The sequence below is a fragment of the Corynebacterium sp. USCH3 genome (assembly GCF_037619475.1).
Taxonomy (GTDB): Bacteria; Actinomycetota; Actinomycetes; order Mycobacteriales; family Mycobacteriaceae; genus Corynebacterium.
In genome coordinates, this window is sequence record NZ_JAQPZT010000003.1 from 1 (window position 1) to 115343 (window position 115343).

Below are 115343 nucleotides of genomic sequence, written 5' to 3' on the forward strand. Positions count from 1 at the left end.
ACGACGGCAACGACGGCAACGACGGCAACGACGGCAACGACGGCAACGACGGCAACGACGGCAACGACGGCAACGACGGCAACGACAACGGCGGGGCAGGCGACCGCATCTTCTTCCACACCACCGTCGGTGACGACTACGCAGGCCGTGGGCTCGCCGGCATCCTTGTCGACGAAGCCCTGGCAGACACCCGGTCGCAGGGGAGGACCGTCGTTCCGGTGTGCCCGTACGTGCGTTCGTGGACGGAGAAGCATCACTGGGACGGGCAACTACGCATGCCTGAGGGCCGTGACCTGGCCGCGGTCAGGGCGCACACCACAGGCGGTGACCGATGACCCGGCGACCGTACATCGACAAGATCCACCCCGACATCTACCGTGCCTTGAACGGGACCGTACGCGCTGCGCGTAAGAGCTACGCCGACGTGGGCCTCCCGGTGGCGCTGGTGGAACTGGTCAACGTCCGGGTGTCGCAGATCAACGGCTGTCCGACGTGCCTGAGCGTGCACATTCCCACCGCCCGTGAGGCCGGTGTCGACCAGTTGCTCATCGACCTGCTGCCGAGCTGGCGGCAGGACAACTCCGGAGTGTTCACCGCATCCCAGCGCGCAGCGCTGGAACTTGCCGAGGCGCTGACCGAGCCGCAACCGGGGACCGGGCGTACCACGGTGGAACAGGCCGTCGTCGACGCCGGTCGTGAGTTCGACGAAGCCCAGCTCAGCGCCCTTCAGTGGGCGATCATCCTGATCAACGCCTACAACCGGGTCTCCATCGGATCCGGACATCCGCCGGTGGGGAGCTGAGGCGACAGCGGACCGTCTTTCCGGCGGAGCCCCTGCGCAGGTACGATTCACGCCATCACCTCGGACGTACGGAAGCAGGAGAGACGATCTGGTCATGGGCGGAACCTCGGACATCATCACCGTCGGCGTCATGGTCGACCGGGGGCTTCCGGAGAAACGCGTCCGAAAGGTCCTCGAGAAACTCGGGGTGCATCCCGACGAAACGGATCTCAGTGACGACGACCTGGAGGCTCTCGGCCTGCCGCGGGTGGAGATCCGCACCAGCACGCTGCCCATGGGGCTCGACGGCAGCGTCCGCCTGTCCGACAATGCGGCGGGCATCCTCGACAGCCACGGTTGGCACCGCATGATCTACGTGACCGACCTGCCACTGACGACCCGGCGACCGGTCATCAGCCAGACCGTGTACCGTGGGCGGGTCACCATGCTGTGCCTGCCGGCATTCGGATTCCTGCGGGCGCAGGAGGGTTTGCGTCAGGAACTCAGCCGGCTGCTGCGCAGGAAGCCCGCCGGGGCAGGCGTCCTCGAGGAGATCTCCGACTCCACCGATATCGAGGGCGGTGACTCCGAGGCGGACACCACCCGGGTCATCGACGGTTGGGGCCGGTCGTTCCGTCTCCTGCTCGGAATGGTCGCCGGAAACCGGCCGATCGAGCTCTACAGGGTGCTCACCGGTTGCCTCGCCATCGGTATCGCCACCGGCGCGTACGGGATCTTCTATGGGTCGATGTGGCAGATGTCGCACACCATCTCGTTCCTGCGCATGTTCGTGATCAGCATCGTGGCGGTGGGTGCCCTGACGTTCTGGCTGATCTACCACAACGGTCTCTGGAACCGGTGGCCCGGACGCGAATCCGACAGTGTGGCGCAGTGGCGTGCCCGCATGGACAACAGTGCAACACTCGTGACGGTCCTGATCGCCGCCGCGTTGATATACACCACCGTCTTCCTGGTCCTGCTGGTGTTGTCGATGGTCATCGTGGACACGAACTACTTCCGCGCGCAGGTCAACGACGAACCTTTCCCCTGGGGCTACGCGAAGTTGGCCTGGCTGACTGCGTCGTTGGGCACGATGGCCGGGGCGATCGGCTCGAGCTTCGACAACGACGAGGCGATCCGCGAGGCCACGTACAACCGACGAGAGCACGTCCGCCGTCAGATCACGGGCCTGTACGAGGACAAACCCCCGACGCGTTTCCGCGACCGGAAGCGCCGGTAGGTCGGCCGGAATCTCAGAGTGAACCTGATGTGAGGGAGCCGAGGATCCCGGGCGAGCCGACCGGATCGGTGTCACCGTCACCGTTGCCGTCATCCCCGCCGGGGACTGCCAGCGAACCCTCTTCGTGACCTTTGGCTACCTCGTCACCTCTGAGGGGGTGTGTGACCTCGTAGGTGAACTTCAGTTGGTACTGGTCAGGGCGGGGATCGACCGAAGAATCATCGGTGCAGAACACCAGTCTGATCGAGAAGAGTTGTTCTGTGGAGAATCCGTCCGTCGCGAACACGAACTCGCCTGTAGACGGTTTTGCGCCGTCGCTGAAGAGACCCCCGTGGCTTACGCTCGTTCCGGAGCCGCCGGCCTCGTCCAAGAGCGTCGCCACGTGGGGTATCGACGCGCCGCCGGGCGGTAGGGGGCACATGCGGATATTGTCCGACCAGTCAAGTGTGTAGCTGAAGTTGTGCACGCCGAAGTTCATGTGTGACACGGGAAAGACGAGCGTCCATTCGACAACCTCCCCGGCGTCATACGTGAAACCAGTGACATTCATGGGTTCCGTGGAGAGTGTGCCGACGAGGCTGATCCTGTCATCGGCTGCGGCAGCGAGCGGGGTCGACAGTGTGGTCGCTGCTGCGATCATTGCAGCGCAGAGGGCTGTCGCGGGTCGTCCGATCTTCATGTGCCCGGGTCCTTCCGGATCGTGATGTCGCGCCGTGGTGACCTGGCAGGGGCCCGGGTGTGGTCGGTGTCGGGTGCTCGGGGCGAGGATAGCGGTGCTGTCGTCACCTCATGCTACTTTGCGGTGAGAAACAATGATGAGCCCCCATAAATGGGGGCTTCCGTGGTGGGGATTCCGGGGGTCGTGGCATCACCGTCAAGCGCTGGTGAAACGGCGGCGGTAGTCGCTCGGTGTCGTCCCCGCCTCCGCCCGGAGGCGGGCCCGTAAGGTCGCCCCCGTCCCGAAACCGACACTCTGCGCAATCGTGTCGACCGTCAGGTCGGTGGACTCCAGCAGCTCCTGACACCGGCGCACCCGCTCCCGGGCCAGCCACCGGGCAGGGGAGAGGCCCGTCTCCTCGGCGAAGCGACGGGCGAACGTCCGCGTACTCATCCGCGCATGCCCGGCGAGCTGGCCCACGGTCAGACGCCGGTCCAGTCTCTCCAACGCCCAGTGCTGCGTCGCCGTCGTGCCGGCACCACCCTGCGACGGAGACGGCCAGCTGATGAACTGGGACTGGTCGCCGTCCCGGTGCGGTGGAGTCACACAGTGACGCGCGACCTCATTGGCCACCCGCCACCCCGCGTCAGCGCCCACCACATGGAGACACAGGTCCAACCCGGCGGACAGGCCCGCCGAGGTCAGCACCCGGCCCTCGTCGAAGAACAACGCGGTCTCGTCCAACCGCACCAGCGGGTAGAGACGACGGAACTGTGCCGCGGTCTGCCAGTGCGTCGTCGCCCGTAGTCCGTCCAGCAGCCCTGCCGCGGCCAGGCCGAAGGCACCCGTGCACAAGGACACCACTCGGGCATCGTCCGGAATGCGCTCGAAGGCCGCGCGGGCAGCCGGGTCCAGGACCCCCTCCCGACGCAGACTGCGACGCAGAGTCCCCGGGACGACGACCGTGTCTGCGGTCTCCAGCGCCTCGAGCTCTGCACCGCAGGCCAGCGCAAACCCGTCGGCGCACTCGGCCGGACCCGGATCCGCCGAACACACGGACACCCGGTAGAGCTTCTCCCCGGCGGCGTTGCGGGCAGTGCCGAACACGAGCGGGGGGATCGTGGCGTCGAACCCGATGACCGGAGGCAGTAGCAGGACCACGACATGATGGGTGGACGTCATGGCAGAATACTTGCACATATTGTCACTCCTGCCAATAGTCAGCGGAGACCGTCAACGGCAGACTGAGTCCATGACGCTCATGACGCAACGCTCCGCCTGGTACCCCGTCACCGTCCTGGTGGCCTTCGCCGCACTGCTCGCTGCGGCGGGTTTCCGTTCCGCGCCCGGCGTCCTCATGGACCCGCTGCACAGCGAGTTCGGCTGGTCTCACGGCACGATCAGCGGTGCGGTGTCGCTCAACCTCCTGCTCTTCGGACTCTTCTCGCCCTTCGCCACCTCGCTGATGGAACGGTTCGGTGTCCACCGGGTCGCAGCAGTCGCGCTGGGTGTGGTCGGTACCGGGAGCGCGCTGTCCGTGTTCGTCAGTGAACCTTGGCAGCTGTGGATACTCTGGGGGTTCCTTATCGGGGCGGGGACCGGGGCGGTGTCCATGCCCTTCGCCGCCCTGGTCGCAGGCCGCTGGTTCACGCAACGACGAGGCCTGGTCTCCGGCATCCTCACCGCAGCCAGCTCCACCGGGCAGCTCGTCTTTCTCCCGCTGCTGGCGCATCTGGCGGGACGCCACAGCTGGCAGGCGGCGTCCCTGGTGATCGCCGCCGCAGCCGTGTTGGCGGCGCCGGTGGTGTTCCTGGTGCTCAAGGACCGGCCGCAGGACGTCGGCCTCGTGAGTTACGGGCAGACGCAGGACGTCGGCGGAGCTCCGGAACGTCCGGCGATGACGGCCCTGGGGAGCCTGCGGTTCGCGGCCCGGCGCCGGGAGTTCTGGCTGTTGGCCGGGACGTTCGCTGTCTGCGGTGCGACCACCGTCGGGCTGGTCGGCACCCACTTCGTGCCGTCCGCGCACGACCACGGCATGCCCGCCACCACCGCGGCCAGTCTGCTCGCGGTGGTCGGGATCTTCGACATCCTCGGCACGCTGGCCTCCGGGTGGCTGACCGACCGGATCGACCCCCGCATTCTCTTGGTCGCCTACTACGGACTGCGTGGACTGTCCCTGGTGCTGCTGCCGATGCTGATGGGCCCGGTGGTGGAGCCGCCGTTGTGGGCGTTCATCATTTTCTACGGGCTTGACTGGGTGGCGACGGTGCCGCCGACGATGGCCCTGTGCCGGGAGCACTTCGGACAGGCCGGCCCGGTGGTGTTCGGCTGGGTCTTCGCCAGCCACCAGCTCGGCGCCGGGATCGCGGCAGCCGGCGCCGGGGTGATCCGTGACAGCACGGGGAGCTACGACGGGGCGTGGTTCAGCGCCGCCGCCCTGTGCGGACTCGGGGTGGTGCTGTGCCTGTGCATCCGACGGGCCGGGCGCAGAGGGGCAAGTGGTGCGGACGCAGACGAAGACCGGCCGGTCAGCATCACTGCTGACCGGCCGGTCTGATCCTCAGTCAGGAACCGGTGGGGCGGGGAGCCCCGGCGGGTCCTAGAACTGGGTCTCCTCGGTGGAGCCCTTCAGGGCGGTGGTGGAGGAGTTGGGGTCCACGGTGGTGGCGACCCGGTCGAAGTAACCGGCGCCGACCTCACGCTGGTGCTTGACGGCGGTGAAGCCACGCTCCTCGGCGGCCTTGAACTCGCGGTTCTGCAGGTCGACGAAGGCGCTCATCTGGTTGCGGGCGTAGCCGTGGGCCAGATCGAACATGGAGTAGTTCAGGGCGTGGAAGCCGGCCAGGGTGATGAACTGGAACTTGAAGCCCATCGCGCCGAGCTCGTTCTGGAACTTGGCGATCTCGTCGTCGTCCAGGTGGGCGGACCACTTGAAGGACGGGGAGCAGTTGTAGCTCAGCAGCTGGTCCGGGAACTCGGAGCGGACGCCCTCGGCGAACTTCTTGGCGAGCTCGAGGTCCGGGGTGCCGGTCTCCATCCAGATCATGTCGGCGTACGGAGCGTAGGACTTCGCACGGGCGATGCAGGGCTCGAGGCCGTTCTGGACGTAGTAGTAACCCTCGGCGGAGCGCTCACCGGTGAGGAACTTCGCGTCGCGCTCGTCGACGTCGGAGGTCATCAGGGTGGCGGCCTCGGCATCGGTACGGGCGATGACGACGGTCGGGGTGTTGGCGACGTCCGCTGCCAGGCGAGCGGAGTTCAGGGTACGGACGTGCTGCTGGGTGGGGATCAGAACCTTGCCGCCGAGGTGGCCGCACTTCTTCTCCGACGCGAGCTGGTCCTCCCAGTGGGTACCGGCGGCACCGGCCTTGATCATGGCCTTCTGCAGCTCGTAGACGTTCAGGGCGCCACCGAAGCCGGCCTCACCGTCGGCGACGATCGGGACGAGCCAGTTGTCGATGGAGTCGTCACCCTCGACGCGGGAGATCTCGTCGGCACGCAGCAGGGCGTTGTTGATGCGGGAGACCACGGCCGGCACGGAGTTGGCCGGGTACAGGGACTGGTCGGGGTAGGTGTGACCGGAGAGGTTCGCGTCACCGGCGACCTGCCAGCCGGAGAGGTAGACAGCCTTCAGTCCGGCGCGGACCTGCTGGACAGCCTGGTTACCGGTGAGGGCACCGAGGGCGTTGATGTAGCCGTCGCCCTCCTGGGTCACGGCGTCCCACAGGATCTCGGAGCCGCGGCGTGCGAGGGTGTGCTCCTCGACGACGGTGCCCTGGAGCTCGGCGACCTGCTCGGCGGTGTAATCGCGGGTGATACCCGACCAGCGGGGGTTCTCGTCCCAGTCCTTCTGGATTTCGGCGGCGGTACGTGCCTGTCCGACGTTCGACATGTAAGTAGTCACTCCCTTTAAGTGGTGAGAGGTTGGCGGTAACGGCGCTCTACCCGGCTCACGTTCTCTCCGGGTCGGCTGGCTACGAGAATACCGATGGAAAAGGGCACGTCAAAGGGTTTGGGTGTTCCAGGTAACACCGGGGGTAGCGCCAAAAACGGTTCACCCCTGTTCTCTATATGCGGGACAAAACTTCTCACTATGTGGACACAACGGCCCACTTGCAGGGGTTACGTGCGATCCTCGTCACGTAAGGTATGCCTTTATAGCGATCATGGAGCCACGGAACAGTCTCCGAATATTCCCACCTGTGGGGGTGATGTATCTACTGGTACCCACAGTTGCTCGTCGTCGGTGACCTGGCTCACCTAGTCTGGTCGTACACCGACGGGCGTCCCGCCGACGTCCGTCATGCGAGTCCCATTTACGAAGGAGCAGTCAATGACGTCACAGTCCCAGCAGACGGAACGAGTCACCGCCGGAGGCCTCCAGGTCTCCGCGACCCTCTACAACTTCGTGACCGACACGGTTCTGCCCCGCATCGGCGTCGACGCGGAGACGTTCTGGGCTGGATTCGGCGAGATCGTCGCCACGCACACGCCGCGCAACCGCGAGCTCCTCGCCGTCCGCGACGACCTGCAGTCCAAGCTCGACCAGTGGTACACCGAGCACCCCGGCACGCAGGACGCCGAGGAGTACACCGCCTTCCTCAAGGAAATCGGCTACCTGGTCGACGAGCCCGGTGACTTCGAGATCACGACGCAGAACGTCGACACCGAGATCTCCGAGACCGCCGGCCCCCAGCTCGTCGTCCCGATCCTCAACGCCCGCTTCGCCCTGAACGCCGCGAACGCCCGCTGGGGGTCGCTCTACGACGCCCTCTACGGCACCGACGTCATCCCCGAAGACAACGGCGCCGAGAAGGGCAAGGGCTACAACAAGGTCCGCGGCGACAAGGTCATCGCCTGGGGACGCGACTTCCTCGACCAGGCCGTGCCGCTGGAGTCCGGTTCCCACGCCGACGTCGAGAAGTACGACGTCTCCTCCGACCGCTTCGTCGCCGTCATCGACGGCAAGGACGTCCACCTGCAGGAGCCCGAGGTCTACGCGGGCTACGCCGGTGAGAAGAACGACCCGTCGGGCGTGCTGCTGCGCCACAACGGCCTCTACCTCGAGATCCAGATCGACCCGTCCCACCCCGTCGGTGCCGACGACAAGGCCGGGGTCAAGGACATCCTCATGGAGTCCGCCGTCTCCACCATCATGGACTTCGAGGACTCCGTCGCCGCCGTCGACGCCACCGACAAGACCCTCGGCTACTCCAACTGGTTCGGCCTGAACACCGGTGAGCTCAACATCGAGGTCTCCAAGGGCGACAAGACCTTCACCCGCGAGCTCAACGACGACCGCACCTACACCGGACGCGACGGCGAGGAACTGCGCCTGCACGGCCGCTCCCTGCTGTTCGTCCGCAACGTCGGCCACCTGATGCAGAACCCCGCCATCCTCGACGCCGACGGCGAGGAGATCTTCGAGGGCATCATGGACGCGGTCATCACCACCGCCTGCGCCATCCCCGGCACCGACCTGGACAACCCGCGCCGCAACTCCCGCACCGGTTCGATCTACATCGTGAAGCCCAAGCAGCACGGCCCGGACGAGGTCGCCTTCACCGGCGAGCTGTTCTCCGACGTCGAGGACCTCTTCGGTCTGCCGCGCAACACCCTCAAGGTCGGTGTCATGGACGAGGAGCGCCGCACCACCGCCAACCTCGACGCCTGCATCGCCGCGTCCGCCGAGCGTCTGGCGTTCATCAACACCGGCTTCCTCGACCGCACCGGCGACGAGATCCACACTTCCATGCTCGCCGGTCCGGTGGTTCGGAAGCCGGAGCTGCAGACCGCCGCCTGGAAGCTCGCCTACGAGGACAACAACGTCGACGCCGGCCTGGCCCACGGGCTGCCCGGTAAGGCACAGATCGGCAAGGGCATGTGGGCCAAGACCGAGCTGATGGCCGACATGATCAAGGAGAAGATCGGCCAGCCGAAGGAAGGTGCGACGACTGCGTGGGTCCCGTCCCCGACCGGTGCGAGCCTGCACGCCACCCACTACCACCTCGTCGACGTCTTCGCCGTCCAGGAGAAGCTGCTCACCGACGGCCGCCGTGACACCCTCGGAGACATCCTGACCCTGCCGGTGCAGCCCGAGGCAGGCTGGAGCGAGGAGCAGATCAAGGAGGAGATCGACAATGACTGCCAGTCGCTGCTGGGCTACGTGGTCCGCTGGGTCGAGCAGGGTGTCGGCTGCTCCAAGGTGCCCGACATCCACGACATCGACCTGATGGAGGACCGCGCGACCCTGCGCATCAACTCCCAGATCCTGGCCAACTGGCTCAAGCACGGCGTGGTCACCGCCGAGCAGGTCGAGGACGCGTTGAAGCGCATGGCCAAGATCGTCGACGGCCAGAACGCCGGTGACCCGGAGTACCGCAACATGTCCGACGACTTCGACGCCTCCGTGGCCTTCCAGGCAGCCAAGGACCTGGTCTTCAAGGGCACCGAGTCCCCGGCCGGCTACACCGAGCCGATCCTGCACGCGCGTCGCCGCGAGTTCAAGGAGAAGAACGGCATCGCGTAAGCGGTACCCGCATCACCCGGCAACCCCGGAGGTCGGTTCCGCCGACCTCCGGGGTTGCTGCGTCCGGCGCCGGTCGTGCACAGCAGACGCCCGCCCGGCGCACTATCATTGGCCCCCTGACACGACCCCCACACCGAGGAGCCCGCCCGGGATGACAGACCTGAGAACCTTCGACGCCGTCCTGTTCGACCTCGACGGCGTCATCACCCCCACCGCGGACCTGCACCGCGCCGCCTGGGCGGCCATGTTCACCGACTTCCTCGCCCACCGGGATGCCGCGCCCTACACCGAACAGGACTACTACGACCATCTCGACGGACGGTCACGCGAGGAGGGGGTGCAGAGCCTCCTGACCGCCCGCGGGATCGACCTGCCCCACGGCGACCCGGCCACCGCCACCGCCGCCGACGACACCGTCCTCGGGCTCGGGCTGCGCAAGAACCGGGACTTCCTTCGGGTCCTCGAGCAGGGGATAGACGCCTACCCGGGATCCGTGGTGCTGCTGGACGAGCTCACGGTACCCGGCGCTCCCCGGACTGCCATCGTCAGTTCGTCGAAGAATGCCCGGCAGGTGCTCACCGCCGCCGGACTGATCGACCGGTTCGAGCTCATCGTCGACGGCGCCGTCGCCGCCGCGGAGGGCCTCCCCGGTAAGCCGGCCCCCGACACCTACCTCTACGCCGCGCAGACCCTCGGCGTCGACCCGTCCCGCGCCGTCGTCGTCGAGGACGCCATCTCCGGGGTCGCCTCCGGACGCGCCGGCGACTTCGGTCTCGTCGTGGGCGTCGACCGTGGTGCCGGGCGTGACGCACTGCTCGAGGCGGGGGCGGACGCTGTCGTCACCGACCTCGCCGACCTTGCTGACCTGACCACCGACGAATCCGGAGACAACGCACGATGAGCGGAAATGACGCGACCGACGGCAGCGGAACGAACGGAAGCCGCCACACCGCCCTGGAGAACTTCCTCGACCAACGTCGACGGGTGGCCTCCGTGGTCAACCGGCCGATCGACGCCGCGGACATGGCCTCCGCCGCCGCCGACGAAGACGGGCTGTTCCCCTTGGGGTACCGTGCCGACCAGCACCACCACGACACCGACCCGACCGAGGGCATCGACCGGCAGAACAACCCGGTCGACGAGTGGGGCTGGTACGAGAAACGGCCCGAACGCACGTCCCTGGGGCTCACGGAGAGTCACTTCGCGCTGAGCAACGGCTACCTCGGCGTCCGCGGCACCCCGCCGGAAGGACGGGACTCGCACGCCCACGGCACCTTCATCAACGGCGTCCACGAGACCTGGCCGATCTCCCACGCCGAGGACGCCTACGGACTCGCCCGTGAGGGTCAGGCCATCGTCCAGGTGCCCGACGCCAAGACCGTGCGCATCTACGTCGACGACGAGCCGCTGCGCCTGTCCCAGAACGAGGTCGAGGACTACTCCCGCGGCATCGACTTCCGCGACGGTGTCCTGCGCCGCAGCTTCATCTGGCGCACCCCGTCCGGCAAGCGCGTGCGCATCACCAACGAGCGCATGGTGAGCTTCAACGAACGCCACCTCATGGTCACCAGTACCGAGATCGAGCTGCTCGACGCGCCCGCCGCCGTGGTCGTCTCCTCGCAGATCCTCAACCGGCAGGACGGTGAGGACGAGTACTCCACCGTCATCGACCACACCGGTACCACCGCCGACGGCCCGGTCGGGGTGGGGGACGGGGCCGACCCGCGCAAGGCCGAGCAGTTCAAGGAACGCGTGTTCATCCCCACCTACCAGGCACAACCGGAGGACGAGCGGGTCACCCTCGGCTACCGTGTCAACCATTCGGGGATGACCGTCGCGGTGAGCATGGACCACCGGATGGAGCTCACCGGAGCCGACGAGCACGGCGACCATCCCGTCGACGGGGTGGAGGTGCACACCGAACTGCGTGAGGACGTCGCCCGGGTGGTCTACCACATGGCCGGACGCACCGGCATGAAGCTGCGTCTCGAGAAGTTCATCTCCTACCACTCGTCACGGCATGTCGCGGCGGACGAACTGGCGTTCCGCTGTGCACGCACCATCAACCGGGCCAAGGCCGTCGGGTTCCGTGCCCTGCAGCAGCACCAGAAGGACTGGCTGGCGGACTTCTGGGACCGCTCCGACGTGCGGATCCCGGGCCGTCCCGAACTCCAGCAGGCCGTGCGGTGGAACATCTTCCAGCTGATCCAGGCGTCCGCCCGTGCCGAGACCCAGGGCGTTCCGGCCAAGGGGCTCACCGGCTCCGGTTACGGCGGACACTACTTCTGGGACACGGAGATCTACGTGATGCCGTTCCTGACCTACACCAACCCCGGGTTCGCGCGGAACGCGATGCGCTTCCGCTACAAGATGCTGCCCGCCGCCCGTGAGCGTGCCCTCGAACTGTCGCACGACGGCGTCCTGTTCCCGTGGCGCACCATCAACGGTCACGAGTCCAGCGCCTACTACGCCGCCGGGACCGCGCAGTACCACATCGACGCCGACGTCAGCTACGCCCTGATGAAGTACATCTACGCCAGCGGCGACACCGACTTCCTGCTGGACGAGGGCATCCACATCCTCGTCGGCACCGCCCGGTTCTTCATGTCCCTCGGGTTCTTCAACTCCTCGGGCACCCGCTTCGAGATCCACTCGGTCACCGGGCCCGACGAGTACACCACCGTGGTGAACAACAACCTGTACACAAACGTCATGGCGCAGTACAACCTGCGGGTGGCCGCGGAAGTCGTCCGGCAGATGAAGTCCGACCGGCCCGGCGCCTACCGCGACATGATGCGGCGCACCGGCCTCAGCGAGGATGAACTCGACCTGTGGGACAAGGCCGCCGACGCAATGTACATCCCCTTCAATGAGTCGACCAGGGTCAACCCGCAGGACGACCAGTTCATGCAGCGCCAGCTGTGGACCCTCGACGACCCCGAGGTCGGGCCGAAGCGTCCGCTGCTGCTGCACTACCACCCGCTGACGATCTACCGGTACCAGATCCTCAAGCAGGCCGACGTGGTGTTGGCGCTGTTCCTCCAGGGCTCGCAGTTCGACGCCGAGACCAAGAAGCGCGACTACAACTACTACGACCGGCTGACCACCGGTGACTCCTCGCTGTCCGCGGTGGTGCAGTCGATCATGGCCGCGGAACTGGGGATGCACGACAAGGCGCTGGACTTCTTCCACCGCGGACTGTTCATCGACCTCAACAACCTGCACGGCAACACCGCCGACGGTGTGCACATCGCGTCCTGCGGCGGGGTGTGGAGCTGCCTGGTCTACGGTTTCGGCGGCTTCCGCGACCACTACGGGCAGTTCACCATCGATCCATGTGTGCCGGAGGAGTGGGGTGGCCTGGAGTACTCGGTCACCCTGCATGGCCGGACCGTGCGGGTGTCCGTCGCCGACGGTTCGGTGACCCTGCGGACCGCCGACGATTCCCCGGAGGTCGTCGGACCGATCACCGTGTGCGGGGAGGAGACGATGGTCAGCGCCGAGCCGGTCACCGTGTCCGGGGAGACGCTGCTGCGGGCGGAGTAACGGGCCGGAAGCGGTGCGCGACGGCTCCCGAACGGAACGTCCGGCGGTCCACCAGTTCGAGTTCCGTGCTGTCGTGCAGCCCCGACATCAGGGTCGGACCACGCCCGGCGAGAACCGGATGCACGACGAACACGTACTCGTCGATGAGCCCCAGGTCCGCCAGTGCGCGCGGTAACGTCACCCCGCCGGTGAGCAGCCCGTCGCCCGGCTGCCCCTTGAGCCGTAGCACCTCGTCACGCAGCGTTCCCCGTACCAGTTCGGCGTTCCAGTCGACACTGCGCAACGTGGTCGACACAACGTACTTCGTCGCCCGGTCGATGGTCTCGGCGAAGGGGATCTCCCAGTCCTCCATCCAGTCGGGCCATCCACCGTCCGCCGCCATGCGGACTCCATCATCTCGTAGACCACCCGACCGTAGAGCAGGGCGTCGGCGCGCTGGATCTCGGTGGTCCAGAAGTCCATCGACTCCGTGTCCGGCGGCAGGCCCTCCTCGTGGTGGCAGCAGCCGTCGAGGGTGACGTTGACGGCGTAGCGTAGTGGTCTCATCGCGGTTCCCTCTGTGCCGGTGGCTGACGGTCGTCGGTGTCGGCCATCGAGGCTACTCCGGTCACGACACCAGCTGCCCGTCGCGCATCTCCACCACGTGGTCGGCGTGATCGAGCAGGCTGCGGTCATGGGTTACCAGGACGGAGGCCAGGCCACGCTCGGTGGTGAGGTCCCGCAGCAGCTCCACGATCCGGTGTGACAGGGCGTGGTCCAGGGCCGAGGTCGGTTCGTCGGCCAGGAGCAGCGACGGATCACCGGTCAGTGCCCGGGCGATGTTCACCCGCTGTCGCTGGCCGCCGGACAGCTGGTGGATCCGGCGGTCACCGAACCCCTCCAGGCCGACGCGCGTCAGGAGGCTGTCGGCGTGCCGACGTCGATCCCTGGTGATCCGGGTGCCGCGGATACGGTCGGTGACCAGCAGTTGTTCGCGCACGGTCAGGGCAGGGAGCAGGTTCGCCGACTGGAAGACCATGCCGGTGGAGCCGTGGACGTCCACTGCACCGGTGTCGGGGACCGACAGCCCGGCGGCGACCGACAGCAGGGTGGACTTGCCGGACCCGGATTCCCCGACGACGGCGGTCAGTTCGCCGGCGTGGGCGGAGAAGTGGACGTGGTCCAGGGCGGCGACTGTGCGGTCGCCGTCCGGGTACGTCACGGACACGTCGTTCAGGGACAGGATCGTGTGGCCTGTCGTGAGAGTCATGCTGAAGCTCCTAGTGCGAGGTGGGGGTCAACGGTGGATACGCGGCGCATGGCGACCAGGGAACCGAGCAGGCCGAGCAGTACCACGCCGAGCGGTGGCAGCAGAAAGGTCGCGGCTGTGGAGGCGAAGGGTACGGTGCCGACGGCGAGCAGCCCCAGGACCGTCCCGGTCCCGGCACCGAGAAGCACGCCGGCCGCGAGGATCACCGCCGCCTGACCGAGAGCGTCGCCGACGACATAGCGCCGCGAGGCGCCAAGCGCGCGGAGTACGGCGATGTCGCGGGTGCGCTGGACCGTCCACACGCTGAGGAACGCCACGACGACAAGCGCGGAGATCCCGTACAGCAGTCCCTGGATCGCCAGCAGGGAGCCGCGTTCGGACTGGTAGGCGGGGAGGGCGGTGAAGGAGTCCCCGACGGTGGTGGCCACGGTACCGGTGGAGTCTCCGGCGGCGTCCCACTCGTCGTCGCTGAGGTCGGCGGTGGCCATGAGCACGGTGGGGGAGGACGCCCCGGTCCTGTCCTTCCAGGTGTCCAGGTCGGCCCAGACCACCGCCTGGTGGTTCATGTACTCGGTCTCCGCGGTCCCGCCGAGGCTCCCGGGGAACAGTAGTCCGTGGTCGGGGACCTGGCCGCCGGGGACCGGGGTTCCGGCAGGCAGGCCCATCAGGGTGACTGCCTCGGCGGTCCCGTCGACGTCGAGTCGGGTCGCCGCGATACCCAGCGGAATGATCTCCGCGTCCGGTCCGGCGGCGTCCTGCCAGGCCCGCCCGTCCTGCGCGGTGACCGACGACGACGTGAAGGACAGGTCCCCGTCGGAGGAGAAGATGTAGCGGTCCGGTCCCAGGGCTTTCAGGGCGGAGGTGTTCTGGTCGGCGAGGCCACCGGTCAACCCGGTGAGCATGACCAGTAGCAGCGTGATCAGGGCGACGACTGAGGTGATCAGTGTGAAGCGACCCTTGGCCGCGACGATGTCTCTGAGGCCCAGGTACATGGGCGTCCTCCTGCGATGGTCGGGTGGATGATGTGATGTCATCCTCGCCCCGTCCGGTGTCCCCGGACATCGACCGGAGACCTTATTTCCGGATCAACCGATCGGTCGATGCCGGAGCCCTGCAGCGCGCCTAGGCTCGGGGGTCGTGAATCCGCATTCGTCCCTGCCCCGGATCCTCGACACCCTGCGCATCGCCCTGCATGTGGTCTTCGCCGCGTTGGCGGGGTTCGCTCTGGTGCGTGTGATGGTGGACGTGACCGGGGACGCGGCCTCCTCCCGCGGCGTGGCAGCGGCCGGGGCGATCACCCTCCTCGCCGGGGTGTACCTGGCCGGCACCGTCGTCGAGAAGCGTGTCGCCGATGGTCGGGCGGCCCGTGACCTGTGGCCGGCGGCGCTGTGGTGGCTGTTGGCGTTACTGGTGCTGTGGACGGCCGCGACGGCGTTGAGCCATCACGCGGTGTGGCTCCTGTTCCCGCTGACTTTCCTCATTCTCGCGGTCCTTGACATCCACGGACACCGGGTGGGTATGACGTTCGGTGCTGTCCATGTCGGCGTCCTGCTCCTGGCCTGGGCGGTGGGGGCCTTCGTTCCCCCGGTGACCGGTCAGGGTGGGGGAGTGGCTGCGGTGGTCGGTCCCGGGGTCGGCGTCGTGTTCGCTGCAGGGGCGTACTGGACCTACCGGGCACTCACCGCGGAAGCGGAACGTCAGCGTGCGACAGCCGACGAACTGCGTCGGACCAGGGACCGTCTCCTGGCCACCGAGAAGAACGCCGGACGCCTGGAAGAGCGGGAGCGGATCTCACGTGACATCCACGACACGCTCGCCCAGGGGTTCAACGCGGTCGTTCTGTTGTCGCGGGCGGCGACGACGGCGGTGAGACAGCGGCGTGAGGACGACGCGGTGAATCAGCTCGCGTTGATCGAGAGGACCGCCGGGGACAACCTCACCGAAGCCCGTACACTGATCCGGGACCTGGCCACGGGGCTGCCGGATACGCCGGTGGAGCCGGTGGAGGACGCGTTGCGCCGTGTCGTGGATGACGTCGTCGCCACACAACGGGCGCTCGGTGACGGCCTGGACATCGAGTTGACCGTCGGCGACGAGGTGGAGGAGCACGTCCTGCCTGCTGCCGTGCAGGACGCCCTGGTCCACGTGGTGAAGGAGTCGTTGACCAACGTCGTCAAGCACGCCGATGCGCGGGTGGTCCATGTGCGGCTCGCGGTCGAGGACGGGGTCCTGGTGCTGGACGTCGACGACGACGGCCGGGGCATCGACCTCGCCGAGGTCACCCGCCCGTCCGGCGACGGCTACGGGCTGACGGGGATGCGGCTGCGTGTGTCGGAGGTCGGTGGTGACTTTGACGTCCTCACCGGCAGCGGCACGTGTGTGTCGGTGAGGCTCGGCCTGCCTCGGGGGGCACAGCGGTGACCGTGCGGGTGATGCTCATCGACGACCACCCTGTCGTCCGCGCCGGGCTGCGCGCCATCCTCGACAGCTTCGATGACGTGACCGTCGTCGCCGAGGGTGCCGACGGTGCCGATGCATACCGTGCGGTGGAGGTCGGCGCCGATGTCCTGGTCATGGACATCCAGATGCCGGGAGTGGACGGGATCGCAGCCACCCGCGACAACACCGCGGCGGGCGGGCCACCGGTGCTGGTGCTGACGACCTACGACACCGGCCACCACATCACCGACGCCCTGTCGGCCGGTGCGGTCGGCTACCTGCTCAAGGATGCCCCGGAGGACGTCCTGCACCGGGCGGTGCTCGACAGTGCGCGGGGACGTCGGACACTGCCCCCGGCCGTCGCGGCCACACTGGCCGAGTACGTCGGCCGGGCAGGACACGCCGGGGACGCGCTCTCGCGCCGGGAGACCGAGATCCTGGCGCGGCTCGCGACCGGGGCCGGCAACCGGGAACTCGCGGAGCACTTCGTGATCTCACCGGCCACCGTGAAAACTCATCTGATACATATTTATCAGAAGTTGGGGGTCGGGAACCGGACGGCAGCGGTGGCGGAAGCGCGGGCCCGGGGGCTGATCAGCGGCTGATACCCGGGACATGGTGGGCGGACCTGCCGGACGGGTGTGATCTTCTTCACGGCGGCGGGGGTCGGTTGGTACTTGCCACTCTCAGGGTCGTACAGTGTCTATGACACTGGAGGTGCCATGACTGTTAAATACGACGATCCCGCTGCAATCGAGCACGGGAAAATTTCCATCAAACCGTTGAGGGAGAAGCCGGGCTTCCCCTCCTGGGCGATGAAGCTGACGATGGCCGTGACTGGCATCATCTTCGCCCTCTACGTCCTCGTCCACATGGTCGGAAACCTGAAGGTCTACACAGGTGCCGACCACTTCAACGAGTACGCAGGCTTCCTGCGGAGCATCGGTGAGCCGCTCGTCCCGCACGAGGGCTTCCTGTGGATCGCCCGCGTGGTCCTGCTCGCTTCGCTGATCCTGCACGTGTGGTGCGCTTTCGCCCTGAAGAAGCGGTCCCGCGAGTCCCGTGGCCGGTTCCGGCGCACGGCCAAGGTGAAGGGGTGGAACACCTTCACCGCCGGCTCCATGCTGGAGACCGGCATCATCCTGCTGCTGTTCATCATCTTCCACATCCTGGACCTGACCATCGGTGCGGAACCGGCGGCAGCGACCGCGTTCGAGCACGGTGAGGTGTACGCCAACCTGGTGGCCTCCTTCGAGCGCCCGGTTGTCGCGATCTTCTACATCCTGTGCATGGTCGTTCTCTTCCTGCACCTGAGCCACGGTATCTGGACCGCATCCTCCGACCTCGGTATCACCGGTCACCGGACGCGTCAGGTCATGCTGTGGATCGCCTACCTGCTGCCCGCGGTCGTCATGATCGGCAACATCTCCATCCCGCTGATGGTGATGTTCGGCGTGGTGGATTAGTCCCGGACGTCAGCGAACAAAAGGGACCTAGGAAGAGAGAAGAGACTATGGCAATCAGCAAGCCCCACCCGCACAACCAGACCGAGGACTTCAACTACGACGAGGCTCTGCAGGCCTTCGCCGCCCCGAAGTCCAAGGTCGACGGCGTGTCCGTCGGTAAGGTCATCGGCGACAACGCCCCCCACGAGGTCGGTCAGCAGCACCAGTGGCAGTTCGACAAGGAGCACTTCAAGCTCGTCTCGCCGCTGAACCGTGCGAAGTTCCGCATCCTGATCGTCGGCACCGGCCTGGCCGGTGGCGCCGCCGCCGCCGCACTCGGTGAGCTCGGTTACGACGTCAAGGTCTTCACCTACCACGACAGCCCCCGCCGTGCGCACTCCATCGCCGCACAGGGTGGCGTGAACTCGTCGCGGTCGAAGAAGCTGGACAACGACTCGACCTACAACCACACCAAGGACACCGTCAAGGGCGGCGACTACCGGTGCCGTGAGAACGACTGCTGGCGTCTGGCCATGGAGTCCGGCAAGGTCATCGACCACATGAACGCCATCGGTGCCCCGTTCTCCCGCGAGTACGGCGGAACCCTGGCCACCCGTTCCTTCGGTGGTGTGCAGGTCTCCCGGACCTACTACACCCGAGGCCAGACCGGTCAGCAGCTGCAGCTGGCCACGACCTCAGCGCTGTATCGTCAGATCGGTGCCGGCAACGTGGAGATCTTCACCCACTCCGACGTCCAGGACATCATCGTCGAGGACGGCGTGTGCAAGGGCATCGTCACCCGCAACATCATCACCGGTGAGCTGTCGACCCACACCGGTCACGCCACCGTGCTGGCCACCGGCGGGTACGGCAACGTGTACCACATGTCCACGCTGGCCAAGAACTCCAACGCCAGCGCGATCATGCGGGCCTACGAGCAGGGTGCCTACATGGCGTCCCCGTCCTTCGTGCAGTTCCACCCGACCGGCCTGCCGGTCAACTCGGACTGGCAGTCCAAGACCATCCTGATGTCGGAGTCGTTGCGTAACGACGGTCGCATCTGGACGCCCACCACCAAGGGCGACGAGCGTCACCCCAACGACATCCCCGAGGACGAGCGCGACTACTTCCTCGAGCGCCGGTACCCCGCCTTCGGCAACCTGGTCCCGCGCGACATCGCCTCCCGTGCGAACGCGCAGCAGATCAACGCCGGGTACGGTGTCGGCCCGAAGAAGAACTCGGTGTACCTGGACCTCACCCACGCCATCGCGAAGCTGGGCGAGGACACGATCCGTGAGCGCTACTCCAACCTCATCCAGATGTACGAGGAGGCCATCGGCGACGACGCCTACAAGGAGCCGATGCGCATCGCCCCGACCTGCCACTACACCATGGGCGGGCTGTGGACGGACTTCCACGAGATGACCTCGATCCCGGGCCTCTTCTGCTCCGGCGAGTCATCCTGGATGTACCACGGCGCCAACCGTCTGGGCGCGAACTCACTGCTGTCGTCCTCCGTCGAGGGCTGGTTCACCCTGCCCTTCACCGTCCCGAACTACCTCGCCCCGCTGCTGGGTCAGGAGGCCCCGGAGGCGGACTCCGAGGCGGCCCAGGCTGCGCTCAAGCGCACCGAGGACCGCATCGAGAAGATCCTCAACATCCGTGGTCCCAACCCGCATGGCGCGGAGTACTACCACCGTCAGCTCGGTGAGATCCTCTACCGCTGCTGTGGTGTGGCCCGCACCGTCGAGGGCATGCAGTCCGGCATCGACGAGATCCGGAAGGTCCGCGCCGACTTCTGGGAGAACGTCTTCGTGCCCGGCGGCAAGGACGAGATGAACCAGCAGCTCGAGAACGCCATCCGCGTCGCCGACTACCTGGATCTCGGCGAGCTCATGTGCGTCGACGCCCTCGACCGTGACGAGTCCTGTGGCGCGCACTACCGCGAGGATCACCTCGACGACGACGGCGAAGCCGAGCGTAACGACGACGAATGGTGCTTCGTCTCCGCCTGGGAGCCGGGCGAGAAGCCGGAGACCTTCACGCGTCACTCGGAGCCGCTGTACTTCGACCGCATCCCGCTGATGACAAGGAACTACAAGTAATGAAACTGCATCTTGAGATCTGGCGTCAGGCGGACCACACCTCGGAGGGCCACTTCGAGACCGTGGAGGTCCCCGATGCCGAACAGGAAATGTCCATCCTCGAGCTCCTGGACCACGTCAACTCGACGTACGTCGAGGCCGGCAAGGAGCCCTTCGCTTTCGCGTCCGACTGCCGTGAGGGTATCTGCGGCACCTGTGGCCTGACGGTCAACGGCCGCCCGCACGGTCCGGACAAGAACAAGCCGGCCTGCCAGCAGCGCCTGTACAGCTTCAACGACGGTGACAGCATCAAGCTCGAGCCGCTGCGCTCCGCGGCGTACCCGGTGATCAAGGACATGGTTGTCGACCGGTCCGCACTGGACCGCGTCATGGAGAAGGGCGGCTTCGTGTCCATGGCCGCCGGCACCGCCCCGGACGCCGACAGCCTGCTGGTCAACCACGAGGACGCCGAGCTGGCCCTCGACCACGCAGCCTGCATCGGCTGCGGTGCCTGTGTGGCCGCCTGCCCGAACGGCGCGTCCCACCTGTTCACCGGCGCCAAGCTGGTGCACATGACCCTGTCGCCGCTGGGGCGTCAGGAGCGTGGCCGCCGGGCGAAGAACATGGTCGACGAGGCGGAGGGTACTTTCGGTCCCTGCTCCCTCTACGGTGAGTGCGCCGACGTCTGCCCGGCGGGTATCCCGCTGACCGCCGTCGCCGCGATCACCAAGGAGCGGGCCCGCGCCGCGATCCGCGGCAAGGCGGACTAGCGACGCCGGGCCCTCCCGTCCGGCGCACGGGTAGGCCCCCGGCTACACCCGTGCGCTAGACTCATGTTGTCACCCGGGCACAGGAAGGCGCCGGGCACACCGAAAGACGAAAGAGGATAACGATGTCCGCTGATCTCGACACCAAGGGCAAGTTCTCGGCCTCGCCCGACTACCTTGACGGCTACGTGCCGTCGAGCTGGGATGCACCGCACTCGTCGCTGCAGCGCGGCGTGACCTGGCTGTCCATGGGGCTGCTGGTGGCCGCGGTCGCCATCATGGGCGTCGGGATCTTCGGCTTCGCCGCCTACAGCGTCGACGCCCAGGAGCACGGTGTCACGATCGGCATCGTCGGCTGGGCCGTCGGTCTGGTGCTGCTTCTCGCGGCTTTCCTCGGAATCCGCATCGGTCGCAGCGGTACGCGTGCGTACCGTAAGGAGACCGGTCGCGTCTACTAGGTCCATGCACCTCCAGCGGGCCTGGTAGCACCCACCGTCTCCCCAGCGCCCTGCGCCACACAGCCCCCTGTCCCTCCCCGGTCGTCCCCGCGGAGGACAGGGGGCTGACGCATGTCCGGGGTATCCGGAGCCGTGGCGGGAGCCGTGTCCGGCACAGGTGGAATAATGGGCGGGGTGACATCCCCCGAGAACACCAGACCCACCGCCGACCGGGACCACCGGCTCGCCGTCCCCGGACCGTCCCCGGAGTCCGAGGCGGAACGTCGCCGCGACCTGCGACGCCACAAGGCCTTCGCCACCAGTCTCCTGGTCATCGCGACCCTGATCTACCTGGTGTGTCGCTGGCTGGAGGCCACCGGACGCGACGGTGGCTGGACCGGCTACGTCCGGGCGGCGAGTGAGGCCGGCATGGTCGGCGCACTGGCGGACTGGTTCGCCGTGACCGCACTCTTCCGGCACCCGTTGCACATCCCCATCCCGCACACCGCGATCATCAAGCGGAAGAAGGACCAGGTCGGCCACGCACTCAGCTCATTCGTCGGCGAGAACTTCCTCAACGCCGCCCTGATCACCGAGAAACTGCGGCAGGCCAGGATCCCGGAACGCGCCGCAGACTGGGTCCTGGACGCCGGCGGTGCCGAGCGCACCGGTGCCGAGGCCTCCCGGTTGATCGACCTGGTGGTCAACGGGGTGGATCCGGCAGAGGCGGAGCAGCTGCTGCGCACCCTGGTGATCGACAAGGCCTCCGAACCGACCTGGGGCCCGCCGTTGGGCCGCGGGCTCGAACAGCTCATCAGCGAGGGGCGCACCGAACCCGTCGTCGACGCCGTCGTGGTCTGGTTGGACGACAAGGCCCGCGACAGCGAGGACCTCATCGTACGGCTGCTGGACGAGCGCACCCCCAGCTGGGCGCCGAGATTCGTCCGCGACCTCGTCGGGGACAGGGTCTACCGCGAGGTCGTGCAGTTCACCGGCGACGTACGCAGTAACCCGGAGCACGAGGCACGCCACGCCATCCGCCGGTTCATCGGGCAACTCGCCCAGGACCTGCAGCACGATCCGACGATGATCACCCGGGTCGAGAACCTCAAGGGCGACATCATGAACTCGCCCACCGTCCAGGCGCTGCCCGGCACCCTGTGGGAATCGGTGCGTTCCACCCTGACGACGATGGCACGCGACGAGGACTCGTTGCTGCGCACGAAGATCGTCGCCTGGGTGTCGGCCTTCGCCACCCGCGTGCGCACCGAGGAGGAACTCCGTGACTCGCTGGAGAAACGCATCGTCGGAGCGGCGTCCTACCTCGCGGAGAACTATGCGGGGGAGGTCACCGGCATCATCGGCGAGACCGTGGAACGCTGGGACGCCGACGAGGCCAGCGACCGGATCGAATTGATGGTCGGCAAGGACCTGCAGTTCATCCGTGTCAACGGCACCGTCGTCGGGTCACTGGCGGGCCTGACGATCTACACGGTCTCCGAGGTACTGTTCACGCTGTTCTGAGCACGGGACAGGAGTCCGATAGAATCGGGAGCCATGACTCAGTTCCTCAACCTGGCTTTCTACTCCGTGAACCTGCTCCAGATGGTCTTTCTGGTCCTGGTGGTCATCGGTGCGATCTGGGGAGCGATCCAGGTGGCGATGACCAGGGACGACGCCTTCACGGTCATCGACCGGTCGAAGCAGAACTGGCTCCTGCTGCTCGGTGGGTCGGCGCTGGCGATGCTGCTGATCGGTCTCTACGTCTCCATGGTGTGGATCATCGGTGCCGTGATCGTGGGCATCTACTGGCAGGACATCCGTCCCGCCATCCGCGACGTGCTCGGCAACGCCCAGTGATCGACCGCAGCACGACCGAACTGACCCTGCTCGACCCGGCCTGTACCCGGGCTGACGCTGCCGCCGTGATCGCCCGCGCCGTGGAGGGGGGTTGTGCTGCGGTGTGTCTGCCGCCCACGCTGTTCCCGTTGCGTGATGTCCCGGAGGGGCTCCGTCTCGTGTCCGTCGCCGGGCACCCGTCCGGAAAACACCATCCGTTGGTCAAGGCCAGTGAGGCGCACATGGCCGTCGTCAACGGGGCACACGAGGTGCACGCCGTCCTGGACGCCGCGAACGTGGTCGCCGCCGACCTCAACGCCATGATCAGTGAAATCGTGACCCTGCGCGAGGCCGTCCCCTACCCGGCCATGCTGCGGGTGTCGCCGGGGGAGGGCGGACCCGACCTCGACGACGACCAGCTGCGGGCCTTCTGCCGGGCCGCGGTGACCGCCGGAGCGGACACGGTCGCCGCCCGGTCCGGGGACCAGGCCGCCGTGATGCTGGATGCGGTGGCTGGGACGACCGTGACCGTGTCATCCCCCGACCGTCTCCCCGGCGTCGCGCGGGTCACGGTCCCTTCCTGAGCCGGTGTCTCCCCCGGGGCTCCCCGGAGCCAGCTGGAAAAGTCTGTCCCCGTGCACCGGATTCCGACTATCCGGTGCACGGGGACAGACTTTTCCGGGGAACTGGGGTCGTGGGGTAACAGGGGAGTGCCCCGGTGATCTCGCTCAGGCGTAGTTGGCCTCCACCTGGTCCGCGAAGTTCGCCGCAACAGGCTTGCGACGTAGCTTGAGCGACGGAGTCAGCTCAGCCTGCTCCACGGTGAGGTCACGGGGAAGTATCTGGAACTTCTTGACCTGCTCCCACCTGTTCAGCGAGGCGTTCAGCTCGTCGATGTAGCCCTGCACCAGCTCCCTGGTACGGGGGTCTGCAGCGACTGCGGCGTAGTCGCCCTCCACTCCGGTGCGCTGGGCCCAGGCAGAGAGCGCGTCCTCATCCAGCGCCACCAGGGCGCTGACGTACGGGCGGGCCTCGCCGATGACGACCAGGTTCGACGCCACCGGGCACAGGCCCTTGAACTCCGCCTCGATCGGCGCCGGGGCGACGTACTTGCCGTTCGAGGTCTTGAACAGTTCCTTCTTGCGGTCGGTGATGCGCACGAAGCCGTCGGCGTCGATGTCACCGATGTCGCCGGTGTGCATCCACCCGTCACTGTCCAACGCCTCGGCGGTGGCCTCCGGGTTGTTGTGGTAGCCGTCCATCACCCCGGCGCAGCGGAAGAGTATCTCGCCGTCGTCTGCGATCCGCAGTTCCACACCGTCCAAGGGGCGCCCGATCCTGCCGGTGCGGTAAGCGTTCGGCATGCCCAGGCAGGATCCGCCGCCGGACTCGGTCATGCCGTAGGCCTCGAGGATCATCATTCCCGTGGCACCGAACCACCGGGAGATGTCGGAGTTCAGCGCGGCGGACCCGGAGATGAAGAAGCGGATCCGTCCTCCGAAGCGTTCCCGGACCGTGGAGAACACCAGTCGGTCGGCGAGGCGCGCCTGGAGACGGTCCCACCGAGAGGCGGTGGTGCTCCCGTCCCCGTGGTCGGCCTCGAACACCTTCACCCCGACGCCGCTGGCCCAGTGGAACAGCCTCTCCTTGATGCGCAGTGGGCCGGGATCGTCGGCCATCATGGTGACGATGCCGTTGTACGCCTTCTCGAAGATCCGGGGGGCGGATCCCATGAAGGTCGGGCGCACGACCGGAAGGTTGGAGACGATGCGGTCGACCCGTCCGTCGATGGCGGTCTCGAAGCCGAGATGTACCGGCATCATCAGCAGCAGTTTGCCCATCACGTGTGACAGCGGCAGCCAGAGAAACTGCTTGTCGTCTATGGTCAGGATGTTGTCGGGGTCGGTGCGACGCATGGTGCCGGCCATCGCGAGGATCTCGAAGACCAGCACCCGGTGGGGGAGCAGAACGCCCTTGGGCCGCCCGGTCGTGCCGGAGGTGTAGATCAGCGTGGCCAGGTCGTCGAGGTCGGTGTCGTCGATCCGCGCGTCGATCTCACCCGGGTGTGACCTCAGCCGCTCCCGGCCGCGACGCCGTAACTCGTCCATGCTGATCACCCAATCCGGGTCAACGTCGTCGGGGACGCCGTTGTCCATGACCACGACGGTGCGGATGTTCGGCAGCTCGTCCCGCATCTCGGCGATCTTGGTGTACTGGTCGGCGTCCTCGACGAAGAGGAGACGGCTGTCGGAGTCGCTGAGGATGTACCGCACGTCCTCGCCGAGGGTGGTGGGGTACACCGTCACCGTGGCGGCGGCGGCGTAGACGATGCCGTAGTCCGCCACGGCCCATTCGTAACGGGTGGTGCAGGCGATGGCGACCCGCTCCTCCGGTTGGATACCCGACGAGATGAGTCCGGCAGCCACCTCGGCGGCCTGCTGTCCGACTTCGCCCCAGGTCAACGTGGTCCAGGTGTCGGTGTCGTCGCTGCCGGTGACCGGGAAGCTGTAGGCGGACCGGTCCGGGGTGGCGGCGATGCGGTCACGCAGCATGTGTCCGGTGGAGCGTACCGGGGGGTCGAACGTGGTGTGGTTGCCGGTGTCAGCGGTGGTCATGGCGGTCTCCTGTGGTGGTTGTGGAATAGAGTGCGTCGATGTCGTCGGCGAAGTGGTCTGCGACGGGTCGTCTCCGGAGTTTCAGGGACGGTGTGAGTTCCTGGGCGTCCACGGAGAGTTCGCGGTCGAGGACGCGGAACGTCCTGATCCGTTCCCACGGGTTGAGCGTGGCGTTGAGTTCGTCGATGAAGCCCTGCACGGTGTCCCGGGTCCGTGGGTGACGGGTGACGGCCGTGTAGTCGCCGGCGACGCCCTCGCGTCCGGCCCAGGTCATGGCCGCCGTCTCGTCGAGGGTGATCAGCGCGCTGACGTGGGGCCGGTTCTCGCCGACGACCACGATCTGTGAGGCCACCGGGCACAGCCCCTTGAAGCGTGCCTCGATGACAGCGGGGGCGACGAACTTCCCGTTCGAGGTCTTGAACAGTTCCTTCTTGCGGTCGGTGACGCTCAGCCGCCCGTGCGGGTCCAGGGTGCCGATGTCACCGGTGTGCAGCCAACCGTCCGCGGTGAGCACTCTCGCGGTCTCCTCGGGGTTGTTGTGGTAGCCGGCCATCACACCGGGCCCGCGGACGAGGATCTCTCCGTCGTCGGCGATCCGGACCTCGAACCCCTCGACCGCCTCCCCGACGGTGCCTGCACGGAACGTGGACGGCAGCCCGAGCGTCGTGACGTTGCACTCGGTCATCCCGTATCCCTCGAGGATCGGCAGGCCGGCGGCCCAGAACCAGCGTGACACGTCGGTGTTCAACGCGGCGGACCCGGAGATGAAGTAGCGGACGTTGCCGCCGAACCGCTTCCTCACGGTCGAGAAGACCAGGCGGTCGGCGACGCGTGCCTGGATGCGGAGCAGCAGGGACGGTGATTCGGCGGAGACAGCGTCGACCCCGACACGGCTGGCCCAGTGGAACAACCGTTCACGGATCCCCAGTGGGCCGGGGTCGTCCGCCATCATCGTGGTGATGCCGGTGTAGGCCTTCTCGAAGATCCGGGGTACCGACCCCATGAACGTGGGACGGGACGTGCCGATGTTCTCGACGATCCTGTCGATCCGCCCGTCGATCGTCGTCTCGAAGCCGATGTGCAGCGGGAGCAGCACCATCAGCTTGCCCATGACGTGTGCCAGGGGAAGCCAGAGGAACTGCCTGTCGTCGATGGTGAGCATGCCGGTGCCGCCGTCCCTGCCGTCGGTGGCGTCCGCGCTGTTCACCGTCGCCTCGATGGCACGGACCTCGTGCACCCACACGCGGTGGGGCAGCAGCACGCCTTTGGGGCGTCCCGTGGTGCCGGAGGTGTAGATCAGGGTGGCGAGGTCGTCCGGTCCGGTGGCGTCGATGCGGTCGTCGACGGACGTGGGATGTCGTTCGAGGAGGTCGCGTCCGCAGGCCCGCAGTTCGTCGAGGGTCATCACCCAGCCGTCGGTGCGGTCGGGGAGGTCGTTGTCGAGGACGATGACGGTGCGGATGTCGGGAAGGTCGTCACGGAGGAGCGTGAGCTTCGCGAGCTGCTCTGCGTCTTCGACGAAGACGGCGGTGGTGCCGGAGTCGCCGACAATGTGCCGGACGTCCTCGCTGACGGTGGTGGGGTACACGGCGACGGTCGCCGCGCCCGCGGACATGGTGGCGTACGTGGCGACGGCCCACTCGTAGCGTGTGGCGCTGGCGATAGCGACCCGGTCGCCGGGGGTCACACCGGCGGCGATGAGGCCGGCGGCGGTCTCCCTGGCGTGGGTACCGACGTCGGACCAGGTCACCGTGGTCCATCCTGTCGTCTGGCCCGGGTTCGGGCCGATCACCGGGAACGTGAAGGCGCGGCGGTGCGGGGTGTCGGCGACGCGTCTGCGCAGCATCTGTCCGACGGAATCGGCGGGGGGTCTGGTGTCGGTGGTCATGGAGGCCTCCGGGAGGACCGCGGAGCATCACCTATTGTTGTTGAAGCTAAGTAAATGCTGAGCGACGGGTCCCGTGCGTGGTGGGTTGGTGGGTGGTGGAACGGTCAGTCGTTGCGCTTGATTCCGTCGAGGATCCGCGCCCAGGTCTCCAACGCGTCCTCCTGGTGCTTCTGGTTGTCGACGAGAACTGAGCCGAGGCCGAGTCCGCGGGCGACGTCGAGCGTGAGCCCCAGTACCCGGCGTGTGTTCCTGTCCGAGAGGTCGGCGTTCAGGGCCAGGGCGGCGAGCTGGTACACCTCGCGGCCGTAGCGTGCCTCGGCGGGGACGATCAGTTCGCGGATCTCGCTGTCGGTGCTCGCCGCAGCCCAGATGTGGAGGGCGGCGTGGAACGGGCGGTTGCTGAAGAACCCGAACACGAGGGCGACCACGTCCTCGACCGGCGCACCGTTGCTCCCGGTCGGGAGTTGGGCGACGCTGCTGCGCAACTGCTGGGTGCGTTCGGTGAAGAACTCCTCCAGGGCTGACGCGATGAGTGAGTCCCTGGTGGGGAAGTGGTGCTGTGCCGCTCCACGGGACACGCCGGCACGCGAGGCGACGGCGCTGACGGTGGTGCCGTTCAGCCCGGTGTCGGAGAGGGTGTCCAGGGCGGCCTCGAGTAGGTGACGGCGCGTGATCCTGCTGCGCTCCTGCTGGGCCTCTCGGGTCGCCATGGTTCCTCCGGGGTTCTCGGGTGGTGGTCAGTTACTCTACGTGCCGGTCACTGCACGGGAGTCACTGCGCCCAGCTGGGGGCGCGCTTCTGGAGGAACGAGGTGATCCCCTCGAGCGCTTCCGGGGTGGCGAAGAGTTCGGCGGACTTCGCGGCCAGGGCGTCGGCGTCGGCGTCGAAGGACGCGATGACCGCCTGGTTGATGATCGCCTTGGTCTCCCGCAGCCCTTGCGGGGAACACTTCAGCAGCCCCTCTGCCGTGGCCGCCGCCTGTTGCCGCGGGTCGTCCACGACCTCGGTGACCAGGCCGAATCGTGCGGCGGCCGCGGCGTCGAAGCGTTCCCCGGTCAGCAGGTACCGGGATGCCGCCCGCGAGCTCAGCCGCGGCAGTACCGTCAGCGCGATCATCGCGGGGGCCACGCCGATACGGGTCTCGGTGGTGGCGAAGGACGAGTCCGGCGCGGCGAACACCATGTCACAGGCGCCGACGAGACCGGTGCCGCCGGCACGGACGTTGCCGTCGACGACGGCGGTGACCGGTTTGGGCAGCTCGACGACGGTACGCAGCAGCCCGATGAAACTGCCGGTGACCTCCTCCGGTGACAGATCGCCGACGGCGGCGAGGTCGGCACCGGAGCAGAACGTCGAACCGGTGTGGTCGAGGACCACGCTCCGGACCGAGTCATCCTGTGCCGCACTGGTCAGGGCATCGCGGAGATCCTTGATCAGTGCCGGCGACAACGCGTTGCGGCGGTCCGGTGCATCGATGGTGATCCGGGCGGTTCTGTTGTCCGTGGTGGTGGTGATGGCCATGGCAGTCTCCTGTGACGTCGGGGTGGGTTGTCCGGTGGTCAGTAACTCTTGGGCAGGCCCATGACCGTCTGTGCCACGTAGTTCAGCAGCATCTCTCGGCTGACCGGGGCGATGCGCGGCAGGCGGGAGGCGGCGTACATGCGGGCGAGGCCGTATTCGGCGGTGAGGCCGTTGCCGCCGAGGGTCTGCACGGCCTGGTCGATGGATTTGGCGGAGACCTCGCCAGCGGCGTACTTGGCCATGTTCGCCGCGGTTGCGGCGCCGTCCAGGTCTCCCTGGTCGAACCGTGCGGCGGCGTTACGGCACATCAGCCGGGCCTGCTCGAGCTCGATCCGGCACTGCGCCAACGGGTGGGACAGGCCCTGGTGGGCGCCGATGGGCGTCTTCCACACGACACGCTCGTTGGCGTACTTCACGGCGGTGTCGAGCGCGTAGCGGGACATGCCCGTGGCCATCGCGGTGGCGATGATGCGCTCCGGGTTCAGACCGACGAAGAGCTGGAAGATGCCGGCGTCCATGTCTCCGACGAGGTCCTCGTCCTTCACCCTGACGTCATCGAAGTGCAGCGCGTACTGCCACTCGGGCAGCATGACCTCGGTGGGGATCTGGGTCTTGGAGAAACCTTCGGCGTCGGTGGGCACCATGAACAGCGCCGGCTTCAGCTTGCCGGTGCGTTCGTCGTGGGCGCGGGCGACGACGAGCACGGTGTCGGCCTGGTCCACGCCGGAGATGAAGGTCTTCGACCCGTTGAGGACCCACTCGTCACCGTCCTTCTTCGCGGTGGTGGTGATGTTGTGGCTGTTCGTGCCGGCATCGGCCTCGGTGATGCCGAAGGCGCTGATGAACTCACCCGAGGCGATGCCCGGCAGCCAACGCTGCTTCTGGTCCGGGGTGCCGAAGGCGGCGATGATGGAGCCGCAGATGGCAGGTGAGACGACCAGCATCAGCAGACCGCAGCCCTCGGAGGACAACTCCTCCTGGACGATGGAGAGTTCCAGCAGGCCTGCTCCGCCGCCGCCGTACTCCTCGGGGAGGTTCACACCGACGAAGCCGAGTTCACCGGCCTCCTTCCACAGTTCGGTGGGGTACTCCTTGGCGTCGGCCTTCTTGGCCATGTACTCGTAGCCGTACTTCTTGGCCAGGGCTCGGACGGTCTTGCGCAGCTCCTCCTGCTCGGGGGTGTCGTTGAGGGGCATGCTGACCTGGGGCTGTGACATGGTGAAAACTCCTTGAGATGTGGGATGTGGGGTACTGCGTGGGGAAAGGGTGGTTATTCGTCGTTCTCGGGGGAGTCGATGACCGCCAGCAGTGTGCCGGTCTCGATGTGGTCTCCGGCGGCCGCAGCCAGCTCGCTGACTGTGCCGTCGGACGTGGCCGAGATGGTGTGCTCCATCTTCATGGCCTCGATCGTCATCAGCTTCTGGCCGGTGGCGACGGTGTCGCCGATGGCGACGAGGACACTGGTCACCGTTCCCGGCATGGGGGCGACCAGTGCGCCTTCGGCGACGATGTCGGACGGGTCGTCGTAACGCGGACGCTCGGTCAGCGTGACCGGGCCGAGCGCCGAGTCCACGCCCACACCGCCACCGGGGTACCGGTGGACGGTGAGCGTGCGACGGATGCCGTCGACGTCGACGATCACCGTGGCTGCACCGTCGGAGCCGGGTCCGACGCCGGCCTCCGGGGTGATCTCCACGAGCCGGACGGCGTCGTGCCCCGCGAGGGACGTCGTCTCGGCACCGGTGGAGCGGGAGGTCCGGACGACGGTGACCTCGACCTCATCGTCTGTGCTGGTCGTGTCCTGCCCGCGGAAGTACCGGTGGGTGGTGCGGGCGTCACCGAAGAGGCGGAACCCGGACCGCACGTGGGGGTTGGGGCGCGTCGAGGTGGTGTGGGCCTCGTCGACGACGGCGGCGGCGAACGCGGAGACAGCCACGGCGTCGTCGTCGGCCAGGAGATTCATCGAGACCTCGGTGTGGGTCTTCTCCAGGAACGCGGTGTTGATGTCGCCGGCCCGGAAGTCGGCGTCATCGAGGATGCGGACGAGCTGGTCCCGATTCGTTCCCAGGCCGTGGATCCGGCCCCGGCGCAAGGTGCCGCTGAGGCGTCCCACGGCTTCTGCACGGTTCGGAGCCCACGAGATGACCTTCGCCAGCATCGCGTCGTAGTGCACGCCGACCACAGCCGGACGGCCCGGCGCTGCCTCGGGACCGGAGTCCAGGCGGATGCCCGGGACGTTCGGCCCGGAGAACGACGAGACGACGTCGTCGAAGTCGAAGCGCAGCACCTCACCGGACATCGGCCGGTAGTCGTGGCGGGGGTCCTCGGCGTAGACGCGGGCTTCGACGGCCCAGCCGTTGATGCCCGGGGGGTTCTCGGCGGGCAGCGTCCGGCCGGCGGCCACGTCGAACTGCAGCCCCACCAGGTCCAGGCCGGTGGTGGCCTCGGTGACGGGGTGCTCCACCTGGAGGCGGGTGTTGACCTCCAGGAAGAAGAACTCGCCCCTGTCGTTGGCCAGGAACTCCACGGTGCCCGCGCCGCTGTAGTCGATGGCGTGGGCGGCTGCGCGGGCGGCCTCGAAGAGGCGGTCCCGCATCCCGTCGATCCGCTCGACCAACGGGGAGGGCGCCTCCTCGATGACCTTCTGGTGGCGACGCTGGATCGAGCACTCACGTTCGCCCACCGCCCACACCCCGCCGTGGTTGTCGGCCATGAGCTGGACCTCGATGTGGCGTCCGGACTCGATGTAGCGTTCGATGAACACCGTGCCGTCGCCGAAGGCGCTCTCGGCCTCACGGACCGCTGCGGCGGCCTCGGACTCGAGCTCGTCGATGGTGCGGACCACGCGCATACCGCGTCCTCCGCCACCGGCGGAGGCCTTGACCAGGACCGGGAGCATGTCCTCGGTGATCTCCGAGGTCTCCAGGTTGGTCAGCACCGGCACGCCGGCGGCCTCCATCAGCTTCTTGGCCTCCGTCTTCGACCCCATCGCGTCGATGGCTTCGGGGGACGGACCGATCCACGTCAGTCCGGCGGCGATCACGGCGCGGGCGAAGGAGGCGTTCTCGGACAGGAAGCCGTACCCGGGGTGGACGGCGTCGGCACCGGTACGCTTCGCGGCGTCCAGTACGGCGTCGACGTTGAGGTAGGTCTCGGACGGGGCGTTGCCGGGAAGATGGACGGCGGCGTCCGCCTCCCGGGTGAACGGTTCGTTCCGGTCGGCGTCAGAGTAGACGGCGACGGTCGACAACCCACGGTTGCGGGCGGTGGTGAACACGCGCCGGGCGATCTCCCCGCGGTTGGCGACGAGAACGGTCGAAAAATCTGTGTTGGTCATGTCTTCTCTCATCTCTCGGTCTCGCGCGTCACATCCGGAAGACGCCGAAACCGTCGGCGCCCTCCACCGGTCCGGAATGGATGGCGGTCAGGGCGGCCCCCACCACCGCGCGGGTGTCACGGGGGTCGATGATGCCGTCGTCGTAGAGCATCCCGGACATCTTCAGCGGCGCGGACTCGACGTCCGCCTGCGTCTTGAGCATGTCGAAGAGCTGTTTTTCGGCGTCCTCGGAGTAGTCCAGTCCGCGGCCGCGGGCGGACTGGGCACTGATGCCGCTGACCACCGAGGCCAGCTGCTCGGACCCCATCACGGCGGAACGGGCGGACGGCCAGGCGAACACGAAGCGGGGCTCGAAGGCGCGTCCGCACATGCCGTAGTGGCCGGCACCGTAACTCGCGGCGGTGATGAGGGAGATGTGGGGGACCTTCGAGTTCGAGACCGCGTTGATCATCATCGCGCCGTGCTTGATGATTCCGCCCTCCTCGTACTCCCGTCCGACCATGTAGCCGGTGGTGTTGTGCATGAAGATCAGCGGGGTGTCCGTCTGGTTCGCCAGCTGGATGAACTGGGTGGCCTTCTGGGCCTCCTCGCTGAACAGCACACCGCGGGAGTTGGCGAGGATGCCCACCGGGTAGCCGTGGACCTTGGCCCATCCGGTCATGAGGCCGGAACCGTAGCGGGGCTTGAACTCGTCGAACTCACTGCCGTCGACGACACGTCCGATGATCTCGTAGGGGTCGTAGGGGACCTTGAGCCCGTCGGGGACGATGCCGAGCAGCTCCTCCTCGTCCAGGACGGGTGCCACGACGTCCGGCGACGGTGCCTGGCCCGTGCGGCGCCAGTTGAGCCGGCGGACGATGGACCGGCCGATACGGGCTGCGTCGAGTTCGTCGACGGCGAGGTAGTCGCCGAGGCCGGAGACGTCGGTGTGCATCTGTGCACCACCGAGGCTCTCGTCGTCGGTCACCTCACCGGTGGCGGCCTTGACCAGCGGGGGGCCGGCGAGGAAGACCTTCGACCGTTCCTTGATCATCACCACGTGGTCCGCCATGCCGGGGATGTAGGCGCCGCCGGCGGTGCAGTTGCCGTAGACGATGGCGACGGTCGGGATGCCGGCCTGGGACAGCCGGGTGATGTCACGGAACATCGCACCGCCCGGGACGAAGACCTCCTTCTGACTGCGCAGGTCCGCTCCACCGGACTCCACGAGCGTGATCGCCGGCAGCCGGTTCTCCAGGGCGATCTGCTGGAGCCGGAGTGACTTGCGAAGAGTCCATTCGTTGGAGGCGCCGCCCTTGACCGTCGGATCGTTGGCGACGATGAGGCACTCGACCCCCTCCACGGTGCCGATACCGCCGACGACGGAACCACCGACGGCGAAGTCGGTGCCGTAACCGGCCATGGTGCAGAGCTCGAGGAAAGGTGACCCCTGGTCGAGTACGGAGTCGATTCGCTCGCGCGGGGTCATCTTGTCCCGGCTGCGGAGCTTCTCCAGGGACTTCTCGCCGCCCCCGGCGAACGCGGTCTCGTAGGCCTCCCGGATCTCACCGAGCTTCTCCTCCATGGACTGCCGGTTGGCCTGGTACTCCTCAGAACTGGGGATGACGGCTGAGGTTGCGGTCATGACGCTTCCTTACTGTTGCTGTTGCTGGTGGCGAGCAGGGACTCGGGGATGTCGACGTGACGCGACCGCAGCCACTCGCCGAGGCCCTTGGCCTGTGGATCGAACCGGGCACCGTGGGCGACCCCCTGGCCGAGGATGTCCTGGACCACGATGTTCAGTGCGTTGAGGCGGGGGAGGGCGAAAACCTCGACGTCGAGGTCGGCGGTCTCGGGGAGAAGGGTCTTCACCGACTCCGCGGTCACTGTCTGGACCAGCCACGGGTAGGCCTCGGGGTCGCTGGTCCACACGCCGATGTTGGCGCTGCCGCCCTTGTCACCGCTGCGTGCGTCGGCGATCAGACCGAGTGGGGCGTGGCGGGTGCTGTCCTGTGTGGGGGCCTCCGGGGCCGGTTCATCGGTGTGGGAGGACCCGATCTCGGCGGTGGTCGTCGGCGGGGCGACGGTGACCGTCGTGCCGTCGGGCAGGTGTGCGGTGTGCACCGGCACGTCGTTGTCCAGGTAGGTGGGGAGGAACGTGCCGTACATGCTGGGCTTGGGCGGAACACCGTCGAAGAAGGTGCCGGGTGGTGAGGCCAGCGCGGTGGAGACGACCCCGCGACCCCAGTCGGCGAGGAGGTTCTGGTCCGGGTCCCATACGACACACACCAGGCGGGCGGCAGCGGCCGCCTGTGTGTCCGCGTCCGGGTGGTCGGTGCGCTGCAGGCGGTAGTCGACGGTGCGGGGCCGCGGCTCGATCGCATCGAGCTGCTTGATCAGGAGTTCCGCCTTGTCCTCGACGTCGAGTCCGGTGAACAGGACGTGCACCTCGTTGCGGAACCCGCCGATGCGGTTCACGCTGACTTTGGTGGTGGGCGGCGGAGCTTCACCGGTCGCGCCGGAGATCCGGACGCGGTCCTCACCGAGATCCTCGACCGTGACGTGGTCGAGTCGGAGCACCGCATCCGGGCCGGCGTAGCGTGCACCGGTGACTTCGTAGAGCAGCTGCGCGGTGACGGTGCCCGCGGTGACGGCTCCGCCGGTGCCGGCGTGTTTCGTGATGACCGAGGTGCCGTCCTCGTAGATCTCGGCCAGGGGGAACCCCGGCATGACCGGCTTGTCGTCGAGGATTCCACGGTTGAAGCCGGAGTAGTTGCCGCCGGTCGCCTGGGTGCCGCACTCGATGACGTGGCCGGCGGCCATCGCACCGGCGATCTTGTCGAACTCGCCGGGGCCCCAGCCGAAGTGGTGGGCTGCGGGGGCGACCACGACCGAGGCGTCGGTGACGCGTCCGGTGACCACGATGTCGGCGCCGGCGTTGAGACATTCGACGATCCCGAAGGCGCCGAGGTAGGCATTGGCGCAGAGGGCGTCAGAAACAGTCGGCCATACATGTTCCCGGACATCGTCGCCGTCGACATAGGCCACCGTGAGGTCAAGCCCACGCTCGGAGACCTTGTCCTTGAGTGCGTCGGCGAGGCCGGCCGGGTTGAGTCCGCCGGCATTGGTGACGACCTTCACGCCACGCTCGGCGATGTCGTCGAGGCAGGTGTCGAGGTGGTCGATGAATCGCCGTGCGTATCCGAGGCCGGGATTCTTCATCATGCCCTTGGCGAGGATCAGCATCGTCAGTTCTGCCAGGTAGTCGCCGGTGAGGTAGTCGATCTCGCCGCCGTCCAGCATCTCCTTCATGGCGCTGTCGCGGTCGCCGTAGAAACCGGAGAAGTTGGCGATTCTCACGGGTGGGGTGTCGCTCACGGAAACCTCCGAAAGTTGTCTGTGTGATGGGGTGGCTCAGGGCGCCGACGCTGTCGTCCGCGGCTTGAGAGCATGATTCTGTTCTATCACCAAAGAACAAGCAGTCGTGACTGATTGATTTTTCCGGATGGTGTGGCGTGGATCACACCCCCGTTCGGGGGTGTGGACGAGGCTGAGCCCGGGCCCCGTCGGAAACTCTGACGGGGCCCGGGCTCAGGCGTGTGGTGGCGGAGAGGGGGCGGGGTGTCTAGGCGGCGCTGCCGTCGCCTGTCGTCCGGTCCTCGGTGAAGCTGGAGGTGCTGCTGGAGACCTGGTCGAGGCTCACGTCGGTGCCGTGGAGTGTCACTGACAGGCCGTCCCCGGTGATCCGGGCGTCCTGGATCTGCAGTCCGTCAACATCGTTGACCGTCTGCTGCAGCGAGTCGGTGAGGGAGGCGACCATCGACTCCGGCAGGTCCATGCCGAGGATCCGGAGGTTGTCGACGGTGAAGTTCAGTGCACCGTCCTCGACGACCGGGGACATGCTCAGCGTCGCCAGGCCGCCGGTGATCTCCAGGTCCATGGTGTCGTTGTCGGTGTTCATGGTCACACCGGTGACTTCGATGAGGCCTTCGAGCAGGCCACCTGCGTCGCCGTCACCCCCGTCGGTGCCGGTACCCCCCTCTGCCTGGGACTTCTGGATCTCGGCGAGGAGGAACTCCGGCGGCAGTGTGGTGTCCACGTCGATCTCGCTGACCGTGGGGTTGTCGGTGTCTGTGGACATGTCCCTGGCGTTGATGGTCAGCGCCGGCTGCCCGGAGACCACGGGCCGGGACTTGTCGGAGTCCTCGTAGGTGACGTTCAGGCTGGAGGGGATCGACGCCTCGAAGGACGGGATCTTCCCCTGGACGAGTCCGAGGAGCAGCGGAGAGGCGCCGAAGCTGACGGAGGGGTCCTCGGGAAGTTCGGCGCCGCTCTCCTGGGAGGTCGAGCGGATCTCGTCGACCACGGTGTTCTTGGCGTAGGCCCGGAGGCCGAATTCAGCGACGGCGACCAACAGGACGAGAACGACGACCAGGCCGAGGAGGATCTTCCATCCGCGTCCTGGTCGTCTCGTGCCGGCGGGTTTTCCGGTGTTGTTTGAGTTGCTCACCGGACCAGTGTGAACCATCACCGGCCGTCGGCGCCAGGGATCTGCCGATAATCCGCAGGGCCCTGGTTCCGGGGATCAGAGGTTTTCTTTGATCCAGGTGTCGATGAGGGTGTTCTCGTTGTTGAGGATGTCCCGCACGGCGTCGGCGACCTTGGGCTCGATGACCGGGCCGACCATCGGGATGGTGACGTCGATGTCGGCTTCGGCGGACAGGGTGGTGGAGTCACCGTCGCCGGTGAGGGTGAGCTCGGCGCCGAACTTCACCGGCGCGCCCTTTACCTCGGCGCGCATGTCACCGTTGACGACGCCGTCCTGCTCGGCGCCGAAGGTGACGGTGCGCTTGAGCTTCAGGTTCTGGGAGACCATGGAGCGTACGGCCTCGGGGAGGGCGTCGGTCGGCAGGACCTCGAACAGGACGACCTCGATCGGGTCGGCGGAGAAGGAGTTGACCTCGCCGGGAACCTCGGAGATGTTCTGGGCCTCGTACTCCCAGTACTCCTTGGAGCTCAGCGCGGAGAGGACCTTGTCGAGCGGGTGATTGACGGTCGTTGAAGACTCGATGTGTGTTGTCATGCAGAAAGGCTAACATCATAAGTGTGCAGTGTCCTGATTTTAGATTCCGTTCGCGAACAATTGCTTCGACCTCCGCAATCGTCCCTGGTCTCCTGACCCGCAGCGACGTTGAGACCTCCCCGAGGAGCTTCGCCGAGATGACGACCCTGCGGGTGGGGGGCTCGCCCGCGGTGGCGCTGTCGTGCCATTCCGCGGAGGCGGTCGCGGAGGTCGTCGGCGCCCTGGATCAGGAGGACGTTCCCCTGCTGGTCGTGGGGGGCGGATCCAACCTCGTGGTCGGTGACGATGTCTCCGGGCTCGTCGCCGTCGTCCTCGACGGCAGTGACCGGGGAGGCGATGACGGCGGCCAGGTGGAGATCGACAGGGACACCGGCGTGGTCCGGGCCTTCGCCGGGGTGGTCTGGGACGATCTCGTCGCCGCCACGGTCGCCGCCGGGCTCGGCGGACTGGAATGCCTCTCGGGGATCCCCGGCTCCGTCGGTGCGACACCGGTGCAGAACGTCGGTGCGTACGGTGCGGAGGTGTCCCAGACACTGCACCGCGTCCAGTTGTTCGACCGGCCGACGGCCACGACGTCCTGGGTGTCCCCGGAGTCCCTGGACCTGGCGTACCGGTACTCCAACCTGAAGTTCACCTCGCGGGCGGTCGTCACCGCCGTGGAGTTCCAGCTGTCCACGGATGGTCTGAGTGCCCCACTGCGCTTCGGGGAACTCGCCCGACGCCTCGGCGTCGCGGCTGATGACGCCGGGCAGGGCGGCGACGTCCGACGCCCCGTCGCAGAGGTCCGCGACATGGTCCTGGAGCTGCGACGGGGCAAGGGCATGGTTCTCGACGCCGATGACCACGACACCTGGTCGGCCGGCTCGTTCTTCACCAACCCCGTCGTCGAGGGTACCGTGGCAGACGAGGTGCAGCGCACCGTCACCTCGACGCGGGGCGCGCAGGACGCCGCGGCGATGCCACGGTTCGCCGGCGGCGACGGGAGGGAGAAGCTGTCCGCGGCGTGGCTCATCGAGCGCGCCGGGTTCGCCCGGGGATGGCACGTCCCCGGAAACGACCGGGCGGGACTGTCGAGCAAGCACACCCTGGCGTTGACCAACCGGGGGTCGGCCACCTCAGCGGACATCGTCGAGCTGGCACGTGCCGTGCGCGACGGGGTCCGCGACGCCTTCGGAGTCGACCTGGTCCCCGAACCGGTGTGGATCGGGGTCACGCTCGACGGGGAGTGACACCCGGCGCGTAATCTGGGACGCTATGCGCGTCGCCATGATCTCCATGCACACCTCCCCGCTGGAGCAACCCGGAATCGGGGATGCCGGGGGGATGAACGTCTACGTCCGTAACGTCGCCGAGCACCTCGCCTCCCACGGGGTCGAGGTGGACGTGTTCACCCGTGCCACCCGCGCCTCCCAGGGGGAGGTCGTCGACGTCGCACCGGGGCTGCGGGTCATCAACTGCATCGCCGGACCGTTCGAGGGGTTGCCGAAGGAGTCCTTGCCGACACAGCTCGCCGCCTTCACCGGGTCGGTACTCTCCTTCGTGAGGAGGGAGGCGGGGCGCGAGCAGGCCGCCCCCGACCGCACCGGGGCCGGGCACTACGACCTGATCCACAGTCACTACTGGCTCTCCGGGCAGGTCGGATGGTTGTTGCGTGACCTGTGGGGAGTCCCGCTGGTACACACCGCCCACACCTGGGCGGCGGTGAAGAACCTCGGCCTCGCGGAAGGAGACACCCCGGAGCCGGAGTCGCGGCGTATCTGCGAGCAGCAGATCGTCGACAACGCCGACCGCATCATCGTCAACACCCAGGACGAGGCGGACGCGCTGGTCGCCGCCTACGACGCGGAGGTCGCCGACCTCGCCGTCGTGTCCCCCGGGGTGGACGTCGACCGGTTCACCCCGGGTTCAGACCGCGCCACGGAGCGTGCCCGACGTGAACTGGGGATCCCGCTGCGCGCGAAGGTCATCGCGTTCATCGGACGCCTGCAGATGCTCAAGGGACCGCACATCCTGCTGCGGGCCGCCGCCGACCTGATCCGTCGTCACCCCGAGCAGAACATCCGGGTGGTCATCTGCGGCGGACCGTCCGGTACAGGGATGGAACGCCCCGACGAACTCCACGACCTCGCCGCGGAGCTGGGTGTGGCGGGGTACGTCCGTTTCCTGTCGCCGCGTCCGCCCGAGGAACTGGTGAGCGTGTACCAGGCCGCCGACATCATCGCGGTGCCGAGCTACAACGAGTCCTTCGGCCTGGTGGCGCTGGAGGCCCAGGCGGCCGGTACCCCGGTCGTCGCGGCCCGTGTCGGTGGTCTGCCGTTGACGGTGACCGAGGGGGAGAGCGGACTGCTCGTCGACGGGCACGACCCGGTCGACTGGGCCCGCGCACTGGAATCCCTGGTCGTCGATGACGACCTGCGCAACTCCATGTCGGACGTCGCCCCCTCGCATGCCGCCGCGTACTCCTGGGACGTCACCGTGGACCGGATGACGGCCGAGTACCGTGACCTCGTCGACCGGTGGCGTGCGCACGGGTGTTCGGAGCCGGACGTCGCCCTGACCTCGCTGGCGTCCCGGGACCCCAGCGGTACCGCAGGTTCCGTTGCCGGTACAGGGAGCGTCACCGGCGGGTAGATTCGACGCCATGGAACTACAGCAGCTGACTGCCATCCTGGACTCCGCCGAGGTCGACTACGAGATCTCCAACGAGGTCGCCGTCGTCGTCCTGCCCGGCGAGCGGCGCCTGAAGACCAACACCCTGTTCATCCCGCAGGACGGCATGTTCCGCGTCGAGGCGTTCGTGTGCCGCGCGGTGGAGGAGGCCCACGCCGAGGTCTACCGCCTGCTGCTGCAGCACAACCGCAAGGCCTACGGCGTGCACTACACCCTCGACAACAACAACGACATCTACCTCGCCGGCCAGTTCCCGGACACCACCACCGCCGAGGACGTCCAGCGCATCCTGGGCCAGGTGCTGGAGCTGGCGGACGGGGACTTCAACCACATCCTCGAACTCGGCTTCGAGACCTCGATCCGGCGAGAGTGGGAGTGGCGGATCGACCGCGGTGAGTCGACCCGTAACCTTGAGGCGTTCCAGCGTCTGCGCCCCGGGTACGGGGACGAGCGCGCCGCCGAGCGGGCAGGACGCGCCGACGGGGAAGGTTCGGTGCCGCCGGTGCCGCCGAGTGCTCCGTCCTCGTCGTAGGCGCCGTCGTGAGGCGTGCCGGTGTCGTCTGAGTCACCGCCCAGGTCAGGAATCGGCCGTTTCCTGACCTGGGCGGTGACTCAGACGACCGGGGTGGGTCTCTGTCGGGGGACCCCGTGCACTCCGTCCCGGCGGCTGCCCTGTGCGACGCCCGGGATCATGGCAGAATAAGGCACCATGAGCGACAACAACCACGGCACACTGATCCTCCTCCGCCACGGGCAGAGCGAATGGAACGCATCCAACCAGTTCACCGGCTGGGTCGACGTCGACCTCACCGACCAGGGGCGGGACGAAGCCGTCCGCGGCGGGAAGATGATCGCCGACGCCGGCCTCGAACCCACCGTCCTATACACCTCGCTGCTGCGCCGTGCGATCACGACCGCCAACCTCGCCCTCGACGCCGCTGACCGGCACTGGATCCCGGTCGTGCGCGACTGGCGTCTCAACGAACGCCACTACGGTGCGCTGCAGGGACTGAACAAGGCGGAGACCAAGGAGAAGTACGGCGAGGACCAGTTCATGGCCTGGCGTCGCAGCTACGACACCCCGCCGCCGGAGCTCGAGGACGGCACCGAGTACTCGCAGTCGGGAGACCCCCGCTACGCCGACCTCGCCGAGGTCCCGAAGACCGAGTGCCTGCTCGACGTCGTCAAGCGCTTCGTCCCCTACTACGAGACCTCGATCCTGCCCCGTCTGGAGGCCGGTGAGACCGTGGTCGTCGCCGCCCACGGCAATTCGCTGCGCGCCCTGGTCAAGCATCTCGACAAGATCTCCGACGAGGACATCGCCGGACTCAACATCCCCACCGGCATTCCGCTGGTCTACCGCTTCGACGACAAGGGTACGGTGCTGAACCCCGGTGGCGAGTACCTCGACCCGGAGGCCGCCGAGGCCGGTGCCGCCGCTGTCGCCGCACAGGGCGGCAAGTAGGGCCACGGACGGTCGACAGGACGTCAGGACGTGACAACCTCGCCCTTCCTGGTGATGTCCGGGGGCATTCTGGTCGGCCTGCTGGTCGGGATCACCGTCACGGTGCTCGTGACGGCGGCCCGGCGTCGCGCGGAACGTCGTGAGGACGAACGGATCCGACGGGAGACCCAGCACAACCGGGTGTCGACGATCGCGCAGGTGATGCACTTCGCCCTGGAGTCCTCGCCGCTGGGGGTCGCGGTCGTCGACCTGCGCGAGGACCTGGTGTTCACCAACCGCAGTGTCCACGAGCTCGGGGTGGTGGAGGGCCGCCACCTGGTGCCGGAGGTGTACCGCCTGGCCCAGCGGGTCTTCGACGACGGCGAGCCCCGCGACGGTGTCCTGCATCCGGGTAGTGCGGCGGTGGGGCCGGTCTTCTCGGTGGCGGTCACCGTCCAGCGGCTCGCCGCCGTCGACGACCGGTTCGTGGTCGTCTACGCCACCGACAACTCGGAGAGCGTCCGGATGGAGGCGGCCCGACGGGACTTCGTGGCCAACGTCTCCCACGAGCTGAAGACCCCCGTCGGGGCGATCTCCCTGCTGGTCGAGACGATGCTGGAGGCCCGCGACGACCCCGACACCGTGGAGTACTTCGGCACGAAGCTCCACGCCGAGACCCGGCGGATGTCCACGATGATCTCCGAACTGATCGGGCTGTCGAAGCTGCAGGGGGCGGAGTCGCTGCCGGACCCGCAGCCGGTGAGCGTCGACCGGGTCATCGAGAAGGCGGTGGAGCGTTCGCGTGTCGCCGCCGAAGTCGAGAACATCGACCTGGTCACCGACGCCCCCGGCGGCGCCTGGCTCACCGGGGACGAGGAGCTCCTGGTCACCGCGGTGAGCAACCTCGTTGCCAATGCCATCAACTACTCGCCGGACGACACCCCGGTCAGCATCAGCCGTGCCGTGCGGGGACGTTCCGTGGTCATCCGCGTGACCGACCGCGGGATCGGCATCGCGCCGGAGGAGCAGCAGCGCGTCTTCGAGCGGTTCTTCCGCGTGGACAAGGCCCGCTCCCGTGCCACCGGCGGCACCGGGCTGGGCCTCGCCGTGGTCAAACACACGGTGATCAACCACGGCGGCAACGTCTCCCTCTGGTCGCAACCGGGGACGGGGTCGACCTTCTCCCTCGAGTTCCCGGTCCTCGACCTGGCGGAGGTGCCGGCGGAGAACGTGCCCGACCAGGCACGCTTCACTGCCGCCGATCTCCTGCCTGACCGGGAGTGACGGCGAGCCGTGGTTGTTCACCCGGCGGGACCGGCGCCCGGAGTTTACAATGACGTCGTCCGGAGGCAGTCTCCCGGCAACGTTCGTCCATTCGCCCCCGGCCGGCACACGGCCGACGTTCCTACGTGAGGACCAGATTCCCCCATGTCCAGTGACCGTCCCACCGTCCTGCTCGTCGAGGACGAGGAATCACTCGCTGAACCGTTGTCCTTCCTCCTGCAGAAGGAGGGTTTCGGGGTGTACACCGCCCCCGACGGGCCCACGGCCCTGGCCCTGTTCGACGCCCACGGCATCGACCTGGTGCTGCTGGACGTGATGCTGCCCGGCATGTCCGGGACGGAGGTCTGCACCCAACTGCGGGCCGTGTCCTCCGTCCCGGTGATCATGGTGACCGCCCGTGACAGCGAGATCGACAAGGTCGTCGGCCTGGAGATCGGGGCGGACGACTACGTGACCAAGCCCTACTCCGCCCGGGAACTCATCGCCCGGATCCGTGCGGTGCTCCGGCGCGGCGGCGACGCCGGCGTCGACGACGGCGAAGGCGACGACGGTCTGGTGCTCAGGACCCCGCGGGTGGTGTTGGACGTCGAGCGCCACACGGTGACGGTCGACGGGACCACGGTGTCCCTGCCGCTCAAGGAGTTCGACCTGCTGGAGTACCTGATGCGCAATGAGGGGAGGGTGCTGACCCGCGGCCAGTTGATCGACCGGGTGTGGGGGATCGACTACGTCGGGGACACCAAGACCCTTGACGTGCACGTGAAGAGGTTGCGCTCGAAGATCGAGGAGACTCCCTCGTCCCCGTCGCTGCTGGTGACCGTGCGGGGGCTCGGGTACAAGTTCGAGGGGTGACGGCAGACCCGGTCCACCGGGTGGTCGGGACTCACCCCCGGGACGTCACTTCTCCCGGGCCGCCGCGGCCGCGGTGGCGGGGTGGATCGACAACAACGGGAATCCGGACGGGGAGAAGCGTGCGGTCTCCTCGCGTTGACGGCAGTGCGAGGCGACCACCTCGTAGGCGTCCGCGCCGATGAGCTCACGCAGCTCCTCGGCGTGGGTGGACCAGAGGGACTCCCCGCCGGTGTGGCACCCCGGGTCGGACGTGCAGTACCAGTCGAAGTCTTCGCCGCCTCCGCCCCATCCGCGCCGGGTGTACTCGGTGACGGTGGTGCGCAGCACCTGCACCCCGTCGGGCCGGGTCTCCCAGTCCTCGAGACGACGCAGCGGCAGCTGCCAGCACACCTCGGGTTTCGCGACGGTGAGGGCGACGTCGTTCTTCAGCGCCCAGCCGTGCAGTGCGCACCCTGCACCGCCCGGGTGGTCGGAGCGGTTGGCGAAGACGCAGGCACCGTCGTGCACGCGGGTCTTCAGCGCAGGTTCGGGGTCGCCGGAGTCGGTGTCGTCCCCGTCCAACTCGTCCCACACCAGCCAGGGTTCTGTGTCCCCGTCCCCGTTCCCGCCGTCGTCGTCCATGACCAGTGGTCTGAGCTGCCAGTCGTCGTCGGTCAGGTGGGGGACGATCTCGGCGAGGGCACCGCGGTCGTCGTCGTCGGTGAGGAACGCGCCGTGCACGCAGCAGCCGACGTCAGGGTGTTCGGCGTCGATACCGTGGCAGGCGTCGGTGCCGAATCTGCACCGGTAGGTCGACAGCAGCCACGTAAGATCGACGGACACGACGTGCTCGGAATCCGCCGGATCGGTGAACTCCAGGTACTCGCGCGGATGGTCGGCGGGGGTTTCCTGCCCTGAACGCACCGCGAGGTCGGCCGGTGTGTCTGCCGGGTAGCCGCTGGTGATGTCGGAAAGAACAGAATGTGTCACGGTGGATACCGTAGACCGGATAGGGTGGAAACCGTGCGACTAGGTGTCTTGGATGTGGGAAGTAACACGGTCCACCTCGTGGTGGTGGACATGGCTCCGGGTGGTCCGCCGACCCCGATGAGCAACTGGAAGACGCCGATGCGTCTCGTCGAGTACCTCGACGACGAGGGCGCCATCAACCCGAAAGGTGTCCGCAAGCTGATCAAGGGGGTCGGTCTCGCCGCGGAGATGTCCGAGCAGTTCCACTGCGAGGAGATGCTGCCGTTCGCCACCTCGGCGCTGCGCTCGGCGACGAACTCCGAGGCGGTGCTGGACCAGGTCGAGGAGGAGACGGGGGTCCGGTTGCGGATCCTGTCGGGGACGGCGGAGGCGGAGCTGACGTTCCTCGCGGTCCGGCGGTGGTTCGGCTGGTCTGCCGGACGAATCTGCGACCTCGACATCGGCGGTGGGTCGTTGGAGATGTCGGTGGGGGTGAACGAGCTGCCGGACGTCGCGTTGTCGGTGAATCTCGGGGCGGGGCGTCTGACGCATGACTGGTTCCGGACCGATCCGCCGAGTCGCAAGGAGATCAAGGCGCTGGCCGCGCACATCGACGAGACGTTGGAAGCCCCGGTGGCGCAGCTGAAGGAGGCGGGCCCGGTGGATCTGGCTGTCGGGACGTCGAAGACCTTCCGCATGCTGGCCCGTCTCACCGGTGCAGCACCGTCCTCCGCGGGGCCGCGGGTCCGTCGGGTGCTCACGCGTCCGGGCGTCCGGCAGCTGACGTCGTTCATCTCCCGGATGACGGCGGCGGACCGGGCGGAGCTCGAGGGTGTCTCGGTGGACCGGTCGGCCCAGGTGGTCGCCGGTGCGCTCGTGGCGGAGTCGACGATGCGGCACCTCGGTATCGAGCAGCTGCAGTTGTGCCCCTGGGCCTTGCGTGAAGGGGTGATCCTGCGCCGCGCTGATGCGGCGGACGCGGCGGATTTCGATCCGAACGTCGATTTCGACCGGATGGACTGACGCGGGTTCCCCGGCGAATTACACTGGTGGATAAGCGTTTCTCGCCGGATACGCGGGAGCGTTGATCCACCGATGTGGGCTGTACACGTGATAACTGTAAACTGTCACCTGATAATTGAGGCATGTGTGTGTCGGGCGTCGGTAACGTGAGGCGGCCACCGCGGTGTCTCGTGCCCGCCGCCCGGTCCGGCGGGAGATGACCGATGATGGGAACGACGGATGAGTGAGAAGCTGACTGTTGCGGAGCTGATGGCCCGCAACGCCCAGGACGGGGCTCGACGAGCCGACCGTCCTCGGCGTCGACGCAACCTCGAGGACGGCGGGGTCTCGGTCTCCGAACTGACCGGTTCGATCCCCGTCGTCAGCGACGAGGACATCGACAACGACGGTGCTGATGCCGCGGAGGGCGCTGACGCCACTGGTGTCACTGGTGCCGCTGAGGCTGCATCATCCGCTGGGGGAGCTTCCGCTTCTGTCGGTGCGCCGGCGGCGGACCGCCACCCGTACCGTGGCGGGCATGTCCTCGACAGTGCCCCTGCGGCACCCGTCGCCCCCGGGACATCCGGCGTCCGGGACGACGACGGCGACGAGGCCGCCGCCGGCACCGGTGTCTCTGACACTGTCGTCGCCGCGGACGTGGTTGACGGGGAGGTCGTCGACAGCACCGGCACGGAAACTGACGCCAGCGACGAGGCACCGGCGACGACCGTGCTGCCGCGTGTGCAGCCGACCGGTGCCCGGTCGGACGTCGAACACGGCGCTGACGGTGATGACGGTGATGACGGTGCTGACGTCGCTGATGATGGTGACGGCGCCGCCGGTCCTGCCGTCGCGGCAACTGAGGGGGAACCGGCTGTCGCCGGCGCGACCGGGGACACCGCCGAGGCGGATGCTGACGCGGACAAGATCATCGAGTACGAGGATGACGCGATCTCGTGGCCGGCGTTGCTGGGGCAGACCGCACTCGCTGTCGTCGTCGGTGTCGTCATCTTCTTCGGCTTCACCCTGCTGTGGGACAAGCTCGGGACCGCTCTGGTCCTGATCATGGCCGGCATCGTGACGCTGGTGTGTGTCGGCGTGGTCCATGCGCTGCTGCGCCACCGGCACACGCTGGTGCTGATCCTGGCATTTATCGTGGGTCTGGTCATCACCCTGGGGCCACGGCTGATCATGTCGATCTGATCTCCCCGTCCGGCTGACGGGGCGGTCGGCGGGGGCGGTCGACGGGGACGGGGGCGAGGTGAGGTGGCGGCGATCACCCTCGCATGGCACGCTGGTGCGCATGACTCGTATTGCATTTATCGGTGGAGGAAATATCGGTGAGGCCCTCATCTCGGGCCTCGTGAGCGGCGACTCGTCGTCCGACAAGCCTGACGTGGTCGTCTTCGACCCGAGCGCGAAGCGACTGGACTTCCTCCGTGAGAAGTACGGCATCAGCGGTGCGGACGATGCCGCCACCGCCGCCTCTGAGGCGGATTTCGTGGTCATCGCGGTCAAGCCCCACATCGTCGTCTCCGTCCTGGAGGACATCTCCTCCACCCTCGACGGCAATGACGCCGAGACCGTGGTCGTCTCCGTCGCCGCGGGTGTCAGCCTGGCGACCATGGAGGGTGCACTGGCCGCCGGCGTGCCGGCCGTGCGCGTCATGCCCAACACCCCGATGCTCGTCGGTAAGGGCATGAGTGCCGTCGCCGGGGGACGGTTCACCTCGGACGAGCAGGTCGAGGCGGTCAAGGAGCTCTTCGCCACCGTCGGCCAGGCCGTCGCGGTCGCCGAGAAGGACATCGACGCCGTCACCGCCGTCTCCGGTTCCGGTCCCGCCTACATCTTCATGGTCGCTGAGGCGATGACGGACGCGGGGGTGCAGCTCGGACTGACCCGCCCGGTCGCCCAGCAGCTCGCCGTCGCCACGATCGAGGGCGCGGCGACGATGATGGCCCAGGGTGACACGAACCCGGTGGACCTGCGTGCCAACGTCACGAGCCCGGGTGGGACCACGGCGGCGGCGACCCGCGGCCTCGAGGAGAACGGTCTCCGGACCGCCTTCTTCCGCGCGATGCAGGCCTGTGTCGACCGTTCGGTGGAACTGGGTCGCCCGTCCGGCGACAACTGACTCCTGACCCTCCCGGCCCGGCGATGTCCGCCGGTGCCGCTTCCCCCGTCCGGGGGTGCCGGGTCCGTCCCGCCGTCACCTCCGTCCCTCAAGTCACAACCGTGTCACCAGTGTCTCCTGTCTCCTGGATCGTCAGCCGTGATCTTTTGTCATTCGCGTCGCAATATTCTCAGGAATAACGATAGGATGGTGCCAGCGCCCGACGTGTCGAAGTTCTGCAGGAGGGGAAGCCTGCAGCGCGTGCGTGCGTCGTAAGGATTGGAAAATATGGCAAACAATGACAGTGGTACGTTCCTGACGGTCGCCGAGGTCGCCGAGCTGATGCGGGTGTCCAAGATGACCGTCTACCGGCTGGTTCACTCCGGTGAGCTGCCGGCGGTACGGGTCGGACGCTCCTTCCGTGTGCATGAGCAGGCGGTGGAGGAGTACCTGGGCGCCTCGATCTACGAGGCCGGCCAGACCGGCTAGTGCTTTTCTCCGTGCCCGGCGACGGGTACGGTCCCGGGTCGCTCTGACCTGTGGGCCCCTTTTCTCCACCGGCGGTGAGCTGGTCGAGAGGAGGGGTCTTTTGCTGTGGCAACGGTGTGCCGGGTAAACTGGTCGGCATTCGTGTCGGATCGGTCCCGATCGGTGAGGTTCCCCTGCCGTTTGCCGTCCGCCCGCGGTGCCACGGGTACCGTGCGGGAACCGACCAGCAGCATGATCCTTAACCGAAGACCAACCACGAGGGAGGACCCATGGGTTCTGTCATCAAGAAGCGTCGTAAGCGCATGTCGAAGAAGAAGCACCGCAAGATGCTTCGCCGTACCCGCGTCCAGCGGCGGAAACTCGGCAAATAAGCCGCTGCGAGCCAGAGCGCGGTCCCGACCTCCTGTACCGGACGTCGGGGCCGCGCTCTGTCGTGTGCGGTCCCACCGGAGTACACCGCGGCGCGGGGGACTACTAGTCTGGACCCCCATGGACCATGGATCGCAGACTCCGCCCGCCGTGCTCGCCGCCCCCGTCGTGACACTCATGGTCAGGGCGACATGCGGGTCGTGCACCCGCGTCCGCGCGCAGATCACGCCGGTCTGCGCCGAGCACGGTGCATCGTTGCAGGTCGTCGACGTGGACACCGACGGGGCGTCGGCCGTCGAGTTCGGGGACCGGGTCCCGGTCGTCCTCGTGGACGACGAGGAGATCGCGTGCTGGGAGATCGACGACGAGGACCTCGTCGACGCACTGGTGTCGGCCCGACGCGGAACCGGTGCTTAACCGGGGGTCGGTCACAGCGGTCTCCGGTGCTTTTGTTATCGGGGGGCATAAGGGGATACCGTAGGTACCTGGTACCGCATGACGGCGTCGACCACCGGTCACCGGTGGGCGCAGGACGCCGTGGCGGAAAAAGTGACCACTGACGATTTCGCGGGAGGCTGTGCAGCCATGGCAGGACTCGGGATCACCGGACCGGCAGCCGTCCTCCTGGTCGGGTTGTCTTTCCGGTCGGCACCTGTGCCGGTTCTCGAGAAGACCTCCGTCTCGCCGGACGAGCTGAACCGGCTGGAGCGCGACCTCGTCGGTGGGGACTGCGTCACCGAGGCGTTGATCCTCTCGACGTGCAACCGCATGGAGTTCTACGTCGCGACCTCGGCGTTCCACCCGGCCCTGGACCACGTGGTCGAGACCATCGCGGCGCATGCGCAGATGGACGCCATCGATCTCGAGCCCTACCTGTACGTCCGCTACGCCGACGCGGCGGCCGAGCACATGCTCACCGTCGCCGCCGGGCTGGACTCGATGGTCGTCGGCGAACAGCAGGTCATCGGCCAGCTGCGCAACGCCTACACCTCGGCCTCGGACAACGGTGTGGTCGGCACGACACTGCACGACCTCTCGCAGCGTGCGCTGCGCACCGGCAAACGGGTCCACACCGAGACGAGTGTCGACGAGGCGGGGTCCTCGATGGTGAGTTTCGCCCTGGACCACGCGCTCGCCGAGCTGGGGGTCCGTGACATGTCGGGACGGGACGCCGTGGTCGTCGGCGCCGGGGCGATGGCCTCGCTGGCGTCGACCTACCTCGGCCGGTCGGGTGTCCGCCATGTCACCGTGGTGAACCGGACGGTGTCGCGTGCGGAGAACCTGGCGGCGCACGCCCGGGAGGCCGGCGTCGACGCCGACGCCGTCGGCCTGCCCGGTCTGCAGGACGCCCTGCGTGGCGCGGACCTCGTCGTCTCCGCCACCGGGGCCGTCGGCACCGTGCTCGGGCCGGACGACGTTGCCGTGGCACAGGCGGACCATGAGCGCCGGATGGTGCTGGTCGACCTGTCGATGCCGCGCGACATCGACGACGAGGTCGTCGGTGTCGCCGACGTGCGACTGCTCAACATCGAGGAGCTCACCGCGCTCGCCGGCGACGGTGCCCGTGACGAGTCCGCCGCCCGCGACATCGTGGCCACCGAACTCGCCGAGTACCTCGAGCAGGTGCGAGTCCAGTCCGTCGTGCCGACGGTGAAGGCCCTTCGGCGCCGCGCCGCGGACGTCGTCGACGACGAACTCGGTCAGCTGGTGCGCCGGACGCCGGGCATGGGCGACGACGACCGCGCCGAGGTCGCCCGCACCGTGCGCCGCGTCGTGGACAAGCTCCTGCACGCCCCGACTGTCCAGGTCAAGAAGCTGAGCACCCAGGAGGGGGCGGTCAACTACGCCGAGGCGTTGGCCACCCTGTTCAACCTGCCGGCGGGCACGACATCGGTGGTCTCCCAGGCGATTGAGCCGGGCGACGCCGGCAAGGCCCGGATCGGCAACGTCCTGTCCCCGACGCAGGGAACCCCGGACGTCGCTGGCCCACAGAGCGCATTCGCCGATATCGCCGACAGCCCAGACGTGATCGGCAGCACCGAGGAGGCCTCGTGAGCACTGACACTGCCGAGCCGCGTAACCTCCTCGTCGGCACGCGGGCCAGCAACCTGGCCCGCACCCAGGCCGGTACCGTGCGCGACGCCCTGACCGGCGTCCTGCACGCCATGTTCGCCGACGCCGCGGGGGTGGCGAAGCTCCACTTCGTCCACACCCCCGGCGACGCCTCGCAGAAGGCGCAGACCCCGGTCAACCGTATCGGCGTCGGGGTCTTCACCGAGACCCTGCGCAACGCCCTGGCCACGGGGGAGTGCGACGTCGCCGTCCACTCGTTCAAGGACCTGCCGACCGCCCCCGACGACCGGTTCGTCAGCATCGTGCCGCCGCGGGTCGACCCGCGCGAGGTACTCGTCAGCACCGACGGGGTGGCACTGCGCGACCTGCCCGTCGGAGCCCGGATCGGTACCGGCGCCCCGCGACGGGTGTCACAGATCCGCGCCCTGCGCCCCGACCTCGAGGTCTGCCCGTTGCGCGGCAACATCGACACGCGCATGGGCCGGGTCGCCGACGGGGACCTCGATGCGGTGGTCCTGGCACGCGCCGGCCTCGAGCGCGTCGGCGTGCTCGACCGGGCCTCCGAGACCGTGTCCGTGGAGGACATCCTGCCGGCGCCCGCCCAGGGTGCGTTGTGCGTGGAGGTCCGGGCGGATGACGAGGAGGCCGTCGCCGCCGTCCTCGGACTCGACGATCCCGTCTCGCACGCCACCGCCGTCGCTGAACGCGCCGTCCTCGCTGAACTGCAGGCCGGCTGCACCGCACCCGTCGGGGCGTGGTCCTCCTACTCGGACGGCACACTGACCCTCCGCGGCGGCGTCTTCGCCCTCGACGGGTCACGGCAGCTGCTGCGCGAGCGCTCCGTCGACCTGGAGATACCCGGGGAGCCGTGGCTGCCTGCCGCCGTGGACCTCGGCCGTGCAGTCGGTCGTGACCTCATCGACGGCGGGGCCGCCGGGATCATCACCGACATCATCGGTGCCCGTTGACCTGGTATTGACCGGTCTGCCGCACCGCATCCTCCGCGGCCCGGCCACGTCGCCTCCGGTGACGTTCCGGTTGCCCCCTGCCCCAGCACTGCCTGACCTACCTGAGAAAGTCTCCTCGATGACCACTGCCGGAAGTCCCCAGACGGGTCCCGTGACCAGCCCCGCAACCAGTCCCCTGACTGGCCGTGGACGCGTTCTGTTCGTCGGCGCCGGGCCCGGAAACCCGGAACTGCTGACGGTCCGTGCCCGCGAGATCCTCGAAAACACCGCCCATGTGTGGGTCGACCCTGCCGTCACCGGATCCGTGCGCGCCATCATCGCCGATGCGCTGCCCGTCCCGGAGGACAAGCGTGCCGCCGCCGAGAAGGAGTGGGAGGCCGAGCTCGACGCGGCGAAGGCCGCCGGTGCCCGCCGTCGGCCGCGCCGTCCTGCGGAGGTCACCGCGGCCGAGGTCGTCCTCGCCGCGCCCCACACGACCGAGGCCGTCGCCGCCCACACCGCCGCCGTGGAGGCGGCCCGTGAGGCTGAGGCCGGTGGGTACACCATCTACCCGGACTCCCCGGACCCCGACGACATCCGTCCGGTGGAGGCCGCAGACGTCGCCCACGCGATGGTCGACCACGTCCGCCACGGCCACAGTGTGGTCCGCCTCGTCGCCGGCAACCCGGTGAGCAACCCGGCGGTGCTCATGGAACTCCAGGAGGTCGCCGCCCTCGGCGTGGAGTTCGAGGTCGTCCCCGGCATGACCGGCGCCTCGGCCCTGCCCGCCTACACCGGCATCGCCACCGGTGACGGGTACACCGCCGTCGACCTGAAGTCGGACGCGACGGCGGAGACCGACTGGGACGGTATCGCCGCGGCACCGAAACCGCTGATCCTCACGGCCGGACCGTCCGACCTGCCGGTGATCACCGCCGAGCTCAAGCGCCGTGACGTCGCCGGGAACACCCCGGTGACGGTCACCACGCACGCCACGACCCGACGTCAGCGCTCGTACGACGTCACCCTCGACACCCTCAAGTCCGTCGTCGCGGCCTCCGGCCCGCTGGCGAAGGACGGCGAGATGCCGCAGGAGCTCGTGGTCACGGTGGGTACGCAGGCCAGCCGACGCAGCAAGTACTCCTGGTGGGAGAACCGTGCGCTGTACGGGTGGACGGTCCTGGTGCCCCGGGCGAAGGACCAGGCCGGCCCGATGAGCGCCCGGTTGGCCTCCCACGGTGCGATCCCGATCGAGGTCCCGACCATCTCCGTGGAACCGCCGCGGAGCCCCGCCCAGATGGAGCGGGCGATCAAGGGACTGGTCGACGGCCGGTACCACTGGATTGTCTTCACCTCCGTCAACGCGGTCAAGGCCGTGTGGGAGAAGCTCGCCGAGTTCGGGCTGGACGCCCGGGCGTTGGCCGGCGTGCGCGTCGCCGCCGTGGGCGCGAAGACCGCCCAGGCCGTTCGTGACCTGGGTATCTCCCCGGAGCTGCTGCCGAAGGCCAACGCCCGCAACGCCTCGGGTCTGGTGGACGTCTTCCCGGCCTACGACGAGGACCTCGACCCGGTCGACCGGGTGCTGCTGCCGCGTGCCGACATTGCCACGGACACCCTGGTCGACGGACTCGTCGACCTGGGCTGGTCGGTGGAGGACGTCGTCGCCTACCGCACCGTGCGTGCCGCGCCGCCCAGCCAGGAGGTCCGCGACATGATCAAGTCCGGCGGATTCGACGCGGTGTGCTTCACCTCCTCGTCCACGGTGAAGAACCTGGTCGGCATCGCCGGCAAGCCCCACAACCGCACGATCATCGCCTGCATCGGCCCGATGGCCGCGCAGACGGCCCGCGAGCACGGGCTGCGCGTGGACGTGCAGCCCGAGGTCGCCGGCGTGGCGGAACTGGTGGACGCCCTGGCGCACCACGTCGCCGAGCTGCGCGCCGCCGGACAGCTCCCGCCGCCGCGTAAGCGACGCCGTCGGCGTCGTCCCACCGCCCAGTAACGCGCCGGAGGCCGCGGCGTACCATCGGCCCCATGACTGATGACGCCCACCTCGTCCGCCGCCCCCGCCGCCTGCGCACCACACCGGCGATGCGCAACTTCGTCGCCGAGACCCACCTGGAACCCAACCAGCTGGTGCTGCCGATGTTCATCGCCGACGGGCTGGACAACCCGAAGGACATCTCCGCGATGCCGGGTGTCCAGCAGCACACCGAGTCCTCACTGCTGCGGGCGGCCGAGGCGGCGCTGAACGCCGGTGTCGGTTCGGTCGACCTGTTCGGTGTGCCGACCCCGGAGTCGAAGGACGCGACCGGGTCCCAGGCCTGGGCGCCCGACGGCGTCCTCAACCGCGGCCTGTCCGCGCTACGCCGCGAGTTCGGTGACGACCTGATCGTCATGGCCGACACCTGCCTCGACGAGTTCACCGACCACGGTCACTGTGGTGTGCTCACCGAGGACCGCTTCGGCACCACCGTGATCGACAATGACGCGACCCTGCCGCTGTACGCGCGTATGGCCGTCGCGCAGGCGGAGTCCGGTGCGCACGTCGTCAGCCCGTCGGGCATGATGGACGGTCAGATCGCCGTGATCCGGCGCGCGCTGGACGAGGCGGACTTCCAGGACGTCTCGATCCTGGCGTACTCCGCGAAGTACGCCGGCGCCTTCTACGGGCCCTTCCGCGAGGCGGTCGGTTCCTCGCTGCAGGGCGACCGCAAGACCTACCAGCAGGACCCGCGCAACGCCCGGGAGTCACTCATGGAGGTCGACCTCGACATCGCCGAAGGCGCGGACATGGTGATGGTGAAGCCGGCGATGCCGCACCTGGACATCCTGCGCCAGGTCGCCGACATCTCCACCGTGCCCGTCGCCGCCTACCAGGTGTCGGGGGAGTACTCGATGATCACCGCCGCCGCCCAGAACGGGTGGATCGACCGGGAGGCGGCGATCATGGACTCGCTGACCGGCATCCGACGGGCCGGGGCGGACATCATCCTGACGTACTGGGCCACGGAAGCCGCCCACCTCCTGCGCGGCTGACCTCCGGTTGGCTAAGCTGGTCGACGATATGACACAGCAGACAACACCGAGACCGCCGAAGGTCGGGCGTCCCGACGGCCTGGCACCCTCGTCGAAGGACGCCCCGGAGAACGTCCGCGACGGCGTCCGCGCCTGGTACATCGTCGGGGCGGTGCAGGCGCTGACCGCCGTCCTGCAGCTGGTCATGACCCTGATGGACCCGCGTGCGGTGACCAGCCAGGTCCGTGAGCAGATGAACAGCGTCTCGCTGCCGGACGGGGTGACCGAGCAGACCCTCGTCACCGGCACCGCCATCCTGAACCTGCTGTTCATCCTCGCCGCCGTGGCACTGTGCATGTACCTGACCCGTCGGGTGGCCAGGGGCGGGGTACGCAGTCGCCTGTTCCTGTGCGTCGGCTCGGTCTACCTCGCGCTCATGGCACTGCTGCAGGTGTTCTCCAGCCCACCGGACAGCGGTGCGACGCCGTTGGTGCTCCTGGTCGGTGCGGGCACGATCGTCTCCGGCGTCATCGCCGTGGTGGGCGTCTGGCTGATCACCCGGCCGGACAACGCTGACTGGTTCGGACTTCCGGACAAGGCCGAGGTCGAGGCCTACGCCGAGAAGATGGCCCGGCGCAATGAGGAACTCGACAAGGAACGCGCCAAGGAACGGGCCGAGAAGAAACAGCGTAAGGCCCGCGAGGCCGAGGAGAAGAAGAACAGGGGGCGCTGAGTCGTGCCCACGATGTTCCCGGTGTCCCACAACTCCGATCCCGGAGACCGTAACCGCTCCATCAGGTACTGGCGGCCGGGGGACGGGGTGCCGGGGTCGGTGAAGGTCGCCGTGGTCCTGTTCCTCGTCAGCGCCGTGGGTCTGATCGCCAGCGGCGCGGTGATGTGGACCGCCGAGCGTCCCGTGGTCGACGACCCCGACCACATGGCCTACATCGAGACCCTGTCAGCGAACATGCGGTGGGTCGGCTCCGTCCAGGTCATCGCCGGTGTCGCCGTCGCCCTGCTGATCCCCGGTGTGATCCGGGGCGTCGGTCGCCGGCGTCGGTGGCTGATGACCGTCGCTGCCGTGGCCATGGGGTTCACCCTGGTGGGCTGGGTCTTCAACGTCGGTGGACTGGAGCAGCCGTTGCTGGCGCTGGCCATGGCACTGGGGGCCTTGGCGATGTACCGGCCGGCCGTGCGTACCTTCTTCGGTGAGACCCCCGCGGAACTCGCGGAGCGGGAGGACTGAGCCGTGGACACGGCCGCAGAAGGCACCGGCACCACGGGACCCGCCCACACCACTGAGGCCGCTGGCGCCACCGACACCACCGACACCACCGACGCGGTGAGCCGGGCGATCGCGGAGGCCCGACGTGCCGCCCGCGCCGCCGGTCTGATCGACGACGACGCACCCGGGGACGGCAGCGACGGCGGTGACGGTGGAGCCAGCGACACGGGCGAGCCGACGCCGTTCCGTCGGGGCAGGGGAGGGGCACGGCTGACGTCCTTCACCTTCCACCTCGGGGGACTCGAGTCGGCGGTGCAGGCCGGCCGGATCGAGGACGCGCTGAACGCGTTGCCCGGCGTGCAGGCCCGCGTCGTCTACTCCACGGCGATGGCCTGGGTCACCGCACCGGAGTCCCTGCAGCCCGACGTCCTGCGGGCGGTCATCTCCGACACCGGTGTCGACTCCTGGTTGACGCTGGCGTCCCTGCGACGCCGCTCCGAGCGGTTGGCGGCCCCGTCCCGACCCCGCCGGACGGCCACGTCGCGGCGACGGCCCCCGCGTGCGGACCGGCAGGGACTGGCCGGGCAGCAGCCGGGCGAGAAGTCTGGTCAGCAGTCCGGGGTGGAGGTGCTCTACACCGCCCGTGCCCTGATCACCGTGGGGCGCCTCCTCGTCGCCCTGGCGCTCGGGGTGCCGGTCGTGGTGCTGCAGATCGTGCCGGCGTGGCAGTTCAGCTCATGGCAGTGGGTGTGCCTGGCGCTGTCGGTGCCGGTGGTGTTCTGGTGCGCCTGGCCGTTCCACCGGGCGATGCTCGGCGGCCTGAGACGGAGGATGCCGGCGCTGGACGCCGCGTCCTCGGTGGCGATCCTGCTGGCGTTCGGCTACTCCGCGGTGGTGATGTTCACCGGTGCGCCCGGGGAACCGGGCTGGCGTTCGGAGAACATCCTCACCGCGTGGAGCTACCAGGGGGAGGCGGTGTTCCTCGACGTCGCGTGCGGGTGCACCATCCTGCTGCTGCTCGGACGCCTCGCGTCCCGTCGTACCAGGCTGCGCTCCCTGCTGGCGCTGAACATGCTGCCCGGCGAGAAGGACGTCCCGGTCACCGTGGTGCGCAAGGACCGCCACGGGAAACCCGCCAAGTCGGAGATCGCCCCCACCGAACTCCGTGTCGGTGACGACGTCCTGGTGCCCGCCGGGGCGGTCGTCCCCTGCGACGGTGAGGTCGTCGGCGGGCGTTCGACGCTGCAGTCCGGTCCGTTCACCGGCCGGCGCGGCGGGACGGGCGAGATCTCCGTGGAAGTCGGCGACGAGGTCTACGCGGGGTCGCGCAACACCGGTGACACCCTCAAGGTCCGGGTGAACCGTACCGGCTCGCAGACCCGCATCGCCGGGGTGCGGCGCTGGATCACCTCCGCCGAGCGCGAGGAGAACCGGCTGGAACAGCTGGCCACCCGGACCGCGTCGGTCCTGGTGCCGTGGGCGCTGGTCATCGCCGCCCTCGCCGCGGTCGGGTGGCTGACCATCGGTGACGGACTGTCCGCCGCCGTGGCGACCGCCCTGACCGTGCTCGTCGCCGTCGCCCCCGTGGCACTGGCGGTCTCCACGACCCTGGCACTGCGGTTCGGGCTCGCTCGCGCCGCCGCCGACGGCATCCTCATCCGGGACACCGGCACCGTGCACCGCCTGGCGGCCATCGACAGCATCATCTTCAACCGGGCCGGGACGTTGACCACCGGGCGGATGAACGTCGTCGGCATCACCGCCGCCTCCGGCGAGAACAGTGAACTGGTCCTGCGCGTCGCCGGTGCCCTCAGCCTGGAAAGCGGGCACGCGGTGTCGCGGGCCATCGTCCGCGCCGACCGTGAGTCCCGCGACTCCGGTGCCGGTGGCAGCGCCGTGCCGCACTGGCTCGAGGTCGGCCCCGTCGAGGTCGACGACCAGGGCGCCTTCAGCGCCACCGTCGACCTGCCCGGCAGGGACGGGGAGCCCCGAGCGGTGCGGGCCCGACTGTGGCGCCCCCGTGACCTCACCGAACTCACCGACCCCGCCCTGGCCAACGCCGCACTCAGTGGCGGTGCGCCCCTGGTGGTCAGCTGGAAGGGGCGGGCCCGCGGCGTGATCAACCTCGCCGACACCGTCAAACCCGACACCGAGGACGCCGTGACCTGGCTCGAGGACGCCGGGGTGGAGACCTACATGCTCTCCCGCGACACCTATCCCGTCGCCCGGCGTATGGCGGACTCGGTGGGGATCTCCACCGTGCTCGCCGGGATCGTCCCCGCCCAGAAGGCCGGGGCGGTGCGCAACGTGCACGCCCACGGCTCGACCGTCGCGCTCGTCGGCGACCGGGACCTCCTCGACTGCCTCGCCGTCGCCGACGTGGGCATCCTCATGGGGTCCGGTGACCGCCTGGACACCATCGACAGCGACGACAGTGACGTCGTCATCATCCGCGACGACATCTCCGCGGTGCCGGAGTCACTGAACCTGGTACGCCGGGTGCGCGCCGTCGTCGACTGGAACCTGTGGCTGGCCTGGGGGTACAACCTCGTGGCGGTGGTCCTGGCAGTGGCCGGTGTGCTGAACCCGTTGCTGGGGACGGCGCTGATGCTGGGGTCGTCACTGCTGATCGAATGGCGGTCGGCGGGGATCACCCACCGGGACTACCGCATCGACGGCAGTCAGGTGCGGCGTGGTGACGCCGGTCAGCGACACCGGGGTGATCTGGGCAGTACCCGACGTGGACGGCTGCTGGCCTGGGCGGGTGAGAACCTGAGTCCCTGGCAGTCCCGCTGACGGGGTACTGACCGGGCGCTGACCGGGCGCTGATTGGCTGGGACGACCACGTGAGGGCGGTGCCGGGCCGGAAAAGCGCCCCCACGTGGTCGTGTCAGCGGGGTGTCAGCGGGGGACCGGCGGGGTGTCCCGTGCTTCACCCGGGCAGCCGGCCGTGCAGGAGCGGCCATTATGCTGGGGGCAGTTGGATACGCGATCTGAAGGAGTGGCAGATGAGTGGACGGACGAACAGTTCGGCGGCGATGGACCGGGCACGGGAGGTAACCCCCGGTGGTGTGAACTCGCCGGTGCGCGCCTTCGGGTCGGTCGGGGGGACCGCACCGTTCATCGCGTCCGCCGCCGGGTCACGGCTCACCGACATCGACGGTAACGACTACGTCGACCTGATCTGCTCCTGGGGGCCGATGCTCCACGGCAACGCCCACCCGGCAGTGGTCGAGGCCGTCCGTGAGGCCGCCGGCAGGGGACTGTCCTTCGGCGCGCCGACGCTGGCGGAGACGGAACTGGCGCAGGAGATCATCGACCGCACCAGCGTGGAGCGGGTGCGCCTGGTGAACTCCGGCACCGAGGCGACGATGTCGGCGGTGCGGCTGGCCCGCGGATTCACCGGCCGGGACAAGATCCTGAAGTTCAACGGCTGCTACCACGGGCACGTCGACTCCCTCCTGGTGGCGGCCGGGTCCGGTGTCGCGACCCTGGGGTTGCCGGACTCCCCGGGGATCACGGCCTCTGCCGCCGCGGAGACCATCGTGGTGGACTACAACGACCTCGACGCCGTCCGGGCCGCGTTCGCGGAGAATCCCGGCCAGATCGCCGCGGTGATCACCGAGGCCAGCGCGGGCAACATGGGTACCGTGCACCCGCAGGACGGGTTCAACGCCGCCCTGAAGGAGATCGCCCACGCGGACGGTGCACTGCTGATCCTCGACGAGGTCATGACCGGGTTCCGGACGTCGCGCTCGGGATGGTTCGGGGTGGACGGTGTCGCCGGCGACCTGACGACCTTCGGCAAGGTGGTCTCCGGCGGCATGCCGGCGGCCGCCTTCGGTGGTCGGGCGGACATCATGGACATGCTCGCCCCGGAGGGGCCGGTCTACCAGGCAGGGACGCTGTCGGGGAACCCGGTGGCGACGGCGTCGGGGCTGGCGTCGCTGCGGTTGGCCGACGAGTCGACCTACACGACGTTGCAGGCCAACGCGGACCGACTGTCCTCGCTGATCAGCGAGGCTCTGGCACGCGAGGGCGTGGCGCACCACATGCAGCGGGCGACCACGATGCTGTCGATCCGTTTCGCCGAGGGGCAGGGGCACAACTTCGCCGAGATGCAGGCGGCGGACACGTTCCGCTACGCACCGTTCTTCCACGCACTGCTGGACAACGGGGTCTTCGCCCCGCCGAGCGTGTTCGAGACCTGGTTCGTGTCGACGGCGTTGACCGACGACGACTTCGTACGTGTCGAGGCTGCCCTGGCGCCTGCGGCGAAGGCGGCCGCGGCGGCCGGGGCTCCCGAAGCCTAGCCGAGTGCGTCCTGGATCATGGGGATGTAGCGTTCCAGGGACCAGGGCACGGTGAGGGGGTTGATCATGGAGGACGCGGTGACGAAGGACTGGTCGGTGGGCGCGACCTCCCGGCCCGCCCGGATGGCGCTGACCGCACCGTACACGGGGTTGTCGTGCATCTCGCGCCGGTTGGTGTCGTCGGAGTAGAAGGTGAAGATCAGGTCGACGTCGTTCAGCCGGTCTGCGTCCTCCAGGCTGAACTGTGCGGAATCGGTGCCGACGACCTCGTCGTCCTTCATCTCCTCCACGACGGGTGCGACCGGAAAACCGAGGTTGGCGACCATCGCGGCACGCTGCTCGGTGGGCAGGAACACGCCCATGTTCTCTGCGGGGCCCTGGTTGTAGATGAAGGCGAAGTCATGGTCGGCGAACTCGGGATGCTCGTCGCGGACGGCGGCGAACTCGTCCTCGATGCCGTCGATGAGCTCATCCGCACGGTCGGTCTCGCCGAGGGCGGTGGCGACGGTGGCGATCTGGTCCTGCCAGTCGATCGTCCAGGGGTGCTCGGGGTAGGCCACGGTGGGGGCGATCTCGCTGATCTGGTCGTACTGGTCCTGGCTCAGGCCGGACCACGGCGCGAGGATGAGATCCGGGTCCAGGGCTGCGATCTCCTCGGCACTGACCTCCTCGCCACCGGTGATCAGCTCGGGGAGGTCGCCGCCTGCGTCGTCGACGGCCTCCCGGATCCAGGGGAGCTGGCCGGAGTCGTCGGCGCCCCAGTCGTACCGTTCGGTCGCGACGGGGACGACCCCGAGGGCGATGGCGGTCTCAGCCGACCCCTGGCCCAGGGTGACGACGCGTTCGGGTCGTGAGGTGATCTCGGCCTCTCCGAGTGCGTGGGTGATGGTGGTCGGCTCGAATCCGTTGTCGCCCGTTCCGTCACCGCCTCCGGAGGAGTCGTCGGCGCCGGAGCCGCAGGCGACGAGGAGCGTGGCGGTGAGACAGGACGCTGCGACGGCGGCGAGGGTACGGCGGGGCCGGGACGCCAGGGACGCCAGGGGCGTCGGGGACAGCAGGGGCGTTTTCATGAGGGTAGGCTAGCATACGCACAAATGGGTGATCGGCGTTCACCTCGGTGTGAAGCGGTCCCCGTTCACTTATGAGCTGAGCACCATGCCGGGTAATGTCGGTGACCATGACAACGATCGTCCACCTCGTCCGCCACGGGGAGGTCCACAACCCCGACCGCATTCTCTACGGTCGCCTGCCCGACTGGCACCTCAGCGTCCGTGGTCGGCAGATGGCCGCGGCCGTGGCCGCCGACCTGTCGGACCACGACATCCGGTACGTCGCCTCCTCCCCGCTGGAACGCGCCCGCGAGACCGTCGCACCGCTGGCGGATGCCCTTGGTGTGACCCCCGGTGTGGACGACGACCTGCTCGAGGCAGGAAATGACCTGCAGGGACTGCACATCAAGGGGGTCCGCTCGGCCCTGTGGAACCCGAAGCGGTGGCCGATGATGAAGAATCCGACGGTCCCCAGCTGGGGTGAGCCGTACTCGGAGATCCTGGACCGTATGTGGCGCGCCGTCGACCGCGCCCGACGGGCGGCCGAGGGGGGCGAAGCGGTGTGCGTGACCCACCAGTTGCCCGTCGTCTGCGTCCAGCGCGACGTCCAGGGCCTGCCGTTGAGCCACAACCCCGCTGCCCGACGGTGCGAGCTCGCCTCGGTGACCTCGCTGGTCTTCGAGGGTACCGGCCCGGACGGCGCCGCTGATCTTGTCGACATGGTCTACACGGAGCCCGCGCAGGAGATCTGATTCGGTGATGAACGTGAAACGACAGGCAAGGCATGTCGCGGCCGCGGTGGTCATGGCGTCACTGGCCCTGGCCGTGTCCGCCTGCGGCGAAGGCAACACCGCCGGAACAGACGCGGTGGCCATCGGCGGGACGTTCGAGTTCGTCTCGCCGGGTGGCCAGACCGAGATCACCTATGACGAGGCCGACCGCGACCCGGTGGGGAACCTGCAGGGTGAGTCGCTCACGGAGCCCGACGAGACCATCGGCCTCGACGACTTCGAGGGGCAGGTCGTGGTCCTGAACTCCTGGGGCCAGTGGTGTGGGCCGTGCCGTAGCGAGGCCGATGACCTGCAGCGCGTCCAGGAGAAACTCGAGGACGACGGCCGCGGTACCATCCTGGGCATCAACGTGCGTGACTCCGTCGCCGACAAGGCCCGTGACTTCGTCGCCGACAACGGGATCACCTACCCGTCGATCTACGACCCGCCGTTCAAGTCGGCACTGGCACTCGGCGGCCTGCCGGCGTCGGTCATCCCGACGACGATCGTGCTGGACAAGCAGCACCGGCCGGCGAAGGTCTTCCTCCGGGAGATCAACGACGACGAGCTGTGGGCGGCCGTGGAACCGCTGCTGAACGATGAGTGACCTCGGGGCCGCGTTCTCCGACGCCGTGACCACCGGGCCGATCCTGCTCGCCCTGGCTGCCGCGGCGTTGGCGGGGCTGGTCTCCTTCGCCTCACCGTGCGTGATCCCGCTGGTCCCGGGGTATGTTTCCTACCTCGCCGGCGTGGTCGGCGCGGACACCGAGTACACCCGGGACGGGACGGTGGTGACGGCCAAGCGCGGACGCGCCGGTGGTGCGGCCCTGCTCTTCGTGGCAGGATTCACGGTCGTCTTCGTCCTGGCGACAGCCACCGTCTTCGGCGCGATCAGTGCGTTGAAGATCAACCAGGAGACACTGATGCGCGTCGGTGGCGTGGTGACGATCCTCATGGGCATCGTGTTCATGGGATTCATCCGCCCGCTGCAGAATGACACGCGTATGGCGCCGAAACGCTGGTCCACCCTCGCCGGTGCACCGTTGCTCGGCGGGGTCTTCGCACTGGGGTGGACACCGTGTCTGGGCCCCACCCTCGGCGCTATCATCTCGGTCTCCGCCGGCACCGGCGGCATGACCGCGGCCCGCGGTGTCATCCTGATCATTTCCTACTGCCTGGGCCTGGGACTACCGTTCATTCTGGTCGCCCTGGGATCCGCCAGGGCGCTGCGCGGGGTCGGCTGGTTGCGGAAGCACTCCCGCACCATCCAGCTCATCGGTGGCGCCCTGCTGATCATCGTCGGCATCCTGCTGGTCTCCGGCCAGTGGGCGCTGTTCGTCGACTGGATCCGTCAGGGTCTGGTCTCCGACACGACACTGCCGATCTAGGCACCAACCGAGACTCTCTCCCGAAAGGTTTCCATGATCCGCTGGCTCCTGCGTCTGCCGAAACGGGCCTGGCAATGGCTGACCCGTATGCGCACGGCTCTGGTCCTGCTGTTCCTCCTCGCGCTCGGTGCCGTCCCCGGTGCACTGCTTCCGCAGCGGTCACTGAATGCGGGCAACGTCACCGAGTTCATCGAGAACAATGGCCGGATCGGCGAGATCTACGACAAACTCGGGCTGTTCGACGTCTTCAGCTCGCCGTGGTTCGCCGCCATCTACGTCCTGTTGTTCCTCTCGCTGATTGGTTGCATCCTGCCGCGGAGCTGGGACCACTACAAGGCACTGCGGACGCGTCCGCCGTCGGCACCGAAGCGGTTGACCCGGATGCCGAACTTCGTCGAAGGTACGGTCGACACCCCTGCGGAGGATGTTCGGGAGCAGGTCACCCGGCGTTTCCGGAAGTGGCGGGGTGGCCCCACCGAGGCCGCCGACGACCGGGCCGGGAAGTGGTCCTTCGCGGCCGAGCGTGGTTACCTGCGCGAGGCGTCGAACCTGGTGTTCCACCTGTCGCTGGTCGGTATCCTGGCCGCGGTGATGGCGGGACGCCTGGTGTACTACGAAGGCCAGGTCATCGTCATCGCCGGCACGGACTCGGCGAGTTCCCAGTTCTGCAACTCCGCCGTGGCGAACTTCGACTCGATGCGCAACGGCCCGCTCTTCGACGGAACGACCCTGACCCCGTTCTGCGTGAACGTGAAGAATTTTGAGGCGGAGTACCTGCCGTCCGGGCAGGCGACGAGCTTCTCCTCGGACATCGACTACGCCGAGGGGGAGGACGCGATGCTCCCCACCGAGGACTGGGACAAGACCCAGCTGCGCGTGAACCACCCGCTGAACGTGGACGGCGACCTGGTCTACCTCCAGGGGCACGGATATGCGCCGACGTTCACCGTGACGTGGCCCGACGGGGAAGAACGCACCGAGACGATCCAGTTCCGGCCCGACGACCTGACCTACTTCCTGTCGTCCGGCGCGATCAAGATGGACCCGCCCGCCGGGATGTACGAGGACCTCTACGAACGACGGCAGAACCAGCTGGCGATCCAGGGCCTCTTCGCGCCCACCGCCGAGTTCTCCGGTGAGAACGATGCCCTGCTGACGTCGAGTTACCCGGCGATGAACGACCCTGCCGTAGCCATCGACATCTACCGGGGGGACACCGGCCTCGACGCCGGCACCGGACAGGACATCTTCTCGCTGGACTCCACCCAGCTCCACAGCGGTGCGCTGCAGAAGCTCGACCGGGTCAACCTCATGCAGGGGGAGTCGGTCACCCTCGACGACGGTACGGAGATCACCTTCGACGGCGCCGAGGAGTTCGTGAACCTTCAGGTCAGCCGGGATCCCACGACCCCGTTCGTCCTCGGTTTCGCCCTGCTGATGCTGATCAGCCTCGTCGGCTCCCTGACGATCAAGCGGCGCCGGTTCTGGGTCCGTGTCACCGACAACGGCGACGGGACGACGCATCTGCAGATCGCCGGACTGGCGCGGACGGACTCGGCCGGTTGGGGCCGTGAGTTCAACCGCATCGCCGAGGAGCTTCTGCACCTCGACGAGGAGGAACTGGACGAGGAGTTCGACCAGACCGACGGTGAATGGGAGGACTGGGAGGACGAGCTCGAACGCGAGCTCCACCGCGAGGTGGCCTCCGGAGAGCTTGCGCAGTCCCCGGAGGACACGGACGGTACGGATGATGATTCAGTGCACCGCCCTGAGGACCGTTAAACACCTGCTCACTTTTGGTTTCGGCCATGGGGGAGCAGTAACGTGGGCCGAGTTACGGTCCAGTCATAATCGACGGAGGAACTGACGGATGGACATCCACGACGTCAACGAGGGCCTGGCGGACTTTTCCGACCTGGCGTTTGCCACCACCGCAGGTTTGTACCTGTTCGGTCTCGCCATCTCCCTTATCTTCTACGGGATGCTCCGTTCGGCGACCGAAGCTCGTCGGGAGCGTGCACGCATCCTCGGCGAAAATAAGGTTGAGAGGGCCAAGGAGACGGTGTCTGTGGCAGCAACTGGTGCCGCGGGGGTGGGAGAACGGACTGACAAGGTCGACAAAGACGCTGTCGACGGGGGCAGCCATGACGTCTCCGGTATCGCGACCGGCTCTCTCACGGAGGACGAGCTTCCCCGGCAGTTCCAGGTCGATTCCATCCGCACGCGTTTCCGCCGGACCGACCGCTGGGGTGGTATGGCGCAGGCCGTGATCTGGTTGGGCGTCGCGATGCACGTCCTGTTCGTCGTCGTGCGGGGCCTGGCTGCGAACCGCTTCCCGTGGGGAAACCTCTTCGAGTACGTGTCCGTGGTCTCGGGTGTGTCCATGGTGATCGCCTGCTACGTGCTGCGGCGTAAGGCGATGCGGGTGCTCTGGCCCTGGATCCTAACCCCCATCATCCTGCTGTTGTTCTACGCCGGTACCGAGCTTTACGCCGACGTGGCCCCCGTGGTCCCGTCGCTGAACTCCTACTGGTTCGTCATCCACGTCTCGGTCGTGTCGATCGGTGGCGGTATCGGCCTGGTGTCGGGTATGGCTTCCCTGCTCTACGTACTGCGGCGCGCCCAGCCGCGCGGCAAGGAGAAGGGTTTCTTCGGCGTCCTCGCCACACCGCTGCCGGATGCTTCGAAATTGGACGCGCTGGCCTACCGAGCGGCGATCTGGACCCTGCCCGTCTTCGGACTCGGCGTGATCTTCGGTGCGATCTGGGCTCACGCGGCGTGGGGCCGCTTCTGGGGCTGGGACCCCAAGGAGACGGTGTCGCTGATCACCTGGATCCTGTACGCCGCCTACCTCCACGCCCGCGCCACGCCGGGTATGCGTGGCAAGCCGGCGGCGTGGATCAACGTCCTGGCCTTCGCCACGATGGTCTTCAACCTGTTCTTCATCAACATCGTGATCTCCGGACTGCACTCCTACGCCGGACTGAACTGACATGCCGCAGCTTCCCGACCGCCGGATCACCCACCTGCTGGTGACCGGCGGTGCCGGTTTCATCGGAGCGAATTTCGTCCACCGCACCCGGCTGACACGGCCGGACGTCCGGATCACCGTGCTCGACGCGATGACCTACGCCGCGAATCCGGCGAACCTGGCCGGCCTCACCGGCGTCCGACTTGTCGAGGGCGATGTCTGTGACGCCGTGCTGGTGGAGGAGCTCGTCGCCGACCTGTCCGCTGCAGCGGTGGGAGGCAGCGGGGACTGCGGTACCGCCGCCGTGGTCCATTTCGCCGCGGAGAGCCACAACGACAACGCCCTGCGCGACCCGTTGCGCTTCGTGCGCACGAACACCGAGGGAACCGGAATTCTCGCCGACGCCTGCGTGCGTCACCGCATCCACCTCCACCACATCTCCACCGACGAGGTGTTCGGGGACCTTCCCCTCGACAGTCACGACCGTTTCACCGTGGAGACCCCGTACGCACCGTCGTCGGTGTATTCGGCGTCGAAGGCGGCCGCCGACCATCTGGTGCGCGCTTTCGTGCGCAGCCACGGTCTCAGCGCGACCATATCGAACTGCTCGAACAACTACGGTCCACGTCAGCACCCCGAGAAGTTCCTTCCGCGTCAGATCACCGCGCTGATCGACGGCGAGACACCCCGGCTCTACGGGGCCGGGGACAACGTCCGCGACTGGATCCACGTCGACGACCACAACGACGCCGTGTGGACGATCCTGGAGCGGGGTGTGGCGGGGGAGACCTATCTCATCGGTGCCGACGGGGAGCGGACGAACCGGGAGTGCGTGACGGCCCTGCTGGAACTGTTCGGGCGAGACCCGGAGGATGTCCTGCACGTCACGGACCGGCCGGGACACGACCGTCGGTACGCGATCGACCCGTCCTCGATGCAGGCGCTGGGGTGGGCGCCACGTTTCACCGATTTCTCCGCCGGCCTGGAGGACACCGTGCAGTGGTACCGTGACCACCGTTCGTGGTGGGAGGTCAGCCGCAAGGATGCCGAGGAAGGCTACCGGGACACCGAACAGGTCCTCGGCTGACAGCGCCGCGGGGGTGGTCCGCGGGGGGAGCGGAAATGCGGTGTGGCCTGCGCCACACTCCGGTGGAGCATGCACTCCGGAGCGATTGTTCCATTTCGTCGTTTTCGTCACCGTAAATAAGGGTAGGTTGACCGATGTAAGCTTTCGCTCGCCTCACCCGGCGCCACACCGGGGAAAGGACCACCAGCATGACCATGTCCCGCGTCGTCACCGTCCCGTCCGCCCGCCGCACCTGGAGGACCCTGCTCCTCAGCGGTGCCGCGGTACCCCGGCTGGCCGGTGCCCACCCTGCCGACGGCTACCAGATCGGCGACGAGGCCGTCGTCCTGCCCCAGCCGCCCTCCGACTTCGTCCTCACCGTGCCGGGCACGACCCTGACACACGGACAGTCCGCTGAAGTGCTCACCCGGCTCCCGCACGGTCCGACGCTGTACTGGGAGATCGCCACCGGCTGTTCCCGGTCGATCGCCCCGGACGACCTGGAGCTCGGACGGACCTTCGGCGCCGGCGTCAACCCCGCCCCTGAGGAGGTGGACCACTACGTGCTCACGCCGTACGACATCACTTTCCTCGGCGACGGCGGCGACGGGAACCCCATGGTGGAACCGACGGTGGCCGTCCCGGTGCTGATCGCCACGAACGCCGTCGGGGACGCCGTCGACCCACTGCTGTACTCCGCGGAACTGCACTGCGGTGTCGATCCGGCGGACATGGTCCCCGGAACCCTCGGCGACCTCGTCGAAGGCACGACGTACCGCGGGGCGGTACTCGGCTGCGTCCGCAACGACGGCTCGGGTGCGGCCCGTAAGCCGGACGGGGTCCGCTTCCTCTTCCAGGCGGAGGGATCCGACCTGGAGCCCCTGCACGGGGGCCGTGTGGTCTGGCGCTGACCCCGTCCGGCGCCTGCACTATCCTCGGGGACATGACTGTTTCACGGAAGTGGAGGCGCGCTGTCCTCGCCGGGGCCGTGGCCCCCGTGCTCGTCCTCGCCGGCTGCTCGACCGGGGACGCGGGATCAGGGACTGACGGGCAGGACAGTACCGACGCAGAGCAGGCGGACGGGGACGAGGGCGCCGACGGAGCGGATGGTGATACCGGCACCACGGGGGCGGGCAGTACCCGCGTTGCTGAACGCGACCTCGACGGTGCGCCGGAGGGGTTCCGTCCGACGGAACCCGGCACGGAGCTTGACCTCGGTGACGCCGCCTACGTCATCACCCACGGCAACCCCGGCAACCCCGGCAACCCCGGCAACTCTGGCGACGACCGCGGCCCCGGCGACGAGCCCGGCCCGCTCCAGTACTGGAAGGTCACCGCGACGGGGACGGAGGAACTCGGGGCCGACGAGGTTGCGCTGACCGAGGGCGGTGACGACGTCGAGACTTTCGTCTGCCTGACCTACGAGATCGAGTTCCTCGGTGGTGACGAAGGCAGGGAGGACGGTGCCGAGGGGGCTCTCGTCGCACCCGACCTCGTCCCCGCCGATGACGCGGGGACCGGGGCGAACAAGATCGAGCGCGCCGACCCGCAGGTCTGCGGGGTGGAGGAGGACGACCGTCTTCCGGCCGACCGCGCCGACGTCGAGGAGGGGACGGCCTACCGTGGTGCCGTGCTGAGCTACGTGGACAAGGAGAAGACCCGCGGGATCAGTCCCACGGGCCTGGCGTTCACGTATGAGCTGGACGACCTCGAGACGGACAGCGACCCCAGCGACTCCGGTGACTCCGGCGATGCCGACGGCACCGGGGTCGAGCCGGTGCACTGGTCCTGATTCCGCGTCCGGTCAGGCGAGGAACTTCGGTCGCGCCTTCTTCAGCAGGGACAGCCCCTTCGTCAGCTGACGGTGCCCGGTCTGCCCGGCGATCTCCGGGTTCGCGGTGAAGGCGGCGTCCGACCGGACCTCGGGGGCGTTGGAGGCGTCGGCGCGCAGCATCGAGTTCGGGAGCGACAGCTTCATCAGCGTGCGTTGCACCTGCAGCAACTGCTTGGGGAAGCTGTCGGTGTTGTACGGCAGACCGTAGTCGCCGGCGATCTTCTCCACCTCCTTGCTGATCTCCGCAAGGTGGTTGGACGGCATGTCCGGGAAGAGGTGGTGCTCGATCTGGTAGTTCAGGTTGCCGGACAGCACCGAGAGCACCGGGCCGCCGCGGAAGTTCGCCGAACCCAGCATCTGACGCAGGTACCACTCGTCCTGGGTCTCCTCGCTGAGCGTGCGGCGGGTGAAGGTCTCCACGTCGTCGGGGAAGTGGCCGCAGAAGATCACGGCGTAGGCCCACACATTGCGTGTGAGGTTGGCCATCAGTGCGGTCTTGAGGGCGGTGCCGGCCCGTCGCCTCGCCCCTGCGGCACGCGAGAGCTTGCGGCCGTCCTTCACGCCGGGGAACAGGAAACCGGTGGCGGCGGCGATGGCGGGGAACCCGACGTAGTCCTTGCCGAACTGGCGCCCGGTCTTCGCCAGCGCGGCCAGCAGGCGGGGCCTCGTCTCCTCCCAGGACTGCTTGCCGGTGAAGTAGCGTCCGAGCTCCACGTCGTAGAAACCGACGGCGAGCTCGAAGAGACTGGCCAACACCACGTTGATCAGCGGCTGCATCAGCGCCTGCGGGGTCCACTTGCGGTCCCGGGTCACGCGCAGGATGCCGTATCCCACGTCGTTGTCCATGCCGATGATGTTGGTGTACGTGTGGTGGACCACGTTGTGGGAGTGCTTCCACCCCGACGACGGGCCGGTGTTGTCCCACTCCCAGGTCGAGGAGTGGATCTCCGGGTCGTTCATCCAGTCCCACTGGCCGTGCATCACGTTGTGGCCGATCTCGAGGTTCTCGAGGATCTTGGCCAGCCCGAGCATCATCCCGGCGGGCACGGCCACGGTCGAGGAGGTGACGGTGGCGATACGGGCGATGAGGTCGAGGGCCCGCTGGGTGCGGATGAGGGTCTTGATGTAGTCGGCGTCCCCGGAGCCGAGTGACTCGCGGTGCGCCTTCTCGATGGCGGAGAGCCGACGGCCGATGTCGCGGACGTCGTCGTCTGACAGGTGTGCGTAGGCGGTGATGTCCTGGACGGCCATATGTCGCTCCTCTGCGGGGTAGGTAGGTGGGGTCTTCAGTTGCTGGCGAGGTGGAGGTAGCCCGACGGGACGCTGCAGCAGGTGCGTACCTGTTCGCCGGGGCCGTACGTGGCGCCGTCGCGCAGGTCCACCGCCGTGCCGTCGGTGATCGGGGTGACGCAGGTCCGGCAGATGCCCATCCGGCAGCCGTGCACCAGGCTGACGCCGCAGCTCTCCGCGGCATCGAGGATCGTCGTCGAGCCGGTGGAGGTGGTCGTCACACCGGAGTCGCCGAACTCGATCTCCCCGCCGAGGTCGGCGGGGTCGGGAGAGGTTCCGGCGTTGCCGGACGCCGCGCCCTGGGCGTGGAAGGTCTCCGTGTGGATGTCGGGGATCATCTCGGTGAGCGCCTCGAGCAGCGGGCCGGGGCCGCAGGCGAAGGCCGTCCTGTCGTTCCAGTCCGGCACGGTCTCGGAGACGTCGTGCGCGGCCAGCCGTCCCTGACGGGAGGAGTCCCACGTGACCAGGCGGTAGGACGACGTCCCGGCGCCCAGGGCGTCCAGCTCGTCGGCGAAAGGCTCCGGCGGGCGCGGACCGCGTTCGCTGTGGATGTGGACGACGTCCGGCCACGTGTCCGGGGTGTGCTCCTCACGGAGCCAGCGCAGCATCGACATCACCGGGGTGATGCCCGCGCCGGCGGTGATGAACAGCAGGCGGTCCGGCAGCGGGGACGGCAGGTGGAAGTCCCCGCCCGGGGCGGTGAGCCGGATGATCTGGCCGATGCCGGCGTGCTCGGCGAGGTGCCCGGAGACCGTCCCCCCGGGGACGGGTTTGACGGTGACGGTCAACGACCGCGCCCGACCGTGGCCGGAGCGTACCGGTGCATTCGTCAGCGAGTAGCAGCGCCAGCGCCACCGGCCGTCGATCTCCAGTCCGAGACCGATGAACTGGCCGGCGTGGAAGCCGCCGGTCATCCCGGGGCCGGGGGAGATGGTGAGTGTGGTGTAGCCGCCGTCCCGGGACACGGCCATGACGCGGCCCCTCACTTCGCGGCCCCGCAGCGGATCGAAGATCCCGGCGTAGTCCGTGGGGGTCAGCGGGGTGGTCAGCTTTCTCAGGGCAGGCGTGAGCGGTTTCGTGGCGCGGGCCACGACCTTCCCGAGTCGCTCTTTGTTCATCGCAACGATATTACAGACAGAAAGATATATGTTTCAAGATAAAGTACCTGGGAGTATGCTGTCTGCGCCCGGGCAACGCGACCCGTCCACCACGACGACGCGGGCATGTGACGTTAGTGTGGTGGGCATGACTGAGATCACCGACCTCGAGATCCCCGGCGCCTGGGTGGCGGACCCCCGTATCTTCGGCGACGACCGCGGCACCTTCCACGAGTGGTTCCGTGCGGACCTCGTCGCCGAGAAGCTCGGCTACCCCTTCGACATCCCGCAGGCGAACCTGTCGACCTCGCGGGACGGCGTGATCCGGGGCGTGCACTTCGCCGACGTCCCACCCGGACAGGCGAAGTACGTGACCTGCGTGGCGGGACGCATCATCGACGTCCTGGTCGACCTGCGTCGTGGTTCACCGACCTTCATGTCGCACGTCGCCGTGGAGCTCTCCGCCGACAACCGACGCGGACTCTACGTCCCGATCGGCGTCGGGCACGCCTTCGGTGTACCGGCCGGAACCGGGGAGGCCACCGTCAGCTACCTCGTCTCCGAAGGCTATGACCCGGCTGCCGAGCACGCCGTCAACCCCCTGGACCCCGCCCTCGGGATCGACTGGGCGGCCCACGGTGTCACCGACGACAACGGGGAAGTCGTCCTGTCCGACAAGGACCGTGGAGCCCCCACCGTCGCCGAGGCGGAGCGCGACGGGCTGGTCCTGCCCGCCTGGAACGAATGCCGTGGCTGGGAGAAGGAGCTGCGGCTGGCGTGGCAGCAGGCGCAGCAGGACGCCGAGAACTGGGAGGGTGAGTGATGCGTGGCATCATCCTGGCCGGCGGCACCGGGTCCAGGCTGCGTCCCATCACCCTCGGAGTCTCCAAGCAGCTGGTCCCGGTGTACGACAAGCCGATGATCTACTACCCGCTGAGCACCCTGATGCTCGCCGGGATCCGCGAGATCCTCGTCATCACCACGCCGGAGGACAACGACCAGTTCCGGCGACTGCTCGGTGACGGATCGCAGTTCGGCGTGAGCATCGAGTACGCCGTGCAGGACGCCCCCAACGGGCTGGCCGAGGCCTTCATCCTCGGTGCGGACTTCATCGGTGACGAACCGGTCGCCCTGGTGCTCGGCGACAACATCTTCTACGGTGCCGGGCTCGGTTCCCAGCTGCGCCGTTTCCACGACGTGCGGGGCGGGGCGATCTTCGCCTACTGGGTCGCTGACCCGTCGGCCTACGGCGTGGTGGACTTCGACGGGGAGGGCAGGGCGACGTCGTTGGAGGAGAAACCGGACGACCCGCGTTCGCACTTCGCGGTCCCCGGTCTGTACTTCTTCGCACCGGACGTGGTGGAGGTCGCCCGGTCACTCGAGCCGTCGGCGCGCGGGGAACTGGAGATCACCGACGTCAACCGCGTCTACCTGGACCGCGGGGACCTCCAAGTCGAGATCCTGCCCCGGGGCACCGCCTGGCTGGACACCGGCACCGTCGACAACCTGATGGCGGCCGGCGACTTCGTGCGCACCATCGAGGAACGTCAGGGGCTGAAGATCGGCTGTCCCGAAGAGGTCGCCTGGCGGATGGGCTATCTGACGGACGGTGATCTCGCCGAGCGGGCGGACTCCCACGGGGCGTCCGCCTACGCCGGCTACCTGCGCACGCTGCTGCGCCGCGGCAAAGCGGTGTGAGCAGCGCTCAGGCGCCGCCTTCGCCGTCCTTCTTCTTGTCCTGCTTCTTCTCCGGGCCGGGTCTGCCGCCGTTGCCCGGTTTCTTCTCCTGGTCGGAGGGGGAGTCGGGGGAGGAGGACGGCCCGGCGTCCGTCGTCCCGGAGGAGGAACCGCCGCTGGCGGCCTGCGCGTCGTCCGGCTTCCAGTGCTCCCCGCGCCGGGCACGCTCCACCGCCTCCTGTTCCCGGCGCTCAGCCTCACGCTGGGCCTTGAACCGCTCCTTCTTGATGTTCCACAGGAAGTCGGGGTCGTCGTCGGGGCCCTTGGTGGTGGACTGCCGGGGCTTCTGACGGCCCAGGGAGGGGAACTGCGTGTTCTGGGAGCCGCGAGACGTGGTGTTCCACGTCTTCGGCCCGAACGCCTTCCACAGCACGATGACCGTGACGATCACGAGCACAACGATCACTAGACGTCCCATTGTTGTCGACCTCCTGTCGGCGTAGGGGTGGTCGGTGTCGGACCGACGTGTCTTCCCCCATGCTAACCACCGCACGGCCCTGCGTCGATCACCGGGTGTGAATCACGTTCATCACTGAGGAGGATCACAGTTTCCCCGCACTCCGGCGGGGCTTTTGGGGCCGTGCCGTGACGGGTCGTAAGGTGGGCGTCGTGGACGAGAACAGCACCAGGTCAGACAATGCAGACGGCTCCAACCTGACGCCGGGGCGCCTTCCCGCGGGAGCATGGCGCGACATCCTGCTGTACGGGCTCGCCCGCCTGCTGGTGTTCGTGGTGTTGACCGTGATCATCCAGTCCGTCGCGATCCTGCTGGGGATGGGGCAGTCGTTCCCGCTGCTGATGAGTGCCCTGCTCGCGTTGATTGTCGCGCTGCCGCTGTCGATGCTCCTGTTCAAGAACCTGCGGCTGCGGGTCAATGAACAGATCGCGGTCCGCGACGCCGGGCGTCGGGCGCACAAGGAACAGATGCGGGCGCAGCTCGAGGAACGCCTGGACTGACCGCCCGGTCGACGGCACCTACGCCAGCAGCATCGCGATGAACATCGCCGCCGACCACACCAGCATCCCCCGGCCGGTCAGACCCAGCACCGGGATGAGCTCCGTACCCTCGGCCCCCTTGACCACGGGCAGCGAGGCCACGAACAACAGCGGCACCGCGGCCAGGGCGATCAGTGCAGCAATGCCGGCGGCGGACACCGCCACGGTGACGACCACCGACACCAGGACCAACGCGACATAGAGCGCACGGGTGGGGCGGTCTCCGAGGATGACCGCGAGGGTCGTCTTCCCGGCCTCCCTGTCGGTGGGGATGTCGCGCAGGTTGTTCACCAGGTTCACCGAGGCGGACAGGCTGCCGACGCCCACGGCCAGCAGCAGCCCGACCCAGCTGACCGTGCCGGACTGGGTGAACTCGGTACCGGTCACCGCGACAAGGCCGAAGAACACGAAGACGGCGACCTCGCCCAGGCCGCGGTAGCCGTAGGGGTTCTTCCCCCCGGTGTAGAACCAGGCGCCCAGGATGCAGAGGGCTCCGATGAGGATCAGCCACCAGGCGGACAGCAGGGACAGGACGACCCCCGCCACCCCGGCGACGCCGAAGCTCAGGAACGCCGCGTACTTCACCCGCTCCGGTGCGACCAGCCCGGAGCCGGTGAGCCGCAGCGGCCCGGTCCGGTCGTCGTCGGTTCCGCGGATGCCGTCGGAGTAGTCGTTGGCGTAGTTGACCCCGATGATCAGGGCCATCGACACCACCACGGCGAGCAGTGCCCGGATCCAGGAGGCCTGGCCGTCGTACACGGCGGCCGCGGTGCCGGCGAGGACCGGGGCCACGGCGTTGGCCCAGGTGTGGGGCCGCGCACCGGTCAGCCAGTCGCGGGGGGTGGCGGTGTTCTCGGACAAGAGTTCTCCTGACGGTGTGCCTGGGGGTCGTCCCTCGGTACTGTTCAGTGCCCCAGCCTAGTCCGCAGTTCGGCGCGGGCGGCCCGGCGGTCGACCTTGCCGGGGCCGGTGGTCGGTAGCTGCCGGACGCTGACGGTGCGCCGGGGGATCAGGTGCGCAGGGATGCCGGCGTCCTTCATCTCCGCCCGGATCGCCTCGGTGTGTTCGCCGGGGTCGGCGTCGGTGACCTCCACGAGAGCGACGACGATCTCACCCCAGTCCGGGTCGGGGAGTCCGACGACGCAGGCCGGGTAACCGAGTGCGCCGAGCGCGGCCTCGACGTCCTCGGGGAGGATCTTCAGGCCACCGCTGTTGACCGCACCGTCCGCACGGCCCCGCACGGTCAGGACTCCGTCGGTGACGGTCCCCAGATCCCCGGTGCGGAAGGTACCCGCGACGGGGAAGGCGTCCTCCTCGACGGTGCCGCTGACGTTGCAGTAGCCCTCGGCCACCGTCGGTCCGGACAACAGGATCCGCCCGGTGTCCTCGTCGACGGACACGGCTGTTCCGGGCAACGCCCGGCCGTCGTAGACCATGCCGCCGGCGGTCTCCGAGGAGCCGTACGTCAGGACGATCGGGATACCGTGACCCCGGGCCTCGTCGGCAAGTCCGGCACTCGTCGCGGCCCCGCCGACGAGGACGGCGGCGTAGTCGCGCAGGGCGTCACGAGCATCCTCGTCGGCGATGAGCCGCTGCAGCTGCGTCGGTACCAGTGACGTATGCAGGTCCTGTGCCGGGTATGCGGCACGCAACGCCGCGGTGGCCCGGGTGAACGACCGGGCGGTGAAGTGGCCGGCGGGCAGGACGGTGGGGGAGTAGCCGGCGTGCAGGCTGCGCAGGATCACCTGAATCCCGGCGATGTGGTGCGGGGGGAGCGCCAGCAACCAGGGGCCCGGCGACGTCCCGGACCGGCGGGCCAGGTAGCTCGCCGTCGCCTCGGCGGACGCGGCGAGGTTCGATGCCCGCAGGCGGGCGCCTTTCGGACGTCCGGTGGACCCGGAGGTGCAGGCGATGAGCGTGCCGGGAGCCTCGTCGGTGGGTCCGCCCGTGTCGGTGCCGTCCGGCGACATCGCCGTGAGCAGCTCGTCAGCCTGGTCGGGGGCCGCCGGGAGGACGGCTCGACGCCCGGCGAGCACGTCCTCGAGCACGGGGACGGCGGCGGTGACGCTGCGGGGATCGAGGTCGAGGGGGAGAACGTCAAGCTTCACCCCCGTCACGCTACGCCGTGCCGGTGGTGATCAGGCCAGCAGCCCGAAGGAGGCCACGGCGGTGCAGGCTGCGGCCGACTCCGCCGCAGACGGCCGACGCCCCTGGAGTGCCCGGAAAGCCGTACGTACGTCCTGGGGCGTGGCCGGTGTGCGCCCCTCGTCGATGAGGAGGGCGAGGACATCGGGTGTGTGCTCGGCAGCGCCGTCAGTACCGACGATGCCGAGGCACGCGGGTGAGAACACCCGGGTGGCGGAGTCGGTGTGTTCGGGCCGGACGGTGCGGGGCAGTGTCATCGTGTCCCGGGCCGGTTGGGTCCGCCGCGACCCGGCTGTTCCCCTCGCTTCCCGCTCGGGGCAGGTCCCGGGGAGGACGCCGAGAACAGTGCTGTCGGTGGCGGTGTGCACCCCGTCGCCGGGCCTGCGGTACCAGTCGAGGAGGCGGGCCAGCGGCCGGGTGACGGACATCGGGTACGGCATGGGACATCACTTCCTTACTTCCCTCAGGCGAGGCGACCGGACGATACATTGACAATGTCCACAGATGGTAGATCCAAACAATGGGTGACGTCAAGTATTGTCGTTGTTTCCGCTGCGTGACGGGGAAGTTCAGGAGTGGGGCGTCAGTGTCCGCCGGCCTGTCCGGCGGTGCCGAAGACGTCCCAGCCGAAGGCGGAGTAGATCCGGCCCTGGGTGATCCACAGCAGGCCCACGACGATCGACAGGGCGATGATGCCGAAGATGACGACGGCGGCGGTGCGACGCCAGGGGGCGGTCTGTGCGGCTGTGCCGGCTGAGCCGTCTGTACCGTCCGGGCTGCTCGTGCTCGGGACCCAGAGGCGGATGCCGACGCCGAACAGGATCGGCAGACCGGCGCCCAGCACGAGTCCGGCGATGGTGACCTGGAGCAGGGATTCGAGGATGGTCATGGTCAGTTCTCCCTCGTGGTGCTGGTGCCGGCCGCGTGGCCGGCGGAGGTGTCGAGCACGGAGGCGGGGTCGCCACGTCCGATGCCCGGGTCACTGCTGACGCTGCCGGTACTGCCGGCACCGCCGTCCGGTCCTGCGCCGGGGGTGGCACCGACACCAGCGCCGACGCCGGCACCGGCGAGGGCGTGGACGAAGGTGTCGCTCTCCTGCTTCGCGGGTGCGTCGGCGTCCTGCCCGGAACGGTCGCCCGCACCGGCCTCGGGCGCCAGGCCGTGCTCGTCCCAGTCCTCGTTGACGTTGTCGGCGTGCACCGGCTGCTTCCGTGCCTTGTACACGATAAGGCCGACACCGGCGACCAGGATCAGGAAGGAGAACAACGAACCGACGGCCATCGACGTCGCCTCGGCAACGAGGTTGGACAGCGTCCAGACCAGCCAGGAGACCGCCGCGGCCAGCGGCAGGGTGGTGATCCAGGCGATGCCCATGCGTCCGGCGACTCCCCAGCGCACCTTGGCGCCGGGCTTGCCCACGCCGGAGCCCAGGATCGAGCCGGTGGCCACGTGGGTGGTGGACAGTGCCATGCCCATGTGTGCGGAGGTCAGGATGATGGCGGCGGAGGACGTCTCGGCGGCCATGCCCTGCGGGGAGGTGATCTCGACCAGGCCCTTGCCCAGGGTGCGGATGACGCGCCAGCCGCCGGCGTAGGTGCCGGCCGCGATAGCGACGGCACAGCTCGCGGTGACCCAGAAGGGCATGTCCGCGGCGGCGTCGAGGTTCCCGCTGGCGACGAGCGCGAGGAAGATGACGCCCATCGTCTTCTGGGCGTCCGAGGTGCCGTGGGCCAGGGCCACGAGGGAGGCCGAACCGATCTGCCCGAGCCGGAAGAGGTTGTCTCGCTCGCCCTCACGGGTCCGCCGGGTGAGCTTGAAGACGCCGGCGGTGCCGACGGCGGCGACCAGACCTGCGATCACGGGCGCGGCCAGTGCCGGGACGATGATCTTCTGCAGGACGCCGTCCCACACCACACCGGAGACGCCGAGTGCGGCGATGGCGGCGCCGATGAGGCCACCGAACAGGGCGTGGGAGGAACTGGACGGAAGGCCGAAGAGCCAGGTGAACAGGTTCCACAGGATGCCGCCGATGAGTCCGGCGAAGACGACGAGGAGGAGTTTGTCGGCCTCCGCGACGACGCTGAGGTCGAAGTCCTCCAGGTTCACGATCCCGTTGGCCACGGTCTTGGCGACCTCCACCGAGAGGAATGCTCCGACGAGGTTCAGCAGGCCGGCCAGGGCGACCGCCGTCTTCGGCTTCAGGGCTTTGGTGGCGATGGAGGTGGCCATCGCGTTGGCGGTGTCGTGGAAGCCGTTGGTGAAGTCGAACGCCAGGGCGGTCCCGATCACGAGCAGAAGGATGAGAAGCTCAGTCACACCTAGAAATATCCCGCCTATCGGCGGAAACGTCTACTCTGCCGAAAATTACGGGGGTGAAAAACGGGGGTATATAGTGTTCACTTAAGTAGTGGTCTTTTCGGGGTAATCGCAGGTCACCGGCGATCGCGTGGTTGGCACCGACAACGGATCAGATAAACAGTGGGTGAATTCAAGGGAAATTCCGCAGGTGTGCTACAGGAGTGACCTGCGCGGGATGCGCGGGGGCGCGCTGATCGTTGACAGATCCCATGGTCACAGGTTCCCCCGCGGAAAAGTCACCGAGGATTCCCCAGATTCACAGCTTCCACTCAGTAATAGTAGGGGAACTCGTCCCAGCGGGGTGCCCGCTTCTCCAGGAACGAGTCGCGGCCCTCCACGGCCTCATCCGTCATGTACGCCAGGCGGGTGGCCTCACCCGCGAACACCTGCTGACCCATCAGGCCGTCGTCCGGGAGGTTGAAGGCGAACTTCAGCATCCGCTGGGCGGTGGGGGACTTCCCGTTGATCGCCCGCGCCCACTCGACGGCGGTCTCCTCGAGCTCGGCGTGGTCGGCGACCTCGTTGACCGCACCCATCTGCATCATGCGCTCGGCGGAGTACGACCGTCCCAGGAAGAAGATCTCCCGGGCGAACTTCTGTCCCACCTGCTTCGCCAGGTACGCGGAACCGTACCCGGCGTCGAAGGATCCGACGTCGGCGTCGGTCTGCTTGAACATCCCGTGCTCCCGGGAGGCGATCGTGAGGTCACACACGACGTGCAGGGAGTGTCCGCCGCCGGCCGCCCACCCGTTGACCACGGCGATGACGACCTTCGGCATCGTCCGGATCAACCGCTGCACCTCGAGAATGTGCAGGCGTCCGCCCTCTGCCTTCACCCGTGCCTCGTCGACCTTGTCGGCCGTCGCCGCGGTCACGTCGCCGTCGTGGTCGGTGGCGTACTGGTAGCCAGAGCGTCCCCGGATACGCTGGTCGCCGCCGGAGCAGAACGCCCAACCGCCGTCCTTCGGGCTGGGGCCGTTGCCGGTCAGCAGGACGGTGCCCACGTCCGGCGAGCGTCGGGCGTGGTCGAGCGCGCGGTAGAGCTCGTCGACCGTGTGCGGGCGGAAGGCGTTGCGCACCTCGGGACGGTCGAAGGCGATGCGCACGATCCCGTTCTCACGCCCCTCTCCCGCATGCCGGTGGTAGGTGATGTCGTCGAAGTCGAAGCCGGGGACCTCGCGCCACTGGGACGGGTCAAAAGGGTTCTCAGTCATGCCACCATCGTAGGGTGTGGGCATGGACACTCCCGCGCTTCCGGCACTATCCGAGCTCACCGACCGCGCCCGGGTCGTCACCTGTCCGCTGCGCGTGCCGTTCCGGGGGGTCACCGAACGCGAGCTGATGCTCGTCGAGGCCCCGTCGGGCTGGGTGGAGTGGGCTCCGTTCCTCGAGTACGGCGCCGAGGAGTCGTCCCGCTGGTTGCGCAGCGCCGTCGACCTGGGCTGGGGTCACACCCCCGAGCCGTCCCTGAGCTCGGTGGAGGTCAACGCGACCATCCCGGCGGTGGACGTCGCCGCCTCGCCCGGGGCCGTGGCGCGCCTGCTCGACCGCTACCCCGGCTGCACGACCGTCAAAGTCAAGGTCGCGGAGGCCGGACAGACCCTGGACGACGACCTGGCGCGGGTCCGGGCCGTGCGCGAGGCCCGTCCCGGCATCGCCGTCCGGGTCGACGCGAACGCCGGCTGGACGGTGGACGAGGCCTTCACCGCCGCCCAGGCGTTGACCGACCCGTCCCAGGGGGGCGGCCCGCTGGACTACATGGAACAACCGTGCGCGACGGTCGCCGAACTCGCCGAGCTGCGCCGGTGCCTTGGCTCCCGGGGAATGATGGTGCGGGTCGCCGCCGACGAACTGATCCGCAAGTCCACCGACCCCCTTGCCGTGGTCCAGGCCGGGGCCTGCGATGTCGCCGTGCTCAAGGCGGCACCGCTGGGCGGGGTGGCCCAGGTCAGGGCGATCGCCGAGGAGATCGGACGGTTCGGGGTCGCCGTCACCGTGTCCTCCGCCCTGGAATCCGCCGTAGGCATGTACGCCGGGCTGTTGGCCGCCGCCAGTCTGCCCGGCTACACCGACGACGAGGACATGGTCGTGGCACCGCAGGCGGCGGGCCTGGCCACCGGCTCGTTGTTCGCCGAGGACGTCTGCGCGCCACGGGAGATCGTGGACGGGCGACTCGCCGTGACCCGGCTCAGCCCGGATCCGGACCGGCTCGCGGCGCTGGCCTCGCCCGCCGGTCGTCGGGACTGGTGGTTCGACCGCCTCGCCGCGTCCTACGCGCACCTGTGAGGAGCGCGCACCTCCGCGAAAAGTCTGTCACCGTGCAGGTCTGAGGCCCCGGAACGCGCACGGTGACAGACTTTTCCGGTAAGAAAGGTCGGATGAGCGACAGCCACGACACGATCCATGTCCGGGGAGCCCGGGCGAACAACCTGAAGAACATCGACGTCGACATCCCCAAGAGGAAACTCACCGTGGTCACCGGTGTCTCCGGCTCGGGCAAGTCGTCCCTGGTCTTCGGGACAGTCGCCGCGGAGTCCCGCCGGCTCATCGACGAAACCTACAGTGCGTTCATCCAGGGCTTCATGCCCAGCCTGCCGCGCCCGGACGTCGACCTCCTCGAGAACCTCTCCCCGGCGATCATCATCGACCAGGAACGCATGGGGGCGAACTCGCGATCCACGGTCGGTACGGCGACCGACGCGTCCTCTCTCGTCCGTATCCTGTTCAGCAGGCTCTCTGAGCCGTACGTCGGCGCCTCCGGCCACTTCTCCTTCAACCTCCCCGAGGGATGGTGCCCCACCTGCGAGGGCACCGGGGTGGGTGCCACGATCGATGTGTCGACCTTCCTCGATGAGTCGAAGTCGCTGAACGAGGGCGCGATCGACGCGCCGGGATTCGGCGTGGGGGACTGGTACTGGTCGTCCTACGCCAACTGCGGACGCCTCGACCCGGACGTCCCGGTCCGTGACTACACACCCGAGCAGCGCGAGTTCTTCCTCTACGCGCCGTCGCAGAAGATCAAGGTCGCCAAGGAGGACAACAGCGGCTTCTCGACCCTGAGCTACGACGGGCTGGTCACCCGCATCCGACGGCTGTGGATCGACCGGGACACCCCGCCGAAGCAGAAGCAGATCGTGAACTTCGTGGAGCGGATCAGCACCACCGGCCCCTGCCCGGACTGCCACGGCACCCGGCTCAAGGAAGCGTCCCGCACCGCCTCGGTCGCCGGACGCACCATCGGCGAGTGGAACTCCACACAGATCACCGAGCTGCGGGGGCTCGTCCTCGCCCTGGACGCCGAGCCGTCCGTCGCGCCGGTGCGGGCCAACCTCCTCGGCATGCTCGACAACCTGGTCGACGTCGGCCTGGGGTACCTCAGTCTGGACCGCCCGGCGGGCACACTGTCCGGCGGTGAAGCGCAGCGGGTGAAGATGATCCGGCACCTCGGCTCGCCGCTGTCGGACGTGACGTACGTCTTCGACGAGCCGACGATCGGCCTGCACCCGCACGACATCGACCGGATGATCGGCCTGCTGCGCCGCATCCGGGACAAAGGCAACACGGTCCTCGTCGTCGAGCACAAGCCGGAGGTCATCGAGGCCGCGGACTATGTCGTCGACATCGGACCGGGATCCGGTGAAGCCGGTGGACAGGTGGTGTTCTCCGGGACCTACGACGAATTGCGCGGTGCGGACACCCTCACCGCCCGCTCGCTCGACCACGGTGTGGCGCTGCGCGACGCGGTGCGTGGACCGTCCGGCGTGATCTCCCTGGAGCACGTCAACGACAACAACCTGCAGGACGTCTCGGTCGACGTGCCGCTCGGCGTACTGACCGTGGTCACCGGTGTCGCCGGCTCCGGGAAGTCGTCCCTGGTCCACGGCGGTCTGACCGGGCACGACGGCGTGACCGTGGTCGACCAGTCCGGCATCCGGGGGTCCCGACGCTCCACCCCGGCGACCTACACCGGGGTACTCGACGACGTCCGTAAGCTCTTCGCGCGGGCGAACAAGGCCGCCGGCGCCACACCGGCACACTTCAGTCCGAACTCGGACGGGGCCTGCCCGGTCTGCAACGGCCTCGGGGTGGTGTACACCGACCTGGCGATCATGGCCGGGGTGTCGACCCCCTGCGAGGAATGTGGTGGGAGGCGATTCCGCCCCGAGGTCCTGGAGTTCACGCTGGCGGGACGCACCATCAGCGACGTGCTGGACATGACCGTGCGAATGGCCCGGGACTTCTTCGCTGACGACGTGTCGTCCAGCGCGGCGTCCCGCGGTGTCTCGGAGGTACTGGACAGGCTGATGCAGGTCGGCCTGGACTACCTGCGGCTCGGGCAGCCGCTGAACACCTTGTCCGGCGGCGAGCGCCAGCGCCTGAAGCTGGCGGCGAAGTTCGGGGACGGACTGAAGGGGACCGACGGGACGGCCGTGATCGTGCTCGACGAGCCGACCTCCGGTCTGCACCTGGCGGACACCGGCACCCTGGTGACGATGATGCAGTCCCTGGTGGACGACGGGTACAGCCTCGTCGTCATCGAGCACAACATGGCGGTGATGGCGGCGGCCGACCACATCATCGACGTCGGCCCCGGTGCCGGACACGAGGGAGGCCGCGTGGTCTTCTCCGGCGCGCCGGGGGACCTGGTGGCGTCCGGCACGGTGACCGGGCAGCATCTGGCCCGCGCCGTGGGGCGGTAGCTTCCGGAGCTGCCCCGCCGCGTCCTCGCCCCCATCATCGCCCCACCATCGCCCCCATCATCGTGGAAAAGTCTGTCGCCGTGCAGCCCTGGGTGCCTCACGCGTGCACGGAAACAGACTTTTCGGCGCGCGGGGGAACAGTGACCGGGTCCCCGGTGCGACGTTATCCACAGATTGCCCGTTGCCACCCCGGTACGGCCCCGGATGGTGTGAGATAGACCCCGGGGAGAGACCAACCAGGGGAGGGGTCGGCAGTGACAACACGAGGGACACGGGTAGCACAGGGGATGCAGGCATCACCGTGGATGCGCCACCTCATGCAGGCGGAACAGGAGGGGCGCATTCCGCCTGGTGCCGGCCCGCTGTACACACGCCGGGTCGTGCCGTCGCTGGTGCCCGTGGCACGGAAGGATCTTGTCGCCGCCGGAATGCGCAGGTCGAGCATCCTGTCGTTGTACACCCCGGTGACCAGGAGTCTGCTCCTGCCACGTCCGCTGGCGGACCTCCCGGAGAAGCACGGGATCGACGGGCTGGACCGGGTCTTCGCCACCGGACGCGGTGACGACCCGGGACTGTTCGTGCACGACATCGTCAGCCGCGCCCGGGCGCACGCGGCGGAGAACCCCGGTGCGATGATCGGCGGGTGGGCGGCACTGGGTATTCACGGGCTGCCGTACTGGGCGGACGCTGCTCCGGTGCTGCTGCATTCACGTCGCCTGTCCCCGTCGGGCCCGGGCAGGACAGCCTCTGCGTCGAGGACCCCGCGGCGCCCCGTCGTACGGGCGTGGCCGAAGGGTGTGGACCCGGTGTTTCCCGATCCGGTGGTACCGGGACTCGCGGTCGTGCCGGTGGAGGTCGCTGCGGCACAGTGCCTGGCTGCGGTGGTCGGTCAGCGGCACACCTGGTTCACCGCCGGTGTCAACGGGCTGAGCCTGGCAGGGATTCGCGCGGTGCAGCTCATCGACGCACTCCGCCAGTGCACCGTTCTCGGCATCGGGGAGCTGGTGGAGGGGTGCGCGCGCCGGGTTGACGCGGACACGGCACGGCGACTGACGGACATGTCCGATTCCGGCGCGCAGTCGCCTCAGGAGACGTTGCTGCGGTTGGTCGTGCGGGACCTGCTGCCGGACGGATACGCATGGATGTCGCAGGTCGAGGTGTCGTGGGGTCCCCGACGCAAGGACCGGACGGTCCTGGACCTGGCGTGCCCCGAGTTGAAGGTGGGGCTGTACTACGACGGCGGGAGCCATGCCGACCGTGCTCAGAGGACCACAGACTTCGTGCAGGTCCAGGAGCTCAGGGACATGGGGTGGGAGACGGTCCGGGCGGACTGGTCGTTGCTGCACGGTGACCGGGGGCGCTATCTGACGCAGGTGGGCAATGCGTTGACGCGAGCTGCGTCTCACCACGGACGCTGAGCCGGCGGCGGCGCGTCCCGTCCCGTCATGTTCCCGGAAATGTCTGTTCCCGTGCAGCTGTGGCTCCCCAGGACTGCACCGCCACAGACTTTTCCCGCCTCTTTTTCGGTGTGTCCGTGACCGCCGGGTAGCGTCTGGAAGTGTGACTGATCCGATCGACCCTGCTGACCCCGCCTCTGACGCCCCTGACGCTCCTGACGCCTCCGCTATCTCCGCCGCTCCCGCCGCCGCGACGCGGGTGGCTGCACTGGTGGTCGACTCGTTCATCGCCAACGGTGTCACGGAGGCGGTGGTCTGCCCGGGATCCAGGTCGGCTCCGCTGGCGCTGGCGTTCGCCGAGGCCGACCGGACCCACCGGCTCCGGCTGCACGTGCGGACGGACGAACGCTCCGGATCGTTCCTGGCGTTGGGCCTGGCCAAACGGTCGGGGCGTGCGGTACCGGTGGTCATGACCTCGGGGACGGCGGTGGCGAACTGCCTGCCCGCGATGGTCGAGGCGACCGCTGCCGGGGTGCCGTTGATCGTCGTCTCGGCGAACCGGCCGTGGGACATGCTCGGCTCGGGTGCGAACCAGACGATCGACCAGGTCGGCATCTTCGGTTCCCACGCGGTCGAGGTTGTCGGGATCGACGCCGCTGTCCGTACTGACGTCGGAACCGATGAGACGGTCCGTCGGCAGGTCGCACATGCCGTCCTCCGCGCGACGTCCCCGGTCGGGGCGGGAGGCGTGCAGGTCGACATTCCCTTCACCGAGCCGTTGGTGCCGTCGTCGACGACGGAGGTCAGCTTCGCCGCGAGGGAGGTGGCGGAGGTGACGGAGGAGCCGGACGCCACCACGTCGCAGGGCGTCCTGCGCACCCCGCTGCAGCCGTCGGCGGTGGTGGACCTGTCCCGGCGGACGTTGGTCGTGGCCGGTGATGTGCGGGACACCGTGTGGGCGCAGCAGGTGTGTGACGAGCTCGCCGGGGTGCCGACGATCGCCGAGCCGGGGGCGCCGGCCCCTGATGTCCCGGTGCATCCTGCGGCGGCGGGTCTCTTCGCCGCTGAGATCGGGGCAGGTGTCGGTGACGGTGCGTACCGTGCGCAGATGCGTCCCGAGCAGATCGTGCTCGTCGGACGCCCGACGTTGCACCGGGGGATCGCCCGGCTGCTGGCGGATCCGGCGATCCGCGTGTTCCCGGTCTCGGACCGTGCGACAGCCCCCGCGGTGGGCCGCACGGACGTGGACCCGGCCGCACCGTTGCACGGCGTGACCGTGACCGGTGATCATCCGCGGGGATGGGTGCGCACGTGTACGGCGGCGGGAGAGGTCGCTGCCGAGGCCGTGCGTGACGAGATCTCGGAGGAGGAGTTCACCGGTCTGCATGTGGCGGCGGCGGTGACGGACAGCCTGTCCGACGGGGACGCGGTGGTGCTCGGGGCGTCCTCCGCGGTACGCGACGCGTCCCTGACGGGGCTGCCGTTCCCGGGGGTGCGCGTCGTCACCAACCGGGGTGCCGCGGGCATCGACGGGACGGTGTCGACGGCGGTGGGGGTGGCACTGGCGCATGCGAGTGAGGAACCGGACCTGATGCGCGCACCGCGCACGGTGGCGTTGATGGGTGACCTGACGTTCCTGCACGACATCAACGGACTGTCGGCGGGCCCCGGGGAACCGCGCCCGGAGAATCTGGTGATCGTGGTCTCCAACGACGACGGCGGCGCGATCTTCGAGACGCTCGAGGTCGGCGTGCCCGGGCTGCGGACGTTCGACGACGGCGTCTCCGCCTTCGACCGGGTGGTCGGCACCCCGACCGGTGCCGACCTGGCGGCGTTGTGCGCCGGCTACGGGGTCGCACACCAGCGTGTGGAGAATCTGCGGGAGTTGGGTCTGGCGCTCGAGGACCATGCCGAAGGCGCTGGCGGGCTCCTGGTGGTGGAGGCCGTCGTGTCCCGCGCACCACGGGAACGGATGCACCGGGCACTGACTGAGAAGACCACGGTGACTCCGACGGGGCGGGGGTAGGGGTCGTGCTGACTGTTCCGTCGTTCCTGCGGTCGTCCCGTCCGGCGCGGGAGACCGTCCACCGCCGGTTGATCCAGGCGGTGCTGGCGCTGGTCCTGCTGGCGACCGCGGTGTGCGGGATGATGGTGGTCAACGCGGCGGTCGGCGACGCGAAGATCTCCCGGGACCGCGGTGTCGCTGTGGCGGACGTGCTTGCCGACGGGTCGACGACCCTGGTGCGTTTCCGTGACGACACCGGCGTCTACCACCAGCCGGACCGGGGGCTGAAGTACCCGACCGGACTGTCGCGTGGTGACCGGGTCTACGTCGACTACCAGCGTTCCGACACGGAGAACGTGAAGGTCCAGGGCCGTGGGTGGACCTTGTCGGTCATCCCCGCACTGTCGGTGTGGCTGGTGTCGTTGGTCGTGACAGGGCTGATGTTCGTCGCGGTGCAGTGGTGGTGGCGTCGGGGGAACGCGGGGGAGAGGACGACGGTCGCCTAGACCGATCGACTAGGCTGGGTCAGCGTGTCACGAGCCAGCCTGGAGAAGAACCCGAACGACGTTGCCCGCATGTTCGACGCCGTCGGAAAGAACTACGACCTGACCAACACGGTGCTCTCCTTCGGGCAGGACCGCGTGTGGCGGAAGCGCACCCGGCGTCGTCTCGACCTCGCGCCGGGGGACAGGGTCCTCGACCTGGCGGCAGGGACCGCGGTCTCGACGGTGGAGCTGTCGGAGTCCGGCGCCTGGTGCGTGGCCTGCGACTTCTCCCCGGGGATGCTCGCCGCGGGCAAGGACCGGGACGTTCCCAAGGTCTGCGGCGACGGGATGAACCTGCCGTTCCCGGACGACACCTTCGACGCCGTCACCATCAGCTTCGGGCTGCGCAACATCGTCGATCCTGCCGCGGGGCTGCGCGAGATGGCACGGGTCACCAAGCCCGGGGGGCGGCTCACGGTCTGTGAGTTCTCCACCCCGGTGGTCCCGGTCTTCCGCACGGTCTACATGGAGTACCTCATGCGTGCGCTGCCCGCGGTCGCGAAAGCGGTCTCCTCGAACGCGGAGGCCTACGTGTACCTGGCGGAGTCCATCCGGGAATGGCCGGACCAGGAGGCCCTGGCGTCGCTGGTGAACCGGTCCGGGTGGGAGGGCTGCGGATGGCAGAACCTCACCTTCGGCATCACCGCGCTGCACAGCGCGACGAAGCCCCGCTAACCGGGTGCCGGTTCGGGCACCAGTCAGGCGCCGAACAGGGGGCGTGACTCGGCGTGCCAGAAGCGGTCGTGGGCACTGCTGAGCCTGCCCGCGGCGAGCCAGGTTCGGGCGGTGAGGTCGGTGTCCTCGGGGGTCACGAGATTGCCCATCAGCCGGGCGGCGGAGCCCATCAGGTGGCCGGCGAGGGGGCCACGCATCCCCAGGGGGCCGAGCGCGGCGAGGAGGCCCGGCATCGTCAGCAGCGTCGCCGCGCGGCGTGCGAGGGAGAATGCGTCACCGTAGCGTCCCCGCAGGTGGGACGGCCACATGTGGCGGAGTCCGTCGGGGGAGGTGTCGGCGTCGGGCAGCATGTCGACCAGGTCCACGGCGGACTCGAGGGCGTAGTCGATGCCTTCCCCGTTCAGCGGGTTGACCAGGGCGGCGGTGTCTCCGACGGCCGCCCAGTTCACCCCGGCCACCCGGGTGACCGCCCCGCCCATCGGAAGCAGGGCGCTGGCCACCCGAGTTGGTTCGCCGAGGTCCCAGTCGTCGCGGCACTGGGACGCGTAGGACGCCAGCAGTCTGCGTACGTTGACCTTCGCGGGGCGCCTCGACGTGGAGAGGGCACCGCACCCGAGGTTCACCGCAGAGCCGTGTTCGCCGTCGGTGCCGAGGGGGAAGATCCAGCCGTAGCCCGGCTGCGCGACGCCCTCCGCGTCCCGAAGCTCCAGGTGGGAGTGGATCCACGGCTCGTCGCCGAAGGGGGTGGGGCAGTAGGAGCGGGCGGCGACACCGTGCACGAGACCACGCAGCCACTGTGACCCGAGAGAGCGGGCGAGGCCGCTGCGCACTCCTTCGGCCAGTACGAGGTAGCGGCAGCGCACGGTGGTGCCGTCGGCGAAGTGGACGGCCCGCACGCGTCGGGCGCCACCGACCAGGTCGGTGTCGACGTCCACGGCCTTGAGCCCTGTCCGCAGCCGTGCGCCCGAGGACACGGCCAGTTCCACGAGGGCGGTGTCGAAGTCGGTGCGGGGCACAGCCGTCCCCCACGCGGGAAACTCCGGGTGCTCGGGCCACGGGGCGGTCACTGACCCGCCGAACCCGTGGAGTTTGAGTCCGCGGATGTGCGGCCGTCCGGCGTCGACGTCGACGAGGTCGGCGGCGCCGAGCGTCTCGAGTGCGTGGACGGCACGGGGCGTGAGTCCGTCGCCGCAGGTCTTGTCACGGGGGACGTCCTGCATGTCGACGAGGAGGACGTCGCGACCTGCGAGGGCGGCCCGGTGTGCTGCGGCGGAACCCGCCGGCCCGGCACCGACGACGAGAACTTCGCACTCTGTGGCATTCATCGTCGACTATTGTGGCACGACCGGGTACCGGGGACGGTGATCGGAGAGACGGGACAGGACCGCGCTCGTCTGTGTCCGTGCGGAGGTGCTGGTCTACAGTAGCGGGGAGCAAGATTTTCCAGAGAAGACGTTTGACGGACAGAGGCTACGTAATTCATGGCAAGCACTAACTCGGATGTGCGGGTGGGGCTCGATCTCGGCGACGAGTACCTCAACACCGCCGTCCCGGACGGCCTGGCCCGGGTGGAGGCCAGGCTCCGCGAGGTCCTGTCGTCCGGAGAGAGCTTTCTCACCGACAAGATCAGCCACCTCGCGGTCTCCGGGGGAAAACGCTTCCGTCCGATGTTCGCCCTGTTGGCGGCGCAGTACGGTGACGGCGACAAGGGCAGCGACCACGCCGACGTGACCGACGCCGCCGTCGTCGTCGAGCTCACCCACCTCGCCACGCTCTACCACGACGACGTGATGGACGAGGCGGAGCGCCGGAGGGGTGCGCCCAGTGCGAACGCGCGGTGGTCGAACTCCGTGGCGATCCTCGCCGGCGACTACATCTTCGCCGTCGCCTCCGGGCTGATGGCTGACCTGGGTACCGAGACGGTCCGTCATTTCGCCGACACGTTCGGGGAACTCGTGACCGGACAGATGCGTGAGACCATCGGTCCGCCCCAGGGCGACGACGAGATCGAGCACTACATGCAGGTGATCCAGGAGAAGACCGGCGTTCTCATCGCCTCCGCCGGCTACCTCGGCGCGTTGCACGCGGGGGCGACCGGTGAACACCGTGACGCGCTGTTCCGCTTCGGTCGGCACCTGGGCCAGGTCTTCCAGATCGTCGACGACATCATCGACATCTGGTCTGATCCGGAGACGTCCGGCAAGACCCCCGGGACCGACCTCCGTGAGGGTGTGTTCACGCTGCCGGTGCTGTACGCGATGCGGGAGGACACGGTCGGCGGTGCCCGGTTGCGGGAACTGCTCACCGGTCCGGTGACCGACGACGACCTCGTCGATGAGGCGTTGACCCTCATCCGTGCCTCCGACGGACGTGAGCGGGCCCTGGCGGACGTGGAACGCTACCGCGGGCTCGGCGAGGCGGAGCTGGCTCTGCTCCCGGAGATCCCGGCGACCGGTGCACTGCGCAACCTCATGGAGTACTCGCTCGACCGTCTGGGCTGAGTAGGGGTTTGACCAGCCGGTTTGCGGACTGATGCGGTGCTCGTAGTAGGGTATCCCTCGCACCGTGAGGTGCACGCCAGGTTGCCCGAGCGGCCAAAGGGAGCGGACTGTAAATCCGCCGGCATTGCCTTCAAAGGTTCGAATCCTTTACCTGGCACAGAATGAACCGCCCGAGGAGTGGACACACTCCCCGGGCGGTTTTGTGTTGCGTGGGCCCGGTGGCCCGGTGGCCCGGTGGCCCGGTGGCCCGGTGGCCCGGTGGCCCGGTGGCTCGGCGTCCGCGAGCCGACGGCTACTCCCGGTGGAGGTTCTGGGCGGAGACGGGGCCTCCGTCTGTTGTCGTCGTGACTGCCCATGCTGGCGGGGCGGGGCGAGCCTGGAACCCTCGGATTTATCCGGTGTGACCTGTGGATTTGTGCAAGTACGGTCGCTCTGGTTATTCTACTTCAGGCTTCAGGAGCTGGAGCGGGAACAACCAAGGTTGCGAACCGTTCTTGTTGTGTGGAGCACGCCCCCTTAGCTCAGTCGGCAGAGCGTTTCCATGGTAAGGAAAAGGTCGACAGTTCGATTCTGTCAGGGGGCTCAAGTCATTTTGAGGCGATATCCGGCTTGCCGGTCACAGCCGGTTGAATGGCCCTGGCGGTGTAGCTCAGATGGTTAGAGCGCACGACTCATAATCGTGAGGTCCCGGGTTCGATCCCCGGCATCGCTACCAGAGCAAGACAACGATCACCCCGCGACCTGCACACGTAGGACGCGGGGTGTTCTGCTGTGCGGAGAGCGCCCGTGGCCGGTGTGCCCGCTGTTCGTCGAGAAGGTTCCCGGACGGACGGCGGGGAGAGTCGGAAAACAGGGGAGGCGGCACCGTCCATCCTCGCAGGGGCTCCCGAGGGGGCAGGCGTGCCTACCTCGAAACCGGCCCCGGTTGTTCCGCGGCGCGTGGGGCTGATAGACTTCTCCGGGTGCCACTGAGGTGGTGCCGTCCGTGAGACGTTGACGCCCATCCGCCGTGGTAGGCTGAGATAAATCGCGAAGGGGCGTGGCTCAATTGGCAGAGCAGCGGTCTCCAAAACCGCAGGTTGCAGGTTCAAGTCCTGTCGCCCCTGCACATGCCCCCGGGATGCCGGGCCGACCAGCGTGGTCGGTCCGGCACCCCGGGGTTTTTCACATTCCGAGGAGCTGTAGATCACGTGAGTGACGAGAAGAACAACGAAGTCGGTTCCACCGGCGGTCCGTTGCGTCCGTCCGGCAAGCGTCAGGTCAGCGGAGAAGGTGGCGCCGCCGACCAGGACAACCGGACGACCGCGAAGGTCACCGACGTGGACGGAGCGACGTCCGGGGGGAGTCGCGTCCTGGCCTTCCCGCGTTCCGTCGGCTCGGAGGTCAAGAAGGTCATCTGGCCGACCGGTCGTGAGATGGTCACCTACTCCATCGTCACCCTGGTCTTCCTCATCGTCATCACGGCCCTGTGTACGGTCGTCGACCTGCTCTCCGGTGAAGGTCTGGAGTTCATGTTCGGCCTCTGACCGTGCTACCATCGTGGTCAGTATCCACCGCCTCCGCCTACCGGCGAGGCGGATTTTTCATGCGGGGCAGGGAAGTCACCGTCCGGCAATGGAAATCCAGGACCACCAGACCGACCCTTGAAGCGTGAGTACCATCCGGGAGATGATCAACCCATGAGTGACGAGAACATTCACGACAGCAGCACCGCCGAGGGGCTCGCCGCCGCGGCGCACGACGACGTGCAGCAGGCCGTCAGCGAACTCGGCGACACCGCTCCGGCTGCGGACCTCGCGGGGGAGGGCGTGGCGCAGGTCGCCGACGCCCCCGCCGACGAACAGAGCCCTGAAGACGCCGCGATGGCCGCGTACCGCACCCGGCTGCGCGAGTTCATGCGCGCGCTGAAGAAGCTCGACGGAGACTGGTACATCATCCAGTGCTACTCCGGCTACGAGAACAAGGTGAAGACCAACCTGGAGATGCGTGCCCAGACACTGGGTGTCGACGAGCAGATCCACGAGGTCGTCGTCCCGATCGAGGAGATCACCGAGCTCAAGGACGGTAAGCGCAAGCGGGTCAAGCGCAAGCTGCTGCCCGGCTACGTGCTCGTGCGCATCGAACTCGACGACGCATCCTGGTCCGTCATCCGCGACACCCCGGGCGTGACCTCCTTCGTGGGCAACGAGGGCAAGCCGACCCCGGTGAAGATCCGTGAGGTCGCGAAGTTCCTCCTCCCGCCGGAGACCGCCACCGCACCGGCGACGCAGGAGGAGTCCGACTCCGCCACACCGGTCGACGTCAGCGACACCGGTGTCGCCATGGCGCCGACCCCGCTCGGGGACCAGGTCGAGGTCGACTTCGAGGTCGGCGAGTCGGTCACCGTGCTGTCCGGGCCTTTCGCCTCCGTGTCGGCCACCATCTCCGAGATTGACGCGACCAACAGCAAGCTCAAGGCGCTGGTGTCGATCTTCGGCCGCGAGACCCCCGTTGACCTGGCATTTGACCAGGTAGAGAAGCTCAACTAGAGTTTGACCGTTGCTCATCGTGAGCACATGAACATTCCACCCGGTGGCCGGTAACCAGACCGGCATCCGGACAGGTGCGCCCCGTCCCCGCCATAGGACGGACGACGCCGTCCTCCGGACGGCACATCTGGTACCACGTGAAGAGGTGAACCATGGCGAAGAAGAAGAAAAAGGTCTCCGGCCTGATCAAGCTGCAGATCCAGGCGGGCGCCGCTAACCCGGCTCCCCCGGTCGGCCCGGCGCTCGGTGCGCACGGCGTCAACATCATGGAGTTCTGCAAGGCCTACAACGCTGCGACCGAGTCCCAGCGCGGGAACGTCATCCCCGTCGAGATCACGGTCTACGAGGACCGTTCCTTCGACTTCAAGCTGAAGACTCCTCCGGCAGCCAAGCTGCTGTTGAAGGCCGCAGGCATCCAGAAGGGCTCCGGCGTTCCCCACACGGAGAAGGTCGGCCAGGTCAGCTGGGCACAGTGCCGTGAGATCGCCCAGACCAAGTTCGAGGACATCAACGCCAACGACCTGGAGAACGGCGCCCGCATCATCGCCGGTACCGCCCGCTCCATGGGCATCGACGTCGTCGACCAGCCGGCCCAGTAACACCGGCGACACCCGTGGCAGGGCCACTTGCGGCCCGTCAACCACACTCCAACAACCACTGATTGGACCAGTACCATGAGCAAGAACTCCAAGGCGTACCGCGCCGCCGCAGAGAAGATCGACGCCGATCGTCTCTACTCCCCGATCGAGGCCGTCAAGCTGGCCAAGGAGACCTCCTCCAAGACCCACGACGCCACGGTCGACGTCGCCATCCGCCTGGGTGTCGACCCCCGCAAGGCTGACCAGCTGGTCCGCGGTACCGTCTCCCTGCCCAACGGCACGGGCAAGAACGTCCGCGTCATCGTCTTCGCCGAGGGGCCGAACGCCACCGCCGCCGAAGAGGCCGGCGCCGAGGCCGTTGGCACCTCCGAGCTGATCGAGCGCATCCAGGGCGGCTGGACCGACTTCGACGCCGCGATCGCGACCCCGGACCAGATGGCCAAGGTCGGCCGTGTCGCCCGCGTGCTCGGCCCGCGTGGTCTCATGCCGAACCCGAAGACCGGCACCGTCACCACCGACGTCGCCAAGGCCGTCGCCGAGATCAAGGGCGGAAAGATCTCCTTCCGCGTCGACAAGGCCGCCAACCTGCACGCCCTGATCGGCAAGGCGTCCTTCGACGAGAAGGCCCTCGCCGAGAACTACGGCGCGCTGGTGGAGGAACTGCTCCGCGTGAAGCCGTCCGCAGCCAAGGGCCGCTACATCAAGAAGATCACCGTCGCGACCACGAACAGCCCGGGCATCCAGGTTGACCCGTCCGTGATGAAGAACTTCACCGGCGAAGAGGACTAGTTCCCCTCTCCCCGGTGTTCACCGCCCCCACCCGCCCCGGATCGTACCGGCGCCGGGTGGGGGCGGTTTCCTGTGACGCTCAGTAGCCGCGTTGCCGCAGTTGTCCGAGCACCGGGAGTACCCGCGCTGTGACGTGCGGGTGAGTGTCGCGGTACGCCCCGTCGCGCCCGCTGTCGCTGTCTGACAGCTGTTCCAGGATCAGGTCGAAGGCGCGGGGGGAGTAGGGCAACGACATGTGGTCACTCCAGTCACGGGAATTGCCGTCGGCCTGGACGCAGAAGTTGCGGACCGTCGCGCCGGCCCCCGGGGTCAGGAACTGGGTCCGCCAGGGCGTCACCACCTCGTCGTAGCGGGTGCTGATCATCGTGTAGCGGACTCCGGGCACGGTGTCGCCCTCACGGTTCAGCTCCCTGAGGACGTCCGAGTCGACGATCTGGTCCTCGGCACACTGCCCCAGCACGGCTCTCAGCAGCGCGGACACGTCGACGCGGCCGCGGAGCCGGTCGCGCAGCCAGGCAGCGAGGGTGCCCAACCCCATCAGGGTCGTCCCGTGGCCGGAGCCCGCTAGCTCGATGACGTTCCGGACCCGGGGATCGTCCCCGGCGAACCGGCCGTCATTCCCGGAGAGCAGGAGGCGGCCCTGGGCGCCGCCCTGGGAATGGCCGATGACGTCGACCTGCGACGCCCCGGTACGTTCGAGGACGGTGTCGACGAAGTCAGCGACCTCCGCGGACGAATCGACGAGACCGCCGTTGGCGAAGCAGCTCTTACGTCGACCGAGCAGGCTGTCGTCCCTGGTGCCGTAGTTCAGCGCGAAGACGCGGAAACCGCGGGACATCAGCTTCGGGGCGATCATCGACCACGTGCCGTAGGCGTTCATCCACGTGCCGTGGACCAGGACGACGGGGACGGGGTGCTCGTCGGACAGCGGGGTCTCCCAGTCGTTCACCCCGGCGGGCAGTGGATCCGGGTTGCCCCAGGATTTCAGGAACGCCGTGAGAAAGAAGCGGTGTTCGGGAGTGCCGGAGGAGGCGTACGTATTTGTCGGTGAACTCATCCCTCCGAAACTACTAGGCCGTACCCTGTCGCGCGCGATTTTGGTTTCGGCGTCCGCCAGGTCTATAGTCATGCGAGAAGTTTGATCGCGGGTCACCCGCGAACGTTCAAGTTTCACCGGAGACCGTCGGTCGACGTCTCCCCGGGCAGCACCGGGGGGACGGACGAAGGACCATCCACCGCGCAGCGGCGATGGCGACCCACGCAGGGAAACACGGAACACGCCGAACGACGCCGGACCGACACGGTCCACACCGTCGTCCTCTGCGCCCCGTGCCCTGTGGCACGGGGCGTCACTGTTTTTCTGCCGGATGGCCGTTCAGACACCGTCTGGTCGCACCACCGACAGACATCAGGAAGGAGGCGAGAGTATGGCAAACGCAAAGAACACCGCATCGGTCGCGGAGCTCACCGCACGTTTCGAGAACGCCAGTGCCACCGTCCTCACCGAGTACCGTGGACTGACCGTCGCTCAGACGACCGAGCTGCGCAAGACCCTGGGTTCCGAGGTGACCTACTCCGTCGCCAAGAACACCATGATCAAGCTGGCCGCCAAGCAGGCCGGCGTCGAGATCGCTGATGAACTGCTCACCGGACCGACCGCCGTCGCCTTCATTCAGGGCGAGGCAGTGGACGCTGCCAAGGCGTTCAAGAAGTTCGGCGCGGATCACAAGGCACTCGTGATCAAGGGCGGCAACATGGACGGCAACCCGCTGTCCGCCGCCCAGGTTGAGGCAATTGCCGAGCTGGACAACCGCGAGACCACCCTGGCCAAGCTGGCCGGCGCCCTGCAGGGCTCCCTCAGCAAGGCCGCGGGCCTGTTCAACGCTCCGGCCTCCCAGGTCGCACGGCTCACCGCCGCGCTCCAGGAGAAGAAGGAAGCCGCCTGATCCGTCAGGCTGCTTAACCCCCATACGCTTTACACCCCGTTTCCCGCTCACCCACTGAGCGGGACAAAGAAAGGAAGCCGACATGGCTAAGTTCACCAACGACGAACTGCTCGAAGCCTTCAAGGAGATGACCCTGATCGAGCTCTCTGAGTTCGTCAAGCTCTTCGAGGACACCTTCGACGTCACCGCTGCCGCCCCGGTCGCCGCTGCTGCCGCCCCCGGCGCTGCCGCTGCTCCCGCCGAGGAAGAGAAGGACGAGTTCGACGTCGTTCTCGAGGACGCCGGCGCCAAGAAGATCGGCGTGATCAAGGTTGTCCGCGAGCTCGTTTCCGGCCTGGGCCTGAAGGAGGCCAAGGAGCTCGTCGAGGGCGCACCGAAGGCTCTGCTCGAGGGTGCTTCCAAGGACGACGCCGAGGCTGCCAAGACCAAGCTCGAAGAGGCCGGCGCCAAGGTTTCCCTCAAGTAGGAGGACCCGGCTCACGCCGCACCCACCACCCCCGTCAGGGACGTTCTCAGGACGTCCCCGGCGGGGGTGGTCTCGTTTGTTCCCGTCTCCGAGGTGTCGGGCACTACGATGGTCCGCATGCTTCCGAGATCCCGCGTCGTCGCCGTCCTCACGCTCGGGTTGGGGTGCATCCTCCTCGCCGTCGGAATCGCGCTTCCGCTACTTGTACCGCCGGAGCGTCCGGTTCCGCTGGAACTCAGTGAGTCACAGCTGACGCTGCACGACGACGAGGCGCGCGTCGGCGCCGCCTACCTCGACGACGCACGCGCCGACGATAGCGCCGACGACGGTGCCACAGCTCCGGAGCCCGTCACAGCACCGGTGACGAAGACCTACGCGGTGTCCCTGGGCGAGCCGGCGGACGATGAGGCGGCGGCTGCGACAGTCGGAGTCACCTCGGTGCGTGACGACATTGACGGCGATGCCGGCCTTCTCGACGCTGAGGTGTGGAGCTACCGGATCGACCGGTTGACGGGGGAGTCACTCGGTGACGCGAAGGTGGCCGACACCCCGGCGACACCGGCCCGGTCGACGGAGGTCACCGGTCAGTGGCTGGCGTTCCCCCGGGACACCGCTCAAGAGGAGTACGGCGTGTTCGACAACCTCCTGCGTCGTGACGTGCCCGCCCGTTTCGTGCAGACCGAGGACGTCGACGGGACGGAGGTCTACGTGTTCCGCCAGGAGTTCCATGCGGAACCGGTACGTCAGGCGAACCCGGGGTACTACCGTGCCACGTCATCCACGGCGGACGGGGATCCGTCGTCGCTCTACCGCAACGGGACCAAGGAGTTCCGGGTGGAGCCGCACAGCGGGATGATCGTCTCCGTCGCCGAGGACATCCAGGACGTGTACGTATCCGACGGTGAGGACACGGGCGTGGCAGGGGACTCCGGTGAGTCCTCCGACGCGGCCGGGTCCCCCGAACTGCTCAGCGCCTTCCGCGGCACCACGCCGGAGAGTGAGCGAGATGACCTGCTTGTTCAGGCGGCGGCGCTGGGGGAGGACCGGCCGACACGAGGTTGGGGTATTGTGCTGACGGTCACGGGTGCTATCGTGGCACTCGGTTCGGCGGTTGTGGCACTTCGGCCACAGCGGGTCCAGCGGTCTGGACGGACGCAGTCGCCGGAGGAGTAGCGGGGCGGACGCCGCCGGTCCACGGGGAGGGTGGACCGGGTGTGTCGCAGGGGTGGACATCCGTGTGCGGGTGATATACGATCGATCGTTGCGCTGGATTGACATCCGACGACGTTGCGAAAACAACAGGACACGACCTTGATGAGTGATGGTACGGAGGGGATCGACATGGTCACGGCACGGCGGAACGCCAGAGTGCCCGACCAGGCCGATCCGGCCCGGACCTCCGACTTGACAAGGTCCATCAACTGTTTCCGGACACTGGTTCGCAACTGACCCGGCCCGTCAACCTCCACAGAACCCCCACAGACCACCGCAGACCGTACGCTCATAGCAACCGTGTCCGCCACCATCCGGTTCCCGTTTCGGCGGCCCGGGCAACGGCAGGCACGTGAGGTGCTGGAAGGACCCCATCTTGGCAGTCTCCCGCCTGACCAGTTCCACCCCGGGAATTCCCGGAGCTTCGCAACGTCACTCGTTCGCGAAGATCGACGCCCCGATCGAGGTTCCCGGTCTTCTCGACATCCAGAGGGACTCTTTCGCCTGGCTCGTCGGCACGCCGCAGTGGCGCGCCCGTAAGCAGGCTGAGGCCGGGGAGGGCGTTCGTGTCACCTCCGGTCTCGAGGACATCCTCGAAGAACTGTCCCCTGTCGAGGACTACTCCGAGAACATGTCCCTGGTCCTGTCCGAGCCGCGCTTCGACGATGTGAAGAACACCGTCGACGAGTGCAAGGACAAGGACATCAACTACTCGGCTCCGCTGTACGTCACCGCGGAGTTCACCAACGCCACCTCCGGTGAGATCAAGAGCCAGACCGTCTTCATCGGCGACTTCCCGATGATGACGGACAAGGGCACCTTCATCATCAACGGTACGGAGCGCGTCGTCGTCTCCCAGCTGGTGCGTTCCCCGGGCGTCTACTTCGACGAGTCCATCGACCCGGGTACCGAGCGTCCGCTGCACTCGGTCAAGGTCATCCCGTCGCGCGGTGCGTGGCTGGAGTTCGACGTCGACAAGCGCGACACCATCGGTGTGCGTATCGACCGCAAGCGCCGTCAGCCGGTCACCGTCCTGCTGAAGGCGCTGGGCCTCAGCGCCGAGGAGATCACCGAGCGCTTCGGCTTCTCCGAGATCATGATGTCGACCCTCGAGAAGGACGGTGTCGCCAACACCGACGAGGCTCTGCTGGAGATCTACCGGAAGCAGCGTCCCGGTGAGTCGCCGACCCGCGACTCCGCGCAGGCCCTGCTGGAGAACAGCTTCTTCAACTCCCGCCGCTACGACCTGGCGAAGGTCGGCCGGTACAAGGTCAACCGCAAGCTGGGACTCGGCACCGGAGGTGAGGGCCCCATGACCCTCACCGAGCAGGACATCCTCACCACCATCGAGTACCTCGTGCGTCTGCACGCCGGTGAGAAGGACATGACCTCCCCGGACTCCGTGGAGATCCCGCTGGGCACCGACGACATCGACCACTTCGGCAACCGTCGCGTCCGTACCGTCGGTGAGCTGATCCAGAACCAGATCCGCGTGGGCCTGTCCCGCATGGAGCGTGTCGTGCGCGAGCGCATGACCACGCAGGACGCGGAGTCGATCACCCCGACCTCGCTGATCAACGTGCGCCCGGTCTCCGCCGCCATCCGCGAGTTCTTCGGTACCTCGCAGATGTCGCAGTTCATGGACCAGAACAACTCGCTGTCCGGTCTGACCAACAAGCGTCGCCTCTCCGCTCTCGGCCCCGGTGGTCTGTCCCGTGAGCGTGCCGGCCTCGAGGTCCGCGACGTGCACCCGTCTCACTACGGACGTATGTGCCCGATCGAGACCCCCGAGGGTCCGAACATCGGCCTGATCGGCTCCCTGGCGTCCTACGCACGGGTCAACCCCTTCGGCTTCATCGAGACGCCCTACCGGCGCGTCGAGAACGGTCAGATCACCGACGTGGTCGACTACCTCACCGCCGACGAGGAAGACCGCCACATCATCGCCCAGGCGAACACCCCGTACACCGCGGACAAGCGGTTCGCCGAGGAGCAGATCGAGGTCCGTCTGCGCGGCGGCGACGTGGAGGTCGTCCCGGCCGACAAGGTCGACTACATGGACGTGTCCCCGCGTCAGATGGTCTCCGTCGCGACCGCGATGATCCCCTTCCTCGAGCACGACGACGCCAACCGTGCCCTCATGGGTGCGAACATGCAGCGTCAGGCCGTGCCGCTGCTGCGCGCCGAGGCCCCGTTCGTGGGTACCGGTATGGAGCAGCGTGCCGCCTACGACGCCGGCGACGTCATCGTGTCCCCGAAGGCCGGTGCCGTGGAGTTCGTCTCCGCCGACTACATCACCATCATGGACGATGACGGCGTGCGCGACACCTACATGCTGCGCAAGTTCGAGCGCACCAACCAGGGCACCTGCTACAACCAGAAGCCCCTGGTCAGTCAGGGCGACCGTGTCGAGGCCGGTCAGGCCATCGCCGACGGTCCCGGCACCGACAACGGTGAGATGGCACTCGGCCGCAACCTGCTGGTCGCCATCATGCCGTGGGAGGGCCACAACTACGAGGACGCCATCATCCTCAACCAGCGCATGGTTGAGCAGGACATCCTCACCTCGATCCACATCGAGGAGCACGAGATCGACGCCCGCGACACCAAGCTCGGGCCCGAGGAGATCACCCGCGACATCCCGAACGTCGGCGAGGACGTGCTCGCCGACCTCGACGAGCGTGGCATCGTCCGCATCGGCGCCGACGTCCGCGACGGCGACATCCTCGTCGGCAAGGTCACGCCCAAGGGCGAGACCGAGCTGACCCCGGAGGAGCGCCTGCTGCGCGCCATCTTCGGTGAGAAGGCCCGCGAGGTCCGCGACACCTCCATGAAGGTGCCCCACGGCGAGACCGGCAAGGTCATCGGCGTGCGGGTGTTCTCCCGTGAGGACGACGACGACCTGTCCCCGGGCGTCAACGAGATGGTCCGCGTGTACGTCGCGCAGAAGCGCAAGATCCAGGACGGCGACAAGCTCGCCGGACGCCACGGCAACAAGGGTGTCGTCGGCAAGATCCTGCCGGCCGAGGACATGCCGTTCCTGCCGGACGGCACCCCGGTCGACATTCTGCTGAACACCCACGGTGTGCCGCGTCGTATGAACATCGGTCAGGTCCTCGAGACCCACCTGGGCTGGCTGGCCAAGAACGGCTGGTCCGTGGACACCGACTCGGACGACCCGACGGTCAAGGCCATGATGGAGACCCTCCCCGAGGATCTCTACGACGTGCCCGCCAACTCGCTGACCGCCACCCCGGTGTTCGACGGCGCCTCCAACGAGGAGCTGTCCGGTCTGATGAAGTCGGTCCGCCCGAACCGTGACGGCATCCGCCTCACGGACGGCGACGGTAAGGCCGAGCTCATCGACGGTCGCTCGGGCGAGCCGTTCCCGTACCCGGTCTCCGTGGGCTACATGTACATGCTCAAGCTCCACCACCTCGTCGACGAGAAGATCCACGCCCGTTCCACCGGCCCGTACTCCATGATCACCCAGCAGCCGCTCGGTGGTAAGGCTCAGTTCGGTGGACAGCGCTTCGGTGAGATGGAGGTGTGGGCCATGCAGGCGTACGGCGCGGCCTACACCCTCCAGGAGCTGCTGACCATCAAGTCGGATGACGTCGTGGGCCGCGTGAAGGTCTACGAGGCGATCGTCAAGGGCGAGAACATTCCGGACCCGGGTATCCCGGAGTCCTTCAAGGTTCTCCTCAAGGAGCTGCAGTCCCTGTGCCTGAACGTCGAGGTGCTGGCGGCCGACGGTTCGCCGATGGAGCTCAGCTCCACCGACGACGACGAGTTGGACCACGCCAACGCCGCACTGGGGATCAACCTCTCACGCGACGAACGTCCGGACGCCGACAGCGACGTGGGATAACCCCCACCACCAGACAACGACCTTTTTTCACTGCACCACCCGCACTACCGCCCTCCGTATGAAGACGGAGGGGAAAGGGAGTCCCACGTGCTGGACGTCAACTTCTTTGACGAACTGCGTATCGGTCTCGCGACCGCCGACGACATCCGTCGTTGGTCCCATGGCGAGGTCAAGAAGCCGGAGACCATCAACTACCGCACCCTGAAGCCGGAGAAGGACGGTCTGTTCTGCGAGCGGATCTTCGGTCCGACCCGCGACTGGGAGTGCGCCTGCGGCAAGTACAAGCGTGTCCGCTACAAGGGCATCATCTGCGAGCGCTGCGGCGTCGAGGTGACCAAGTCGAAGGTCCGTCGTGAGCGTATGGGCCACGTCGAACTCGCCGCCCCGGTCACCCACATCTGGTACTTCAAGGGCGTGCCGTCACGCCTCGGCTACCTGCTCGACCTCGCACCGAAGGATCTCGAGAAGATCATCTACTTCGCCGCGAACATCATCACCTCCGTGGACGACGAAGGTCGCCACAACGACCAGACGACCCTCGAGGCCGAGATGCTGGTCGAGAAGAAGGAGGTCGAGAACGACCGCGACGCCGAGCTGGCGGAACGTTCGGAGAAGCTCGAGGCCGACCTGGCCGAGCTCGAGGCGTCCGGCGCCAAGGCCGACGCCAAGCGCAAGGTCCAGACCGCGGCTGAGCGGGAGATGCGCCACATCCGTGAGCGTGCCGAGCGCGAGGTCGAGCGTCTCGACGAGATCTGGAACACCTTCGTCAAGCTCGCCCCGAAGCAGATGATCGTGGACGAGGGCATCTACACCGAGCTCGTCGACCGCTACGAGGACTACTTCACCGGCGGCATGGGTGCGGAGTCGATCCAGACCCTCATCCGCTCCTTCGACCTCGAGGCCGAGGCGGAGAAGCTGCGCGAGATCATCCGCGACGGCAAGGGCCAGAAGAAGCTGCGCGCCCTCAAGCGCCTCAAGGTCGTCGCCGCGTTCCTGCGTTCCGGCAACGACCCGGCCGGCATGGTGCTCGACGCGGTGCCGGTGATCCCGCCGGAGCTGCGCCCGATGGTGCAGCTCGACGGTGGCCGTTTCGCCACCTCCGACCTCAACGACCTCTACCGTCGTGTGATCAACCGCAACAACCGTCTCAAGCGCATGCTGGACCTCGGCGCCCCCGAGATCATCGTCAACAACGAGAAGCGCATGCTGCAGGAGTCCGTCGACGCCCTCTTCGACAACGGTCGTCGTGGCCGTCCGGTCACGGGCCCCGGCAACCGCCCGCTGAAGTCGCTGTCTGACCTGCTCAAGGGCAAGCAGGGCCGCTTCCGCCAGAACCTGCTGGGTAAGCGCGTCGACTACTCCGGCCGTTCGGTGATCATCGTGGGTCCGCAGCTGAAGCTGCACCAGTGTGGTCTGCCGAAGCAGATGGCCCTGGAGCTGTTCAAGCCCTTCGTGATGAAGCGTCTGGTCGAGAAGTCCTACGCGCAGAACATCAAGTCGGCGAAGCGCATGGTCGAGCGTCAGCGTCCCGAGGTGTGGGACGTGCTCGAGGACGCCATCGCCGAGCACCCGGTGATGCTGAACCGTGCACCGACCCTGCACCGACTGGGCATCCAGGCCTTCGAGCCGGTGCTCGTCGAGGGTAAGGCCATCCAGCTGCACCCCCTGGCCTGCGAGGCCTTCAACGCCGACTTCGACGGTGACCAGATGGCAGTCCACCTGCCGCTGTCCGACGAGGCTCAGGCCGAGGCCCGCATTCTCATGCTCGCGTCGAACAACATCCTGTCCCCGGCGTCCGGTAAGCCGCTGGCCATGCCGCGTCTGGACATGGTGACCGGTCTGTACTTCCTGACGCTGCAGAAGTCCGTGGACGAGATCGGTGGTCAGGGTGCCTACACCCCGGCCGACGAGAACGGCCCGGAGCGCGGTGTCTACTCGACGCTGTCCGAGGCCATCATGGCCCGCGACCGCGGCGTCCTGGGGCTGCAGGCACCGATCAAGGTGCGCATCGACCACCTGCGTCCCCCGGAGGACGTGGAGGCCGAGCAGTTCCCCGACGGATGGCAGAAGGGCCAGGTCTGGCTCGCCGAAACCACCTTGGGGCGCGTGCTCTTCAACGAGCTGCTGCCCTGGAACTACCCCTTCGTCGACGACGTCATGGCGAAGAAGCCGCAGGCCGCGGTCATCAACGACCTCGCCGCGAAGTACCCGATGATCACGGTCGCCCAGACCGTGGACAAGCTCAAGGACGCCGGTTTCTACTGGGCGACCAGGTCCGGTGTGACCATCACCATGCACGACGTGCTGGTCCTGCCGAACAAGAAGGAGATCCTCGACCGTTACGAGGAGCGTGCCCGCGTCATCGAGAAGAAGATGGCCCGAGGCAAGATCAACGCGACGGAGCGGTACAACTCCCTGGTCGACCTGTGGAAGGAAGCCACCGACTTCGTCGGTGAGTCCGTCGAGAAGCTGTACCCGGACGACAACCCGATCCCGATGATCGTGAAGTCCGGCGCGGCCGGCAACATGCGTCAGATCTGGACGTTGGCCGGTATGAAGGGCATGGTCACGAACTCGCGTGGTGACTACATCACCCGCCCGATCAAGACCTCCTTCCGTGAGGGCCTCTCGGTGCTGGAGTACTTCAACAACTCCCACGGTTCCCGTAAGGGCCTGGCCGACACGGCGCTGCGTACCGCCGACTCGGGTTACCTGACCCGTCGTCTGGTCGATGTGGCCCAGGACGTCATCGTCCGCGAGGACGACTGTGAGACCTCGAAGGGTGTCACGATCCCGCTGGCCGAGGCCGTCCTGGACGCCGAGGGCAACGAGACCGGACGCTTCCGTCGGGCGGAGTTCGTGGAGACGGCCGCCACCGGCCGTTTCCTCGCCGCCGACGCGGTGGACGCCGCTGGCAACGTCGTCATCCCGGCCGGCCAGGACCTCGGCGACCCGGAGATCCAGACGCTCGTCGACGCCGGCGTCGCGACCCTCAAGGTCCGCTCTGTGATGACCTGTGACACGGCCACCGGTGTGTGCGCCACCTGTTACGGCCGTTCCATGGCGACCGGTAAGAAGGTCGACATCGGAGAGGCTGTCGGTATTGTCGCCGCACAGTCGATCGGTGAGCCGGGTACCCAGCTGACGATGCGTACCTTCCACCAGGGTGGTGTCGGTGGAGACATCACCGGCGGTCTGCCGCGTGTCCAGGAGCTGTTCGAGGCCCGCGTGCCCAAGGCCAAGGCTCCGATCGCCTCGGTCGACGGCAAGGTCCGCATCGAGGACGACGACAACTTCTACACGCTGACCATCATCCCGGCCGACGGCTCGGACGAGGTCGTGTACGAGAAGCTGTCGAAGCGCCAGGGCCTCGCCGTGATCAAGGTCGGCGACTTCGAACGCCAGATCAAGGAGGGCGACAGCGTCGTCCGTGGTCAGCAGCTGCTCAAGGGTTCTGCGGACCCGCACGAGGTTCTCCGCGTGATGGGTCGCCGCGGCGTCCAGCAGCACCTGATCAACGAGGTCCAGAAGGTCTACCGCGACCAGGGTGTGGCCATCCACGACAAGCACATCGAGATCATCGTGCGCCAGATGCTGCGCCGCGTCACCGTCATCGACTCCGGATCGACCGAGTACCTGCCGGGTTCCCTGGTGGACCACGCCGATGCCGTGTCCGCGTCCAAGGCTGCGGTGCAGACCGGCGGACGTCCGGTCGAGGTGCGTGCCGAGATCATGGGTATCACCAAGGCCTCGCTGGCCACCGATTCCTGGCTGTCGGCCGCCTCCTTCCAGGAGACGACCCGCGTGCTCACCGACGCTGCGATCAACAAGCGGTCGGACAAGCTGATCGGCCTCAAGGAGAACGTGATCATCGGTAAGCTGATCCCGGCCGGCACCGGTATCTCCAAGTACCGCAACATCGCGGTCGAGCCGACCGAGGAGGCACGTGCGGCCGCGTACCAGCTGCCGTCGACCTTCGGCGACGGTTTCTACGGTGACGACGCCTACGGCGAGTTCACCGGTGCCGCGGTCCCGCTGGACGACATCGACCTGAACTGATCGGTTCCGTCACCGGGTGAGGTTCCCCCGGAAGACGAGGAGGCCCGGCCCCTGCAACTCGCGGGGGTCGGGCCTCCTCGTCTTCGTCGTCGGGTGCGGACGGCGGACGCCCCAGGGGAGGGGAGGGGGCCGGGGGCGGGGACGGGGGAGGAGATGGTACACGCGACCCATACCGGGCCCCGGAGGTTGTGGGGCGAGGCCGACGTACAGGTGAACGACAGGTGCCGCGCTGGTACGGTCGTACCGCCGGCGTGGACAGTCACCCGGTTCAGCGTGGCCGGGGGCGAGGCCACGGGATTTGGTGGTATGCGGCGTGTCGGGTAGTGTCAGGCCACAGTCCCACTTATCAGGACGCGTCTGCCGGTCTTCCGGCCGATCTGAACTTCTACCCCGTAGGCCAGCGAGAGCGGCTGAGGGGTTTCGGCACGTTCAAAACAAAGACGCTCGTGAACAGCAGGGAAATGATCTCGAAGAAGGTCTCGTCCGACCACAAGGGTCTCCCCGGCAGAGCTACCGGAAGAGCCCCGGGGTCTCGGCAGGACACGAACAAGCAGAAAGTCGGTTTATGCCTACTATCCAGCAGCTGGTCCGTAAGGGCCGCCACGACAAGACTGGCAAGGTCGCCACGGCTGCCCTGAAGGGCTCGCCGCAGCGTCGTGGCGTGTGCACCCGCGTGTACACCACCACCCCCAAGAAGCCGAACTCGGCTCTCCGTAAGGTCGCCCGTGTGCGACTGACCTCCGGCATCGAGGTCTCCGCCTACATCCCCGGTGAGGGCCACAACCTCCAGGAGCACTCCATGGTGCTCGTCCGCGGTGGTCGTGTGAAGGACCTCCCCGGTGTCCGTTACAAGATCGTCCGTGGTTCCCTCGACACCCAGGGTGTCAAGGACCGCAAGCAGGCCCGTTCCCGCTACGGCGCGAAGAAGGAGAAGTAATCAATGCCGCGTAAAGGTCCCGCACCCGCACGTCCCGTCGTCAAGGATCCGGTCTACGACGACGTCATCGTCTCCCAGCTCGTGAACAAGGTTCTGCTGGACGGCAAGAAATCCACCGCCGAGCGTATCGTCTACGGTGCTCTCGAAGCCTGCCGTGACAAGACCGGAACTGACCCGGTCCTCACGCTGAAGAAGGCCCTGGACAACGTCAAGCCGGCCCTCGAGGTCCGCTCCCGCCGTGTCGGTGGCGCCACCTACCAGGTCCCGGTCGAGGTCCGTCCCGGTCGCTCCACCACCCTGGCCCTGCGCTGGCTGGTCACCTTCACGCGTCAGCGTCGTGAGAACACCATGACCGAGCGTCTCGCCAACGAGATCCTGGACGCCTCCAACGGTCTCGGTGCCTCCGTCAAGCGGCGTGAGGACACCCACAAGATGGCCGAGGCCAACCGCGCCTTCGCCCACTACCGCTGGTGACCTGAGAGGGGCCCGCCGTCACGGCGGGCCCCTCCCCGGCCGGTGTAGAACCTGCGTGGTCGCCCGGTCGATGGCACAATCATCTACGACATTCCGACTACATTGAGGGAATAGACTGTGGCACAAGAAGTGCAGAAGGACCTGAGGAAGGTCCGCAATATCGGCATCATGGCGCACATCGATGCCGGTAAGACCACGACCACCGAGCGCATCCTCTACTACACCGGCATCAACCGCAAGGTCGGCGAGACGCATGACGGTGCCTCCACCACGGACTGGATGGAGCAGGAGAAGGAGCGTGGCATCACGATCACCTCCGCCGCCGTCACCTGTTTCTGGGACGAGAACCAGGTCAACATCATCGACACCCCGGGTCACGTCGACTTCACCGTCGAGGTCGAGCGCTCCCTGCGTGTGCTCGACGGCGCCGTCGCCGTCTTCGACGGCAAGGAGGGCGTCGAGCCCCAGTCGGAGCAGGTCTGGCGTCAGGCCGACAAGTACGACGTGCCCCGCATCTGCTTCGTCAACAAGATGGACAAGCTGGGCGCCGACTTCTACTTCACCGTGCAGACCATCATCGACCGTCTCGGCGCCAAGCCGTTGGTCATGCAGCTGCCGATCGGTGCCGAGGACGACTTCGACGGTGTCGTCGACCTGCTGACCATGCAGGCGATCACCTGGCGCGGCCGCGTCGAGGTCGGCGCTGAGCCGACCTACGAGGAGATCCCCGCCGATCTCGCCGACAAGGCCGCCGAGTACCGCGAGAAGCTGCTCGAGTCCGTCGCCGAGTCCGACGAGGCTCTGATGGAGAAGTACTTCGCCGGTGAGGAGCTCTCCCTCGAGGAGATCAAGGCCGCCATCCGCAAGATGACGATCAACTCCGAGATCTACCCGGTGCTGTGTGGTACCGCCTACCACAACAAGGGCATCCAGCCGGTCCTCGACGCCGTCATCGACTACCTGCCGTCCCCGCTGGACGTCGAGAACATCCAGGGCCACAAGCCGGGCCACGACGATGTCGAGATGTCCCGCAAGCCCAGCGACGACGAGCCGTTCTCCGCCCTGGCCTTCAAGATCGCCGCTCACCCGTTCTTCGGCAAGCTCACCTTCGTGCGCGTGTACTCCGGAAACGTCGAGCCCGGCCAGCAGGTCCTCAACGCCGTCACCGGCAAGAAGGAGCGCGTCGGCAAGCTCTTCCAGATGCACGCCAACAAGGAGAACCCGGTCGACAAGGCTCACGCGGGCAACATCTACGCGATGATCGGTCTCAAGGAGACCACGACCGGTGACACCCTGTGTGACATCAACGACCCGATCCTGCTGGAGTCCATGGACTTCCCGGAGCCGGTCATCAAGGTCTCGATCGAGCCGAAGACCAAGTCCGACCAGGAGAAGCTGGGCGTCGCCATCCAGCGGCTCACGGAAGAGGACCCGACCTTCACCGTCAACCTCGACGACGAGACCGGCCAGACCATCATCGGTGGTATGGGCGAGCTGCACCTCGACGTCTTCGTCGACCGTATGAAGCGCGAGTTCAAGGTCGAGGCCAACGTCGGCGCCCCGCAGGTCGCGTACCGCGAGACCATCCGTAAGGCTGTCGAGAAGGTCGAGTTCACCCACAAGAAGCAGACCGGTGGTTCCGGCCAGTTCGCCAAGGTGATCATGGCGTTCGAGCCCTACAACCCCGAGGCTGACGAGCTGGAGGAGGGCGAGGACGCGAGCTACAAGTTCGTCAACGCCGTCACCGGTGGTCGTATCCCGAAGGAGTACATCCCGTCGGTCGACGCGGGTGTCCGGGACGCGATGCAGTACGGCTTCCTCGCCGGCTTCCCGCTGGTCGACATCAAGGCCACCCTGATCGACGGTCAGTACCACGACGTCGACTCCTCGGAGATGGCGTTCAAGATCGCCGGCTCCCAGGCCCTGAAGGAAGGCGTCGCCAAGGCGAAGCCGGTCCTCCTCGAGCCGCTGATGGCCGTCGAGGTCACCACCCCCGAAGAGTTCATGGGTGAGGTCATCGGCGACATCAACTCCCGTCGTGGTCAGGTCTCCGCCATGGAAGACCGCTCCGGCGCGAAGGTCGTCAAGGGCAAGGTCCCGCTGTCCGAGATGTTCGGCTACGTCGGCGACCTGCGGTCCAAGACCCAGGGTCGTGCGAACTACACCATGATCTTCGACTCCTACGGTGAGGTTCCCTCCTCCGTGGCCACCGAGATCATCGCGGAGCGCACGGGCAACGCCTAGCCACCTCCCGTCGCCGTCGGGAACTCCGTCGACGACGACCTCGCCTCCCCGGGTCGGGTTCGAGACCTCCGGTTCAGCCGGTGTGTCACGGCCCCGCCGCGGGAGGGTAGGGGTCAGCACCCGGTATCCTCACAACCTGCCGTCACCACGCAGTTTTCCCTGCGGCGCAGGTTGCAGTAGGATGCAGAGTGCTGGCCGTTACCCAGCACCTGCGTGTAGGCAGGAAGCCCTTTCAGTCCCGCTGTTTCCGGTGCGGGGATGTCACGGCCGCCAACGCGCTGTACGATGCTGTAATCGGCACAAGAAAAGATTCCGGTGTTCCGGCCGCTGCGATCAGCGGCGGACCCGGTACCGGAAAAATACAACCCACGTGGCTGCGAAAGTCGTAGTCACCGAAGAGTCCAGGAGGACATCACAGTGGCGAAGGCTAAGTTCGAGCGTACTAAGCCGCACGTTAACATCGGCACCATCGGTCACGTCGACCACGGCAAGACCACGACGACTGCCGCCATCACGAAGGTTCTGGCTGACACCTACCCGGAGCTCAACCAGGCCTTCGCGTTCGACGCGATCGACAAGGCGCCGGAGGAGCGCGAGCGTGGTATCACGATCAACATCTCCCACGTCGAGTACCAGACCGAGAAGCGCCACTACGCCCACGTGGACGCCCCGGGTCACGCCGACTACATCAAGAACATGATCACCGGTGCCGCTCAGATGGACGGTGCGATCCTCGTCGTCGCCGCCACTGACGGCCCGATGCCGCAGACCCGCGAGCACGTCCTCCTGGCCCGCCAGGTCGGCGTCCCCTACATCCTCGTCGCCCTGAACAAGTGCGACATGGTCGACGATGAGGATCTCATCGAGCTCGTCGAGATGGAGGTCCGTGAGCTCCTGGGTGAGCAGGACTACGACGAAGAGGCCCCGATCGTCCAGATCTCCGCTCTGAAGGCACTCGAGGGTGACCCGAAGTGGACCCAGGCCATCGTCGACCTCATGCAGGCCTGCGACGACTCCATCCCGGATCCGGAGCGCGAGACCGACAAGCCGTTCCTCATGCCCGTCGAGGACATCTTCACGATCACCGGTCGCGGCACCGTCGTTACCGGCCGTGTCGAGCGCGGTCAGCTGAACCTGAACGACGAGATCGAGATCATCGGCATCCGCGAGAAGTCCACCAAGACCACGGTGACCTCCATCGAGATGTTCAACAAGCTGCTGGATTCCGCAGAGGCCGGCGACAACGCCGCACTGCTGCTCCGCGGTCTGAAGCGCGAGGACGTCGAGCGCGGCCAGGTCATCGCCAAGCCGGGCGCCTACACCCCGCACACCGAGTTCGAGGGCTCCGTCTACATCCTGTCCAAGGATGAGGGCGGCCGCCACACCCCGTTCTTCGACAACTACCGCCCGCAGTTCTACTTCCGCACCACCGACGTCACCGGCGTCGTGAAGCTGCCGGAGGGCACCGAGATGGTCATGCCCGGCGACAACGTCGACATGAGCGTCACCCTGATCCAGCCGGTCGCCATGGACGAGGGCCTGCGGTTCGCCATCCGTGAGGGTGGCCGCACCGTCGGCGCCGGCCGTGTCACCAAGATCACCAAGTAGGTTGATCTGATCTGACAGGGTCCGTCCGCGCGCTACGACGCGCAGGATGAACTGAGACCGCCCCCACCCGTGGAACACGGGTGGGGGCGGTCGTCTGTGTTCGTCCGGGCGGTGTGTCACGGGGAAGTGTGACGGCGGGGCATAACGTCGGCGTTGTGAAAAATCCCATAGATAGGTCTGCCATACGCCAAGACAGGGTAGGGTACGCTACGGTCGTTGTCCCCGACGGCGACTTGCCCTCACACATCTCCCTCAAGGAGGACGTCGTGCTCCCCACCATTGCACCGTACCCGCTCCCGGGCGCAGGCTCCCTGCCCCGTAACCGCGCCGACTGGGCGTTGGACGCCCCTCACGCAGCTCTCCTCATCCACGACATGCAGGAGTATTTCATCGACGCCTTCGGCCCGGGGTCGCCGATGGTGGCCGCGGTCATCGACAACATCCGTGCCGTCCGCGCTGCCGCGGACGCCGCCGGTGTGCCGGTCTACTACACTGCCCAGCCCCCGAACCAGGATCCGTCCGACCGCGGGCTGCTGGGCGACTTCTGGGGCCCCGGACTGACGGATGACGGCCGCGAAGCGGTCGTCGGTGAGCTGGCCCCGCGGCACGGTGACACTGTCCTGACAAAGTGGCGCTACGACGCCTTCTCGCGGTCGGACTTCGAGTCGCAGTTGGCCGCCGACGGCCGTGACCAGCTCATCATCGTCGGTGTGTACGCGCACATCGGCTGCCTGGCGACGGCGACCTCGGCGTTCATGCGCGACATCAAGCCCTTTCTCGTCGCCGACGCGTTGGCCGACTTCTCGGAGGCGGACCACCGCGGGGCGCTGAACTACGCTGCGGCACGGTGCGCACAGGTCACTGACACCGCAGGTGTCGTCGCGGGCCTGACGGCCGACGTCCGGGCCACCGGTACGGTCGTGGCGGGTGCCTGACATGCCTTCTGCCCCCGCTTCCGCGGCACCTCACGCCTTCGTCACCGGTGCGGCAGGTGGTATCGGCTCCGCCGTGGTCGACCTGCTGTGCGCACAGGGCTACAGCGTCACCGCGGCAGACATCAGCTACCCGACCGGTCTTCTCCCCGCCGAAAAGACGTCCCCCGGGCGTCTGTACCGGGTCGGGCTCGATGTGTCGGACTCGGCCAGTGTCGAGGAGGTCGTCCGCGAGGCCTGGGACCGGGTCGGTCCGGTCGACTGCCTGGTGAACGGCGCCGGGGTCATCGCGACCGGTCCCGGCGCAGAGACATCGGACGGTGACTGGGATCGCCAGTTCGCCGTCAACGCGTTCGGGGTGTTCGCACTCTGCCGGGCGCTCGGGCCCAGGATGGCGGCCCGGGGTGGTGGCTCGATCGTCACCGTCGCTTCCAACGCGGGCACGGTGCCCCGCTCGTCGATGGCGGCCTACGCTGCGTCGAAGGCGGCCGCCAGCAGCGTGACAAGGTCGTTCGGCCTGGAACTGGGGCCGTCCAACGTCCGGTGTAACGTAGTCTGCCCCGGCACCACACGGACCCCGATGATCGACGGTCTCGGCACGGAAGAGTCTCTGGTCGCCGGCCAACCGGAGATCTACAAGTCGGGTATCCCGTTGGGACGCATCGCGGATCCGGTCGACATCGCGTCGGTCGTCGTCTTTCTCGCCAGTGACGGGGCCCGTCACATGACCCTCCAGGAGGTGACCGTCGATGGTGGTGCCAGCCAGCGCTGACCTGAACACCGACAGTACGGTGTTCGAGTTCTCCACCCCCGAGTACCGTCTGTCCGCCCGGGGTGTGAAGCAGGCGGTCGACCCGTCGTCCTGGGACGGCGCGGGCGTCGCCGAGGCTGTCGAGTCGCTTCTCGTCCACGCCGGGAATGACGGTCCCGTGGTGGGCTGCATCCCCTTCGACACAGGCCGGCCCGCCGTCCTGTACGTCCCGGAGGAGGTGTCCTGGCGTCAGGGTTCGGCCCTCGTCGATGCTCCCGTCGGGACGGCCGCAGAGACCGCGGCCGAGGCACCGCAGCACGCCGTCGGTGATGAACTGCGGGTGCCGGACTCGCCGTCCTACCGCCGGGCGGTCGCCCGCGCCGTCGACCGCATCGGTGCCGGGGAACTGGAGAAGGTCGTCCTTGCCCGGACGATGTCCCTCGAGGCCGACGGCGGTTTCGACGTCGACCGGATAGCCGCCGACCTCGGTACGGCCAACCCGCACGCCTACATCTACCGTGCAGACCTCACGGCCGCGGAGCCCGCGGGTAGGGACGGCGGTCTCCGCGGTGAGGCCCACCCGATTCTCGTCGGTGCGAGTCCGGAGCTCGTCCTCCGCAGCCGACGTGGTGCCGTCACCAGTGCCCCGTTGGCCGGTTCGATTCCGCGTGACCGCGGGAATCCCGCGCGTGACCGCGAGCTGACCCGGGGTCTGTTGGCCTCCCCGAAGGACCGCGCCGAGCACGGCCTCGTCGTCCGGCAGGTCGGCGACGTCTTCCGGGACCATGCGGACAATGTGGTGGTCCCGGAGACCCCGAGCGTGATCTCCACACCGGTGATCCTCCACCTGGGCAGCAGGATCACCGGTCGGTTGCCCGGTACGGGGTCACCGGGCGCAGTGATGCGGATGCTGTACGATCTCCACCCCACGCCCGCGGTCTGCGGCTGGCCGACGGCGTCGGCACGAGGCGTGATCGACGAACTCGAGGACTTTGACCGTGGCATGTACTCCGGTCTGGTCGGCTGGGTCGACGCGGACGGGAACGCGGAGTGGGCCCTGACCCTACGTGGAGGGGTGGTCACCGGCAGTCGGGCGCAGCTCTTCGCCGGTGCCGGGATCGTCGAGGGCTCGGTGCCGGAGGATGAGCACCGGGAGACCGCCACCAAGTTCGCGACGTTCGCGCGTGTGTTGCAGGACCAGCAGCGTCGTTCGGTGTCCGTGTAGGAGGGATGCCGGCCCGGGGGAGGGGACGGCGTAGGATCGCAGGGTATGCGACTGTGGAGTCTTCACCCGTGCTTCCTCGACCGCGCCGCGCTGGTGGCGTGCTGGCGGGAAGCACTGCTGGCCCAGAAGGTGTTGGCGGGTGAGACGAGGGGGTACACGTCCCATCCGCAGCTCGTCCGCTTCCGGGCGCACCCGGACCCGTCGACGGCGGTCGGCGCGTTCCTCACCGGTCTGCGTGAGGAGGCGACGGCCCGCGGCTACCGGTTCGACGGGACCCGCATCCGTGTTCCCTCCGATCCGTCGGAGACGACACCGATTCCGGTGACCGACGGGCAACTGGACTACGAACTGGCACACCTGCGCAGGAAGGTCGCCCACCGCGACAGTGCATGGTTACCGGAGCTTCCGGACCAGGACCGTCTCCGGCCGCATCCGCTGCTCACGGTGGTGCCGGGTGACGTTGAACCGTGGGAGGTCGTCAGCGACGCCCCACGGAGTCGGCCGTAGCGCGGTCGTCGACGGACGCGTCCCGGTGCTGTGCCTCGTGGGAGGGGTTGACCGGGGCGACCACGTTGGCCGCACGGCGGGGATCGAGGGGAACGATATTCGGGGTACCGGTCACCGGGTCCGGCACGACCAGCGCCCGCAGCCCGAAGACATCCTCGACGAGCTCCGGGGTCATCACGTCCGACGGGGCCCCGGTGGTCACGATCTGTCCGTCGCGCATCACGATGAGGTGCCCGGCGTACCGGCAGGCCTGGTTGAGGTCGTGCAGGACGGCGACGACGGTCTTGCCGTCGTCGTGGAAGGTGCGCAACAGCTCCATCAGCTCATACTGGTGGGCGATGTCGAGGAACGTCGTCGGTTCGTCGAGCAGCATGATCGGGGTCTGCTGGGCCAGGAGCATCGCGACCCACACGCGCTGACGCTGACCGCCGGAGAGTTCGGAGACGAGTCGGCCGGAGAGGACGTCGGTGCGGGTGGACTCCAGCGC

101 protein-coding genes and 4 tRNA genes (1 of these 105 running past the window's edge) are annotated in these 115343 nt (G+C 67.9%); 75 read left to right on the forward strand and 30 right to left on the reverse strand.

The annotated features are described in order from the left end of the window. From PQI66_RS06165 to PQI66_RS06175, 3 genes are all read left to right on the forward strand, one after another. A partial coding sequence (locus tag PQI66_RS06165; protein ID WP_339996830.1) for a GNAT family N-acetyltransferase occupies window positions 1-335 on the forward strand: 335 nt, incomplete at its 5' end. Continuing rightward, entirely contained in the window at window positions 332-802 is a 471-nt protein-coding gene (locus PQI66_RS06170) for a carboxymuconolactone decarboxylase family protein (protein ID WP_339996832.1), read from the forward strand. The genes PQI66_RS06165 and PQI66_RS06170, both read left to right, overlap by 4 nt. Before the next feature lie 94 nt (window positions 803-896). Next, entirely contained in the window at window positions 897-2021 is a 1125-nt protein-coding gene (locus tag PQI66_RS06175; RefSeq protein WP_339996833.1) for a hypothetical protein, read from the forward strand. 13 nt (window positions 2022-2034) lie between these two features. On the opposite strand, the gene PQI66_RS06180 is transcribed toward PQI66_RS06175, so the two are convergent. Both PQI66_RS06180 and PQI66_RS06185 read right to left on the reverse strand, forming a co-directional pair. Next, window positions 2035-2700 (reverse strand): hypothetical protein, encoded by a 666-nt coding sequence (locus PQI66_RS06180; protein WP_339996834.1) that lies wholly within the window; start codon window positions 2698-2700, stop codon window positions 2035-2037. Between the two features lie 195 nt (window positions 2701-2895). Then, complete coding sequence (locus PQI66_RS06185; RefSeq protein ID WP_339996835.1) at window positions 2896-3861, reverse strand: GlxA family transcriptional regulator; 966 nt, start codon at window positions 3859-3861, stop codon at window positions 2896-2898. A gap of 70 nt (window positions 3862-3931) precedes the next feature. Between PQI66_RS06185 and PQI66_RS06190 the strand changes: the two genes are divergently transcribed. Next, window positions 3932-5236, forward strand: coding sequence for an MFS transporter (locus PQI66_RS06190; RefSeq protein ID WP_339996836.1), 1305 nt, complete (start codon window positions 3932-3934; stop codon window positions 5234-5236). Window positions 5237-5278: 42 nt separating this feature from the next. Here PQI66_RS06190 and aceA read toward each other — a convergent pair whose 3' ends face one another. Continuing rightward, window positions 5279-6571, reverse strand: coding sequence for an isocitrate lyase (gene aceA / locus PQI66_RS06195; RefSeq protein ID WP_339996837.1), 1293 nt, complete (start codon window positions 6569-6571; stop codon window positions 5279-5281). A 441-nt stretch (window positions 6572-7012) separates the two neighbouring features. On the opposite strand from aceA, the gene PQI66_RS06200 reads away from it, so the two are divergent. The 3 genes from PQI66_RS06200 to PQI66_RS06210 all read left to right on the forward strand — a co-directional run bounded on the left by PQI66_RS06200 (window position 7013) and on the right by PQI66_RS06210 (window position 12754). After that, window positions 7013-9208, forward strand: a complete 2196-nt coding sequence (locus PQI66_RS06200; RefSeq protein WP_339996838.1) for a malate synthase G — start codon at window positions 7013-7015, stop codon at window positions 9206-9208. A gap of 151 nt (window positions 9209-9359) precedes the next feature. Further along, the gene (locus PQI66_RS06205) at window positions 9360-10109 is read left to right on the forward strand and encodes an HAD family hydrolase (RefSeq protein ID WP_339996839.1); all 750 of its coding nucleotides are present in this window, start codon (window positions 9360-9362) and stop codon (window positions 10107-10109) included. Beyond that, entirely contained in the window at window positions 10106-12754 is a 2649-nt protein-coding gene (locus PQI66_RS06210) for a glycoside hydrolase family 65 protein (protein WP_445228008.1), read from the forward strand. The genes PQI66_RS06205 and PQI66_RS06210 overlap by 4 nt, the downstream gene beginning before the upstream one ends. Here the strand turns inward: PQI66_RS06210 and PQI66_RS06215 are convergent. From PQI66_RS06215 to PQI66_RS06225, 3 genes are all read right to left on the reverse strand, one after another. Further along, window positions 12717-13136 (reverse strand): dihydrofolate reductase family protein, encoded by a 420-nt coding sequence (locus tag PQI66_RS06215; RefSeq protein WP_445228009.1) that lies wholly within the window; start codon window positions 13134-13136, stop codon window positions 12717-12719. The genes PQI66_RS06210 and PQI66_RS06215 overlap by 38 nt on opposite strands. 225 nt (window positions 13137-13361) lie before the next feature. Next, window positions 13362-14003, reverse strand: coding sequence for an ABC transporter ATP-binding protein (locus PQI66_RS06220; protein ID WP_339996840.1), 642 nt, complete (start codon window positions 14001-14003; stop codon window positions 13362-13364). Beyond that, window positions 14000-14995: an ABC transporter permease gene (locus tag PQI66_RS06225; RefSeq protein WP_339996841.1), complete on the reverse strand. Its 996-nt coding sequence runs from the start codon at window positions 14993-14995 to the stop codon at window positions 14000-14002. Before PQI66_RS06225 ends, PQI66_RS06220 begins: the two co-directional genes overlap by 4 nt. Before the next feature lie 145 nt (window positions 14996-15140). Here PQI66_RS06225 and PQI66_RS06230 point away from each other — a divergent pair, with 145 nt between their 5' ends. The 9 genes from PQI66_RS06230 to PQI66_RS06270 all read left to right on the forward strand — a co-directional run bounded on the left by PQI66_RS06230 (window position 15141) and on the right by PQI66_RS06270 (window position 23598). Further along, entirely contained in the window at window positions 15141-16424 is a 1284-nt protein-coding gene (locus tag PQI66_RS06230) for a sensor histidine kinase (RefSeq protein WP_339996843.1), read from the forward strand. Window positions 16425-16435: 11 nt separating this feature from the next. Next, window positions 16436-17047, forward strand: coding sequence for a response regulator transcription factor (locus tag PQI66_RS06235; RefSeq protein WP_339996844.1), 612 nt, complete (start codon window positions 16436-16438; stop codon window positions 17045-17047). Window positions 17048-17164: 117 nt separating this feature from the next. Beyond that, window positions 17165-17908 (forward strand): succinate dehydrogenase cytochrome b subunit, encoded by a 744-nt coding sequence (locus PQI66_RS06240; RefSeq protein WP_339996845.1) that lies wholly within the window; start codon window positions 17165-17167, stop codon window positions 17906-17908. Window positions 17909-17955: 47 nt separating this feature from the next. Then, entirely contained in the window at window positions 17956-19992 is a 2037-nt protein-coding gene (locus tag PQI66_RS06245) for a fumarate reductase/succinate dehydrogenase flavoprotein subunit (RefSeq protein WP_339996847.1), read from the forward strand. Continuing rightward, window positions 19992-20741, forward strand: coding sequence for a succinate dehydrogenase/fumarate reductase iron-sulfur subunit (locus PQI66_RS06250; protein WP_339996848.1), 750 nt, complete (start codon window positions 19992-19994; stop codon window positions 20739-20741). Before PQI66_RS06245 ends, PQI66_RS06250 begins: the two co-directional genes overlap by 1 nt. A gap of 122 nt (window positions 20742-20863) precedes the next feature. Beyond that, window positions 20864-21196 carry a hypothetical protein gene (locus tag PQI66_RS06255; protein WP_339996849.1) on the forward strand — a complete coding sequence of 111 codons (333 nt, stop codon included), beginning with the start codon at window positions 20864-20866 and terminating at the stop codon, window positions 21194-21196. A 165-nt stretch (window positions 21197-21361) separates the two neighbouring features. Then, complete coding sequence (locus PQI66_RS06260; protein WP_445228014.1) at window positions 21362-22699, forward strand: DUF445 domain-containing protein; 1338 nt, start codon at window positions 21362-21364, stop codon at window positions 22697-22699. A 33-nt stretch (window positions 22700-22732) separates the two neighbouring features. Beyond that, on the forward strand, window positions 22733-23035 hold the full coding sequence (locus tag PQI66_RS06265; RefSeq protein WP_339996851.1) for a DUF2516 family protein: 303 nt from the start codon (window positions 22733-22735) through the stop codon (window positions 23033-23035). Then, window positions 23032-23598, forward strand: a complete 567-nt coding sequence (locus tag PQI66_RS06270; RefSeq protein WP_339996852.1) for a 2-deoxyribose-5-phosphate aldolase — start codon at window positions 23032-23034, stop codon at window positions 23596-23598. The genes PQI66_RS06265 and PQI66_RS06270 overlap by 4 nt, the downstream gene beginning before the upstream one ends. A 144-nt stretch (window positions 23599-23742) precedes the next feature. On the opposite strand, the gene PQI66_RS06275 is transcribed toward PQI66_RS06270, so the two are convergent. The 10 genes from PQI66_RS06275 to PQI66_RS06320 all read right to left on the reverse strand — a co-directional run bounded on the left by PQI66_RS06275 (window position 23743) and on the right by PQI66_RS06320 (window position 37437). Continuing rightward, the gene (locus tag PQI66_RS06275; protein WP_339996853.1) at window positions 23743-25629 is read right to left on the reverse strand and encodes an AMP-dependent synthetase/ligase; all 1887 of its coding nucleotides are present in this window, start codon (window positions 25627-25629) and stop codon (window positions 23743-23745) included. Beyond that, on the reverse strand, window positions 25616-27517 hold the full coding sequence (locus tag PQI66_RS06280) for an AMP-dependent synthetase/ligase (protein WP_339996854.1): 1902 nt from the start codon (window positions 27515-27517) through the stop codon (window positions 25616-25618). Before PQI66_RS06280 ends, PQI66_RS06275 begins: the two co-directional genes overlap by 14 nt. Window positions 27518-27621: 104 nt before the next feature. Further along, window positions 27622-28227 carry a TetR/AcrR family transcriptional regulator gene (locus tag PQI66_RS06285; RefSeq protein WP_339996855.1) on the reverse strand — a complete coding sequence of 202 codons (606 nt, stop codon included), beginning with the start codon at window positions 28225-28227 and terminating at the stop codon, window positions 27622-27624. Window positions 28228-28288: 61 nt separating this feature from the next. After that, window positions 28289-29038, reverse strand: coding sequence for an enoyl-CoA hydratase family protein (locus PQI66_RS06290; RefSeq protein ID WP_339996856.1), 750 nt, complete (start codon window positions 29036-29038; stop codon window positions 28289-28291). Window positions 29039-29076: 38 nt separating this feature from the next. Next, window positions 29077-30234, reverse strand: a complete 1158-nt coding sequence (locus PQI66_RS06295; RefSeq protein ID WP_339997647.1) for an acyl-CoA dehydrogenase family protein — start codon at window positions 30232-30234, stop codon at window positions 29077-29079. 74 nt (window positions 30235-30308) lie between these two features. Beyond that, window positions 30309-32375 (reverse strand): acetyl/propionyl/methylcrotonyl-CoA carboxylase subunit alpha, encoded by a 2067-nt coding sequence (locus PQI66_RS06300; RefSeq protein WP_339996857.1) that lies wholly within the window; start codon window positions 32373-32375, stop codon window positions 30309-30311. 28 nt (window positions 32376-32403) lie between these two features. Further along, window positions 32404-33999 (reverse strand): acyl-CoA carboxylase subunit beta, encoded by a 1596-nt coding sequence (locus PQI66_RS06305; RefSeq protein WP_339996859.1) that lies wholly within the window; start codon window positions 33997-33999, stop codon window positions 32404-32406. Further along, window positions 33996-35732 carry an acyclic terpene utilization AtuA family protein gene (locus PQI66_RS06310; protein ID WP_339996861.1) on the reverse strand — a complete coding sequence of 579 codons (1737 nt, stop codon included), beginning with the start codon at window positions 35730-35732 and terminating at the stop codon, window positions 33996-33998. Before PQI66_RS06310 ends, PQI66_RS06305 begins: the two co-directional genes overlap by 4 nt. A 247-nt stretch (window positions 35733-35979) precedes the next feature. Then, window positions 35980-36864 (reverse strand): LmeA family phospholipid-binding protein, encoded by an 885-nt coding sequence (locus tag PQI66_RS06315; RefSeq protein WP_339996862.1) that lies wholly within the window; start codon window positions 36862-36864, stop codon window positions 35980-35982. A gap of 75 nt (window positions 36865-36939) precedes the next feature. Then, window positions 36940-37437 (reverse strand): DUF2505 domain-containing protein, encoded by a 498-nt coding sequence (locus PQI66_RS06320; protein WP_339996863.1) that lies wholly within the window; start codon window positions 37435-37437, stop codon window positions 36940-36942. Between the two features lie 77 nt (window positions 37438-37514). On the opposite strand from PQI66_RS06320, the gene PQI66_RS06325 reads away from it, so the two are divergent. From PQI66_RS06325 to PQI66_RS06350, 6 genes are all read left to right on the forward strand, one after another. Continuing rightward, window positions 37515-38666: a UDP-N-acetylmuramate dehydrogenase gene (locus PQI66_RS06325; protein ID WP_339997649.1), complete on the forward strand. Its 1152-nt coding sequence runs from the start codon at window positions 37515-37517 to the stop codon at window positions 38664-38666. A gap of 25 nt (window positions 38667-38691) precedes the next feature. Next, window positions 38692-40068 (forward strand): D-inositol-3-phosphate glycosyltransferase, encoded by a 1377-nt coding sequence (gene mshA, locus PQI66_RS06330; protein WP_339996864.1) that lies wholly within the window; start codon window positions 38692-38694, stop codon window positions 40066-40068. A 10-nt stretch (window positions 40069-40078) separates the two neighbouring features. Beyond that, window positions 40079-40639: a YbjN domain-containing protein gene (locus PQI66_RS06335; protein WP_339996866.1), complete on the forward strand. Its 561-nt coding sequence runs from the start codon at window positions 40079-40081 to the stop codon at window positions 40637-40639. Window positions 40640-40816: 177 nt separating this feature from the next. Continuing rightward, complete coding sequence (locus tag PQI66_RS06340) at window positions 40817-41572, forward strand: phosphoglyceromutase (RefSeq protein WP_339996867.1); 756 nt, start codon at window positions 40817-40819, stop codon at window positions 41570-41572. Between the two features lie 30 nt (window positions 41573-41602). Further along, window positions 41603-42835 carry a sensor histidine kinase gene (locus tag PQI66_RS06345; RefSeq protein ID WP_339996868.1) on the forward strand — a complete coding sequence of 411 codons (1233 nt, stop codon included), beginning with the start codon at window positions 41603-41605 and terminating at the stop codon, window positions 42833-42835. A 144-nt stretch (window positions 42836-42979) separates the two neighbouring features. Further along, entirely contained in the window at window positions 42980-43687 is a 708-nt protein-coding gene (locus PQI66_RS06350) for a response regulator transcription factor (RefSeq protein ID WP_339996869.1), read from the forward strand. Window positions 43688-43732: 45 nt separating this feature from the next. Here the strand turns inward: PQI66_RS06350 and PQI66_RS06355 are convergent, their stop codons facing one another. Continuing rightward, entirely contained in the window at window positions 43733-44656 is a 924-nt protein-coding gene (locus tag PQI66_RS06355) for a hypothetical protein (protein ID WP_339996871.1), read from the reverse strand. A 33-nt stretch (window positions 44657-44689) separates the two neighbouring features. Between PQI66_RS06355 and PQI66_RS06360 the strand changes: the two genes are divergently transcribed. The 14 genes from PQI66_RS06360 (at window position 44690) to hemL (ending at window position 60184) form a co-directional block, all read left to right on the forward strand. Then, entirely contained in the window at window positions 44690-45658 is a 969-nt protein-coding gene (locus tag PQI66_RS06360) for a Ppx/GppA phosphatase family protein (protein ID WP_339996872.1), read from the forward strand. Window positions 45659-45877: 219 nt separating this feature from the next. Then, a complete protein-coding gene (locus PQI66_RS06365) occupies window positions 45878-46840 on the forward strand; it encodes a hypothetical protein (RefSeq protein ID WP_339996873.1) in 963 nt (320 codons plus the stop codon). 100 nt (window positions 46841-46940) lie between these two features. Beyond that, a complete protein-coding gene (proC, locus tag PQI66_RS06370) occupies window positions 46941-47771 on the forward strand; it encodes a pyrroline-5-carboxylate reductase (RefSeq protein ID WP_339996875.1) in 831 nt (276 codons plus the stop codon). A gap of 267 nt (window positions 47772-48038) precedes the next feature. Beyond that, a complete protein-coding gene (locus PQI66_RS06375) occupies window positions 48039-48239 on the forward strand; it encodes a helix-turn-helix domain-containing protein (RefSeq protein ID WP_038546114.1) in 201 nt (66 codons plus the stop codon). 269 nt (window positions 48240-48508) lie between these two features. Beyond that, the gene (locus PQI66_RS06380) at window positions 48509-48610 is read left to right on the forward strand and encodes a 30S ribosomal protein bS22 (RefSeq protein ID WP_003855542.1); all 102 of its coding nucleotides are present in this window, start codon (window positions 48509-48511) and stop codon (window positions 48608-48610) included. A gap of 118 nt (window positions 48611-48728) precedes the next feature. After that, complete coding sequence (locus PQI66_RS06385; RefSeq protein ID WP_339996878.1) at window positions 48729-49025, forward strand: glutaredoxin family protein; 297 nt, start codon at window positions 48729-48731, stop codon at window positions 49023-49025. Window positions 49026-49193: 168 nt separating this feature from the next. Continuing rightward, window positions 49194-50663, forward strand: a complete 1470-nt coding sequence (locus tag PQI66_RS06390) for a glutamyl-tRNA reductase (RefSeq protein ID WP_339997651.1) — start codon at window positions 49194-49196, stop codon at window positions 50661-50663. Next, window positions 50660-51649 carry a hydroxymethylbilane synthase gene (hemC, locus tag PQI66_RS06395; protein WP_339996880.1) on the forward strand — a complete coding sequence of 330 codons (990 nt, stop codon included), beginning with the start codon at window positions 50660-50662 and terminating at the stop codon, window positions 51647-51649. The genes PQI66_RS06390 and hemC overlap by 4 nt, the downstream gene beginning before the upstream one ends. A 118-nt stretch (window positions 51650-51767) precedes the next feature. Then, the gene (locus tag PQI66_RS06400) at window positions 51768-53630 is read left to right on the forward strand and encodes a uroporphyrinogen-III synthase (protein WP_339996881.1); all 1863 of its coding nucleotides are present in this window, start codon (window positions 51768-51770) and stop codon (window positions 53628-53630) included. 32 nt (window positions 53631-53662) lie between these two features. After that, on the forward strand, window positions 53663-54667 hold the full coding sequence (hemB, locus tag PQI66_RS06405; protein WP_339996882.1) for a porphobilinogen synthase: 1005 nt from the start codon (window positions 53663-53665) through the stop codon (window positions 54665-54667). A 28-nt stretch (window positions 54668-54695) separates the two neighbouring features. Next, window positions 54696-55379, forward strand: a complete 684-nt coding sequence (locus tag PQI66_RS06410; protein WP_339996883.1) for a hypothetical protein — start codon at window positions 54696-54698, stop codon at window positions 55377-55379. Window positions 55380-55382: 3 nt separating this feature from the next. After that, a complete protein-coding gene (locus tag PQI66_RS06415) occupies window positions 55383-55892 on the forward strand; it encodes a hypothetical protein (RefSeq protein WP_339996884.1) in 510 nt (169 codons plus the stop codon). 3 nt (window positions 55893-55895) lie between these two features. After that, entirely contained in the window at window positions 55896-58667 is a 2772-nt protein-coding gene (locus PQI66_RS06420; protein WP_339996885.1) for a heavy metal translocating P-type ATPase, read from the forward strand. Between the two features lie 212 nt (window positions 58668-58879). Then, window positions 58880-60184, forward strand: coding sequence for a glutamate-1-semialdehyde 2,1-aminomutase (gene hemL / locus PQI66_RS06425; protein WP_339996887.1), 1305 nt, complete (start codon window positions 58880-58882; stop codon window positions 60182-60184). On the opposite strand, the gene PQI66_RS06430 is transcribed toward hemL, so the two are convergent. Continuing rightward, the gene (locus tag PQI66_RS06430; protein WP_339996888.1) at window positions 60181-61254 is read right to left on the reverse strand and encodes an iron-siderophore ABC transporter substrate-binding protein; all 1074 of its coding nucleotides are present in this window, start codon (window positions 61252-61254) and stop codon (window positions 60181-60183) included. The two genes, hemL and PQI66_RS06430, sit on opposite strands and share 4 nt — an antisense overlap. A 107-nt stretch (window positions 61255-61361) precedes the next feature. On the opposite strand from PQI66_RS06430, the gene PQI66_RS06435 reads away from it, so the two are divergent. From PQI66_RS06435 to PQI66_RS06470, 8 genes are all read left to right on the forward strand, one after another. Then, entirely contained in the window at window positions 61362-61985 is a 624-nt protein-coding gene (locus tag PQI66_RS06435; protein ID WP_339996889.1) for a histidine phosphatase family protein, read from the forward strand. Window positions 61986-61992: 7 nt separating this feature from the next. Then, a complete protein-coding gene (locus PQI66_RS06440) occupies window positions 61993-62610 on the forward strand; it encodes a TlpA family protein disulfide reductase (protein ID WP_339996891.1) in 618 nt (205 codons plus the stop codon). Further along, window positions 62603-63391 (forward strand): cytochrome c biogenesis CcdA family protein, encoded by a 789-nt coding sequence (locus PQI66_RS06445; RefSeq protein ID WP_339996892.1) that lies wholly within the window; start codon window positions 62603-62605, stop codon window positions 63389-63391. Before PQI66_RS06440 ends, PQI66_RS06445 begins: the two co-directional genes overlap by 8 nt. Before the next feature lie 33 nt (window positions 63392-63424). After that, window positions 63425-65173 (forward strand): cytochrome c biogenesis protein ResB, encoded by a 1749-nt coding sequence (locus PQI66_RS06450; protein WP_339996893.1) that lies wholly within the window; start codon window positions 63425-63427, stop codon window positions 65171-65173. 88 nt (window positions 65174-65261) lie between these two features. After that, the gene (ccsB, locus tag PQI66_RS06455; RefSeq protein ID WP_339996894.1) at window positions 65262-66383 is read left to right on the forward strand and encodes a c-type cytochrome biogenesis protein CcsB; all 1122 of its coding nucleotides are present in this window, start codon (window positions 65262-65264) and stop codon (window positions 66381-66383) included. Between the two features lies 1 nt (window position 66384). Then, window positions 66385-67449 carry a dTDP-glucose 4,6-dehydratase gene (rfbB, locus tag PQI66_RS06460; protein WP_339996896.1) on the forward strand — a complete coding sequence of 355 codons (1065 nt, stop codon included), beginning with the start codon at window positions 66385-66387 and terminating at the stop codon, window positions 67447-67449. Between the two features lie 188 nt (window positions 67450-67637). Beyond that, window positions 67638-68339 (forward strand): hypothetical protein, encoded by a 702-nt coding sequence (locus PQI66_RS06465; RefSeq protein ID WP_339996897.1) that lies wholly within the window; start codon window positions 67638-67640, stop codon window positions 68337-68339. 32 nt (window positions 68340-68371) lie between these two features. Then, window positions 68372-69220 carry a hypothetical protein gene (locus PQI66_RS06470; RefSeq protein WP_339996899.1) on the forward strand — a complete coding sequence of 283 codons (849 nt, stop codon included), beginning with the start codon at window positions 68372-68374 and terminating at the stop codon, window positions 69218-69220. A gap of 12 nt (window positions 69221-69232) precedes the next feature. Here the strand turns inward: PQI66_RS06470 and PQI66_RS06475 are convergent, their stop codons facing one another. Further along, window positions 69233-70513 (reverse strand): fatty acid desaturase family protein, encoded by a 1281-nt coding sequence (locus PQI66_RS06475; RefSeq protein ID WP_339996900.1) that lies wholly within the window; start codon window positions 70511-70513, stop codon window positions 69233-69235. A gap of 35 nt (window positions 70514-70548) precedes the next feature. Beyond that, the gene (locus PQI66_RS06480; RefSeq protein ID WP_339996901.1) at window positions 70549-71670 is read right to left on the reverse strand and encodes a flavin reductase family protein; all 1122 of its coding nucleotides are present in this window, start codon (window positions 71668-71670) and stop codon (window positions 70549-70551) included. A gap of 127 nt (window positions 71671-71797) precedes the next feature. Here PQI66_RS06480 and PQI66_RS06485 point away from each other — a divergent pair, with 127 nt between their 5' ends. Both PQI66_RS06485 and rfbA read left to right on the forward strand, forming a co-directional pair. Beyond that, the gene (locus tag PQI66_RS06485) at window positions 71798-72472 is read left to right on the forward strand and encodes a dTDP-4-dehydrorhamnose 3,5-epimerase family protein (RefSeq protein WP_339996903.1); all 675 of its coding nucleotides are present in this window, start codon (window positions 71798-71800) and stop codon (window positions 72470-72472) included. Next, window positions 72472-73347, forward strand: a complete 876-nt coding sequence (gene rfbA / locus PQI66_RS06490; protein ID WP_339996904.1) for a glucose-1-phosphate thymidylyltransferase RfbA — start codon at window positions 72472-72474, stop codon at window positions 73345-73347. The genes PQI66_RS06485 and rfbA overlap by 1 nt, the downstream gene beginning before the upstream one ends. A gap of 7 nt (window positions 73348-73354) precedes the next feature. On the opposite strand, the gene PQI66_RS06495 is transcribed toward rfbA, so the two are convergent. Continuing rightward, on the reverse strand, window positions 73355-73804 hold the full coding sequence (locus PQI66_RS06495) for a hypothetical protein (protein ID WP_339996905.1): 450 nt from the start codon (window positions 73802-73804) through the stop codon (window positions 73355-73357). Between the two features lie 191 nt (window positions 73805-73995). On the opposite strand from PQI66_RS06495, the gene PQI66_RS06500 reads away from it, so the two are divergent. Next, window positions 73996-74343 carry a DUF4229 domain-containing protein gene (locus PQI66_RS06500; RefSeq protein WP_339996907.1) on the forward strand — a complete coding sequence of 116 codons (348 nt, stop codon included), beginning with the start codon at window positions 73996-73998 and terminating at the stop codon, window positions 74341-74343. An 18-nt stretch (window positions 74344-74361) separates the two neighbouring features. Here PQI66_RS06500 and PQI66_RS06505 read toward each other — a convergent pair whose 3' ends face one another. The 6 genes from PQI66_RS06505 to PQI66_RS06530 all read right to left on the reverse strand — a co-directional run bounded on the left by PQI66_RS06505 (window position 74362) and on the right by PQI66_RS06530 (window position 80099). Beyond that, window positions 74362-75243, reverse strand: a complete 882-nt coding sequence (locus PQI66_RS06505) for a 1,4-dihydroxy-2-naphthoate polyprenyltransferase (RefSeq protein WP_339996908.1) — start codon at window positions 75241-75243, stop codon at window positions 74362-74364. 44 nt (window positions 75244-75287) lie between these two features. Next, the gene (locus PQI66_RS06510) at window positions 75288-76490 is read right to left on the reverse strand and encodes an AMP-binding protein (RefSeq protein WP_339996910.1); all 1203 of its coding nucleotides are present in this window, start codon (window positions 76488-76490) and stop codon (window positions 75288-75290) included. A 30-nt stretch (window positions 76491-76520) separates the two neighbouring features. Next, a complete protein-coding gene (locus PQI66_RS06515) occupies window positions 76521-76967 on the reverse strand; it encodes a hypothetical protein (RefSeq protein WP_339996911.1) in 447 nt (148 codons plus the stop codon). A gap of 143 nt (window positions 76968-77110) precedes the next feature. Next, window positions 77111-77416, reverse strand: coding sequence for a hypothetical protein (locus tag PQI66_RS06520; RefSeq protein WP_339996912.1), 306 nt, complete (start codon window positions 77414-77416; stop codon window positions 77111-77113). A gap of 2 nt (window positions 77417-77418) precedes the next feature. Then, complete coding sequence (locus tag PQI66_RS06525; protein WP_339996914.1) at window positions 77419-78843, reverse strand: inorganic phosphate transporter; 1425 nt, start codon at window positions 78841-78843, stop codon at window positions 77419-77421. A gap of 311 nt (window positions 78844-79154) precedes the next feature. Next, the gene (locus PQI66_RS06530; RefSeq protein WP_339996915.1) at window positions 79155-80099 is read right to left on the reverse strand and encodes a 1,4-dihydroxy-2-naphthoyl-CoA synthase; all 945 of its coding nucleotides are present in this window, start codon (window positions 80097-80099) and stop codon (window positions 79155-79157) included. 22 nt (window positions 80100-80121) lie between these two features. Here PQI66_RS06530 and PQI66_RS06535 point away from each other — a divergent pair, with 22 nt between their 5' ends. The 6 genes from PQI66_RS06535 to PQI66_RS06560 all read left to right on the forward strand — a co-directional run bounded on the left by PQI66_RS06535 (window position 80122) and on the right by PQI66_RS06560 (window position 88207). Beyond that, window positions 80122-81171, forward strand: a complete 1050-nt coding sequence (locus PQI66_RS06535) for an o-succinylbenzoate synthase (protein ID WP_339996916.1) — start codon at window positions 80122-80124, stop codon at window positions 81169-81171. A gap of 92 nt (window positions 81172-81263) precedes the next feature. Next, window positions 81264-83585 (forward strand): excinuclease ABC subunit UvrA, encoded by a 2322-nt coding sequence (locus tag PQI66_RS06540; protein WP_339996917.1) that lies wholly within the window; start codon window positions 81264-81266, stop codon window positions 83583-83585. A 287-nt stretch (window positions 83586-83872) separates the two neighbouring features. Continuing rightward, a complete protein-coding gene (locus PQI66_RS06545) occupies window positions 83873-85003 on the forward strand; it encodes a hypothetical protein (protein WP_339996919.1) in 1131 nt (376 codons plus the stop codon). 142 nt (window positions 85004-85145) lie between these two features. Beyond that, entirely contained in the window at window positions 85146-87008 is a 1863-nt protein-coding gene (gene menD / locus PQI66_RS06550) for a 2-succinyl-5-enolpyruvyl-6-hydroxy-3-cyclohexene-1-carboxylic-acid synthase (protein ID WP_339996920.1), read from the forward strand. 5 nt (window positions 87009-87013) lie between these two features. Further along, window positions 87014-87493, forward strand: coding sequence for a DUF3592 domain-containing protein (locus PQI66_RS06555; protein ID WP_339996922.1), 480 nt, complete (start codon window positions 87014-87016; stop codon window positions 87491-87493). Window positions 87494-87517: 24 nt separating this feature from the next. Further along, window positions 87518-88207, forward strand: a complete 690-nt coding sequence (locus PQI66_RS06560) for a demethylmenaquinone methyltransferase (protein ID WP_339996923.1) — start codon at window positions 87518-87520, stop codon at window positions 88205-88207. Between the two features lie 23 nt (window positions 88208-88230). On the opposite strand, the gene PQI66_RS06565 is transcribed toward PQI66_RS06560, so the two are convergent. Further along, entirely contained in the window at window positions 88231-89532 is a 1302-nt protein-coding gene (locus PQI66_RS06565; RefSeq protein WP_339996924.1) for a geranylgeranyl reductase family protein, read from the reverse strand. Window positions 89533-89688: 156 nt separating this feature from the next. Here PQI66_RS06565 and PQI66_RS06570 point away from each other — a divergent pair, with 156 nt between their 5' ends. From PQI66_RS06570 to rplA, 9 genes are all read left to right on the forward strand, one after another. Beyond that, window positions 89689-90708, forward strand: a complete 1020-nt coding sequence (locus tag PQI66_RS06570; RefSeq protein ID WP_339996927.1) for a polyprenyl synthetase family protein — start codon at window positions 89689-89691, stop codon at window positions 90706-90708. Between the two features lie 75 nt (window positions 90709-90783). Beyond that, window positions 90784-90865 (forward strand) — tRNA-Tyr (locus PQI66_RS06575). A 353-nt stretch (window positions 90866-91218) separates the two neighbouring features. Beyond that, a tRNA-Thr gene (locus PQI66_RS06580) sits at window positions 91219-91291 on the forward strand. A gap of 55 nt (window positions 91292-91346) precedes the next feature. Beyond that, window positions 91347-91423, forward strand: a tRNA-Met gene (locus PQI66_RS06585). A 318-nt stretch (window positions 91424-91741) separates the two neighbouring features. Next, window positions 91742-91814, forward strand: a tRNA-Trp gene (locus tag PQI66_RS06590). An 84-nt stretch (window positions 91815-91898) separates the two neighbouring features. After that, window positions 91899-92234 (forward strand): preprotein translocase subunit SecE, encoded by a 336-nt coding sequence (secE, locus tag PQI66_RS06595; protein WP_339996928.1) that lies wholly within the window; start codon window positions 91899-91901, stop codon window positions 92232-92234. A gap of 153 nt (window positions 92235-92387) precedes the next feature. Then, the gene (gene nusG / locus PQI66_RS06600; protein WP_339996929.1) at window positions 92388-93236 is read left to right on the forward strand and encodes a transcription termination/antitermination protein NusG; all 849 of its coding nucleotides are present in this window, start codon (window positions 92388-92390) and stop codon (window positions 93234-93236) included. 152 nt (window positions 93237-93388) lie between these two features. Then, complete coding sequence (gene rplK, locus PQI66_RS06605) at window positions 93389-93835, forward strand: 50S ribosomal protein L11 (RefSeq protein ID WP_339996931.1); 447 nt, start codon at window positions 93389-93391, stop codon at window positions 93833-93835. Between the two features lie 75 nt (window positions 93836-93910). After that, window positions 93911-94624 carry a 50S ribosomal protein L1 gene (gene rplA, locus PQI66_RS06610; RefSeq protein WP_339996932.1) on the forward strand — a complete coding sequence of 238 codons (714 nt, stop codon included), beginning with the start codon at window positions 93911-93913 and terminating at the stop codon, window positions 94622-94624. 79 nt (window positions 94625-94703) lie between these two features. Here rplA and PQI66_RS06615 read toward each other — a convergent pair whose 3' ends face one another. Then, window positions 94704-95681 carry an esterase/lipase family protein gene (locus tag PQI66_RS06615; protein WP_339996933.1) on the reverse strand — a complete coding sequence of 326 codons (978 nt, stop codon included), beginning with the start codon at window positions 95679-95681 and terminating at the stop codon, window positions 94704-94706. A gap of 370 nt (window positions 95682-96051) precedes the next feature. Between PQI66_RS06615 and rplJ the strand changes: the two genes are divergently transcribed. The 13 genes from rplJ (at window position 96052) to PQI66_RS06680 (ending at window position 114856) form a co-directional block, all read left to right on the forward strand. Next, complete coding sequence (gene rplJ / locus PQI66_RS06620; protein WP_339996934.1) at window positions 96052-96570, forward strand: 50S ribosomal protein L10; 519 nt, start codon at window positions 96052-96054, stop codon at window positions 96568-96570. Between the two features lie 82 nt (window positions 96571-96652). Continuing rightward, complete coding sequence (rplL, locus tag PQI66_RS06625; protein WP_339996935.1) at window positions 96653-97036, forward strand: 50S ribosomal protein L7/L12; 384 nt, start codon at window positions 96653-96655, stop codon at window positions 97034-97036. A gap of 117 nt (window positions 97037-97153) precedes the next feature. Then, complete coding sequence (locus PQI66_RS06630; RefSeq protein ID WP_339996937.1) at window positions 97154-98209, forward strand: DUF3068 domain-containing protein; 1056 nt, start codon at window positions 97154-97156, stop codon at window positions 98207-98209. A 391-nt stretch (window positions 98210-98600) separates the two neighbouring features. Continuing rightward, window positions 98601-102119 carry a DNA-directed RNA polymerase subunit beta gene (rpoB, locus tag PQI66_RS06635; RefSeq protein WP_339996939.1) on the forward strand — a complete coding sequence of 1173 codons (3519 nt, stop codon included), beginning with the start codon at window positions 98601-98603 and terminating at the stop codon, window positions 102117-102119. A gap of 87 nt (window positions 102120-102206) precedes the next feature. Further along, window positions 102207-106178 carry a DNA-directed RNA polymerase subunit beta' gene (locus PQI66_RS06640; RefSeq protein WP_339996941.1) on the forward strand — a complete coding sequence of 1324 codons (3972 nt, stop codon included), beginning with the start codon at window positions 102207-102209 and terminating at the stop codon, window positions 106176-106178. 565 nt (window positions 106179-106743) lie between these two features. Then, on the forward strand, window positions 106744-107115 hold the full coding sequence (gene rpsL / locus PQI66_RS06645) for a 30S ribosomal protein S12 (protein ID WP_339996942.1): 372 nt from the start codon (window positions 106744-106746) through the stop codon (window positions 107113-107115). Window positions 107116-107118: 3 nt separating this feature from the next. Continuing rightward, a complete protein-coding gene (gene rpsG, locus PQI66_RS06650; protein ID WP_339996943.1) occupies window positions 107119-107589 on the forward strand; it encodes a 30S ribosomal protein S7 in 471 nt (156 codons plus the stop codon). A 117-nt stretch (window positions 107590-107706) separates the two neighbouring features. Beyond that, the gene (gene fusA, locus PQI66_RS06655) at window positions 107707-109833 is read left to right on the forward strand and encodes an elongation factor G (RefSeq protein WP_339996944.1); all 2127 of its coding nucleotides are present in this window, start codon (window positions 107707-107709) and stop codon (window positions 109831-109833) included. Between the two features lie 417 nt (window positions 109834-110250). Further along, complete coding sequence (tuf, locus tag PQI66_RS06660; protein ID WP_339996946.1) at window positions 110251-111441, forward strand: elongation factor Tu; 1191 nt, start codon at window positions 110251-110253, stop codon at window positions 111439-111441. A 266-nt stretch (window positions 111442-111707) separates the two neighbouring features. After that, on the forward strand, window positions 111708-112376 hold the full coding sequence (locus PQI66_RS06665; protein ID WP_339996948.1) for an isochorismatase family protein: 669 nt from the start codon (window positions 111708-111710) through the stop codon (window positions 112374-112376). Between the two features lies 1 nt (window position 112377). After that, window positions 112378-113145, forward strand: coding sequence for an SDR family oxidoreductase (locus PQI66_RS06670; protein ID WP_339996949.1), 768 nt, complete (start codon window positions 112378-112380; stop codon window positions 113143-113145). Beyond that, window positions 113123-114349: an isochorismate synthase gene (locus PQI66_RS06675; protein ID WP_339996950.1), complete on the forward strand. Its 1227-nt coding sequence runs from the start codon at window positions 113123-113125 to the stop codon at window positions 114347-114349. Before PQI66_RS06670 ends, PQI66_RS06675 begins: the two co-directional genes overlap by 23 nt. Window positions 114350-114394: 45 nt before the next feature. Next, the gene (locus tag PQI66_RS06680; protein WP_339996951.1) at window positions 114395-114856 is read left to right on the forward strand and encodes a pyrimidine dimer DNA glycosylase/endonuclease V; all 462 of its coding nucleotides are present in this window, start codon (window positions 114395-114397) and stop codon (window positions 114854-114856) included. Here the strand turns inward: PQI66_RS06680 and PQI66_RS06685 are convergent. Then, a protein-coding gene (locus PQI66_RS06685) for an ABC transporter ATP-binding protein (RefSeq protein WP_339996952.1) crosses the window boundary here: on the reverse strand, window positions 114828-115343 show its 3' portion. Its footprint extends 390 nt past the window's final position; only the last 516 of its 906 coding nucleotides appear in the window; its start codon lies off the right edge, out of view; its stop codon occupies window positions 114828-114830. The two genes, PQI66_RS06680 and PQI66_RS06685, sit on opposite strands and share 29 nt — an antisense overlap.

What these genes read in the sequence shown, in the direction of transcription:
- PQI66_RS06400 (WP_339996881.1), top strand. Translation starts at nt 51,768, where the DNA reads ATGACCACTGCCGGAAGTCCCCAGACGGGTCCCGTGACCAGCCCCGCA.
- PQI66_RS06235 (WP_339996844.1), top strand. Translation starts at nt 16,436, where the DNA reads ATGCTCATCGACGACCACCCTGTCGTCCGCGCCGGGCTGCGCGCCATC.
- PQI66_RS06240 (WP_339996845.1), top strand. Translation starts at nt 17,165, where the DNA reads ATGACTGTTAAATACGACGATCCCGCTGCAATCGAGCACGGGAAAATT.
- PQI66_RS06185 (WP_339996835.1), bottom strand. Translation starts at nt 3,861, where the DNA reads ATGACGTCCACCCATCATGTCGTGGTCCTGCTACTGCCTCCGGTCATC.
- PQI66_RS06280 (WP_339996854.1), bottom strand. Translation starts at nt 27,517, where the DNA reads ATGACCACCGACACCAGACCCCCCGCCGATTCCGTCGGACAGATGCTG.
- PQI66_RS06250 (WP_339996848.1), top strand. Translation starts at nt 19,992, where the DNA reads ATGAAACTGCATCTTGAGATCTGGCGTCAGGCGGACCACACCTCGGAG.
- proC (WP_339996875.1), top strand. Translation starts at nt 46,941, where the DNA reads ATGACTCGTATTGCATTTATCGGTGGAGGAAATATCGGTGAGGCCCTC.
- PQI66_RS06430 (WP_339996888.1), bottom strand. Translation starts at nt 61,254, where the DNA reads ATGAAAACGCCCCTGCTGTCCCCGACGCCCCTGGCGTCCCTGGCGTCC.
- PQI66_RS06170 (WP_339996832.1), top strand. Translation starts at nt 332, where the DNA reads ATGACCCGGCGACCGTACATCGACAAGATCCACCCCGACATCTACCGT.
- PQI66_RS06205 (WP_339996839.1), top strand. Translation starts at nt 9,360, where the DNA reads ATGACAGACCTGAGAACCTTCGACGCCGTCCTGTTCGACCTCGACGGC.
- PQI66_RS06290 (WP_339996856.1), bottom strand. Translation starts at nt 29,038, where the DNA reads ATGGCCATCACCACCACCACGGACAACAGAACCGCCCGGATCACCATC.
- PQI66_RS06435 (WP_339996889.1), top strand. Translation starts at nt 61,362, where the DNA reads ATGACAACGATCGTCCACCTCGTCCGCCACGGGGAGGTCCACAACCCC.
- PQI66_RS06285 (WP_339996855.1), bottom strand. Translation starts at nt 28,227, where the DNA reads ATGGCGACCCGAGAGGCCCAGCAGGAGCGCAGCAGGATCACGCGCCGT.
- PQI66_RS06335 (WP_339996866.1), top strand. Translation starts at nt 40,079, where the DNA reads ATGGAACTACAGCAGCTGACTGCCATCCTGGACTCCGCCGAGGTCGAC.
- PQI66_RS06535 (WP_339996916.1), top strand. Translation starts at nt 80,122, where the DNA reads ATGGACACTCCCGCGCTTCCGGCACTATCCGAGCTCACCGACCGCGCC.
- PQI66_RS06565 (WP_339996924.1), bottom strand. Translation starts at nt 89,532, where the DNA reads ATGAATGCCACAGAGTGCGAAGTTCTCGTCGTCGGTGCCGGGCCGGCG.
- hemB (WP_339996882.1), top strand. Translation starts at nt 53,663, where the DNA reads ATGACTGATGACGCCCACCTCGTCCGCCGCCCCCGCCGCCTGCGCACC.
- PQI66_RS06675 (WP_339996950.1), top strand. Translation starts at nt 113,123, where the DNA reads ATGGTGGTGCCAGCCAGCGCTGACCTGAACACCGACAGTACGGTGTTC.
- PQI66_RS06475 (WP_339996900.1), bottom strand. Translation starts at nt 70,513, where the DNA reads ATGGCCGTCCAGGACATCACCGCCTACGCACACCTGTCAGACGACGAC.
- PQI66_RS06570 (WP_339996927.1), top strand. Translation starts at nt 89,689, where the DNA reads ATGGCAAGCACTAACTCGGATGTGCGGGTGGGGCTCGATCTCGGCGAC.
- PQI66_RS06255 (WP_339996849.1), top strand. Translation starts at nt 20,864, where the DNA reads ATGTCCGCTGATCTCGACACCAAGGGCAAGTTCTCGGCCTCGCCCGAC.
- rfbA (WP_339996904.1), top strand. Translation starts at nt 72,472, where the DNA reads ATGCGTGGCATCATCCTGGCCGGCGGCACCGGGTCCAGGCTGCGTCCC.
- PQI66_RS06365 (WP_339996873.1), top strand. Translation starts at nt 45,878, where the DNA reads ATGAGTGAGAAGCTGACTGTTGCGGAGCTGATGGCCCGCAACGCCCAG.
- PQI66_RS06175 (WP_339996833.1), top strand. Translation starts at nt 897, where the DNA reads ATGGGCGGAACCTCGGACATCATCACCGTCGGCGTCATGGTCGACCGG.
- PQI66_RS06375 (WP_038546114.1), top strand. Translation starts at nt 48,039, where the DNA reads ATGGCAAACAATGACAGTGGTACGTTCCTGACGGTCGCCGAGGTCGCC.
- ccsB (WP_339996894.1), top strand. Translation starts at nt 65,262, where the DNA reads ATGGACATCCACGACGTCAACGAGGGCCTGGCGGACTTTTCCGACCTG.
- PQI66_RS06530 (WP_339996915.1), bottom strand. Translation starts at nt 80,099, where the DNA reads ATGACTGAGAACCCTTTTGACCCGTCCCAGTGGCGCGAGGTCCCCGGC.
- PQI66_RS06340 (WP_339996867.1), top strand. Translation starts at nt 40,817, where the DNA reads ATGAGCGACAACAACCACGGCACACTGATCCTCCTCCGCCACGGGCAG.
- PQI66_RS06260 (WP_445228014.1), top strand. Translation starts at nt 21,362, where the DNA reads ATGGGCGGGGTGACATCCCCCGAGAACACCAGACCCACCGCCGACCGG.
- PQI66_RS06245 (WP_339996847.1), top strand. Translation starts at nt 17,956, where the DNA reads ATGGCAATCAGCAAGCCCCACCCGCACAACCAGACCGAGGACTTCAAC.
- PQI66_RS06390 (WP_339997651.1), top strand. Translation starts at nt 49,194, where the DNA reads ATGGCAGGACTCGGGATCACCGGACCGGCAGCCGTCCTCCTGGTCGGG.
- PQI66_RS06385 (WP_339996878.1), top strand. Translation starts at nt 48,729, where the DNA reads ATGGACCATGGATCGCAGACTCCGCCCGCCGTGCTCGCCGCCCCCGTC.
- rfbB (WP_339996896.1), top strand. Translation starts at nt 66,385, where the DNA reads ATGCCGCAGCTTCCCGACCGCCGGATCACCCACCTGCTGGTGACCGGC.
- PQI66_RS06300 (WP_339996857.1), bottom strand. Translation starts at nt 32,375, where the DNA reads ATGACCAACACAGATTTTTCGACCGTTCTCGTCGCCAACCGCGGGGAG.
- PQI66_RS06615 (WP_339996933.1), bottom strand. Translation starts at nt 95,681, where the DNA reads ATGAGTTCACCGACAAATACGTACGCCTCCTCCGGCACTCCCGAACAC.
- PQI66_RS06215 (WP_445228009.1), bottom strand. Translation starts at nt 13,136, where the DNA reads ATGGCGGCGGACGGTGGATGGCCCGACTGGATGGAGGACTGGGAGATC.
- PQI66_RS06265 (WP_339996851.1), top strand. Translation starts at nt 22,733, where the DNA reads ATGACTCAGTTCCTCAACCTGGCTTTCTACTCCGTGAACCTGCTCCAG.
- aceA (WP_339996837.1), bottom strand. Translation starts at nt 6,571, where the DNA reads ATGTCGAACGTCGGACAGGCACGTACCGCCGCCGAAATCCAGAAGGAC.
- PQI66_RS06350 (WP_339996869.1), top strand. Translation starts at nt 42,980, where the DNA reads ATGTCCAGTGACCGTCCCACCGTCCTGCTCGTCGAGGACGAGGAATCA.
- PQI66_RS06445 (WP_339996892.1), top strand. Translation starts at nt 62,603, where the DNA reads ATGAGTGACCTCGGGGCCGCGTTCTCCGACGCCGTGACCACCGGGCCG.
- PQI66_RS06630 (WP_339996937.1), top strand. Translation starts at nt 97,154, where the DNA reads ATGCTTCCGAGATCCCGCGTCGTCGCCGTCCTCACGCTCGGGTTGGGG.
- PQI66_RS06210 (WP_445228008.1), top strand. Translation starts at nt 10,106, where the DNA reads ATGAGCGGAAATGACGCGACCGACGGCAGCGGAACGAACGGAAGCCGC.
- PQI66_RS06380 (WP_003855542.1), top strand. Translation starts at nt 48,509, where the DNA reads ATGGGTTCTGTCATCAAGAAGCGTCGTAAGCGCATGTCGAAGAAGAAG.
- PQI66_RS06670 (WP_339996949.1), top strand. Translation starts at nt 112,378, where the DNA reads ATGCCTTCTGCCCCCGCTTCCGCGGCACCTCACGCCTTCGTCACCGGT.
- PQI66_RS06410 (WP_339996883.1), top strand. Translation starts at nt 54,696, where the DNA reads ATGACACAGCAGACAACACCGAGACCGCCGAAGGTCGGGCGTCCCGAC.
- PQI66_RS06320 (WP_339996863.1), bottom strand. Translation starts at nt 37,437, where the DNA reads ATGACAACACACATCGAGTCTTCAACGACCGTCAATCACCCGCTCGAC.
- rplJ (WP_339996934.1), top strand. Translation starts at nt 96,052, where the DNA reads ATGGCAAACGCAAAGAACACCGCATCGGTCGCGGAGCTCACCGCACGT.
- rplA (WP_339996932.1), top strand. Translation starts at nt 93,911, where the DNA reads ATGAGCAAGAACTCCAAGGCGTACCGCGCCGCCGCAGAGAAGATCGAC.
- PQI66_RS06515 (WP_339996911.1), bottom strand. Translation starts at nt 76,967, where the DNA reads ATGCCGTACCCGATGTCCGTCACCCGGCCGCTGGCCCGCCTCCTCGAC.
- PQI66_RS06200 (WP_339996838.1), top strand. Translation starts at nt 7,013, where the DNA reads ATGACGTCACAGTCCCAGCAGACGGAACGAGTCACCGCCGGAGGCCTC.
- rpsG (WP_339996943.1), top strand. Translation starts at nt 107,119, where the DNA reads ATGCCGCGTAAAGGTCCCGCACCCGCACGTCCCGTCGTCAAGGATCCG.
- PQI66_RS06470 (WP_339996899.1), top strand. Translation starts at nt 68,372, where the DNA reads ATGACTGTTTCACGGAAGTGGAGGCGCGCTGTCCTCGCCGGGGCCGTG.
- hemL (WP_339996887.1), top strand. Translation starts at nt 58,880, where the DNA reads ATGAGTGGACGGACGAACAGTTCGGCGGCGATGGACCGGGCACGGGAG.
- PQI66_RS06275 (WP_339996853.1), bottom strand. Translation starts at nt 25,629, where the DNA reads ATGACCACCGCTGACACCGGCAACCACACCACGTTCGACCCCCCGGTA.
- PQI66_RS06190 (WP_339996836.1), top strand. Translation starts at nt 3,932, where the DNA reads ATGACGCTCATGACGCAACGCTCCGCCTGGTACCCCGTCACCGTCCTG.
- PQI66_RS06305 (WP_339996859.1), bottom strand. Translation starts at nt 33,999, where the DNA reads ATGACCGCAACCTCAGCCGTCATCCCCAGTTCTGAGGAGTACCAGGCC.
- PQI66_RS06440 (WP_339996891.1), top strand. Translation starts at nt 61,993, where the DNA reads ATGAACGTGAAACGACAGGCAAGGCATGTCGCGGCCGCGGTGGTCATG.
- PQI66_RS06495 (WP_339996905.1), bottom strand. Translation starts at nt 73,804, where the DNA reads ATGGGACGTCTAGTGATCGTTGTGCTCGTGATCGTCACGGTCATCGTG.
- PQI66_RS06680 (WP_339996951.1), top strand. Translation starts at nt 114,395, where the DNA reads ATGCGACTGTGGAGTCTTCACCCGTGCTTCCTCGACCGCGCCGCGCTG.
- PQI66_RS06450 (WP_339996893.1), top strand. Translation starts at nt 63,425, where the DNA reads ATGATCCGCTGGCTCCTGCGTCTGCCGAAACGGGCCTGGCAATGGCTG.
- mshA (WP_339996864.1), top strand. Translation starts at nt 38,692, where the DNA reads ATGCGCGTCGCCATGATCTCCATGCACACCTCCCCGCTGGAGCAACCC.
- PQI66_RS06225 (WP_339996841.1), bottom strand. Translation starts at nt 14,995, where the DNA reads ATGTACCTGGGCCTCAGAGACATCGTCGCGGCCAAGGGTCGCTTCACA.
- PQI66_RS06220 (WP_339996840.1), bottom strand. Translation starts at nt 14,003, where the DNA reads ATGACTCTCACGACAGGCCACACGATCCTGTCCCTGAACGACGTGTCC.
- rplK (WP_339996931.1), top strand. Translation starts at nt 93,389, where the DNA reads ATGGCGAAGAAGAAGAAAAAGGTCTCCGGCCTGATCAAGCTGCAGATC.
- PQI66_RS06180 (WP_339996834.1), bottom strand. Translation starts at nt 2,700, where the DNA reads ATGAAGATCGGACGACCCGCGACAGCCCTCTGCGCTGCAATGATCGCA.
- nusG (WP_339996929.1), top strand. Translation starts at nt 92,388, where the DNA reads ATGAGTGACGAGAACATTCACGACAGCAGCACCGCCGAGGGGCTCGCC.
- PQI66_RS06465 (WP_339996897.1), top strand. Translation starts at nt 67,638, where the DNA reads ATGACCATGTCCCGCGTCGTCACCGTCCCGTCCGCCCGCCGCACCTGG.
- PQI66_RS06545 (WP_339996919.1), top strand. Translation starts at nt 83,873, where the DNA reads ATGCAGGCATCACCGTGGATGCGCCACCTCATGCAGGCGGAACAGGAG.
- rpsL (WP_339996942.1), top strand. Translation starts at nt 106,744, where the DNA reads ATGCCTACTATCCAGCAGCTGGTCCGTAAGGGCCGCCACGACAAGACT.
- PQI66_RS06485 (WP_339996903.1), top strand. Translation starts at nt 71,798, where the DNA reads ATGACTGAGATCACCGACCTCGAGATCCCCGGCGCCTGGGTGGCGGAC.
- PQI66_RS06520 (WP_339996912.1), bottom strand. Translation starts at nt 77,416, where the DNA reads ATGACCATCCTCGAATCCCTGCTCCAGGTCACCATCGCCGGACTCGTG.
- rplL (WP_339996935.1), top strand. Translation starts at nt 96,653, where the DNA reads ATGGCTAAGTTCACCAACGACGAACTGCTCGAAGCCTTCAAGGAGATG.
- PQI66_RS06480 (WP_339996901.1), bottom strand. Translation starts at nt 71,670, where the DNA reads ATGAACAAAGAGCGACTCGGGAAGGTCGTGGCCCGCGCCACGAAACCG.
- PQI66_RS06295 (WP_339997647.1), bottom strand. Translation starts at nt 30,234, where the DNA reads ATGCCCCTCAACGACACCCCCGAGCAGGAGGAGCTGCGCAAGACCGTC.
- PQI66_RS06540 (WP_339996917.1), top strand. Translation starts at nt 81,264, where the DNA reads ATGAGCGACAGCCACGACACGATCCATGTCCGGGGAGCCCGGGCGAAC.